103 protein-coding genes, 1 other RNA gene and 2 pseudogenes are annotated in these 108,653 nt (G+C 34.4%); 27 read left to right on the top strand and 79 right to left on the bottom strand.

Going from position 1 to position 108,653, the window contains the following annotated elements; genetic code table 11:
* Positions 1–460 precede the first annotated feature (460 nt).
* Positions 461–604: pseudogene (locus BW926_RS14535) on the top strand (transcriptional regulator); the annotation flags it as partial.
* A gap of 4 nt (positions 605–608) precedes the next feature.
* Positions 609–1,190, top strand: a complete 582-nt coding sequence (locus BW926_RS06500; protein WP_228403411.1) for a DUF4256 domain-containing protein — start codon at positions 609–611, stop codon at positions 1,188–1,190.
* A 51-nt stretch (positions 1,191–1,241) separates the two neighbouring features.
* On the opposite strand, the gene BW926_RS06505 is transcribed toward BW926_RS06500, so the two are convergent.
* A complete protein-coding gene (locus tag BW926_RS06505) occupies positions 1,242–2,204 on the bottom strand; it encodes a hypothetical protein (protein ID WP_076445342.1) in 963 nt (320 codons plus the stop codon).
* A gap of 270 nt (positions 2,205–2,474) precedes the next feature.
* On the opposite strand from BW926_RS06505, the gene BW926_RS06510 reads away from it, so the two are divergent.
* On the top strand, positions 2,475–2,972 hold the full coding sequence (locus BW926_RS06510; protein ID WP_076445344.1) for a hypothetical protein: 498 nt from the start codon (positions 2,475–2,477) through the stop codon (positions 2,970–2,972).
* A gap of 42 nt (positions 2,973–3,014) precedes the next feature.
* On the opposite strand, the gene BW926_RS06515 is transcribed toward BW926_RS06510, so the two are convergent.
* Positions 3,015–4,046, bottom strand: coding sequence for a threonine aldolase family protein (locus tag BW926_RS06515; RefSeq protein WP_076445346.1), 1,032 nt, complete (start codon positions 4,044–4,046; stop codon positions 3,015–3,017).
* Positions 4,047–4,130: 84 nt separating this feature from the next.
* On the opposite strand from BW926_RS06515, the gene BW926_RS06520 reads away from it, so the two are divergent.
* The 6 genes from BW926_RS06520 to BW926_RS06545 all read left to right on the top strand — a co-directional run bounded on the left by BW926_RS06520 (position 4,131) and on the right by BW926_RS06545 (position 9,964).
* Positions 4,131–4,784, top strand: coding sequence for a metal-dependent transcriptional regulator (locus BW926_RS06520; protein ID WP_076445348.1), 654 nt, complete (start codon positions 4,131–4,133; stop codon positions 4,782–4,784).
* A 264-nt stretch (positions 4,785–5,048) separates the two neighbouring features.
* Positions 5,049–5,840 (top strand): S1/P1 nuclease, encoded by a 792-nt coding sequence (locus tag BW926_RS06525; RefSeq protein ID WP_076445351.1) that lies wholly within the window; start codon positions 5,049–5,051, stop codon positions 5,838–5,840.
* Positions 5,841–6,360: 520 nt separating this feature from the next.
* Positions 6,361–7,227 (top strand): sigma-70 family RNA polymerase sigma factor, encoded by an 867-nt coding sequence (locus tag BW926_RS06530; protein WP_002979276.1) that lies wholly within the window; start codon positions 6,361–6,363, stop codon positions 7,225–7,227.
* A 369-nt stretch (positions 7,228–7,596) separates the two neighbouring features.
* Positions 7,597–8,352, top strand: coding sequence for a hypothetical protein (locus BW926_RS06535; protein WP_076445354.1), 756 nt, complete (start codon positions 7,597–7,599; stop codon positions 8,350–8,352).
* A gap of 98 nt (positions 8,353–8,450) precedes the next feature.
* Positions 8,451–9,149 (top strand): hypothetical protein, encoded by a 699-nt coding sequence (locus BW926_RS06540; protein WP_143756511.1) that lies wholly within the window; start codon positions 8,451–8,453, stop codon positions 9,147–9,149.
* 17 nt (positions 9,150–9,166) lie between these two features.
* Positions 9,167–9,964 (top strand): hypothetical protein, encoded by a 798-nt coding sequence (locus tag BW926_RS06545; protein WP_076445360.1) that lies wholly within the window; start codon positions 9,167–9,169, stop codon positions 9,962–9,964.
* A gap of 43 nt (positions 9,965–10,007) precedes the next feature.
* Here BW926_RS06545 and BW926_RS06550 read toward each other — a convergent pair whose 3' ends face one another.
* The 9 genes from BW926_RS06550 to BW926_RS06590 all read right to left on the bottom strand — a co-directional run bounded on the left by BW926_RS06550 (position 10,008) and on the right by BW926_RS06590 (position 23,695).
* Complete coding sequence (locus BW926_RS06550; RefSeq protein ID WP_076445363.1) at positions 10,008–12,791, bottom strand: multicopper oxidase domain-containing protein; 2,784 nt, start codon at positions 12,789–12,791, stop codon at positions 10,008–10,010.
* Positions 12,792–12,930: 139 nt separating this feature from the next.
* On the bottom strand, positions 12,931–13,404 hold the full coding sequence (locus tag BW926_RS06555; protein ID WP_076445567.1) for a DUF3347 domain-containing protein: 474 nt from the start codon (positions 13,402–13,404) through the stop codon (positions 12,931–12,933).
* Between the two features lie 111 nt (positions 13,405–13,515).
* Positions 13,516–13,893, bottom strand: a complete 378-nt coding sequence (locus tag BW926_RS06560) for an HYC_CC_PP family protein (RefSeq protein ID WP_228403412.1) — start codon at positions 13,891–13,893, stop codon at positions 13,516–13,518.
* Positions 13,894–14,051: 158 nt separating this feature from the next.
* Complete coding sequence (locus BW926_RS06565) at positions 14,052–16,274, bottom strand: TonB-dependent receptor plug domain-containing protein (protein ID WP_076445366.1); 2,223 nt, start codon at positions 16,272–16,274, stop codon at positions 14,052–14,054.
* Between the two features lie 303 nt (positions 16,275–16,577).
* On the bottom strand, positions 16,578–17,387 hold the full coding sequence (kdsA, locus tag BW926_RS06570; protein ID WP_076445369.1) for a 3-deoxy-8-phosphooctulonate synthase: 810 nt from the start codon (positions 17,385–17,387) through the stop codon (positions 16,578–16,580).
* Between the two features lie 101 nt (positions 17,388–17,488).
* The gene (locus BW926_RS06575) at positions 17,489–17,902 is read right to left on the bottom strand and encodes an acyl-CoA thioesterase (RefSeq protein WP_076445371.1); all 414 of its coding nucleotides are present in this window, start codon (positions 17,900–17,902) and stop codon (positions 17,489–17,491) included.
* A gap of 96 nt (positions 17,903–17,998) precedes the next feature.
* Entirely contained in the window at positions 17,999–18,526 is a 528-nt protein-coding gene (locus tag BW926_RS06580) for a DUF1697 domain-containing protein (protein WP_076445374.1), read from the bottom strand.
* A gap of 101 nt (positions 18,527–18,627) precedes the next feature.
* Positions 18,628–20,115: a hypothetical protein gene (locus BW926_RS06585; RefSeq protein ID WP_076445376.1), complete on the bottom strand. Its 1,488-nt coding sequence runs from the start codon at positions 20,113–20,115 to the stop codon at positions 18,628–18,630.
* Between the two features lie 94 nt (positions 20,116–20,209).
* Positions 20,210–23,695, bottom strand: coding sequence for a glycosyltransferase family 117 protein (locus BW926_RS06590; protein WP_076445378.1), 3,486 nt, complete (start codon positions 23,693–23,695; stop codon positions 20,210–20,212).
* Positions 23,696–23,918: 223 nt separating this feature from the next.
* On the opposite strand from BW926_RS06590, the gene BW926_RS06595 reads away from it, so the two are divergent.
* The 4 genes from BW926_RS06595 (at position 23,919) to BW926_RS06610 (ending at position 29,489) form a co-directional block, all read left to right on the top strand.
* On the top strand, positions 23,919–24,956 hold the full coding sequence (locus tag BW926_RS06595) for a PLP-dependent cysteine synthase family protein (RefSeq protein WP_076445380.1): 1,038 nt from the start codon (positions 23,919–23,921) through the stop codon (positions 24,954–24,956).
* A gap of 70 nt (positions 24,957–25,026) precedes the next feature.
* Positions 25,027–26,298 (top strand): aminotransferase class I/II-fold pyridoxal phosphate-dependent enzyme, encoded by a 1,272-nt coding sequence (locus BW926_RS06600; RefSeq protein WP_179077986.1) that lies wholly within the window; start codon positions 25,027–25,029, stop codon positions 26,296–26,298.
* A gap of 77 nt (positions 26,299–26,375) precedes the next feature.
* Positions 26,376–27,254 carry a DMT family transporter gene (locus BW926_RS06605; RefSeq protein ID WP_076445384.1) on the top strand — a complete coding sequence of 293 codons (879 nt, stop codon included), beginning with the start codon at positions 26,376–26,378 and terminating at the stop codon, positions 27,252–27,254.
* Positions 27,255–27,293: 39 nt separating this feature from the next.
* A complete protein-coding gene (locus BW926_RS06610; protein ID WP_076445385.1) occupies positions 27,294–29,489 on the top strand; it encodes a B12-binding domain-containing radical SAM protein in 2,196 nt (731 codons plus the stop codon).
* A 261-nt stretch (positions 29,490–29,750) separates the two neighbouring features.
* On the opposite strand, the gene BW926_RS06615 is transcribed toward BW926_RS06610, so the two are convergent.
* The 3 genes from BW926_RS06615 to atpD all read right to left on the bottom strand — a co-directional run bounded on the left by BW926_RS06615 (position 29,751) and on the right by atpD (position 32,531).
* A complete protein-coding gene (locus tag BW926_RS06615) occupies positions 29,751–30,572 on the bottom strand; it encodes a hypothetical protein (RefSeq protein WP_076445388.1) in 822 nt (273 codons plus the stop codon).
* Positions 30,573–30,652: 80 nt separating this feature from the next.
* On the bottom strand, positions 30,653–30,934 hold the full coding sequence (locus BW926_RS06620) for a FoF1 ATP synthase subunit delta/epsilon (RefSeq protein WP_076445390.1): 282 nt from the start codon (positions 30,932–30,934) through the stop codon (positions 30,653–30,655).
* A gap of 88 nt (positions 30,935–31,022) precedes the next feature.
* Positions 31,023–32,531 (bottom strand): F0F1 ATP synthase subunit beta, encoded by a 1,509-nt coding sequence (atpD, locus tag BW926_RS06625; protein WP_076445391.1) that lies wholly within the window; start codon positions 32,529–32,531, stop codon positions 31,023–31,025.
* A gap of 205 nt (positions 32,532–32,736) precedes the next feature.
* On the opposite strand from atpD, the gene BW926_RS06630 reads away from it, so the two are divergent.
* Positions 32,737–33,684, top strand: coding sequence for a bifunctional riboflavin kinase/FAD synthetase (locus tag BW926_RS06630; RefSeq protein ID WP_076445393.1), 948 nt, complete (start codon positions 32,737–32,739; stop codon positions 33,682–33,684).
* A 13-nt stretch (positions 33,685–33,697) separates the two neighbouring features.
* On the opposite strand, the gene BW926_RS06635 is transcribed toward BW926_RS06630, so the two are convergent.
* Positions 33,698–34,201, bottom strand: a complete 504-nt coding sequence (locus tag BW926_RS06635; RefSeq protein WP_143756512.1) for a hypothetical protein — start codon at positions 34,199–34,201, stop codon at positions 33,698–33,700.
* Positions 34,202–34,269: 68 nt separating this feature from the next.
* Positions 34,270–34,626: an MmcQ/YjbR family DNA-binding protein gene (locus tag BW926_RS06640; RefSeq protein WP_076445395.1), complete on the bottom strand. Its 357-nt coding sequence runs from the start codon at positions 34,624–34,626 to the stop codon at positions 34,270–34,272.
* A 115-nt stretch (positions 34,627–34,741) separates the two neighbouring features.
* Here BW926_RS06640 and BW926_RS06645 point away from each other — a divergent pair, with 115 nt between their 5' ends.
* Entirely contained in the window at positions 34,742–35,398 is a 657-nt protein-coding gene (locus BW926_RS06645) for an NAD(P)H-binding protein (RefSeq protein WP_076445396.1), read from the top strand.
* A 251-nt stretch (positions 35,399–35,649) separates the two neighbouring features.
* On the opposite strand, the pseudogene BW926_RS06650 reads toward BW926_RS06645, so the two are convergent.
* The 10 genes and pseudogenes from BW926_RS06650 to BW926_RS06695 all read right to left on the bottom strand — a co-directional run bounded on the left by BW926_RS06650 (position 35,650) and on the right by BW926_RS06695 (position 44,011).
* A pseudogene (locus BW926_RS06650) lies at positions 35,650–36,228 on the bottom strand (glutathione peroxidase).
* Between the two features lie 17 nt (positions 36,229–36,245).
* Positions 36,246–36,908 carry a histidine kinase gene (locus BW926_RS06655; RefSeq protein ID WP_076445398.1) on the bottom strand — a complete coding sequence of 221 codons (663 nt, stop codon included), beginning with the start codon at positions 36,906–36,908 and terminating at the stop codon, positions 36,246–36,248.
* Between the two features lie 70 nt (positions 36,909–36,978).
* Positions 36,979–37,707, bottom strand: coding sequence for a 3-deoxy-manno-octulosonate cytidylyltransferase (kdsB, locus tag BW926_RS06660; RefSeq protein ID WP_076445402.1), 729 nt, complete (start codon positions 37,705–37,707; stop codon positions 36,979–36,981).
* 133 nt (positions 37,708–37,840) lie between these two features.
* Complete coding sequence (locus BW926_RS06665; RefSeq protein WP_076445404.1) at positions 37,841–39,094, bottom strand: pyridoxal phosphate-dependent aminotransferase; 1,254 nt, start codon at positions 39,092–39,094, stop codon at positions 37,841–37,843.
* Between the two features lie 44 nt (positions 39,095–39,138).
* Complete coding sequence (locus tag BW926_RS06670) at positions 39,139–39,372, bottom strand: four helix bundle protein (RefSeq protein WP_262484488.1); 234 nt, start codon at positions 39,370–39,372, stop codon at positions 39,139–39,141.
* A gap of 160 nt (positions 39,373–39,532) precedes the next feature.
* The gene (locus tag BW926_RS06675; RefSeq protein WP_076445406.1) at positions 39,533–41,248 is read right to left on the bottom strand and encodes a phospho-sugar mutase; all 1,716 of its coding nucleotides are present in this window, start codon (positions 41,246–41,248) and stop codon (positions 39,533–39,535) included.
* 98 nt (positions 41,249–41,346) lie between these two features.
* Positions 41,347–42,048: a GIN domain-containing protein gene (locus BW926_RS06680; RefSeq protein ID WP_076445407.1), complete on the bottom strand. Its 702-nt coding sequence runs from the start codon at positions 42,046–42,048 to the stop codon at positions 41,347–41,349.
* A gap of 10 nt (positions 42,049–42,058) precedes the next feature.
* Positions 42,059–42,442, bottom strand: coding sequence for a hypothetical protein (locus tag BW926_RS06685; protein WP_076445408.1), 384 nt, complete (start codon positions 42,440–42,442; stop codon positions 42,059–42,061).
* Between the two features lies 1 nt (position 42,443).
* Entirely contained in the window at positions 42,444–43,394 is a 951-nt protein-coding gene (locus tag BW926_RS06690) for a glycosyltransferase family 2 protein (RefSeq protein ID WP_076445410.1), read from the bottom strand.
* Positions 43,395–43,411: 17 nt separating this feature from the next.
* Positions 43,412–44,011, bottom strand: a complete 600-nt coding sequence (locus tag BW926_RS06695) for a DUF4199 domain-containing protein (protein WP_076445572.1) — start codon at positions 44,009–44,011, stop codon at positions 43,412–43,414.
* A 131-nt stretch (positions 44,012–44,142) separates the two neighbouring features.
* On the opposite strand from BW926_RS06695, the gene ffs reads away from it, so the two are divergent.
* Positions 44,143–44,240: signal recognition particle sRNA small type (gene ffs / locus BW926_RS06700), an RNA gene on the top strand.
* A gap of 72 nt (positions 44,241–44,312) precedes the next feature.
* On the opposite strand, the gene BW926_RS06705 is transcribed toward ffs, so the two are convergent.
* From BW926_RS06705 to gyrA, 6 genes are all read right to left on the bottom strand, one after another.
* A complete protein-coding gene (locus BW926_RS06705; RefSeq protein WP_076445417.1) occupies positions 44,313–44,999 on the bottom strand; it encodes a metal-dependent hydrolase in 687 nt (228 codons plus the stop codon).
* Between the two features lie 243 nt (positions 45,000–45,242).
* Entirely contained in the window at positions 45,243–45,689 is a 447-nt protein-coding gene (locus tag BW926_RS06710) for an SRPBCC family protein (protein WP_076445427.1), read from the bottom strand.
* Between the two features lie 11 nt (positions 45,690–45,700).
* Positions 45,701–46,630, bottom strand: coding sequence for a 1,4-dihydroxy-2-naphthoate octaprenyltransferase (menA, locus tag BW926_RS06715; protein WP_076445428.1), 930 nt, complete (start codon positions 46,628–46,630; stop codon positions 45,701–45,703).
* 91 nt (positions 46,631–46,721) lie between these two features.
* On the bottom strand, positions 46,722–47,558 hold the full coding sequence (locus BW926_RS06720; protein ID WP_076445429.1) for a 1,4-dihydroxy-2-naphthoyl-CoA synthase: 837 nt from the start codon (positions 47,556–47,558) through the stop codon (positions 46,722–46,724).
* Between the two features lie 402 nt (positions 47,559–47,960).
* Positions 47,961–48,992, bottom strand: a complete 1,032-nt coding sequence (locus BW926_RS06730; protein ID WP_076445432.1) for a tetratricopeptide repeat protein — start codon at positions 48,990–48,992, stop codon at positions 47,961–47,963.
* Positions 48,993–49,022: 30 nt separating this feature from the next.
* On the bottom strand, positions 49,023–51,602 hold the full coding sequence (gene gyrA / locus BW926_RS06735; protein ID WP_076445434.1) for a DNA gyrase subunit A: 2,580 nt from the start codon (positions 51,600–51,602) through the stop codon (positions 49,023–49,025).
* A 148-nt stretch (positions 51,603–51,750) separates the two neighbouring features.
* Here gyrA and BW926_RS06740 point away from each other — a divergent pair, with 148 nt between their 5' ends.
* On the top strand, positions 51,751–52,065 hold the full coding sequence (locus tag BW926_RS06740) for a DUF4286 family protein (RefSeq protein WP_076445437.1): 315 nt from the start codon (positions 51,751–51,753) through the stop codon (positions 52,063–52,065).
* Between the two features lie 310 nt (positions 52,066–52,375).
* Here BW926_RS06740 and BW926_RS06745 read toward each other — a convergent pair whose 3' ends face one another.
* Together BW926_RS06745 and BW926_RS06750 are read right to left on the bottom strand one after the other, a co-directional pair.
* Positions 52,376–52,873, bottom strand: coding sequence for a GNAT family N-acetyltransferase (locus tag BW926_RS06745; protein WP_076445439.1), 498 nt, complete (start codon positions 52,871–52,873; stop codon positions 52,376–52,378).
* Positions 52,874–53,389 carry a DUF421 domain-containing protein gene (locus tag BW926_RS06750; protein ID WP_076445441.1) on the bottom strand — a complete coding sequence of 172 codons (516 nt, stop codon included), beginning with the start codon at positions 53,387–53,389 and terminating at the stop codon, positions 52,874–52,876.
* Between the two features lie 130 nt (positions 53,390–53,519).
* On the opposite strand from BW926_RS06750, the gene BW926_RS06755 reads away from it, so the two are divergent.
* Positions 53,520–54,059, top strand: coding sequence for a DUF3828 domain-containing protein (locus BW926_RS06755; RefSeq protein ID WP_076445447.1), 540 nt, complete (start codon positions 53,520–53,522; stop codon positions 54,057–54,059).
* A gap of 29 nt (positions 54,060–54,088) precedes the next feature.
* Here BW926_RS06755 and BW926_RS06760 read toward each other — a convergent pair whose 3' ends face one another.
* The 4 genes from BW926_RS06760 to BW926_RS06775 form a co-directional block, all read right to left on the bottom strand.
* Positions 54,089–54,223: a bacteriocin-like protein gene (locus BW926_RS06760; protein ID WP_076445451.1), complete on the bottom strand. Its 135-nt coding sequence runs from the start codon at positions 54,221–54,223 to the stop codon at positions 54,089–54,091.
* A gap of 144 nt (positions 54,224–54,367) precedes the next feature.
* Entirely contained in the window at positions 54,368–54,769 is a 402-nt protein-coding gene (locus tag BW926_RS06765; protein ID WP_076445453.1) for a hypothetical protein, read from the bottom strand.
* A gap of 308 nt (positions 54,770–55,077) precedes the next feature.
* Entirely contained in the window at positions 55,078–57,909 is a 2,832-nt protein-coding gene (gene uvrA / locus BW926_RS06770; protein WP_076445455.1) for an excinuclease ABC subunit UvrA, read from the bottom strand.
* Positions 57,910–58,413: 504 nt separating this feature from the next.
* The gene (locus tag BW926_RS06775; RefSeq protein ID WP_076445457.1) at positions 58,414–59,823 is read right to left on the bottom strand and encodes an APC family permease; all 1,410 of its coding nucleotides are present in this window, start codon (positions 59,821–59,823) and stop codon (positions 58,414–58,416) included.
* Between the two features lie 507 nt (positions 59,824–60,330).
* Here BW926_RS06775 and BW926_RS06780 point away from each other — a divergent pair.
* Positions 60,331–60,840 carry a DUF4920 domain-containing protein gene (locus tag BW926_RS06780; protein ID WP_076445573.1) on the top strand — a complete coding sequence of 170 codons (510 nt, stop codon included), beginning with the start codon at positions 60,331–60,333 and terminating at the stop codon, positions 60,838–60,840.
* A 216-nt stretch (positions 60,841–61,056) separates the two neighbouring features.
* Here the strand turns inward: BW926_RS06780 and BW926_RS06785 are convergent, their stop codons facing one another.
* Positions 61,057–62,166 carry a M14 family zinc carboxypeptidase gene (locus tag BW926_RS06785; RefSeq protein WP_076445459.1) on the bottom strand — a complete coding sequence of 370 codons (1,110 nt, stop codon included), beginning with the start codon at positions 62,164–62,166 and terminating at the stop codon, positions 61,057–61,059.
* A gap of 776 nt (positions 62,167–62,942) precedes the next feature.
* Between BW926_RS06785 and BW926_RS06790 the strand changes: the two genes are divergently transcribed.
* The gene (locus tag BW926_RS06790) at positions 62,943–63,491 is read left to right on the top strand and encodes a helix-turn-helix domain-containing protein (protein ID WP_076445461.1); all 549 of its coding nucleotides are present in this window, start codon (positions 62,943–62,945) and stop codon (positions 63,489–63,491) included.
* Between the two features lie 49 nt (positions 63,492–63,540).
* On the opposite strand, the gene BW926_RS06795 is transcribed toward BW926_RS06790, so the two are convergent.
* The 35 genes from BW926_RS06795 to BW926_RS06965 form a co-directional block, all read right to left on the bottom strand.
* Positions 63,541–64,713 (bottom strand): proline dehydrogenase family protein, encoded by a 1,173-nt coding sequence (locus tag BW926_RS06795; RefSeq protein ID WP_076445463.1) that lies wholly within the window; start codon positions 64,711–64,713, stop codon positions 63,541–63,543.
* A 62-nt stretch (positions 64,714–64,775) separates the two neighbouring features.
* Positions 64,776–65,705, bottom strand: a complete 930-nt coding sequence (locus BW926_RS06800; RefSeq protein WP_076445465.1) for a UbiA family prenyltransferase — start codon at positions 65,703–65,705, stop codon at positions 64,776–64,778.
* An 11-nt stretch (positions 65,706–65,716) separates the two neighbouring features.
* The gene (locus BW926_RS06805) at positions 65,717–66,643 is read right to left on the bottom strand and encodes a mevalonate kinase family protein (RefSeq protein WP_076445467.1); all 927 of its coding nucleotides are present in this window, start codon (positions 66,641–66,643) and stop codon (positions 65,717–65,719) included.
* Positions 66,644–67,095: 452 nt separating this feature from the next.
* Positions 67,096–68,574 carry an MFS transporter gene (locus BW926_RS06810; protein ID WP_076445469.1) on the bottom strand — a complete coding sequence of 493 codons (1,479 nt, stop codon included), beginning with the start codon at positions 68,572–68,574 and terminating at the stop codon, positions 67,096–67,098.
* A gap of 370 nt (positions 68,575–68,944) precedes the next feature.
* The gene (locus tag BW926_RS06815) at positions 68,945–70,126 is read right to left on the bottom strand and encodes an acetyl-CoA C-acyltransferase (protein ID WP_076445471.1); all 1,182 of its coding nucleotides are present in this window, start codon (positions 70,124–70,126) and stop codon (positions 68,945–68,947) included.
* 49 nt (positions 70,127–70,175) lie between these two features.
* Positions 70,176–70,628, bottom strand: coding sequence for a hypothetical protein (locus tag BW926_RS06820; protein ID WP_076445473.1), 453 nt, complete (start codon positions 70,626–70,628; stop codon positions 70,176–70,178).
* Positions 70,625–71,020, bottom strand: coding sequence for a hypothetical protein (locus BW926_RS06825; RefSeq protein WP_076445475.1), 396 nt, complete (start codon positions 71,018–71,020; stop codon positions 70,625–70,627). The genes BW926_RS06820 and BW926_RS06825 overlap by 4 nt, the downstream gene beginning before the upstream one ends.
* Before the next feature lie 148 nt (positions 71,021–71,168).
* Complete coding sequence (locus BW926_RS06830) at positions 71,169–72,263, bottom strand: hypothetical protein (RefSeq protein ID WP_083672277.1); 1,095 nt, start codon at positions 72,261–72,263, stop codon at positions 71,169–71,171.
* A gap of 79 nt (positions 72,264–72,342) precedes the next feature.
* Positions 72,343–73,053 (bottom strand): hypothetical protein, encoded by a 711-nt coding sequence (locus tag BW926_RS06835; protein WP_076445477.1) that lies wholly within the window; start codon positions 73,051–73,053, stop codon positions 72,343–72,345.
* On the bottom strand, positions 73,031–73,573 hold the full coding sequence (locus tag BW926_RS06840) for an RNA polymerase sigma factor (protein WP_076445479.1): 543 nt from the start codon (positions 73,571–73,573) through the stop codon (positions 73,031–73,033). The genes BW926_RS06835 and BW926_RS06840 overlap by 23 nt, the downstream gene beginning before the upstream one ends.
* 113 nt (positions 73,574–73,686) lie before the next feature.
* On the bottom strand, positions 73,687–75,069 hold the full coding sequence (locus BW926_RS06845; protein WP_076445481.1) for a nucleoside permease: 1,383 nt from the start codon (positions 75,067–75,069) through the stop codon (positions 73,687–73,689).
* A 17-nt stretch (positions 75,070–75,086) separates the two neighbouring features.
* On the bottom strand, positions 75,087–75,686 hold the full coding sequence (locus BW926_RS06850) for a bifunctional nuclease family protein (RefSeq protein WP_076445483.1): 600 nt from the start codon (positions 75,684–75,686) through the stop codon (positions 75,087–75,089).
* A gap of 183 nt (positions 75,687–75,869) precedes the next feature.
* A complete protein-coding gene (locus BW926_RS06855; RefSeq protein WP_076445485.1) occupies positions 75,870–76,817 on the bottom strand; it encodes an electron transfer flavoprotein subunit alpha/FixB family protein in 948 nt (315 codons plus the stop codon).
* A gap of 42 nt (positions 76,818–76,859) precedes the next feature.
* On the bottom strand, positions 76,860–77,606 hold the full coding sequence (locus tag BW926_RS06860) for an electron transfer flavoprotein subunit beta/FixA family protein (RefSeq protein ID WP_076445487.1): 747 nt from the start codon (positions 77,604–77,606) through the stop codon (positions 76,860–76,862).
* A gap of 152 nt (positions 77,607–77,758) precedes the next feature.
* A complete protein-coding gene (locus tag BW926_RS06865) occupies positions 77,759–78,466 on the bottom strand; it encodes an SDR family oxidoreductase (protein WP_076445489.1) in 708 nt (235 codons plus the stop codon).
* 105 nt (positions 78,467–78,571) lie between these two features.
* Positions 78,572–79,378 carry a T9SS-dependent choice-of-anchor J family protein gene (locus tag BW926_RS06870; protein WP_076445491.1) on the bottom strand — a complete coding sequence of 269 codons (807 nt, stop codon included), beginning with the start codon at positions 79,376–79,378 and terminating at the stop codon, positions 78,572–78,574.
* A gap of 267 nt (positions 79,379–79,645) precedes the next feature.
* Positions 79,646–80,446, bottom strand: coding sequence for a T9SS-dependent choice-of-anchor J family protein (locus BW926_RS06875; protein ID WP_083672279.1), 801 nt, complete (start codon positions 80,444–80,446; stop codon positions 79,646–79,648).
* 637 nt (positions 80,447–81,083) lie between these two features.
* Positions 81,084–82,016 (bottom strand): T9SS-dependent choice-of-anchor J family protein, encoded by a 933-nt coding sequence (locus BW926_RS06880; RefSeq protein WP_076445496.1) that lies wholly within the window; start codon positions 82,014–82,016, stop codon positions 81,084–81,086.
* Positions 82,017–82,325: 309 nt separating this feature from the next.
* Positions 82,326–83,705, bottom strand: a complete 1,380-nt coding sequence (locus BW926_RS06885; protein WP_076445498.1) for a dipeptidase — start codon at positions 83,703–83,705, stop codon at positions 82,326–82,328.
* A gap of 206 nt (positions 83,706–83,911) precedes the next feature.
* Positions 83,912–84,211 (bottom strand): hypothetical protein, encoded by a 300-nt coding sequence (locus BW926_RS06890; protein WP_076445500.1) that lies wholly within the window; start codon positions 84,209–84,211, stop codon positions 83,912–83,914.
* Positions 84,212–84,350: 139 nt separating this feature from the next.
* Positions 84,351–85,436: a class I SAM-dependent methyltransferase gene (locus tag BW926_RS06895; RefSeq protein ID WP_410493250.1), complete on the bottom strand. Its 1,086-nt coding sequence runs from the start codon at positions 85,434–85,436 to the stop codon at positions 84,351–84,353.
* Positions 85,437–85,625: 189 nt separating this feature from the next.
* Complete coding sequence (locus tag BW926_RS06900) at positions 85,626–86,777, bottom strand: methylmalonyl-CoA mutase family protein (protein ID WP_076445505.1); 1,152 nt, start codon at positions 86,775–86,777, stop codon at positions 85,626–85,628.
* Positions 86,778–86,885: 108 nt separating this feature from the next.
* Positions 86,886–87,239 carry an FtsB family cell division protein gene (locus BW926_RS06905; protein ID WP_076445507.1) on the bottom strand — a complete coding sequence of 118 codons (354 nt, stop codon included), beginning with the start codon at positions 87,237–87,239 and terminating at the stop codon, positions 86,886–86,888.
* A gap of 1 nt (position 87,240) precedes the next feature.
* Positions 87,241–87,873: a uridine kinase gene (gene udk / locus BW926_RS06910; protein ID WP_410493251.1), complete on the bottom strand. Its 633-nt coding sequence runs from the start codon at positions 87,871–87,873 to the stop codon at positions 87,241–87,243.
* A 100-nt stretch (positions 87,874–87,973) separates the two neighbouring features.
* Entirely contained in the window at positions 87,974–88,549 is a 576-nt protein-coding gene (locus BW926_RS06915) for a T9SS type A sorting domain-containing protein (RefSeq protein ID WP_076445515.1), read from the bottom strand.
* Complete coding sequence (locus BW926_RS06920) at positions 88,506–89,726, bottom strand: PepSY domain-containing protein (protein WP_317043263.1); 1,221 nt, start codon at positions 89,724–89,726, stop codon at positions 88,506–88,508. The genes BW926_RS06915 and BW926_RS06920 overlap by 44 nt, the downstream gene beginning before the upstream one ends.
* A 394-nt stretch (positions 89,727–90,120) precedes the next feature.
* Positions 90,121–90,426 carry an ATP-dependent Clp protease adaptor ClpS gene (locus BW926_RS06925; protein ID WP_076445519.1) on the bottom strand — a complete coding sequence of 102 codons (306 nt, stop codon included), beginning with the start codon at positions 90,424–90,426 and terminating at the stop codon, positions 90,121–90,123.
* A gap of 11 nt (positions 90,427–90,437) precedes the next feature.
* Positions 90,438–91,796, bottom strand: coding sequence for a hemolysin family protein (locus tag BW926_RS06930; RefSeq protein ID WP_076445522.1), 1,359 nt, complete (start codon positions 91,794–91,796; stop codon positions 90,438–90,440).
* 244 nt (positions 91,797–92,040) lie between these two features.
* Positions 92,041–92,904 carry an ATP synthase F1 subunit gamma gene (gene atpG, locus BW926_RS06935; protein WP_076445524.1) on the bottom strand — a complete coding sequence of 288 codons (864 nt, stop codon included), beginning with the start codon at positions 92,902–92,904 and terminating at the stop codon, positions 92,041–92,043.
* 85 nt (positions 92,905–92,989) lie between these two features.
* Positions 92,990–94,567: a F0F1 ATP synthase subunit alpha gene (atpA, locus tag BW926_RS06940; RefSeq protein WP_076445527.1), complete on the bottom strand. Its 1,578-nt coding sequence runs from the start codon at positions 94,565–94,567 to the stop codon at positions 92,990–92,992.
* 17 nt (positions 94,568–94,584) lie between these two features.
* The gene (gene atpH / locus BW926_RS06945) at positions 94,585–95,124 is read right to left on the bottom strand and encodes an ATP synthase F1 subunit delta (protein ID WP_076445530.1); all 540 of its coding nucleotides are present in this window, start codon (positions 95,122–95,124) and stop codon (positions 94,585–94,587) included.
* 2 nt (positions 95,125–95,126) lie between these two features.
* Positions 95,127–95,624: a F0F1 ATP synthase subunit B gene (locus tag BW926_RS06950; RefSeq protein WP_076445532.1), complete on the bottom strand. Its 498-nt coding sequence runs from the start codon at positions 95,622–95,624 to the stop codon at positions 95,127–95,129.
* Positions 95,625–95,710: 86 nt separating this feature from the next.
* On the bottom strand, positions 95,711–95,905 hold the full coding sequence (gene atpE / locus BW926_RS06955) for an ATP synthase F0 subunit C (RefSeq protein ID WP_002979108.1): 195 nt from the start codon (positions 95,903–95,905) through the stop codon (positions 95,711–95,713).
* Between the two features lie 50 nt (positions 95,906–95,955).
* Complete coding sequence (gene atpB, locus BW926_RS06960; RefSeq protein ID WP_076445534.1) at positions 95,956–97,044, bottom strand: F0F1 ATP synthase subunit A; 1,089 nt, start codon at positions 97,042–97,044, stop codon at positions 95,956–95,958.
* Between the two features lie 59 nt (positions 97,045–97,103).
* On the bottom strand, positions 97,104–97,475 hold the full coding sequence (locus BW926_RS06965; RefSeq protein ID WP_143756513.1) for a hypothetical protein: 372 nt from the start codon (positions 97,473–97,475) through the stop codon (positions 97,104–97,106).
* Positions 97,476–97,931: 456 nt separating this feature from the next.
* Between BW926_RS06965 and ffh the strand changes: the two genes are divergently transcribed.
* Positions 97,932–99,293, top strand: a complete 1,362-nt coding sequence (gene ffh / locus BW926_RS06970; RefSeq protein ID WP_076445540.1) for a signal recognition particle protein — start codon at positions 97,932–97,934, stop codon at positions 99,291–99,293.
* A gap of 180 nt (positions 99,294–99,473) precedes the next feature.
* On the opposite strand, the gene BW926_RS14345 is transcribed toward ffh, so the two are convergent.
* The 4 genes from BW926_RS14345 to BW926_RS06985 all read right to left on the bottom strand — a co-directional run bounded on the left by BW926_RS14345 (position 99,474) and on the right by BW926_RS06985 (position 102,507).
* Positions 99,474–99,614, bottom strand: coding sequence for a hypothetical protein (locus BW926_RS14345; protein WP_179077985.1), 141 nt, complete (start codon positions 99,612–99,614; stop codon positions 99,474–99,476).
* A 63-nt stretch (positions 99,615–99,677) separates the two neighbouring features.
* Positions 99,678–100,334 (bottom strand): outer membrane beta-barrel protein, encoded by a 657-nt coding sequence (locus BW926_RS06975; RefSeq protein WP_076445542.1) that lies wholly within the window; start codon positions 100,332–100,334, stop codon positions 99,678–99,680.
* 211 nt (positions 100,335–100,545) lie between these two features.
* On the bottom strand, positions 100,546–101,055 hold the full coding sequence (locus BW926_RS06980; RefSeq protein WP_076445544.1) for a hypothetical protein: 510 nt from the start codon (positions 101,053–101,055) through the stop codon (positions 100,546–100,548).
* A gap of 492 nt (positions 101,056–101,547) precedes the next feature.
* A complete protein-coding gene (locus BW926_RS06985; protein WP_076445546.1) occupies positions 101,548–102,507 on the bottom strand; it encodes a PhoH family protein in 960 nt (319 codons plus the stop codon).
* Between the two features lie 135 nt (positions 102,508–102,642).
* Between BW926_RS06985 and BW926_RS06990 the strand changes: the two genes are divergently transcribed.
* From BW926_RS06990 to rplI, 6 genes are all read left to right on the top strand, one after another.
* Positions 102,643–103,470 (top strand): SAM hydrolase/SAM-dependent halogenase family protein, encoded by an 828-nt coding sequence (locus BW926_RS06990; protein WP_076445549.1) that lies wholly within the window; start codon positions 102,643–102,645, stop codon positions 103,468–103,470.
* A gap of 63 nt (positions 103,471–103,533) precedes the next feature.
* Positions 103,534–104,838, top strand: coding sequence for a dihydrolipoamide acetyltransferase family protein (locus BW926_RS06995; RefSeq protein WP_076445552.1), 1,305 nt, complete (start codon positions 103,534–103,536; stop codon positions 104,836–104,838).
* Between the two features lie 166 nt (positions 104,839–105,004).
* The gene (locus BW926_RS07000) at positions 105,005–106,363 is read left to right on the top strand and encodes a chloride channel protein (RefSeq protein WP_076445555.1); all 1,359 of its coding nucleotides are present in this window, start codon (positions 105,005–105,007) and stop codon (positions 106,361–106,363) included.
* A 191-nt stretch (positions 106,364–106,554) separates the two neighbouring features.
* Positions 106,555–106,896: a 30S ribosomal protein S6 gene (gene rpsF, locus BW926_RS07005; RefSeq protein WP_076445558.1), complete on the top strand. Its 342-nt coding sequence runs from the start codon at positions 106,555–106,557 to the stop codon at positions 106,894–106,896.
* 32 nt (positions 106,897–106,928) lie between these two features.
* Complete coding sequence (gene rpsR, locus BW926_RS07010) at positions 106,929–107,231, top strand: 30S ribosomal protein S18 (protein WP_002979091.1); 303 nt, start codon at positions 106,929–106,931, stop codon at positions 107,229–107,231.
* Positions 107,232–107,374: 143 nt separating this feature from the next.
* A complete protein-coding gene (gene rplI / locus BW926_RS07015) occupies positions 107,375–107,893 on the top strand; it encodes a 50S ribosomal protein L9 (RefSeq protein ID WP_076445561.1) in 519 nt (172 codons plus the stop codon).
* A gap of 94 nt (positions 107,894–107,987) precedes the next feature.
* Here the strand turns inward: rplI and BW926_RS07020 are convergent, their stop codons facing one another.
* A complete protein-coding gene (locus tag BW926_RS07020; RefSeq protein ID WP_076445563.1) occupies positions 107,988–108,557 on the bottom strand; it encodes a thioredoxin family protein in 570 nt (189 codons plus the stop codon).
* Positions 108,558–108,653 lie beyond the last annotated feature (96 nt).

Genomic DNA, 108,653 nt, shown 5'->3' on the forward strand with positions numbered 1-108,653 from the left:
TGTACGAAAACAGATTTAAAATAGAGCAGGCAAATGCTTGGTTAGACGGCTTTAAGGCTTTGCTGATAAGATTTGAAACGTTGGATATTACTTGGGAGAATCTGCATTTTTTAGCATTTTCTTTAAGATTAATCAAAAAATTAAAAGTTTAAACAACTTCATAGTATATAAATTTATAAAAAAATTGACTTTAAAAATTATCAAGATTACAGAATAAAATGAACCAGAGCCTGTTTAATGTTTACTTTTATATTAAAATTTGATCAAATGCAGGTTAACAAAAAATCCTGCGTAAATTAATTCCAGTTCAGTTAAATTCAAAGAGTTTTGAAAATTGAAAATAACACAATTTAACATAATATTAATTATAGGAGTTTTATTTTACTAAAAAATTATTATAAAAATTGTCTAATTAAATAGCTTCATATATATTTATAGTCAAATATCTATATAATAGAACAAAAACGGCCGTAAAATTATCTACCATCTTAATCCAAATAAAATGAAAGAAATTGCTGATTTTATAGAACATTTTCGAAAAATGTGGGATGACAGATTCAATAAGCTAGAAAATATTATGATAAATTATCAATCAAAAAAATAAAAATATGGAGCTGAAAACAATGCTTAATATGAGCAAAAAGAAACTTACCGCAGAACAAAACAAAGAGCTTTTAAATGTTTTAAAAAACCGTTTTGAAAAAAATATGAACCGTCATAAAGGATTAAACTGGGAAAAAATCCAAGCAAAGCTGGAGAAATATCCTGAAAAACTCTGGTCTTTAAACGAAATGGAACAAACCGAAGGCGAGCCCGACGTGGTAGATTATGACAAAAAAAATGACGAATATCACTTTTTCGACTGCTCTCCCGAAAGTCCAAAACGAAGAAGTCTTTGCTACGATCATCAAGCCTGGGAATCTCGAAAAGCCAACAAACCCGAAAGCAATGTTATTGATATAGCCTCTGAAATGGGCATCGAACTTTTGTCTCAGGAGCAGTATCACAAACTTCAAGAGCTTGGAAAATTTGATTTAAAAACTTCGAGTTGGATAAAAACACCTGAAAATATCAGGAGTTTGGGAGGTGCAATTTTTTGTGATCGCCGTTACAATACAGTATTTACCTATCACAATGGTGCAGATTCTTACTATGCAGCAAGAGGTTTTCGCGGCTGCTTGAAAATTTAAAAAAATTTTGAGTTATAAATGATGAGTTATAAGTTTTTTCTTATGACTCTTTTATTTTAAATTCTTCAACCAAGGAGATTCTACACTCCAGAATATTATGTTAACTCCAAGATAATTTTCTGCATACTCCACAAACTCCTCTTTTGTAAACGGTTTTTTCGTCTTGGGATTTTTGTAAGTCAACGTTGGCTCTTGCACGGCCATCGCCACCAATGAAAGCTTTCCTTTATATTGATGAAAAAAAGGATATGAGTTTTTCATGTGTGCATTTTTATTCGGAACAATATCCGGTCCGCCCAATCCTATATTATTTTTATTCGCAAAATCAAACAGTCTTGACATATATTTATGGTCATTTTCCCATTCACACGGAAAAAAATTCACATATTGTAAAACATAAGATTTTTTGAAAGCATTTCTTGCAAGTTTTAAATTATTCAGTTCAGCCTGAAAATATTTATCACAGCTGAAACCTGTCTTATCCCGCTTCAAATCAATATCGATTGCCGTTTCCGGTAAATTGATTCCTTGAATTTTCCCATCAAACTTCTTTGCCAACTCTCCTATCAATTTTTGAAATCTTTGCTGAACCACGGGATTCCATTGCTGTGTGACCCAACCATTTCCTATGGGTTTATTTTCACCGGGATTATCATATTGAGCAACCAAACCACCCTTAAATTCTTTTTCATTTAAGATATAATCCGGAACAAATCTGGCTTCCGGTTCAAAAAAACGATCCTGAAGCTGTATGAATAATTTTCTATTGAACTTGGTTAAATATTTCAAATCTTTTTCAATTTTTGAAAAATCATAAACATTTCTTGCTTTTTCTAACGATCTCCAATTATAAATAATCTGTACACCTCCGATATCTTTTCGAGTGATTAAATTTTCAATATCTTCTAAATTTTCCGAAGAAGTATAGATGTAATTTTGTGGAGCTTGCGCCGCTGAAAAACTTAGCCCTAAAATCAAAAATGCAACGCAAATATTTTTTTGAATTTTTTTCATTTTGAAGCTTTTTACTCTATTCTATCAGTTTTCGTGCCTAAATCAAATTTTGTTTATAAGGTAAAATATTTGGATAAATTTATATTAAGCAAGAAGAAAGATCTACAGAGTTTGGTCATTGAAAATAAAAAGTTTAAACAGATTTAATATAAAAATATAATTATTTTAACCTGAATAATATATTTTTTATTTAAAATAATTTTCTTTCATATATAAATACTATTATTAATTTAGCATTATTGAAATTTAACTTAAATAATAAACAAGAATATGAAAAAAATAATCTTATTAGCTTCATTATCAATTTTCTTACAGAATTGCAATAAGAAAACAGAAGTTCCTACCCCTGTATCCACGTCTGACAAGGCAGCTACCAGTTCGGTAGCCGATACTTTAGGTGCAAAATCTTTTTGCTACATAGGAGTAATGAGAAAAGATACGATATACATAACTATTGATGATAATCTTGGAACCATTACTGGGAAAATGGCGATAAAAAATAATGAAAAAGATAGTAATAAAGGAGATTTGACCGGCATAAAATCCGGAGACACTCTAAAGCTTACTTATGATTTTGTAGCTGAGGGCACTACCGGAAATAAAAATGACATCTATTTTCTTCAGACAAAAGAAGGCCTGATAGAAGGCATTGGAGAAAGAGATGCCGCAACCGGAACAAAATACGCCAACGAGGCCAAGATCAAATATCAGGGCGGAAGAAATCTTAAAACAGCAGATTGTAATATAGTTGCAAAAGCTTTGAAATAAATAATTTAAATAAAAATGGTGGTCTTTATGGCCACCATTTTCTTATAACTCTTTCTTAATAATTTCAATAAATTCATTCACAGGCTCATCTCCTGTATTCCATGAAGTGATGAGACGAATTGTGGAAAAATTTTCGTTAATTTTCTTCCAAATATAAAATTCAAACTTTACAGATAGCTTTTCAATTAAACTGTTGTGCAAAATCGGAAAAATCTGGTTAGTATACGTATCAGACAGAAACTGCACTCCCCTTTCCTCCATCGCTTTTTTGATTTTCATGGCCTGCCGATTGGCATGTCTGGCAAGATCGAAATACAGATCATTTTTCATGAGCTCCAAAAATTGGATTCCCAGTAATCTCCCTTTCGCCAGCAACGCACCTTTTTGTTTGATATTAAAAGCAAAATCCGTCTGAAGTTCCTGATTATTAACGACAATTGCCTCACCGATCAAAGCTCCGTTTTTTGTTCCGCCGAGGTAAAAAATATCCGTCAGTTCTGCTACTTTTTCTAACGTTAAATCACTGATTTCAGAGGTCAGGCCATGTCCCATTCTTGCTCCATCCATGAATAAGTAGAGTTTATTTTCTTTACAAAAATTCGAAAGCATTTCTAATTCTTTTGCTGTATAAACCGTGCCAAGCTCAGTAGAATTGGATATATAGACCATTTTCGGCATTACCTGGTGAGGTATATTTCGATGATTTTCCAACACAGGAATGATGTCGGACGGCATGAGTTTCCCATCTTCTTTTTCAATGCTTATAATTTTATGCCCTGTTGCCTCAATGGCCCCAGTTTCGTTATTAAGGATATGGCCTGTAGAAGCCGAAATAGCACATTGATATGGCCTTAAAACAGAAGAAATTACAATTAAATTAACCTGTGTACCACCCGAAACAAAATAAATTTCAGACTTCGGACTTTTCATTTTTATTTTTATTAATTCTTTTGCTTTCAAAGAATATTCATCTTCACCATAACCTGCCTGCTGATCAAGATTATGCTTCAAAAGTGATTGTAAAATATCAGGATGACAACCTTCGGAATAATCGTTTTTGAATGAAAATTTCATAAAGCAAAATTAAAAAACTTCATCTGAAAAATAGAATTAATTAATAAAATTTTGTTAGATTTGTAATGAAAACCATCTAACATTTTGAAAACAACACTTACAGAAGAAAATTACCTGAAGGCTTTATTTCACCTGGTTGATAATGAAAGTAAGGTGACAATCAATGAGCTCAGCAAATTTTTAACCGTAAAAATGCCGAGTGTGAATAATATGATGAAAAAGTTTGCGGATAAAGGCTGGGTAATCTACGAAACTTACAAACCATTGATAGTTACAGAAAAAGGCCGCCGTGAAGCTGCTTTGGTGGTAAGAAAGCACAGGCTTACCGAAATGTTTTTGGTAAAAAAAATGAATTTTGGATGGGAAAATGTTCATGAAATTGCAGAGCAGCTTGAGCATGTGCACTCCACAATTTTTTTTGATAAAATGGATGAAATACTGGATCACCCAAAATTTGATCCTCATGGAGAGCCAATTCCCGATAAAGACGGAAATATTATCGCTCAGGATCTTCAAAAACTGAGCAACTGTACTCTTGGCGATACCGTAATTTTTGCTTCTGTTACGCTTTCTGATGATGCTTTCCTTAATTATTTAACAGAAAGGAATCTACTTTTAAATAAAAAAATTAAAATTTCAAAGATTGAAAATTTTGACAAGTCAATGACTGTAGAGATTGATGGAAAGCATGAAATTTTGAGTAGAAAAGCAACTGATAAAATCCTGGTAAAGAAATAAATCATAACTCTTAGAACCTCAGAATCCAAGACTATTTCAAGCTAATTTTCAAAAATATCAGAGACTTTTTCAATTTTCTCAGACTATATTGAATTAATGCAGCGAAAATCGGAAAATTCCAGTAATATTTTTTTATAAAATCAATTTTATAAAAAACATATTTACATCAATTTTAATATTTAGTTAATTTTATAAATCATTGCCTTCGTTTTAATTCTGACCTTAAATTAACCGTATCTTTGCAGCCTGAAAATGGTATTTATAATGAAAAGTATTTATTCTAAAATTCTGATTTTAGTATTCGTGGCATCTTCACTTTATTCTTATGCGTGGGGATTGACGGGACACAGAATTATCGCAGAAATTGCAGAAAATCATCTTTCCGGAAAAGCGAGAAGGAAAATCAAAAAAATTACGGGCAAAGAACGTCTTGCATACTGGGCAAACTGGCCGGACTTTATAAAATCTGATACTACAGGAGTATGGAAAGAGGCTTCATCATGGCATTATGTAAATATTAATCCACAAACAGATTTCAAAGTATTTGAACAAAAACTGAAAGCACAGGCGGGAGCAAGCTTATATACTCAGATTAAAATATTATCCAACCAGATCAAAAATGAGAAAACTTCTGAAAAAGACAGAAAAATTGCATTTATCTTCTTAATCCACATTATGGGTGATCTTGCACAGCCATTACACGTAGGAAGAGCTGAAGATCTTGGAGGAAATAAGATTAATGTTACTTATTTTGGAGATAAAACGAATCTACATTCCGTTTGGGATGGGAAATTGGTTGATTCTCAAAAATATAGTTACACAGAATATGCAAAACTTCTTGATATTAAATCCAATGATGAAATAAAACAAATCCAGACCGGAACTTTAGAAGACTGGCTGTATGATTCTCATAAAATCGCAAATAGAATCTACACACAAACGCCAGATGGCTCAAAATTATCTTACGATTATCAATACAAGTTTAATGAAACAATGGAAAGACAGCTTCTTTACGGAGGTTTGAGACTAGCGAAATGGTTGAATGATTTGTTTTAATGGCTGTTAGTTGGTGGTTTTTAGTTTTTAATTTAACTTAATTATATAAGCGAAACTTGGTTTCGCTTTTTTGCTTTTAAAGGTTAGTTGAATTTAATGATTTATTACAAAGTATGTTATGCTGAAAGCATCTAAACAATATTTGAAAGGGTTCGAATCCAAATGCTTTCAACATGACAAACTTTGTGAACATTCCCTTAATTTTCTAATAAATGACCACAACTCTAGCCCCTATTGAGAAGCCTGTATAAGGCTTTTTCATGTTTCGGCGGCGGCAAAGCCGCCGCCGAAACATGAAAAAGCGAGTAGTGAAAGCGGGATGAGCTTCAAATAAAATTTAAAAGAATAAAATCTTTTATGTATAACCTAAAGAATCGCGATTCTGTGATTTGAGAATTATAACTTACAACTATTTTTTCAGTTTAATTTAAATAAAATAAAAAAATATTGAAACATGTGTAACCTTTTTATCTTTTCAAACGTATATTATTATAGAAACTCTTTTTTGAGGATAAAATAGATGAGACAGTTAAAAATTACTAAGCAGGTTACCAACAGGGAAACTGCTTCATTAGACAAGTATTTGCAGGAAATTGGTAAGGTAGAGCTTATTACTGCAGACGAAGAAGTAGAATTGGCGCAAAGAATCCGTGCCGGTGACAGAGCTGCATTGGAAAAATTAATAAAAGCCAACCTTCGTTTCGTAGTTTCTGTATCTAAACAATACCAAAACCAAGGTCTTTCTTTACCGGATTTGATCAACGAAGGTAACCTAGGACTTATGAAAGCTGCAAAAAGATATGATGAAACCAGAGGTTTCAAATTTATCTCTTACGCAGTTTGGTGGATTCGTCAGTCCATTTTACAGGCATTGGCAGAACAATCAAGAATTGTAAGATTGCCATTAAATAAAATTGGTTCAATCAACAAAATTAACAAAGCATACGCTCACCTTGAGCAGGAAAACGAAAGACCACCTTCTCCGGAAGAATTGGCTGAAGTTCTTGACATGAGCGAGGAAGATATTAAGGAATCTATGAAAAATTCCGGTAGACACTTGTCTATGGATGCACCTTTAGTGGAAGGTGAAGATTCTAATCTTTACGATGTATTGCGTTCAGGAGAATCTCCAAGCCCGGATAAGGATCTGATGCTTGAGTCTCTTCAGATCGAGATTGAAAGAGCATTGAATACCTTAACTCCGAGAGAGGCTGATTTGGTAAGACTATATTTCGGTCTGAACGGAAAACATCCAATGACTTTGGAAGAAATTGGTGAAACTTTTGATCTTACAAGAGAAAGGGTTCGTCAGATCAAAGAAAAAGCGATCAAGAGATTGAAACACAATACCAGAAGTAAGATTTTAAAATCTTATTTGGGGAAATAATTTTGAACGAAACAACTTAATAGGCGGAGCTTGATTTTCAGGGTCCGCTTTTTATTTGATACTGTTTGTTAATATCTTTAAATTAATTTACCATTTAAATTCTTATGAAACAATTTCTCATTACATTATTGGGTGAATTTCAAACAAGAATATTATAATTTTTTATAAAAAAATAATTCGCTAAAATAATTATTTAATACAAAAAATATTAGCTAATAAAATTATCTTACAGTTATTTAATAATTAAACATATTTAATTCACAAATTACTGAAAATAAACAATTTATGTAATAACATAAAAATATTTGTTTAATTAAAAATATATCCTATTTTTGACAAAAAATTCACAATACCCTGATAACATAAATTATGAGAAAATTTTATTTATTTTTTCCATTTTTAGTGTGTATTTTTTCAAATATACTTGCACAGGTAGGAATAGGAACATCCATAATACAACCCGGAGTAATGCTTCAAATAGAAAGTAGTAATAAAGGCGTTTCCCTTCCGAATGTAAACCTAACTTCAACGGCAATCTTTTCGCCCATTATCGGAACAGCTACCACTGGCCTCATGGTCTACAATACCGCCACTTCGGGCACAGGCAGCACAGCGGTAAGCCCCGGATTATATTATTGGAACAACGCTATTCCAGCGTGGGTAAAGCTTCAGCAGAAAAACGCAAGCGAAACAGCTTTATTTTCCAATCAAAATACTACCAACAACATCAATTCCGGAAGCGGTGTGTTTACTGATCTTTTTGCTAATGTAAGATTCAACAACAATCCTGCATTATACCAAAAAGTTGATAATTCTACTTTAAAGATCAATGAAACCGGCTACTATAAAGTAATGCTGAATCTTGATCTTTTTTCTAATGGAAGCAAAGACAATTTTGGGATAGAAATTTTAGTCAACAATCAGGAAAATATTGTTACGGACAATATCTATATTCCGGGGAGAGCAATCAGTTCACAGCCCAACAGCAGAGCATACGTGGTATATGTTCCGATCAATGTGGCAGGCTATACGCTTCGCGTGAGGGCTTACGAAATAGATCCGGCAACAGATGTTTATTTCAGAAATGCAAACAGCTCAACTATTTCAATCGAAAAAATCAGATAAATGAGAAAAAAAATATTCTCTTCTTTCTTTTTGCCTGTATATTTGTAAAATTTTATTCACAGATAGGCATTGCGACAAATACAATTCCTGATGGGGTTATGATGCAGATGGGTACCAATAATAAAGGTTTCCTTCCTCCCAGAATTGCACTTACTTCGAGAACTTCTACTGCTCCGTTGCCTAATACAATTCCTACAGGAACAATTGTTTTTAATACTTCAACCACAGGAAGTTTCCCAAATTTAATCACCCCGGGAGCCTATTGGTGGAGTGCGGAAGATAAGCAATGGACTAATTTTAGCACCAATCTTGATACTGCAACCGCAAAATATACCAATTCTGAAACGTCAACTAATTACAACACAACGAGCTGGCAAAATGTAAAGCTTTTCGGGAACCTGATATATAACGAAAATAGTCATATTTATTCGGGAAATACAACGGCGCATACTTTAACCGTGAAAAAGAAAGGCCTATACTCCATTTCTTCAATTCTTTCTTTTGACAGGCTCAGCGGATCAAACAGTTCTATGGTCTCAATGGCAGCAAGGATTTTTGTTAATGGAAACCCCGTAGGAACAGAACAGGTATTTTCGCCTGAAGAAACCGTTTCAGTAAATAGTGATCGTGGTCTTTTCTCCCATTCCTTTACAGAATACCTTCAGTTGAATGCTAATGATGTAATCAGTATACGAATAAAAAAAACCGACGGTGTTTATTCTTCAGGTTATGGTGATTCTGCGGTGCAGTTCCATGCAAGCGGCGATTCCAGCTTTGCAATTTTGAGAATCAGGTAAAATTCTAAAAACAAAACATGAAAAAAATTTATAAAATACTCCTTTTTATCTTCCCTATTATAGCTATTTCAGCACAAGTCGGAATAGGTATCTCAAATCCTGTTTCTTCTGCTGTTCTGGATGTTACAAGCAGTAATAAAGGGGTTTTAATCCCAAATGTGAGCTTACTTGCAACCAACAATAAGGCTCCATTATCCGGTAATATTCCCAACGGAACTTTGGTATTCAATACGGTAAGCAACGGAACAGATGAAACAGCGATTTTTCCCGGGATTTATCAATGGAACAATGGAGAATGGATCTATCCATCAAGCCTGGGAGAACCAAAAGCCAAAGCAGTAAAATTTACAAACTCTTCGGCAAGCACCACTAATTTTAATTCTGCAAATACAACAATATCTTCCGGTATTGATATATTTAACACATTGGTTTTCAATGATGATCCGACTATATTCGAAAAAATCGATAACTATCAGCTGAAGGTCAAACAAAGCGGATTGTATCTGATCTCGGTGAATCTTGCTTTAAAACAAAATCCCGCATCTGAGGATAGTGAAGTCTACGATTATATTTATTTTAATCTTGATGGAGCATTGGCATCGTCTAATATTGCTACTCTTCCGCCACAATATAATCCTGGTAGGATCAATATCAACGGACGATTTGCTTTTGGCTCCAATTCTTATATCTATGCCAATGCAGGACAAATTCTTACCCTTCAGTCAAAAAGATGGAAGGACGGATCAAACTACAATGGAACAATAAATTTCGATGCCAACAGTCTCTCAAGCGTGACTATAATCAAACTCAAATAATTAATTTTGCTAAAAAGGAACTCTATTTTGAGTTCCTTTGTTTTTAATATGTTAAAGTAATTCCGGCACCCCACCCCAATTCATTGTCATAATTTCCGGAAACAGATAACCATTTCTGTAAAATATACCGCAATCCTGTACTGAATTCTCCATCGGAATTTACTGTAAAACTTCCTCTCAATCTTCTGGAAAGCGGAATATTTTCTCGGCTCAGTTCCAGTAAAACTTTCCCGTTTTGATCTACACTTGCATCAGCTGTAATCAGCATCGGTAAAAGATATTGCATTCCGACAATAAAATTTGCTTTATTTTTGGAAGCTGTCTGCTGACCGAACCAGGTTTTCTTCCCATGAAAATCCATTCCCATATCTTCCATCATCTGCAGTTCCATAATTTCATGGTTTTTTTGAATTCTAAACCCCGCATAAGGAATCGCCCATTGGAATTTTCCTAAAAATCTTCCTATTTTAAAATTTCCTTCAAAATGATTAAAATCCCAGTTTGTATGAAATTCATTCAAGTTACCCCATCTAGGCCCGAACATCGTCATTGTTTCCGCATGAATTCTATTACTGTTGATATCCAGCATTACCATCGAACTGATCATTCTATTATCTTTCAAAAAGTTTTTCCATGCTAATTTTCTATTAGGAAGCTGTGGATTCGGTTTAGAATTTTCATAACTGAAAATCCTTCCCATTCCCACCATCATGTGATACAGAATATGGCAGTGGAAAAACCAATCCCCATCCTGGTTGGCTGCAAATTCAATTGTATTGGTTTCCATCGGCATAATATCGACAACATTTTTTAGCGGCGAATACTCTCCTTTAGAATTAATCAACCTGAAATCATGCCCGTGAAGGTGCATCGGATGGCGCATCATAGAATTATTATACATGGTAATTCTCAGAATCTCGCCTTTTTTTACTAAAATTTTGTCTGTTTCTGTAACAGTTTTGTTGTCTAATGTCCATAAATAATGGTTCATATTTCCTTCCAGCGTAAATTTTAATTCTCTTACATTTTCAGATGGAAGAATTGTTTTTTCAGGAGATTTTAAAATATTATAAGACAACCTTTTAATGGATTTTTCCTGCTTCATATCCATACCGGAATGATTAGAATGATCGGTTGACGAAGCTTTTGAATCCATATTTTCTTCTTTAGCTTTAATTCCCATCATTTCATTTATGTGCTTCATTGTCATTTTCCTTTGGCTTTCAGGAAGTTCCGGGTACATCACCTCGTTCACATCCATCATCTGATTACCCATCGTCATGTTCATCGGCTTCATATTTCCACTCATTTCCATCATGCCATTCATCATTTTCATTCCTTCAAAAAGCATTAATCTCGGTAAATCCGGAGCTTCAACTTTTTCTCCTGAACCCAACCAAAGCGATGCATGACCAATTCTGTCTTCCGAAGTTGCCCTAAACTCAAAATTTTTATTTTCCGGGACTGTCACTTCAATATCATATGTTTCGGAAACACCGACTATCAAACGGTCTACTTCCACAGGAACGACATCGTTACCATCATTGGCAACAACTTTAAATTTCCCGCCTCCAAAATTCAACCAAAAATAAGTCGACGAACCGCCGTTTGCAATTCTTAATCTGACCTTATGACCAGCTTTTAATTGAGAATAATCTGAACTTGGAAGCCCATTGATGAGAAATTTATCATAATAAACATCACTCACATCCATTGCTTCCATCCTTTTCCATTCATTGAGTGCTTTTGTCCCGACATTCCCTGATTTTATAGCTTCCCAATAACTTTGAACTGCATTTTTTTTAATCGCATACCAATCTGTATTCGCCATGTGAAGCCTTCTTGCAATCTGCATTGGATCTTCATCACTCCAATCTCCTAACAATACTGGGATTTCTTTGGTGTAATTCACTTTTGGCTCTCCTTCTCTTTTTTGAAAAACCAAAATCCCATTCATCCCGATCTGCTCCTGGAGCGCTTCATGAGAATGATACCAATATGTTCCGTTTTGAGAAACTTTAAATTTATATAAATGTATTTCTCCAGGTTTTACAGGTTTTGTTGTAAGATACGGAACACCATCATGTTCATTAGGCAAGATCACACCATGCCAGTGAAAGCCTGTATTTTCTTTTAGCATATTGTGAAGATAAATTTCCGCTGTATCCCCTTCCGTAAAATATAAAGTAGGAGCCTGCAATTTTCCGTTTATTGCAATTGCTCTACTATTTTTACCTGTAAAATTTACAATCGTGTCTTTTACATATAAATCATAGCGAACCGTTTTTCCGCCAAAGCTTAATTTCCCATTTTCAGAATTCCTTTTTAAAACAGAGTTTTGAGATTCTGGTTCAGACTGAAGTTCAGTTTCAACCAGATCCATTCTGCATTTCGGGCATTTTCCAGGTTTATCGGAAATAACTTCCGGATGCATCGGACAAGTGTATTTTTGAGATTTAGTTTGAGACTTTGGTTCCGCTAAGGTTTTATCTTGAACTTTATCTTTAGAAGTCAAAACAGGTTTAGCAACATTCACTTTATCTATCTTAGTAGCCACCTTAGCTTTGTTTGTCTTCTTCACCTCTTTAGAATCAACCATTTTCTCAACCTTAGCCTTAACTTTATTTTCCGTTGATTTTACCTCTGCTTTTGGTATCACCGTTTTTACTGTGGGTTTTGTGACTACAATTTTTTTTCTTAATGTCATTCCACATTTCGGACAATCTCCGGGTTTTGAAGAAACAACTTCAGGATCCATCGGACAGGTATAAAATATTTTTGTCGTTTGTGAAAAGCTGAAAACAGAGAACAAAAGTATCAGAAACATTATCATTTTTTTCATAATATTCCGAAGTTTTGAATTGAAGTTGCGTAGCTTAATTAAAACTTTTATTCATTGATGAAATAATTAAAGTTAATTCTAACTTAAGATATACAACTTATTATTTTAAAATAAAATAGATTGGTTATTTAATCTCAGATTTCACACTTCCACATGAAAGCATAGAACTTCCGTAATAAGGATTTACAATTTTCTTTTCATCGCTCAGCCAGCTTCCATCTGCCATTGGACAATACTGAACATAAATTGGATTTTCTGAAAGTTTAAACTCTTTCGTAAGCCCGATCATATTGTCTGATAAGTTAAAAAAAGTTTCTCGCTGCACAGTAATATTTCTGGCTTCAGAAATTGCTGTTGCATCTTTTTTTAGAATATTTAAATTTCCTTCCGAAACCACTTTATAATCAATAGCAGAGGCCGTTTTGATAAATTCTTCGGCAGCTTTTGATGTTTTGTCTGCATCATCTGAAGCCAATGCCGATTTTATGGCAATATAATTTTGATAAAGCTTAGAAACCTGTGCATCTTTTTTAGATTGCGCGGAAATTGAAAGTATTGAGAATAAAGATAATACTGCTGTAATGATATATTTTTTCATTGTTTTAAATTTTAGAATTAATTTTTTTAATATAGAATTATTTAAAAACATCGCATAAAGCGACAAGACATACTGTTCCGTAAAGATAAAAATACCAAACGACAGGTGATTTTAAATTCTAAAATTACAATGACTGACGAAGATCGGAACCGATCGGTATTCCGGTGGCGCATTAATCTGTATCTGAGTAAATTTTGTAGCCGAAAAAGATTTGTCTGTAAAGAAAAATTCATGTTCTTGAACTTCTGAAATCTGTTTTACAGAATTAATTTTAAGGAGATCCGATTTTTGGGAATCATCCACTTTTACAACTTTGATTTCTATTTTACAACAGTCTTTTTTGCTTTTAACACCGCATTTGCTGCAAATGGCATCAACCTTCTGGCTGATCAAAGCAAATTCCTCCATGCAATAATGAACGCTGAAAACCGCACCCGAAGAGAACCCGAAGTAGAAGACAGAGTACAATATGGCAAGAATCTTTTTCATTACAAAGCAAAGTTAAAAATATAATGTAGAATGTGTATTATAAAATTTTGTATTGTTTTTATAAAATTTTGAAAATAAAAACTCCTGAAAGTCTCAGAAGTTTTTATTTTATTATTTAAAAATTTTGCAGATTCTAAAGAGTCAGCTGCCTGAATCTTTTATTTAATTTTAAATTCAAGCTTTACATTAAAGAAACGTCCTGTAAGACGTACCGGAACCGGATACATCAAATTCGTATTGGCATCCGCAATCCATTGGTTGGCAACCGTATTTCTGATATTGAATGCGTTGAAAACCTGAACTCCTAAAGTCAGTTCATCAAAATTACCCCAGAATCCGTAGCCGCTTTTCTTTTCCTTAGGATCAATAAAAACGTAGGAAAGTCCCAAATCAACCCTTTTATAAGATGGCAGCGTTTTTTGATATACATAAGGATCCGTAAGTACCGGCGCTCCTGTGGGTAATCCCATGGCATAGGTGAGTGTCAGATTAACACGCATTTGAGGGAAAGCCGGCATATAATCCTGGTAGAACATGGCAAATCTGAACCTTTGGTCTGTAGGCCTTGGGATATCTCCTCTTCCATCAATATTTTCATACACTCTAGCATAACTTGCAGATAACCAAGAATCAACACCTGGAACAAATTCTCCGAATAATCTTGTATCGATTCCATAGGCGTACCCTGAAGCATTGTTCTTACCCGTATAACGGATTCTCACGTTGTCCATATAATACGGAATCAGATTATCCATCTTTTTATAGTAAAGCTCTGTGGTCAGCTTAAATGGCCTGTCGTACATAAAAAATTCATAGTCATTAGCCAAAATCGCCTGAATTGATCTTTGAGATTTTATATTGCTGTTAAAATTTCCGTCTAAATCTTTGATTTCTTTATAAAATGGGGCCTGGTAATAAATCCCTCCCGAAAGCCTGAACAACATATCCGTATCCCAATCCGGCTTGATGGCAAATTGTGCTCTTGGGGAGAAAATTGTTTCATTATTATAGCTCCAATGTGCTACCCTGGCTCCTGCATTTACAAAAACCTTGCTGCTTCCCCAGAAAAATTTCTGAGAATATTGTGCATAAGCTGAAAATCTTGTAGGCTGAATGTGGTTTTTTCCTGAAATATTATACATGAGTTGCAAATCACCAGGATTTCTAGGGTCTACAATAAATTCCTCATGAGGAAGGCTGTATCCAGCAGAATCTACCAGTTTCCATTCATTGGTAAGATCTTTCAGATTTTCTTTTTCATATTTAAATCCTAGTTCAATATCTGTATTCACATTCGGTGAAAAACGTGTTCTGAACTGGGCTCCGTAAGTTTTTACGAATAAATCATTTCTTGCATGCTCAATCTGCCCTCCCGAATCGTAAGAAGTAACCGGGGCTCCGGTAATAGGATCAAAAGTCTGCAGCGTATAAGCCGAAGCAACAGAATAATATTCCCTTTCACGGTTCTGATAAGCAAAGGCATCCAATGTAAACCTCCATTTATCTGACGGCTTAAAGTTCATGGAAACCGTTCCCATCATATTTTTATACTTATCATCTTCACGCCCCGCGTAAGCTACGTTAAGCTTTAACGGCTGCAGAAGACTTCCGAAATCTACCTCCCTTTCTTTAGGAATCATTTCGTAGTCATTTTTAGAATAATATCCTATGAATGATACATTGAATTTCGGACTGAAATGATAATTCAGATACGTCTGAAAATCCATATATTTCGGATTAAAATCTGTATCTTCTTTTAATGTATTAAGAACCAGATTGGTATTTCTGTATCGCCCTGAAAATAAAGCTGTAAACTTTTTATTGTCTTCCTTATCTTTTCCTGCAGCAAAACCAGCAGTAAGCCTTCCTCCAATTAAACTTCCTTCCCCTGAAAGCTCAAATTTTTCAGGCTCGCGGTAATAAATATTTAATGCAGAAGACATTTTATCACCATATCTCGGCTCAAAACCCCCTGCAGAGAAATTCACTGTAGAAACCATATCCGGATTGATGATACTTAAACCTTCCTGCTGTGAATTCCTAATGAGAAAAGGCCTGTAAATCTCTATATCATTAATGTAGATGAGGTTTTCATCATAGTTTCCACCACGCACCATATATTGTGAGGAAAGTTCCGTATTAGAGTTTACGGAAGGCAGGGTTTTGATAATACCTTCGATACCTCCGGAAATACTCGCCACATTTTGGGCATCTTTCGCTGAAATTTTTACATTGGTAATATCTTTCGTACTTCCTGTAATTTTTTTCTGGAAAACTACTTCCTCAATATCAGAGGTTTTTAAAGTATCCTTCTTCTTTTTTACCTGAGAGAATACTAAAACGGGAACCATAAGGCTTAGTGGTAAAACTAGTTTTTTCAAAAGAAATGTTTTAAAATTTCAAACGTGAATATATAAATTTTATTTTAACTTATTTAAACTTTATTTAACATTTCTTAAAAATAAAGTTTAACAAACTCTGTATTAATTCTCACTATTGAATTTACCTCTACAACCCTAGCCCCGATTGAAACGGCATCCTTTTTGGTTGCGGGCGAAGCGAAGCGGAGCCCGTGACCAAAAAGATACAGTGGAAAGCGGGAAATTGCTCTAAAAAAATAATAAAAAACAATTCCAAGAAAGTCAAAAGCTTCAAATAAAAGATGAAAGTTTAAGTAGTCTAAATTATAAGATAGCTTCTCTTACTCTCGTTAACTTTTGTAGCAGATCTTCTAGTAAATCTAGTCTCAGCATATTAGCCCCGTCTGATAAGGCAGTTTCCGGAGTCGGGTGGGTTTCGATAAAAATTCCGTCGGCTCCTACCGCTATTCCTGCTTTTGCAATAGTTTCGATAAGATCCGGCCGGCCTCCCGTCACACCCGAACTTTGATTCGGCTGCTGTAAAGAATGCGTAACATCCAGAATAACAGGCGCATATTGTCTCATTGTTGGGATTCCTCTGTAATCAACAATTAAATCTGTATACCCAAAAGAATTTCCTCTTTCAATGATGGCAACTTTTTGATTATAAGAGTCCGTAATTTTCTGAACAGCAAATTTCATTGATTCCGGGGATAAAAACTGGCCTTTTTTCAAAGTAACACATTTTCCGGTTTTCGCTGCAGCTACCAAAAGGTCGGTCTGGCGTACCAAAAATGCCGGAATCTGCAGAACATCAACATATTGTGCAGCCAAAGCAGCGTGTTCATTCTCATGAATATCTGTTGTTGTTGGAATGTTGAATGTTTCGCCAACTTTTTTAAGGATTTCCAGAGATTTTTCCTCACCGATTGTAGTAAAAGAATCCACCCTGCTTCTGTTTGCTTTTTTAAAGCTTCCTTTGAAAATATACGGAATATTGTATTTATTGGTAAGCTCAACTACTTTTTCAGCAATTTTCAGTGCCATATCTTCGCCTTCGATGATGCACGGACCGGCAATCAGAAAAAAGTTTTTGGAATCTTTGTGATGTATATTATCTAAATACTGAATCATTTTTGTTTAAATTAAAGTTCAGTAAAAATACTGAGAAAACTTCAGAATCGGAAATTATTTGAGAGCTTACTGTATGCGGAAAGAATTAGTACAACACTGCTCTATTCTAAAACAGGAGCATTTTCAATGATCGGTTTCAGCGAATCGGGGATGAATGGCCGCCCGCCTGCCGCAGGAACGCATGTTCCGGTAAAAATACCTTTTGTCACTACTTTATTATTAAGCATAATGTATTGCTGAAAATGCAGCCTCGGCACATCATTTTTATCTCTGTACAATTCACAGGTAACTGTAACGATGTCATCCTTTTTTAAGGATCTTACAAAATTAATGGTATATTCAGACAAAACCATATTAATGCCTTTTCTTGCTTCGGCTTCCAGGTTAAAACCCAGAATTTCGTCTATGAATGAATGCCTGCAATACTCCATATAAAATGGATAATATAATCCGTCCATAATACCCTGAACATCAATATGCTCTTCTTTCACTGTGTATTCCTTTGAATATTTCATAGATTAAAAATTAAATGACAAATATAAACCACAAACTCGCACAAATAAAAAGAAAAACCTACTTTATTTCTACTGCATCTCTTTAAAATATGGGATTTATCTCATCTTTTTAAGGATTTTTTCAAAAGTATTGATGTTTCGGCTTGTAAATTTATCCTTCAAGCTTTTTTTGCCTAAAATTTTCCCGAAAGTAGAATCTAAAGTATTACCTTTAGGCACCTGCCAATAGAAAATATTATTCACAATTTTAGCATCTTCATTTTCTGTTTTTGAAGCATTTTTGAATTCTTCCATTAAAAAATTCTCAATGCCATCATTTCCTACAAAGGCATATGAATGCAGGCTTTCATTTTTTTCAAATGGGTTTCCCTTCCAGAAATTTTCTGTTTCCTTATCCGATTTTACAAATAAAAAAGCTTCGTAAGAAAAATAGTTTGACATGGCTTTCTCAAGGATTTTTTTAAGCTCATCCGCTTTTTTATCAGAAGAAAAAACAATATTTCCTGAGGCCAGAACAGAAACCACGTCGTTTATTCCTGCATCTTTGAAAACCTGGCAGACTTCCGCCATTTTCATATTGGTTCCTTTTACATTGACACCGCGAAGAAAAGCACAGTATTTCATTTAGAGCTTAGGGTTTAGGGTTTAGGGTTTAGGGTTTAGGGTTTAGGGTTTAGCAAAATTAATTTCTAATTTCTAATTTCTAATTTCTAATTTCTAATTGCTTAATCAATCCTTTCATATAAATTGTAATCCGTTCCGGAAGGCTTTAGAATGTATATTTTTTCTAAAATTTTATTGTCACTTTTTAAATGATCCTTTACACGGAATTCTTTGATTAATTTGTAATGACTTTTCAAATATTCCGCGTCTTTTGATGTAAATAAATTCTGGTAAGAAAGCAAATATTTCGGTTTCCTGTTTTTCACAGTATTGATCCAGAAATGCGGCTTATCCTTTTTGATTTCTTCCTGAACTTTCTTATCTACCAAGCCTACTTCATCAATGGTTTTTAATCCTGAAAAATATGGAACATAGCCCGCCGGTTCAAGAAAAATCCATTGATTCTTATCTTTTTCATACGTATTTAAAAATGTTCCGATGGTTCTTCTGTAGTTCCATTCTCCGTTTCCGGTAGCGATAGAATGAATGGTCTGGAAGGCCAGCATTGGAATAATGTAGATAATAATTAATAATGATAGCCAGAGGTTTCTCTTAACTTTTTGCTCCAAAACGAAGATCAAAACAGGAACAAACAGTAAAATCTGCGGAACCCAGTAATACCAGTCGAACAGGCTTTTCTGAGAAAGGAAAATCAATTGCTTTACCCACCCGAAAATAAAGATCATCCATAGAAAAATATTTCTTTTTTCTTTTTGTCTGATTAAATATATAAAGCATAATAATTCAAAAATTAAAAGAAGAGTCGTTAACGGATTGAAGTCTCCTGGAAGCTTCAGCATTCCCCAGAAATTTCCAAAGTTTAACCTGAAATATTCCAAATTTTGAGCAAAAGTATAGGGCTTGTCATACGCAAGTTTTTTAGCAACAATAGTGTTATTCACAATTTCACCAAAATAGAACCAGTTGAATGCCAATGCCGTCGAAATTCCTAAAATCCCACCCAGAATATAATTCCATCTAATTTTTTTAGTCCAAAACAGATCAACAAGAAAGACAATTCCCAGGAAGATTACAGTATCTATTCTTGTGAATAAAATTAATATTGGAAAAATGATCAATGCCCATTTTTTACCTTTATTAAAACCATAATACAATAAAGCCATTTCTAAAAAGAAAAGAATTCCGTATTCCATCCCTAGAATAGAAATTTTTATTGCCGGAGGTAAAATTCCGACTAAAAATATAAATATAGCTTTATGCCAAGGGTTTTTAAACACCAAATGTGAAAGAAAAAGGCTTCCTATCGTAAAAAGTATAGAATTGAATATAAGAATCGGTTCAATAAAATGTTCTTTACCAAAAATCAAATTAAAAAACCAGGAAACAAAAACGTATAGATGAGTGGTTGAAGCCGAGATTTTTGTAGCTCCATTAAAGCCTATTACTCCGTAATCCAGAAGGTTCTGAGCCACTCTCCAAGTAATAAATGCATCTTCCTGAATATAATGTGTTAATAAAAATAAAAGTTTAAAAACAACTGTAAAAACTACAGCGTAGATCGGGATTCTTTTGTTTTTCGTCTCTGCCATTGTGCTTCTTTGATTTGGCAAATATAACCTTAAAATTTTTGAATCCAAAGATTATAAAAAAAACGGAACCGAAGTTCCGTTTTAAATTTTGTTATTATTGGGTTGCTTTTATAATTGCATTGGTGATCTGGGTCTCTTTTTCTTTCGAATAAGTGGAATCAAAAGGCTCCATCACATCAAATAAATATTGATAGAATGGCGTAATTTTCTGAACATCCTCAGACTCATTCATTGCTTTTTCCTTGCCCATTTCCTTAAGATTTTCAACAAACGTATTGAATTTCTTATCGATTGGCTCAATAGATTTTACAAGGTAATCATATGCCTTATCTTTCTTTCCTATTCTTGTGTAAGCATCTGTAACAGCAGAAACTACAAGCGAATATTCCATTGGCTTTGTTCTGATCTGCTTTCTCAGATAGCTTTGATCGTACTTGCTTAAGCTCATATAATAGTCATATTCATCAAAAATTCCTTTTTTAAGAACTTCCGCAAGCTTCAGACCTTTACTTTCCTGTCCGGAAACAATATATCCGTAAACCATTGAACTTAATGAACGTGGATCATTATACTTTTCAGCAGGAATCTCTTTTGAAGCCAGATCAAGCAATTCCAATGCTTTTGCCTTTTGGCCCGATGTCGCCAACGCCGCAGCTGCCCTGCTTGCAGAACTTCTGTAGCTCATGATATTGGAAGTAGCTGTCTCATCAAAATGAGTGTTCAGGTCTTTAAAATTACCCCATCTGAAGTTCTTCACCACGTTGTATAACGAGTTGGCATCCACTCTACCCATTTCACCATCCGGAGTCTGCGGCGTATGGATCGGAATTAATCTGTAACTGAAGCCGTCAAACTGAAGATACTCATCCAGATAGAAGATATTTTCACTGTCGTAAATTCCTCCGGAAGAGAAATTAATCGGCCTTTTCCAGTCGAAATTAGCCAGGATATCCAGCATGATCAGGTTGTTTTTATAAAGTGTATTGCCTTTATAATTAATCATAATCTGGTTTACCGTATTCGGAAGGTCTTCCTGATTGATAATTCCTGCCTGTAGTGCATTTGCTTTATTTACAGGGAGAATAAATTTGTTTACAGGTAAAATATTATATTTTTCATATTTTTCTTCTCCAAAATACATTTTAAGAAGTTCATCTTTTGCCGGAGATTTATGTTTAAGAAAATTAATCGCTTCCTTCAACGTCATGGAATCCTGAGTAAGATATTTTTTGAATTCCGCAAACTCTGTTTCAGGAGCGCCCTGCTCTTTCAGCATAGAGAAAAGCCCTTCCCAATCATCCTTTTTCATCATATAGATCTGGTCGTTTACACCATCTCTGTAATCATCATGGGTTAAAATTCCCGGAACAGATGCCGCATTATATGTTCTTCTCTTGATCTGATCAATGTTCCAAGGAGTTGAAGCCAGTGTAAAGTTCACCACCTTCACATCATCCCTGAACCTTTCAGTTTCCTGAATTGCCCAAACCGGATACGTATCATTATCACCATACACAAAAATAATATCATTTTTAGGCAGGGATTTTAAAACTGAATATCCATAATCATAAGAAGTATATCTGTTGTGTCTGTTGTGAACATTATAATTCTGGAAGCCCATCATGAAAGGAACCCCAAGCAAAACCACCCCTGCAACAATATTTACCACATTTGATTTTACTTTAGACTGCAGAATCCAAAGAAGTGCTCCTGCTCCCAACCCGATCCAGACCGCAAAGACGTAAAACGAACCTACCATTGCATAATCTCTTTCTCTCGGTTCAAAAGGCTTTACACCGGTATAGAAAATAATTCCTACACTCATTAATATAAAGATGGAGAACATTGCATAGAATCTTCCAAAGTCTTTATTTAATTGGAAAAAGAATCCGATTAGTCCTAATAATAAAGGTAAAAAGAAGAATTTTACTGTACTTTCGTTTTTGAATTTTGCAGGCAGCTTATCTTGATTTCCTACCACCGCATTATCAATAAAAGGAATTCCGGAAATCCAGTTTCCTCTTGTGATTTCAGAGCTTCCTTCAAGGTCATTCTGACGGCCAACATAGTTCCACAGCAGGTATCTTACGAAATAATACCCGTTCTGGAATGTAAAAAAATAATTAAGGTTCTGCCCTAAAGACGGTTTCTGAACATTAATTAAATTATATGGTTTTACCTTTAAGTAATCAGATGCTGTAACTGTTCCGTCTTCATATTTTTTTCTTAATTCATCAAAAATCCGTTTAGCTTCAGGGCTGTCTGCAACATCCTCATTTCCATAGTTAAATGAAAAATCCGGTGCCCCATACATGGAGATATAATTGGCCATTACATCTTTATCCTCATTAAACATCCTCGGCATAAAACCTACATGAGCCTTATTGAAAACATAGTTAAATCGGTCCCCTGTTTTTCTGTAGGTCCCGGTTTTCTCATCCTTTTCGTAGATCTCTCCTGTCTTGGTGGTTCTAAAGCTTCCGTCTTCATTTTTTTCAATTCCGTTGGCATCAAGGAAGGCCGTATAGTTTTGCCCATAGATCGTAGGCCAATCGCCATATTGTTCCCTGTTATAGTAATCCAGCATACCAATCGCGTTGTCCGGATCATTAAGGTTCATCGGAGGATTGGCATTTGCCCTGATAGGAATTACCATCCAGCATGAAAAACCGATCATCATAAAAACTACAGACAAGGCAATTATCTGATAGACATTTCTTTTCATTTTTCTGGAATAAGAAATCAGGAAATAGCAGATCGCGATCATTAAAATAAATGCTGCAATCGTTCCTGAATGGAAAGGTAAACCTAATCCGTTGACAAAGAAAATCTCAAGCTTTCCGAACATAGTCATGATGAAAGGGAAAATTCCTTTAAATACAATTGCCAATATTAATAAGGTAATTCCGTTTGCCAAAAGGAAATTCTTCCAGGTAAATTTGTAATTTCTCGCATAATATATCAGACAAACCGCAGGAATTGCCAGCATACACATCATGTGAACTCCCACAGAAAGTCCTAAAATAAAGAAAATAAGGATAATCCAGCGCTCGTTGTCCGGAGCTTTATATTCATTTTCCCATTTTGTGATCAGCCAGACTAAAAGCGCAATAAACATGGATGCCATTGAATACACTTCACCCTCCACCGCAGAAAACCAAAATGTGTCCGAAAATGTAAAGCATAAAGCCCCCACTATTCCTGCAAAAAGAATAGAAATCTCCTGATGCTTTGTAATTTCATCAAAATCTTTGTTCAGCATTCTTCTTACAAGATGTGTGATCGTCCAGAACAAAAACAGAATCGTAAGTGCACTGAACAATGCAGACATCGCATTGATTACAATAGAATAATTTTCGCCCTTTCCAAAAGCAAAAATGGCTGCTACAGCACCCAAAATCTGGAATAAGGCAGCCCCCGGAGCGTGCGTTACTTCAAGTTTTACAGCTGAGGAAATATACTCGCCACAATCCCAAAAGCTGAAATTGGGTTCTATGGTGGACAAGTACGTGAAAAATGCAATAACGAAAACTACCCATCCGAGAACAGTGTTCCATTGCCTAAAAGTCCAATTTTTCATAGTATTAAATCAATTACGCGAAAATAAGGCTTTTATATGATTTTAGAAGGTTTTTAACAAAATTTAAAAATTTTGGCTCACTTTTTGAAAACTTTCATCTGGAAAATTATGATTAAAAAATAAAATTTATCTATTTTAGAGGTGATAAATCAAACAAAAGTTTAGAAATAGTTTATTTTTTTTGTATTTTTGCCGACAGATTTTTATTGAAAAATAACAAATAATGAGTAATGTTTACGATAATATACTTGGCCTTATAGGAAATACTCCCATGGTGAAGCTTAATACTGTTACGAAAGATATTCCTGCAACTGTTTATGCCAAGTTAGAATCATATAATCCTGGACATTCCACTAAAGATAGAATCGCACTTCATATTATAGAAAATGCTGAGAAAAAAGGTTTATTAAATGAAAATTCTGTAGTTGTAGAAACTACTTCTGGAAATACCGGTTTTTCTCTTGCAATGGTATGCATCATTAAAGGATACAAATGTATTCTGGCTGTAAGCGACAAGACGAAACCAGAAAAAATTGCTTACCTGAAAGCATTGGGTGCTATTGTATATGTCTGCCCCGCCAATGTAGCTGCGGATGATCCAAGATCATACTATGAGGTAGCTAAAAGAATTGCTTTAGAAACACCAAATTCTGTGTATATTAATCAATATTTTAATGAATTGAATATTGATGCGCACTATCAGACCACAGGTCCTGAAATTTGGGAACAGACCCAAGGTAAAGTTACACACCTTTTTGCCTGTACAGGAACTGGTGGAACATTATCCGGTTCTGCAAAATTTTTAAAAGAAAAAAATCCTGATATTAAAATCATTGGTGTTGACGCCGACGGATCTATCCTTAAAAGTTACCACGAAACAGGAGAAATTCACAAAGAAGATGTTCATCCTTACCAAATTGAGGGAATGGGAAAAAACTTAATACCTTCTGCCCTTCTTTTTGACAAAGTAGATGAGTTTGTAAGGGTAAATGATGAAATGTCAGCCTACAGAACCCGTGAAATAGCCCTGAAAGAAGCCATTATGGGAGGCTATACTACCGGAGCTGTTACTCAGGCATTACTACAATATGCTCAATCTCACGAGTTTTCAGAAAATGATGTCATCGTTCTTATTTATCCAGATCACGGTTCAAGATACATTACAAAAGTGTATAGTGACAAATGGATGGCGGAACAGGGCTTTATAAATAATTGTGTTCACAATTATGATGAAGTTTTCAAAACTGAGATCATTAAATAATAAATTACGATAAAAAGAAGCCTTTTTTATTAATATTAAAGGCTTTTACTAAAAATTACGAAATATAATGTTGGATATTTTTGAAAGAATAAAAAACAATCCAGGACCCCTTGGACAATTTGCAGATTACGGAGAAGGATATTTTATTTTCCCAAGATTGGAAGGACCAATTGGGCCCAGAATGAGATTTCAGGGAAGAGAAGTGATCTTCTGGAGCGCTAATGATTATCTGGGTATGTGTAATCATCCTGAAGTTTTGGAAGCTGATGCTAAAGCTGCTGCAGAATTCGGAATGTTTTATCCAATGGGGGCAAGAGCAATGTCAGGTGAAACAGAACAGCATTTGCAATTGGAAAAAGAATTAGCAGATTTCGTTAAAAAAGAGTCTGCGTATTTATTGAACTTCGGTTACCAGGGTATGGTTTCTACCATTGACGCTTTGGTAGGAAGAAATGATGTAATTGTTTATGATGTTGATTCTCATGCTTGTATCGTAGATGGTGTAAGACTTCACGCCGGAAAAAGATTTACTTACAAGCATAACAATATCGAAAGTCTTGAAAAAAATCTTCAAAGAGCAACAAAAGTCGCTGAAGAAACGGGAGGTGGTATTTTAGTTATCACGGAAGGTGTTTTCGGGATGAGGGGACAGCAAGGTAAATTGAAAGAAATCTGTGAATTAAAATCAAAATATAAATTTAGACTTTTAGTTGATGATGCCCACGGCTTCGGAACTCTTGGAAAAACGGGAGCAGGAGCAGGTGAAGAGCAGGGATGTCAGGATCAGATTGATGTGTACTTCTCTACTTTTGCAAAGTCAATGGCTGGTTTCGGGGCTTTTATCGCTGGAGATAAGGAAATTATCAGATACCTGAAATTTAATCTGAGATCTCAGATTTTTGCAAAATCTTTGACTATGCCAATGGTAATCGGAGGTTTAAAAAGATTGGAATTATTAAGAACAAGACCGGAAATTAAGGCAAAGCTTTGGGAAAATACGCACAAATTGCAGAACGGGCTTAGAGAAAGAGGATTTAACATCGGTGATACCAACACTTGCGTAACTCCGGTAATGATGCAGGGAACTCCGGTAGAAGCTACATTATTAGTAAAAGATCTTAGAGAGATATACGGAATCTTCACATCTGTAGTGGTTTACCCTGTAATACCTAAAGGAATGATCTTGCTACGATTAATTCCTACAGCATCCCATACAGATTCTGAAATTAATGAAACTCTTGCTGCTTTTGAAGCAATTCATGATAAACTAGTAAGTGGTTACTATAAAGAACAAGAGCAAAAACTACTTGCAGAACAGGGCTTAAGCTTTAAAGAGATTTAATCAATATAAACTAAAAACCACTGACATAAATCAGTGGTTTTTTATTATACAATTTGAAAATTCTATAGAATAATATAATGAAATTTAAAGGTTATGCTTTAGGAATTATTTCTTCGGTCTCATATGGCTTGATACCGATTTTTATTCTGCCAGTAAAGCAAGCCCATTTTTCTATGGACATTACTTTATTTTATAGATTTTTATTTTCTGCATTAATGATTGGTGGCTATTTACTCTATTCTAAAGAAAATTTTTATATTAATAGGAAAGAAACATTAATTTTAGCTGTTCTAGGAATTTGTTATGCATTTTCTTCAGAATTCCTATTTCTGGGTTATGATTATCTCACTGCTGGAATTGCATCAACGGTACTTTTCATCTATCCGGTTATTGTAGCATTAATTATGTTTTTCTTTTATAAAGAGAAGCTTACCAGACTTTCCTCTTTCTCTTTACTCTTTGCTTTTGCCGGAGTAATTATTTTGTGTTTAAAAGGAAAAGGACTGGAAATTAATTACTTAGGTCTCGGCATTGTCATGCTAAGTTCACTTTCTTATGCACTTTATATCATTATTGTGAATAAATCTAATATAAAAGTTTCGGGGTTTAAACTTTCCTTTTATTCTATGCTTTTTACATCATTTTTTTTCATGATTAAAGCTTTAATCGGGAAAGAATCTTTTGCGATCCCCTCTACAGATATTTTTTTTAATTTTTTAATTTTTGCTTTTTCAACAACAGTTATTTCAACTCTATGTCTGGTTTTCGCAATAAAATATATTGGATCAACCCCCACCGCAATATTGGGTGCATTGGAACCTGTGGTCGCAGTAATGGTGAGTGTTCTTATTTTTCATGAAAAATTTACTTTTAATTTATTTCTTGGAATTACTTTAATACTTTTCGGTGTAATTTTAAATGTTTTGGCTGGAAGTAAAAAGACTATTCATTCTTAAAATTCAAATATTTAAAATAACTTTGCAAAAATTTTACTGTTGAAGAAAGATCTGCTTCTTATCACTCCGCCTTTTACCCAGCTCAACACTCCTTATCCTGCAACGGCTTATATCAAAGGCTTTTTGAATACCAAAAATATTTCAAGCTATCAAATTGATTTGGGAATTGAGGTGATTTTAAAATTATTTTCAAAAGATGGAATCAAAATAATTTTCAATAAAGAGATTGATATTCAGAATGTTTCTGAGAATTCACAAAGAATTTTTGCTTTAAGAAATGAATACATTAAAACCATTGATCAGGTTATTTCTTTTCTACAGGGCAAAACGCCAACTTTAGCCAGACAGATTTGTTCGATTAACTTCTTGCCGGAAGCTTCCCGATTCAACCAATTGGATGATATGGAATTTGCCTTTGGGAACATGGGTTTACAAGATAAGGCTAAACATTTGGCTACCTTATATTTAGAAGATTTATCTGATTATATAGTTGAAAACATTGATCCTGATTTTGGATTCAGCAGATATGCAGAAAGACTGGGAAAAAGTGCCAATTCTTTTGATGAACTATATTCAAAAATAACAGACGAGCACACTTTTATTGATAATTTCACATTAAAAATTCTTAAGGAAACACTGGATGTTGTACAGCCAAAATTGGTTTGCTTTTCTATTCCTTTTCCTGGAAATTTATATTCTGCTTTTCGTTGCGCAAAGTTTATTAAAGAAAGCTATCCTCATATAAAAACTGTGATGGGGGGCGGCTTTCCTAACACTGAATTAAGGGAAGTTAAAGACAAACGTGTTTTTGAATTTTTTGATTTTATTACTTTGGACGATGGAGAGCTTCCTATTGAGTTACTTTATCAAAATATTACTAATTCAGTCGCTGAGCCTTTTGAAGCCAAAAGAACTTTTTTAATTGAAAATAAAGAAGTTATTTATAAAAGTAATTCTAAAAGGCATGATTATAAACAAGCAGAAATCGGAACACCAGATTACACTGATTTACAGCTAGATAAATACATTTCTGTGATTGAAATAGCCAATCCGATGCACAGCCTATGGAGCGATGGACGATGGAATAAACTGACGATGGCGCACGGATGCTACTGGGGAAAATGTACTTTTTGCGATATTTCTTTAGATTATATTAAAATTTACGAACCGATTTCGGCGAAAATTCTGGTCGACAGAATGGAAGAACTGATCCGGACAACTGGAGAAACCGGTTTTCATTTTGTGGATGAAGCTGCTCCACCTGCGTTGATGCGTGAAGTTGCTTTAGAGATTATGCGAAGAAACCTAGTCATTACCTGGTGGACGAATATTCGTTTTGAAAAAAGCTTTTCGCGAGATCTTTGTTTTTTACTAAAACTTTCTGGTTGTGTAGCAGTTTCGGGCGGACTTGAAGTAGCGAGCGATCGATTACTAAAGTTAATTGATAAAGGAGTTTCCGTAGATCAGGTGGCGAAAGTAACGAGAAATTTTACAGAAGCAGGAATTATGGTTCATGCATATCTGATGTATGGTTATCCAACTCAAACTGTTCAGGAAACGGTTGATTCTTTGGAAATGGTTCGGCAGATGTTTGAAATGGGAATTTTGCAAAGTGGATTTTGGCATCAATTTGCGATGACCGCCCACTCGCCTGTTGGCTTGAATCCTGAAGAATTTGGAGTAATTCCGATTAAGCAGGAAATTTTGTTTGCAAATAATGATATAGATTTTACAGACAAAACAGGAATCGATCATGGAAAGTTTAGCTTCGGTCTAAAAAAATCTTTGTTCAATTATATGCACGGAATTAATTTTGAGCTTCCTCTTCAGAAATGGTTTGATTTTAAAATTCCGAGAACGATCATTCATCCTGATTATATTCACAACTGTTTGTTGGAAGATGAGAATTTTAATTTTAAAGGAAATTCAAAAGTAATTTTTTTAACGAAAAACGTAATCGCTGAGAATCGTGTAAAAACAAAAAAGGAATCTACATATTTGTATACAAGAATTACATTTCATTTAAAAACAAATATTGTTAGTATAGAATTAGAGCAGGAAAAAGCAGAATGGCTAATGAAAATGTTGGATGAAAATTCAATGGAAAAATATCAAAGAATTACCCTTCAGCAACTTAAGGTGAATTTTGAAGAAAATTTTGAAGATTTTGAATTATTCTGGTTTTCAAAGCCGATTCAACAGCTTAAAGAAAATGGTGTGATTTTGAGTTTGTAGGCTTTACAAATATTATTATTTTTCGATTTTTTAACATCAAAAATATCCGCTAAGTTTGTCATTCTCTATGCTAAAACTTTAGTGAAACGATGTCGATATTTGTACGGAATGACAAACAAGATAGAAAAATTTAATACAAATAGTAAGGAGAACAAAAAAACTCTTGAAATTTTTTTCAGTAGTTTTTCTTTTATAATTTTTGGCTAAAGCCAATTGATTTTATTTTTTGTAAACGGGCTAAAGCCCGTTCCTATTGATATTTTATTTTTCAACACCATCCTTTAAAACCTGGCCAGCTACAACTTTCCCTTGAATTTTTATAAAATTCGGATCCATGATCGCTATCCGTTCTGCAATAGCTTTGTAAGTAGGAAATTTCAAAATGGATGCGCGTCCGGACATTTCCTTATAAATGGTAAAGGTTTTTCCACCAACGGATTTTATTTGTTTGGTTGTGGTGATATATTTTCCAATATATTTGCTATTAGCATCATAAATTTCAATATCTACAAAAGTTTTATCGGTAATCGTATCGTCAGAACCAAAACTTGTGGGAAGATTGGTAAAGTAACCAACAGGTTTTCCATTACTTAATATTTCCCCAACATTATTGACCGTAATATTCAGCTTATCAATTTTACTTCTTACGAAATAGGCTTCTTTGGTTTTTGAATCTAGATTTCTTTTGGGAGTTTTAGAAAAAAGCTCATCCAGATTTTTAATGTTGATTCCTTTATTATCAATAATCTTTAATGCTTTAACCGAAGTATACACTGCAGATTTTTCTTCGCCCGAAAATGCCGAAGGTGAAATATAGTCCAATTCCAGAACTTTCTCTTTATTATAAATTCTGTTTAATTTTATATAACTATCTCTTACTGAATCTACTATACTTTTATCAACAAACTCAATAGTATAGATTGGGTTTTCCTTTAGATCCATGAAAGTATACTCACTTCCTTTATTCGAGATTTTTGCGACATGAATTCCGTCAAGAGTTACGATTCCTCTTTTAGTCTTGATGATTTGGGCATTCAACAGAATTCCTAAAACTGTAAATAAAATGATTAAATTTCTTTTCATAAAATCAGATTCTTACAACATAAAAAAAAGTGCAACCAAAGTTACACTTTCTTGAAAATATATTTAGCTTTATTATTTAATTATTCACAAAGGATAATTCCTTTATTATGATTAAATTCTACAACACCGCTTTTGATAGGATAAGAAAAAACCGAATCTTTTTCATTTTCTTTAGTAAAATATTTTGAATATGCTTCACTTATGGACTTTGCATATAATTTTACTTTACCTCCGATCAAAGAAGAAACAATTCCTGCGTGGTTTTGCATGATGTGGAATTCACCATTCTTTCCAGGTAACAATACTGAGTCTATTTCTCCTTCAAAAACTACGTATTCTGGTGTTAAAATTTTTATATTCATTAGTTTAGATTTAAAGATTTCAGAATTCAGATTTCAGACATAACAGTCTCATGTCTAGAATCTGACATCTTGTGTCTAATTAATTTTATTAAGCGTTATCAGCTAGCATTTTTTGTCCGGCTTCGATCGCTTCTTCGATAGTTCCTTTCAAGTTGAAAGCAGCTTCCGGTAAGTGGTCTAGTTCACCATCGATGATCATGTTGAATCCTTTGATCGTATCTTTGATATCTACCAATGCACCCGGAATACCCGTAAATTGCTCAGCAACGTGGAAAGGTTGAGATAGGAATCTCTGAACTTTTCTTGCACGATAAACAACAGCCTTATCTTCTTCAGAAAGTTCTTCCATACCAAGGATAGCGATGATATCTTGAAGAGCTTTATATCTTTGAAGAATTTCTTTTACTCTCTGTGCACAGTCATAATGCTCATTACCTATAATTTCCGGAGCTAATATTCTTGATGTAGAAGCCAATGGATCTACTGCTGGATAAATACCTAAAGAAGCAATTTTTCTATCTAGAACCGTAGTTGCATCCAAGTGAGCAAACGTAGTTGCAGGAGCAGGGTCAGTTAAGTCATCCGCAGGCACGTAAACCGCTTGTACTGAAGTAATTGAACCATTTTTAGTTGAAGTAATTCTTTCCTGCATCGCACCCATTTCAGATGCCAATGTTGGTTGGTAACCTACGGCAGAAGGCATACGACCAAGAAGTGCAGACACCTCAGAACCAGCCTGTGTAAAACGGAAAATGTTATCTACGAAGAAAAGTACGTCTCTACCTTGTCCGCTTTCTCCACCGTCTCTATAATACTCAGCTAAAGTAAGACCAGAAAGTGCTACTCTCGCTCTTGCTCCAGGTGGCTCGTTCATCTGTCCGAAAACGAATGCTGCTTTAGAATCTTTCATAGCCTCTAAATCTACTTTAGAAAGATCCCAACCTCCGTTTTCCATAGAGTGCATGAAATCATCACCATATTTAATAATACCAGATTCCAACATCTCTCTCAAAAGGTCATTTCCTTCTCTCGTTCTTTCACCTACTCCGGCAAAAACAGAAAGACCACCGTGTCCTTTTGCAATATTGTTAATCAACTCCTGGATCAATACAGTTTTACCTACACCTGCACCACCGAACAAACCAATTTTACCTCCTTTCGCATAAGGCTCAACTAAGTCGATTACTTTAATCCCTGTAAATAAAACCTCTGCAGAAGTTGAAAGTTGATCAAATTTTGGAGCTGGTCTGTGAATTGGAAGACCACCATCCTTAGAAATATTTTGAAGTCCGTCGATAGCATCACCAACTACGTTGAAAAGTCTTCCGTTTACAGCTTCACCGATTGGCATAACGATAGGATTTCCGTATCCTATTACGTCCTGCCCTCTTTTAAGACCGTCAGTAGCGTCCATTGCGATACATCTTACGGTGTCTTCGCCAATATGTTGTTCTACCTCTAAAACTACTTTTTCACCGTTTTCTTTTGTAATTTCTAACGCATCATAGATCGCTGGAACTGCTTCCACATCATTGAAGACAACGTCGATTACCGGACCAATAATTTGAGAAATTTTACCTTTAATTTGGTTTGCCATTGCTAAATTTTTTCTTGGTGCAAATATAATGATTCTTCATAAACCCACAATTGGTAAAAAAGAGATTTTTATCATACTTTTTTATAAGTGTAACAATGTATCAATTTAGCAATATAACAATAATCGTAGATTAAAATATTGGTAAACTGTTGTATTGATACATTGCTACTTTATATATATATTTGCAGTCAAAATTTTTTCTATTTTGAAAGTTTTCAAGAATTTTATAGATAATTCATCTCAAAAGCCTTTAGCTCTGTCTTTGGGTATGTTTGACGGGGTACATCTTGGTCATAAAAGCATTATCAGTGAGCTTATGAAGGTAGGTGAAGATAATAATTTAGAAACTGCCGTCCTCACTTTCTGGCCGCATCCGAGGTTTATTTTTAATCCTAATGAAGATTTAAAACTCCTGAATACTTTAGAAGAAAAGAAATTTCTGATGAAAAAATACGGTATCAGCAATTTATTTTTGAAAGAATTTGATGAAGAGTTCCGAAATTTGACGGGTGAAGAGTTTGTACGCCAGATTTTAATTGAAAAACTAAATGTTAAATATTTAATTATAGGTTACGACCATTCTTTCGGAAAAAATAAAAGCGGAAACTTTGAACTACTTCAAAAACTATCAAAGGAATTGGATTTTGAAGTCGAACGAATGGAAGCCATCAATATTCACGAAAAAAATATCAGCTCTACCAAAATCCGAAATGCACTTTTGGCGGGTAACATCAAGGAAGCCAATGAAATGCTGGGTTACCCCTACTCTGTTTCCGGAAAGGTAGTTCATGGAAAAAAAATCGGAAGAACGATTGGGTATCCCACAGCCAATATCGAAACGGATTCTATTAAACTTCTTCCTAAAAAAGGCGCTTATATTGTTGAAGTTTTTATTCATGGACAGCAATATAAAGGCATGTTGAGCATTGGAACAAATCCTACCGTGAATGGAGAAAAATTAACGGTTGAAGTCTATATCCTTGATTTCGATGGTGATATCTATGATCAAAAAATTACCGTAAAATTCCGGGATTTTCTTCATGATGAAATTAAATTTGAAGGCCTTGAAAAATTAATTGAAAGACTGGATGAAGATAAAAGATTAACTGAAGAATTTCAGTTTAAAGAAATAAAAAAGCTTACAGATTGGTAAGCTTTTCTTTCTTCTATTTTAATATTTTTAAATAAATTTTCTGTGGTTCTCCATTAAGCTTTACATTAGGAAATTCCTTGTCATGGTCGATATAAATATCTCTTTTTTCACTCGCTTTACCATTCCCGTCAGAATCCCATTCAATGGAAACATAGTATTTTATTCTGTCTTTAATTTTAGGGTCGATACGATCTGCAGCATCTTTTGGCACGGGCATATTAATCGTAAACGGAATTGAGGTTTCTTCATATTCCTGTTCGGTAATTAAGGTAGCCGGAGTATCAGCTAAAAGCGGATCATGACCATATAAACTAACTTTAAGCTTGGGATTTTTAATACTAAATTTTTCTGAACCGGTGAATTCCAATTTTAAATTTTCAGAATTCTTTAGACTATCAGCTGAGGAGGGCTTTTTAAAATTTGATTGAATATTTTCAGCCGCAGCTTTTTTATCGTGTTTATTACAGCTTAATAACAGTACTCCTGCCGTCATGAACAATAAAAGATTCTTTTTCATTTGCTTTTATTTTATATTTAAATTATTTTTAGTAGTTAATGTCTTTCATCTCAAATGTGTCTAATTATTTATAAGGAATCATTAATTTCATTCTGAGCTTTTTTTGTTAATGACTTAAAAACCAATTCATATGACTGATCTATTAATTTGAAAATCAAATTGCGTTTCAATCCATCTACCAATACGGAATTCCAATGGGTTTTGTTCATATGATAGGCACCTGTGATCTGTGGATGCTGTTCACGAAGTTCCGCACTCCATTCCGGATCAGTTTTTACATTAATGGTAAGCGGTTGTTTTTCCAAAGCCATCAATAAGAACATTTTCGTTCCGACTTTCATTACAAGTGTTTCATTATCAAAAGGAAAAGTTTCCGTAACACCTTTTTTTGCAAAACAATAATCTAGAATTTCGTTAGCATCCATGTTTTAAATTGGTAATAAGTAATTGGTAATGAATAATTTTTCTTATTTAAAAATATAAAATTCAATTCAAATTTAGTAAATTTAAAAAACAAACATCACTATAAAATATATTATTATGAAAGCTCTCGTTATCGGCGCTACAGGCGCTACAGGAAAAGATTTGGTCAATCAGTTACTCGATGATAAAGATTTTGAGGAAGTCCATATTTTCGTAAGGAAACCTATTGATATTCAGAATGATAAACTCAAAGTACATGTAATAAATTTCGAAAATCCGGATGAGTGGAAAAATATGGTGAAGGGTGATGTTGCCTTTTCATGCCTCGGAACCACTTTGAAGGCTGCAGGAAGTAAGGACGCCCAAAGAAAAGTAGATTTTGATTATCAGTATGAATTTGCAAAGGCTGCGAAAGAAAATAATGTGGAAGATTATATCCTGATTTCTGCATACGGGGCTAATCCCAAGTCTAAAATTTTCTATTCTAAAATGAAAGGTGAGCTGGAAGAAGCTGTAAAACAGTTACATTTTACTAAAATAATCATCTTCAAACCGGGAATGCTTGAGAGAAAAGACTCTGACAGAACCGGAGAAGTTTTAGGAAGCAGAATTATAAGATTTGCCAATAAAATTGGGCTGCTAGAGAGTCAGAAACCTTTACCTACAAATATTTTGGCCAAAGCAATGATCAATTCTTCAAAGATCAAAAGCAATGGATATTCCAGTATCAAATTAGGAAATATTTTTTGCTTTGCGGAGAAAAGTAATGAGTAACTCAATGTAACAATGTAACAATTTATCAATAAAATTGTTTAAACTTTTTAAGAGCAATTTACCGCTTTTCACTATATCTTTTGTTTCGCTTCGCTACACAAAAGGATACCGTTACAATCGGGGCTATGGTCATTGTCATTTAAGGCAATAGTAAAGATCTACAGAGTTGGTCATTGAAAATAAAAAGTTTAAACAGATTTAATAACACAAACATCTTAATTGTTATACTGTTAAATTAATACATTGATAAATTACTTTAAGTATTTCGTAATTGCATCATCCGTAGGTTTGGTGGTGCTTACGAAAGAATCAACCAGTTTTCCGTTTTCATCAATTAAGAATTTAGTAAAATTTCAAAGGACTGTGGTATTTTTTACACCATTAAGGTCTTTTTCCGTTAAATACTTAAATATCGGAGCGGTATCATCTCCTTTCACGGAAACTTTAGCAGCCATCGGAAAAGTTACCCCATAGTTTTTCTGGCAAAAAGCACCAATTTCCTTATTTGTTCCGGGTTCCTGGCCTCCAAAATTATTTGCAGGAAAGCCTACCACCACTAATTTATCCTTATACAGTTCTGAAACTTTCTCAAGATCAGCATATTGAGGGGTAAATCCGCATTCTGAAGCGGTATTTACAATAAGAATTTTTTTTCCTTTAAAATCTGCAAAGTTGATCTGTTTTCCTTCTTCAAGAGCATCAACTTTGAAATCATATATTGATTTTCCCATAAGTTCCTTAGTTTTAGCCTTAGAGACATCACTCTTTTTTTGAGCACAACTATTGAAAAATGCCACAAAAGAAAGCATCACTAAAAAGAATTTTTTCATAATAATTTATTTTTTAATTAAAATTTAAAAATATTAGTAGGAAATACTTTATTAATATCAACTCTATTAATCAACATTACATAATCTCCATCTTTTTTTGTGCTGGAAGATTCAATCCTGAAAGGCATTGAGAGATTTCCGATCTTTTTATACTCGGCATAATCTAGTGTTTCATCTTTTTTCACTTCCCTTAAAAGCATATAGCTTTTTGTATCAAAATAGTATATATTTTTATTAACATTTTTTGTTAATTCAACTTTATGACAATAAATATTGCCTATTTTCTCTTTACCTAAATACTTTGCATCAAACCCTTTATTTTCCCAATCAATAAAGTCATTATCAAAGCTTTCCGGAACATATTCAGCATATTCCTGCAGCTTGTTGTTGGCATAATTCATTGCATAGCCTTTTGCTCCATCATAGCCTTCTATTGCCGTTTCTTTCCCACCAATCGTGATGACGGTTTTTGTAAGATTGGGCCGCTGCTGATAGATCTTAATCGGATATTCATCTTTAATTCCCAAGATTACTTTTCCTTGAAGTAAGACTGAATTTAAGAGCTTCCAATTCGTTAATCCTCCGGACAATTCAATATTTTTATCAATAATTTCCTTTGCTGTCTGTGCAAACGAAAAATTTGAAAATATAAGGACAAAAACTAAAAGTAATTTCTTCATTAATTCTTTTTATAAATTCAAATATAAGGCTTTATTAATTTACCAATATATTAATATAGCAATTTACCAATTAATTCGATAATAATTTTCGTGCTTTCTCCAAATCTTCAGGTGTATCAATCCCTACTCCGATAAAACTCGTTTCTATCAGCCTGATTTTCATACCATATTCCAGATATCGGATGCATTCGATTTTTTCCGAGATTTCCAAGGGTTTCATTTCCAGCTTTGAAAACTGAATTAAGGCATGTTTTCTGAAAGCGTAAACGCCAATATGTTTAAAGTAATCGATATTATAGGAAATTTCCCTGTGATAAGGAATTACGGAACGGCTGAAATAGAGGGCAAAACCGTTGTTATCCGTAATTACTTTTACGTTATTTGGGTTTTCAACTTCTTCTTTTTCAGTCAGTTTTATTTTTAATGAAGCTAAAGAAATTTCCTGATTTTCATCGTTATGAAAAACTTCAATTAACTGCTTTAAAGGTTCTAATTTAAGAAACGGCTCGTCACCTTGAACATTGATAACTATATCACAATCAATATTTTGCACAGCTTCTGCGATCCTGTCGCTTCCCGTTTCGTGCTGACCGGTCATAACTGCTTTTCCTCCGTTTTTTATAATTTCATCAAAAATAATTTCCGAATCTGTAGCCACAAAAACTTCATCGAATAAACCTGTTTCTGCAACATTTTGATACGTAGTGGTAATTACTGTTTTTTCGCCCAACATCTGCATCAGTTTTGCAGGAAAACGACTTGCTTGGTAACGGGCAGGAATGACTGCGATTATTTTCATAAGTTGTTGAGTTGTTAATTCCAAAACTCTTCGACCTTGCTCAGCATGACATCACTAAAATATGCTGTTAAAAACATTTAGTATTAGTATGTCATGCTGAGCAAGGTCGAAGCATTTATTATTTATTAAAAAATTATTTAAGATTATTCAAAGCATTCTCCAACTTCGGCATCATTGTAGAAATTTCTTCAATGGGTAAACCTCCAACAGAAGCCCTGAACCAAGGCTCAGATTTTTCTTCACCAAAAGCTGAGAAAGGAACCAGAGCAACTCCGGCTTCATTAATTAAATAGAATACCAAATCAGACGAATTTTCAATCACAGAACCGTCTGGCTTGGTTTTTCCAATATAATCTAACTTAATGGTAAGGTAAAGCGCTCCCATCGGCTCAATACTGTCAACGGCAAGACCTTTTTCTTTTAAATCCTGGATTCCGGCATGAAGAACTTTTAAGCTTGCTTCCAACTTATCCTTAAAATCTTCAACAAATGAATTCACATCATCTGGGTTTTCAAAGTATTTTGCAGTTGCTTCCTGTTCAGGCTTTGGTGCCCATGCTCCAACGTGGGTAAGTAAAGCCTTCATTTTGTCCATGATATGAGTAGGGCCAAATCCCCAACCTACACGAACTCCTGTTGCTGCAAGGCATTTTGAAATACCATCGATATAAATGGTATAGTCTTTCATTTCAGGGAAAAGAGAAACCGGATCTACATGTTTTGCACCGAAAGTAAGGTTAGAATAAATCTGATCATACATTAGGTACAATGGCTTTTCATTTTCACCTCTTTTTTTGTTTTCAGCTAAAACCAATTCACAGATCTCAGAAAGCTGTTCTTTCGTAAAAATCGTCCCTGTAGGGTTTAACGGTGAACAAAGAGCCAGTAAAACCGCTCCTTCCAAATGAGGTCTTAAATCGTCAGCAGTCGGAAGGAAGTTGTTTTCCGGAGTTGTTTTTACTTCGACCGGATTGGCAGAGGTAAGGTAAGCATAATGGTTGTTGTTCCAGGATGGTATTGGATATACTACTTTATCTCCCTCATCAACAATTGTTTTATAAACAGCATAGATCAAAGGTCTTGAACCAGCCGTGATCAAAATATCGTTTGGAGAATAATCAAGATTCCATCTGGTTTTCAAGTCTTTGGAAACTTCTTTTCTTAAAGATAAAAGTCCGTTAGCAGGCGGATAATTGGTAAGGTTATTCTGATAAGCTTTCTGAATTTCCTCCTTCAATTTTGCAGGAATCGGATAAATATTAGAATTTAAATCACCAATCGTAAGGTTAGCAATTTCGGCTCCTTTTGTCTTTAAATCATTTACTTCGTTACCAATTTTTACAATTTCAGAACCAATAAGGTTCGCTGCCAATTTTGAAACTTTCACTTTACTTTTATTTTATGTTATTTATTATTGTTATAAGTTATTAATTATGAGTTATGAGTTTTTTGCTTCGTAGTTATAATTATACTTCTAATCATTTTTAAAATCTCCCTTGCCTGATTTATCAAATTATCAAATTCTTCCTTTGAAATATAATCTGTTGCAAACAAAAGCTCAAGCCAATAAATTGTTTCATCACATTCTTTTTGAGAAATTGAGAGTTTATGAATAAAATCCATTCTGCTTTGAGCATTCAAAGCTTCTCTAACATTTGCACCCACAGAAGTTCCGGAGCGTAAAAGTTGTTTGGAAAGTATAAATTCTTTTTCTCTGCACTGAATCTTTTATAAAAATTAATAATCTTTATAGCAAACTCAAAACTTTTCTTCCCAATAATGCTGTCACTCATAATTCATAACTCAAAACTTATAACCTTATTATTTACGTTAGCTGAAGATCTCTTTTTACGTTTTGAATTTTTTCATCTAAAGATTTCAATTTATCCCTGAAATCTGCTTCAGAAGTAATTTCATCTTTTACTGAGATATAAAATTTAATTTTTGGTTCTGTCCCGGAAGGTCTTACACAAACTTTTGTCCCATCCTGAGTGTAATAAATTAATACATTCGATTTTGGAATGTCGTTCATTACTTTTTTATCGTTTTGTGAAACGACGAAATTGGTCTGTTCTTTGAAATCCTTCACTTCTTCTACCGGAGAACCAGCCAGCTTTTTAGGAGGATTTTCACGGAAATTCTTCATCATATTCTGGATTTCCTCTGCACCATCTTTTCCTTTTCTCACTAAATTTACCAATCCTTCATAGTACATTCCGGTTTCCTGATAAATTTCGATAAGATATTGATACATCGTTCTCCCGTTAGCTTTGCACCATGCAGCAATTTCGCAGGCAAGAACGATACTTCCGCAAGAATCTTTATCGCGTACAAAATCTCCCGTCATAAATCCGAAGCTTTCTTCGCCTCCGCAAATGAATTTTTCTTTTCCTTCCACATCGCGGATCATTTTTCCGATCCATTTAAAGCCTGTTAAGCCAGCTTTACACTGAACCCCAAATTTCTGGGCAATGTCAAAGAAAATATCAGAAGTTACAATGGTAGAACCGATAAATTCGCTACCTGTAATTCTGCCTTGCTTTCTCCATTCATTTAAAATGTAGTACGTAAGGATTGTATTTGTCTGATTTCCATTCAGTAACTGAATTTCTCCGTCCAAATTCTTTACTGCAATTCCCAATCTATCGCCATCCGGATCTGTTCCGATAACGATATCTGCATTGGTGATTTTTGCAAGATCCATTGCCATTTCCAACGCTGCAGACTCTTCCGGGTTTGGAGAATCTACCGTTGGGAAGTTTCCGCTTGGGATCATTTGCTCTTTCACCAGATCAATTTTTTTGAAGCCTGCTTTTTCCAAAGCTCTCGGAACTGTTGAATAGGTTGTTCCGTGAATTGAGGTAAAAACGATATTTAAATTTTCTTTTCCTACATTCTGGTAAGTAGAATTTTCGATGCATGCATCAATGTAAACTTCGTCTTGCTCTTCTCCTACCCATTCAATAAGATCATCATTTCCTTTGAATTTAATTTCATCAAATTTTACAGAATACACTTCATTAATAATCGCTTCATCATGCGGCGGAACAATTTGTGCCCCATCATTCCAATATACCTTATAGCCGTTATATTCCGGTGGATTATGAGAGGCTGTCAATACAATTCCTCCATTACATTTTCTATCACGCACAGTGAAAGACAATTCTGGGGTGGGCCTGTGGTCTTTGAAAAGCAATACTTTAATTCCGTTTGCCGTCAAAACATCTGCCACCAATTTTCCGAATTCTTTAGAGTTATTTCTTACGTCATACGCAATTGCAACCTTGATTTCTTCACCTTTAAACTGCTTTAGCATATAATTCGCAAGTCCCTGTGTAGCTTGACCTAACGTATATTTATTTAAACGATTGGTTCCAACCCCCATAATTCCTCTCATCCCTCCTGTACCGAATTCCAGCTCTCTGTAAAAAGAGTCTTCCAAATCGGGAGAATTGCTGTCAATTAACAGCTGAACAGCTTTTCTTGTTTCCTCATCAAATGATTCATGCAACCAAAGTTTTGCCTTTTCTAATGTTGTCATATTTGTATTTTCTATTTTGTAATTTCTTTATTTGTTTGGGTAGCCGAAAGCAACAGGAAGTCTTCCATCCTCCCGCTTCAGGTTTCCAAGCACCTTTATTAATCTAATTTCTTATTCTCAACACGTGTTTCTTTATCTATCTTAAAAGCACGAATCGGGTCATTATAATAAACAAATTTCGCAGTATTCTGAACATGTCCTTTCAATGAATCTTTTACATTCACTTCCACATAATTTCCATTTTTAGAATCAATATTCAGATTTTCAATTTTCCAATATGGGGCAATCAAACTTGCTGTATCTGAGATCTTTATCACTACATTTTTCGTTTCGCCCAAAAAATTAGCCCTGCTTCGGTTCTGCATTTCAACTTCTGCTCTTCTTGTATTTACCGAACCCATAAAAGTAGCGTTATTTTTTAAATTAAGCCTAAAATTATCGGTCTTAATTTCACTCGAAATATTCATTTCCACAGAATCTGAAATGGCAACTTTCTCCAGATTATATTTTGAATAAATGGTTACATTGTAAAAATCAACACCTTTTGTACTACGCTTTTCTTTGATGGAAAGGGTTTTGTCATTCACTTCAACATCCAGATTATCAGCGACATTGGGATAAGTTTCTATTTCTACAAAATTTTTCGCTCCTCTCGCATAAAATACCCTGAACTTCCCTTCCAGATCAAGATTTACAAATTCCGGAACATCCACGTCTTTCCTTTCAATATTTCCTTTTGGGGAAACTTTTCCACAGGAAACCACTGCCATAAGCATGAGTGTGTAAAATATATTCTTCATATTAAATATTTTAAAGTGATCCTGAATAAATAATTATAGCCACAAATACCAGTGCTATCAATAATCCAGTGAGAAGAGGTATCCAGATGTTTTTTTTTTCATATTGAGCCTCGTTTGGGAAATATACCGGGAAAAAGCCGTATGCAAGTATAGTTCCGCCAATAAGACCACATAAATAAGCGTACGAGCTTTTAACGTTTTCCTGCATCTCTCCAAAAACTATTATAATAATTGTCAAGATAATAGAAGTTGCTAAAACCAGATAGGCTTCTTTCTTTTTTTGGACTTCAATTAAATTTTTAAATAACAAAATCCCGCCAAAAAGAGGTGAGAAAAATATGGAAAATCCTACAATGGCCTGTTTAGAATATATTTTCGGTAATTTATCTTCCATGTCAAATTACTTCATCAATATTATAATTTTTATGTTCCCTGTTCGTTCTGATAATCATTTCACCTAAAAATCCTGCTACAAAAAGCAATGTCCCCATGATCATCATCGTTAAAGCTATATAAAACCAAGGATTGTTGGTAATTAAATGCCCATAAATACCTCTGGAAACATCAATTAATTTCGAAATTCCCAACCAAAGTGCTGACAGAAAACCAAAAATAAACATTAACGTTCCAACAGCACCGAAAAAGTGCATCGGCCTTCCCCCGAAACGACTTACAAACCAAAGCGTTACCAGATCTAAAAAGCCTCTGATAAATCTTTCAGTACCGAATTTTGAAGTTCCGTAAGGTCTCGCCTGATGTTGTACTTCTTTTTCTGTGATTCTTCTGAAACCTGCATTGGCAGCCAGAACCGGGATATACCGGTGCATATCTCCATAGACATCGATAGTTTTTACTACCTGCTTTTTATAAGCTTTCAAACCACAATTGAAATCGTGAAGATAAACTCCCGAAACTTTTCTGGCTGCCGCATTGAATAATTTTGACGGAACATTTTTTGTCATTACATTATCAAAACGCTTTTTTTTCCAGCCGGAAACAATATCGTAATTTTCATTAATGACCAATGAATACAATTCCGGGATTTCTTCCGGAAAATCTTGTAAATCAGCATCCATGGTAATAATTACATCTCCGCTCGTCCTTTCAAAAGCAGCATGAAGCGCCTGAGATTTTCCGTAATTTTTGGAAAATTTAATGCCGTGGATCTGAGGATTCTGAATTTTTAAATTTTCAATAATACTCCACGATAAATCTGTACTTCCGTCATCTACAAACCAGATTTCGTAGGATAAATTGTTTGATCTACAAATGGTATCGATCCTTGAAAAAAGCTCTTCAAGAGAGGCTTCTTCGTTCAATAACGGAATAACTATAGATAAATTCATTTAATTTTAATAAAAAATTATTCTTGATTTTGTTCTTCCTGATAAATAGTTTTCGTTCTGAAAAACGCCCCGAAAAACACTGACAAAACTACGTAAAATATAAGAATTGCCGCAAAATATCCTGAAAAATGACTTGCTGTAAGCATATCTTTCCCTTTTACAGCCTCCGGAGAGAAGCTTGGAAGCCTTTCTTTGTATTTCTGATCCAGCTCGTCAATATCTTTTTGGTGCTTCAAAACTTTTCTTGCAGACTGGTATTCTTTGTCCATTTCTGTTTTTTGTCTTGCTACATATTGATAATTTAGCAGCTTTTTTGCGTCCGTATCAACAAAATTCAGGTAAGCATAAATACTGAAAATTGAAAGTATTCCTCCAATGAACATGGGTACAAATGCTCTTTTAAAAGCATCTTTAAAGCTTACTGTTCTATGGCTGCTCCAATATGATTTTACGGACCAGAATGCTGTTCCAGCATAGATTATCGGTAAAACGAAAGCATTGGCTTTCAATGAAATATCAAAATAATTGATACCTGAGAAAAAAGTATACACTACAAAAAAAACAACCATTGTAGCGATAAAAAGTATAATTCCTAATGTTGATGGACTTTTCGTCATATTTAAATTTTTAGAAAAAAGTTGAAAAATTATTCCTTTACTTTTCAGCTGTTTAGCTGTGCCATTGACTTTTTTTCGACTAATTTCTTTTATAATATTTTCAAATTTATAAAATATTCCTATCTTTGCACCGGCAAGTCCTAAACAACCAGCTCCTGAGAATCCTCCAGGGTGGGAACGCAGCAAAGGTAATCGGTCGTAGCGGTGTGATTTAGGTAGCTTGCCATTTTTTATTTTATTAAATTAAGAGATTAAGCGGTTTTTAAATTTAAAAAATTACTTAATCTCTTAATTTTTTTGTTTAAAATTCGAACTTCTCACCTAATTTTGGTAAAACGAGCTCTACATTTTTATCTGCAAAATGCTTCAATGCACTTTCATGATTAATTTCAATTGCAGGGAAAGTATCGAAATGACAGCCGATCACTTTCGGAGTTTTCAATAATTCTGCCGCTGCGAAAGCTGCTTTTCTAGGGCACATTGTATAATGGCTGCCAATAGGAAGGATTGATAAATCTAAATTTCCGTATAATTTCGGGAATAATTCCATATCTGCCATTACTCCTGTATCACCTGCTAAATAAAGGTTTTTACCTTCCGGAAGCCTGAAAATATACCCCACAGGAACTCCTCCATAGCTTCCATCCGGGAAAGAGCTTGTATGATGAGCCGGAACCATAGAAATTTTAAGATCATCGATTTTTGCTGATCCTCCTAAGTTGACATCATCTGTATTTTTGGCCATTTTGAAATGGGCACAGATTTCAGGAACCGCAATAATTGTAGCTTCAGGATGGTATTGCAATACTTCTTCTACGTCGGCAATGTGATCTCCATGAGCATGGGTCAACAGTATATAATCGATTTTCTGAGCTGTAATATCAAACCCTGATTCTGCTTTTTTGTAGTTGTAAAAAGGGTCGCACAGAATTGTTTTGTCTTTGTAGGTGAACAAAAAGCAGTTTTGTCCCAGATATTGTATTTTCATAATTTTTACTTTTTTTATTTTAACACAAATAATACTAACTTTTCACGAATGGTACTAAATTGAAATTTATGAAATGCTTCGACAGACTCAGCATGACAACTCTAATACTAGCTGTTCAAATATTAAGCTTTAATACTTTCATACTTATTACTAATTACTAAGTGTTATATTTTAAACACAAATGACACTAATTTTTCATGAATAGCACTATTAAATAGTAGTGAAAATTGTGTAATCAGAGTTTTATTTTGATGGAAATTTATCCTCAATTAATCTTAAATTAATTCCGTGTTCCAGATACGCTTTGCAGCCATCGAGAACTGTTGTGAAGCCGCCTGTATTGTCATTAATTACCTTTAAAAGATCTTCTTCTGTTTGAGAATATCCATAACTTTTGATCACAACAAGTGTTCCTTTTTCCATTTCTTTGAATTCGTAATCTACATTCGTTGTAGGTTCGCCCCACTCAGTTTTTATCGACTGGTTTTGAATGATTTCAAGAACATTAACATTCGTTTTTGCTCCATACATTTCCCATTCCCAAGTCACGGTTTTGCCTTCTTTCAATTTTCCGGTTGATTTTGTAAACCAGAAATTGGTCGTTAATTCAGGATTGATGAATGCTTCAAAAACATCTTCAATGGGTTTTCTAATAAGCATTTGAGCTATAACATAAATATTTGAACTCATAGTTTTATATTTTAATGAAAAAAGTTAAGTCCAAAAGCAGTAAGAACTGCCATGACAAAGGTCATAATGCCAACTTGTTTTAAAAAAGGATCAAGCTCTTTCGGGTTTTTCACAGCCATGATTTTTCTTCTTACCTTCATTAAAGGGAGCATCAAAATCATTACAATGAAAACGTAATAATTCTGAGTCTGAAAAAATCCATTTACACCCAAAAACATTAAGATCAAAATTAAAGGAAGCTGTAATAAAATCATTTCGTAAATCATCGCATTTTTGAATCCGATTCTTAACGCAAAGCTGTTTTTACCTGATAATTTATCGCTTTCTATGTCTCTCATATTGTTGAGATTAAGAACTGCCATGCTCATCATTCCGATAGCAGCTCCTGGTAACAACATGTCCCAGCTGAAAGTTTTGGTGAACAAAAAGTAACTTCCACATACAGAAACAAGCCCAAAGAAGATAAACACGAAGATATCTCCCAATCCCATATACCCATATGGCTTTTTCCCAACTGTATATCCAATAGCCGCCAAAATGGAAGCTATTCCCAAACCGATGAAAATGTAAAATTCATTCATATATTTCGGAACGAAAGCCACATATAAAAGCGCAATTGTTGCAGCAAAAGATAAAACTGAGAAAAGAATCACTGCATTTCTCATTTGCTTTGCCGTAATTCTTCCGGAGGCAACTGCTCTTGATTCTGCTTCTGTAGCTCTTTTTGCATCTGTTCCTTTTACACCGTCTCCATAGTCATTAGCATAGTTTGATAAAATCTGGTACAGCAATGTCACCAAAAGTGCGAGTGCAAAAATTTTCCAATCCCAAAATCCGCCTTCACCGTAAAGTCTCCATTTTGCGATGAAAGCTCCCATGATAATTCCGCTCAAAGAAAGCGGCAATGTTCTTAGCCTTGCGGCTTTTATCCAATCTGACATAAATATTTAGATGTTAGATATTAGAAGTTAGAAGTTGGATTTTAAAACTATGTAAGTCTAATATCTGATTTCTAACCTCTAACTTCTTATTTTATGATATCCATTGATCTTTTCCGAAGTCTGGCTTTCTTTTTTCCAGGAATGCATTTCTTCCCTCTTTTGCTTCTTCCGTCATGTAAGCCAAACGAGTTGCCTCTCCTGCGAAAACCTGCTGGCCAACCATTCCGTCGTCTGTAAGGTTCATTGCGAATTTCAACATTCTGATAGATGTTGGAGATTTTGCTAAAATTTCCTGCGCCCATTCGTAAGCGGTATCTTCTAATTCGTCGTGAGGAATTACAGCATTTACCATTCCCATTTCAAATGCTTCTTGAGCAGAATAATTTCTACCTAAAAAGAAAATTTCACGAGCTTTTTTCTGTCCGACCATTTTTGCTAAATATGCCGAGCCATACCCTCCGTCAAAGCTTGTAACATCTGCATCTGTCTGCTTAAAAATAGCGTGTTCTTTACTTGCCAAAGTCAAATCGCAAACTACATGAAGAGAATGACCTCCACCAACTGCCCATCCTGGAACAACCGCGATCACAGCTTTTGGCATAAAACGGATCAAACGCTGAACTTCCAAAATATTCAAACGATGCCTTCCATCTTCTCCTACATAACCTTGATGTCCTCTCGCTTTTTGATCTCCTCCACTGCAGAACGCCCAGCCTCCGTCTTTCGGACTAGGTCCTTCACCTGAAAGCAAAACAACACCTATGGAAGGGTCTTCTGAAGCATCATAAAAAGCATCGTATAATTCTGAAGTAGTCTTCGGCCTGAAAGCGTTGCGAATTTCCGGTCTGTTGAAAGCAATTCTTGCCACACCATTACATTTTTTGTATGTAATATCTTCGTATTCTTTGACGGTTTTCCACTCGATCATTTTTGTAAAAATTTTTCTCAAAGATACGGAATTGCAGAGAATTTTAACATTGATTTTAGATGATAAATCTTGGAAATTAATCCGTTTTCTTTTCCACGAGCTTCACACGTGGCTATTGGTATTAAAGCCCTTCAGGCTTTTGTGTATTATTATTTTTTTTAACTTGAAAAAGATCGAATTAATAGTGAAATATTGAAATTCCGGCTAATAGCCTAGCCCCGATCGCAGCATTTGTTTGAGCTCATTTTTAGATTTCGGCGGCGGCAAAGCCGCCGCCGAAATCTAAAAATAGCGAGTGCGAAGAGCGGGAAATAGCTCCTTAAAGAAATCCAATTGTTGTTATAAAAAATAAAAAACCGAAACAAAATGTTCCGGTTTATATTTAATTCAATTCTTTGAAAATTATTTAGCGGGCTGTTTTGATAATTCAGTCTCTTTCGCTTTCATTTCGTTAAACTTAGCTGTATTTTTTGTGATACTGTAAATTTCTTTCAGCATCTGAACGGCATTAATATCATTTGGAGCTGCCTGATACCACTTTTCAGCGTAAGGTAAAGCTTTGTTGAATCTTTCTTTTCTGGCATCGATTAACTTGGTAGCTTCGTCCGGCTTAGTCTTTCTAAGTGTATTGATTTCACCTACCGCCTTTTCGTCGTCACCGATAGCTGTATAAACCAGATTTTGATAAGCATTGGAAAAATCTGGTTTCAACTCAATTGCTTTCTGGAAAGAAGCCATTGCATCGTTTGCTGTTGCAGGATTTTTAGATTGAAGAACTCCTAGATTGTACCAGTTGGTGGCATCGTTAGGGTTTTTAGCTAACTGCTCTTTCAGATTCTGCATGAATTTATCGGTATTTCCTGATGCATATAAAGCTGTTCCCTGATATTCTTTCAGCTTAGTGCTATTTGGGAATTTTGCAAGACCTTTATCAATAACGGCTAAAGCTTCATCGTTTTTCTTAGCGTTCAGCAATAGGGTTGACAATGTTTCATATAAATCCTGCTCTACACTTGGAGTCTGCTCGGTTTTAAAATCCGTGTAATCTCCTCCAGACTTTTTCAGCAATTCCCAGGTTGCTTTATCATAGCTTGAAACCTGGCCAGTTTTTTTGTCTTTCGCTGTGTAACTTGTTTCAACACCCGTATATCCGGAATTGATCAAATCTGTATATATTTTAGTAGCCTGAGGAATATCATTTGCCAAAGCATAGTTAAGACCTGCATAATACATATATACTTTATTATCTTGTCCGTTTGTTTTCAGTAAGTTATAAACTTCCATAAACTTAGGAGCTGCCACGGTATAATTTTTTGCATTATACGCATCCATTGCTGCTTTGTTAGCTGCTTGCAGCTGAGCGTTTGCATCCCCTTTCTGCCCAAAAGCAAAAGCAGATGCTACGATAGCCATTCCCAAAATTAGCTTTTTCATATTAACTATTTTATATTAATTGTACAATATTTATTCTTCCGAATCGAAATTCTCATTTTCCCCGTTTGGATTTTCATTTTCCATCTGAGGATCATCTATATTGTTTTCTTGGTTATCTGCTGAATTTTCCAAATCTTCATTTTCTTCATCCGCAACATCTTTATCCATTTCTACTTTTGCGATGGCCGCAATTTCGTCATTTTTCTTAAGGTTAATCAATCTTACCCCTTGTGTATTTCTACCCATTACCCTCATTTCATCCATTCCCATTCTGATGGCAACACCTGATTTATTGATGATCATCAATCCGTCTTCGTCTGTTACATTTTGAATAGCAATCAGATTTCCTGTTTTTTCAGTAATGTTAAGGGTGATAACTCCTTTTCCTCCTCTGTTGGTAATTCTATAATCCTCCACTGCAGTTCTCTTACCATACCCTTTTTCGGATACCACAAGAACTGTTTCTTTCTCCACATCATTCACAACAATCATACCAATTGCCTCGTCATTATCTTCCATTGTGATACCACGAACTCCGATAGAACCTCTACCAACCTCTCTTACTTTTTCTTCAGGGAAACGGATACATTTACCGTTTTTCGTAGCGATCATTATTTGAGAAGTTCCGTTTGTTAAATAAGCACCTAACAACTGATCATTATCCCTGATCTCAATAGCATTTACCCCATTCACTCTTGGTCTTGAATAGGCTTCCAATGACGTTTTCTTGATTGTACCATTTTTAGTAACCATCACAACGCTCATTTGATTAACATATTCAGAATCTTTTAAGTTATTCGTTCTGATATATGCTTTAATCTTATCGTCAGGCTCAATGTTAATTAAATTTTGTACCGCTCTTCCTTTCGCTGTTTTAGAACCTTCCGGAATTTCAAATACTCTTAACCAATAACATCTTCCTTTTTCTGTAAAGAACAGCATATATTGGTGATTCGTTGCGGAAACGATATACTCCAGAAAGTCGGAATCCCTTGTTGTTGCTGCTTTATTTCCTACACCTCCTCTACTTTGAACTTTGTATTCTGAAAGTGAGGTTCTCTTGATATATCCGGCGTGAGAAATCGTAAGAACAACCGCTTCATTAGGAATAATATCTTCAATAGACATTTCACCTCCTGAATAATCGATTTCCGTTCTTCTTTCGTCACCGTATTTTTCTTTTATTTCAATTAATTCATCCTTAATGATCTGGAACCTTCTTGGTTCGTTTGCTAAAATATCTTCTAAATTAGCAATTTCTTTCATGATAGCATCATATTCATCACGAATCTTATCAAGCTCCATTCCTGTAAGACGGGCAAGACGCAGATCAAGAATTGCCTGAGCCTGAATTTCAGAAAGCTCAAAAGCTTCTATTAATCCTTCTTTTGCCGCTTGCGGGTTTGCAGAGTGACGAATAATTGAAATTGCTCTGTCTAAGGCATCTTGCGTACCGATCACCTTCATGAAACCCTCTAAAATATGAGCTCTTTCTTTCGCTTTTCTAAGCTCGAACTGAGTTCTTCTTACAATTACTTCATGTCTGTGCTCTACGAAATGGTGAATGATATCCTTTAAATTTAATTGCTCTGGTCTTCCGTGTACCAAAGCAATATTATTAACACTGAAAGATGTCTGAAGTGCTGTATATTTGTATAATAAGTTTAAAACAACGTTCGGAATCGCATCGTTTTTCAATTCATACACAATACGAAGCCCTCTTCTGTCCGACTCATCTCTGATTTCGTAAATTCCTGGAATTTTTTCGTCTTTAACAAGTTCTGCAGTTCTAGCAATCATTTCAGCCTTATTAACCTGATAAGGAACTTCATTTACGATAATTGCATTTCTGTTTCCGATTTCTTCGAAAGCAACTTTAGCTCTAAGAACAACTCTACCACGACCTGTGTGGAAAGCATCTCTTACTCCATCATATCCATAGATAATCCCACCTGTAGGGAAATCCGGAGCAATGATATGTTGCATTAATTCATCAATAGTGATTTCTCTGTTGTCGATGTAAGCACAAATAGCATTTACAGCCTCGGTTAAGTTATGTGGAGCCATGTTTGTTGCCATACCTACTGCAATACCTGAAGTTCCGTTCACCAAAAGATTAGGAATTTTTGAAGGCATTACTGTCGGTTCAGTTAAACTGTCGTCGAAGTTATTCTGAAAATCTACTGTTTCTTTGTCTAAGTCTGAAAGAACCTCATCAGAGATCTTTTTCAATCTGGCTTCGGTATAACGCATTGCTGCAGGCGGGTCGCCATCCATTGAACCAAAGTTACCCTGTCCGTCTACCTGAGGATAACGCAAGCTCCAGTCCTGAGCCATTCTCACCATTGCATCATAAACCGAGGAGTCTCCGTGTGGGTGGTACTTACCTAAAACGTCCCCAACAATTCTCGCAGATTTTAAATATTTTCTATTAGAAAAAACCCCTAATCCATACATACCATAAAGCACTCTTCTATGAACGGGTTTTAAGCCATCTCGTACATCCGGTAACGCCCTTGAAACGATAACAGACATCGAATAATCGATATAAGATGACTTCATTTCATCAACAATGTTGATAGGAATCAGTCTTTCACCTTCTTTTTGCATAAACAAATTTTATTATAATGATAGTCAGACCCTTAGCTATATGTCTGAAAATTATTTTTTCCGAATTTTTATTAACGGGCTAATTTACGAAAAATTTGCCGATTTTTGTGGTAGAATTTATCCACAAAATCTTAAAAAATCTTAAAATATGAGCATATTAAGTATAACTTTCCATTCGACGAAAAGCAATATTGAAGAATGGGAAAATTATATTGATGAAACACTGGTTTTAATGACAGAAAATTTAATGGATGTCAATAAATATATTCTTTCTGAAGTTCAAAGTGAATATATTGAAGACGGGAAAAATTATAATCTTCTCCTGATTTTTGATAATGATGATCTGCGAGATGATTTTGTAAAAAGTGAACTGGTAAATATTGCCGAAAGAATCGAAACAAAATTCGGGCAGGAAATAATGATTTTCAATACTTTTCTGAATCCAAAGAAATCAAGGTTGTAGTTAAAATTAAGACTGAAATATAAAATAAAAACTTTGAGTAATTCCGGTACTTTTGCAAATTTTAAATAAAATTTTTATATTTTGGGATTTAATTATAATTATCAATCAAATTACCAAAATGGATGTTAGAACGGAAAAATTTCAGTACCATACTAATTTTTCCTCAATTTCATATATTATGCCTGCGTCTTTTCACTTTCTCAAATTTCCAAATAAATATGATCAAATTACTTACAAATATTTATTGTTTTTTAAGTTTAATTTTTAAATTTTTATATTAAAATAGATCATATGCGTTTTATAAATTGTATTATATTCCAACTGCTTCACTTCTTTTCTCAAGCATTATAATATCTTTCCACTGTCCATTGAGTTTTCCTAACTTCTTGCGGATACCCACCGTCCTGAAACCGTTTTTATGATGAAAACTGATGGAAGCTTCATTTTCGGAGAAGATATTGGCCTGTAACGTCCAGAAACCGTGGCTCTCGCTGTCTAAAATCATTTTTTTAAGGAGAACAGACCCCAGGCCTTTTCCTTGATAATTATTATCGAAATAAATACTGACTTCCGCGACACCTTTATAGCATTCTCTTTTGCTCACAAGCTTTAGGGCACACCAGCCTACAATTTCGTTTTTTTCTGTTTCTAAAACCCAACGGCAATCATGATAATAATCCATATTCCAGGCTTCGGGAGTAGGAACTTCTGTTTCAAAGGTTGCCATTCCTCCTTCTATACCTTGTTTAAATATTTCCAATACCCGGATTTCGTCGTTAGGAAGCATTCTTCTTAGTTCATAGTTCATTTATCTGAGGTATTTTCGTTTATTTTTTCTTTTGATCCTTGAATAATGGGTTTGTTTATTTTTCTCATCTTCGGAAATCACACTAATGCTTCCGTCAACCTCTAGAATAGAAAGCTTTACATTTTCAATTCTGTCCACACCATGCTCCCGAATAGCTTCTTCCAGCTCATCTTTTGTAATTTTTACTTTATTTAAAGCATCTTTATGAGCAATTCCGTCTTTTACGAGAATAGTGGGCTCATCTTCAAGGAATGCTTCAAATTTTTGGTTGGAAAACATAAATCTTTTAACAATAAAATTAACCATAAACAGAACCAGAGCAGCAACCAGACCACCTTGAAGAGAAGTGTCTGACCCTACCATTGCATTCTGGACCGCATTGGATATCAGCAATAGCAAAACTACATCTCCGGCATTAAGCTGAGAAAGCTGATTTTTGCCAAACAACCTGATGGCGATTATCATAAAAAAATATACACAAAGAGAGCGAACAACAACATCTAGAATAGAATTCACAAAAGTTTCTTTATAACAAATTTATACATTTTTGGCCTTTTTTATTTATTTTAATGTAATTTTTTTTTTGATAAACGGTACATAATTTGATAGTTGATTTCACAATAGTTATTAAATTTTAACACAAATTATGAAACAATTATTTTATTTAGGTGCTTTCTTTGCTTTATCTGCATGTAAAAAAAATGATCCCGTATCAAAAGCTGTAAACAATGATGCTGAAATTACACAGAGAGTCAATGAAATGTATACTATTTATGGTAAATCCAGTGATGCAATATACAAAAGTCCTTTTGCAGATTCTATTTTTTCTCCTAGCCTGAAACAGACTTTGAATAATGCTAAAACAGCTTCAGAAAAAAGCATTAAAATGACCAAAGAAGGCAAACCTCAAGTTTTTGAAGGATCTGTTTTTACAAGCTTGTATGAGGGATATACAACATACAAAATCAATTCTGTGAAAATGATTGGAGATTCAAAACTTGCTAAAGCAGAAGTAAGTATTGAGTTTGAAAATTCAGCAGAAAGTCCAAAAATTATATGGACTGATAAGGTAGACCTTATCAATTCCGGAGATGGATGGAAGGTAGATAATATAGAATTTGACAAAAAAATAAATGTTGGCGATCTTAAGCAAAATCTAAAGAAGTTTACAGAAGGAGTACAATAAAAAAGCAGCTTTTTAGTGGCTTCCATTTTTTAACGACATTGAAAAATAGGAACTTTACTGCAAACCACATCATTTATCCACTCATAATAAACACAGTATTTTTGGGGAGCTCCACCATTTACTGCTTTTAACTCATTCTTTGTTAGTTTCTTCAAATTTTTAATATCTGTTTAATTTTGTTGATTAAATTTAAAACGAAAATTATTTATAAACATTACGAATTTATATTTAAAATTCTTCATTATTCACATTAAAAATAAAAAACCATACAGAAATTTGCATGGTTTAATATAAAAATTTTATGAATATTATCTGTTATTGATATCTACTCTTACAGGCATTACATAAGTAGATGCAATCATATTCTGATTGATTTTTTTTCTGTCTACTCTGTATTGAAGGCTGCCAAGGACTTTTTCAATCTCTTTGCTTACGTTTTTGCAGTCGCCTTTTGAGTGAACATTTACAATTTGTCCGTTTTCTGCGATATCAAATTTTACTTCTGAATTTACAATTCCCTGCTTATAATCAGAATTGGTAAAGTCAAAATTAGCGATCAATAAATTTCTTATTTCATTAAAAACATCATTTTTGTTCAGTTGAACTTCCTGAATCATATTATTTGAATTTTGTGCTTTAGCTGTATTTGTTATAGCCATTAATCCACAAACAAAAAATGAAGCGATCAATATTTGAATTTTATTTTTCATAACTCTTTGGTTTTAAATGTTATATTAAGCTTATTTACTATTTCTTTACCAAAGGTATACAAAATAATTTACAATAATTTTACATATAGTTAACATTGAGTTAACATTAGAAATTAAATCATTGATTATCAATTATATAAAAATTAAAAATAATTGAAAATTTAATATTGGGATTAATTTTAGGGCACAAAAAGAGGTAAACTTGGTATAGTTTAGAACTAATTCTTATATATAGTTTATACCATTTATTAATTTACTGTCGAGATTCCTAACGGAATAATAAAACTTGCCGTTGATTTCTTTTTATTTTATTCCAATTCCTTTTTCAAAAACTTCCCTGTCAAGCTCTTTTTTGATTTCACAATTTCTTCGGGAGTTCCCTGTGCAACGATCTGCCCACCGTATTTTCCACCTTCCGGGCCAACGTCAATAATGTGGTCAGCCATTTTGATTACATCCATATTATGTTCAATAATAATGAAAGAATTTCCTAATTCCACCAATTGATTAATTGCATCCATCAGAATTTTCACATCTTCAAAATGAAGTCCGGTTGTAGGTTCGTCAAGAATGTATAATGTATTTCCGGTTTGTCTTTTTGCCAGTTCAGTTGCTAGTTTGATACGTTGCGCTTCACCTCCGGAAAGTGTTGTAGACTGCTGCCCCAAAGTGATATATCCCAACCCGACATCATGTAAGGTTTTCACCCTTGAATAAATTTTTGGAATCGGCTGGAAAAATTCTACTGCTTCATCAATCGTCATATCCAATACATCAGAAATCGATTTTCCTTTGTAGCGAACTTCTAGTGTTTCCCTGTTAAAACGTTTTCCGTTACAAGTTTCACAATGAACATAAACATCCGGTAAAAAATTCATTTCAATCACCTTCAAACCGCCTCCCTGACAGGTTTCGCATCTTCCTCCTTTCACGTTGAAGGAAAATCTTCCAGGTTTGTAACCACGAATCTTAGATTCTGGCAATTCTGCAAAAAGGTTTCTGATGTCTGTAAACATTCCGGTGTATGTCGCAGGATTTGAACGTGGCGTTCTTCCAATCGGGGTTTGGTCTACATCTACAATTTTATCGATGTTTTCAAGACCTTCGATTTTTTTATAAGGTAAAGGTTCCTGAACAGCTCTGTAAAAATGTTTGTTCAGAATCGGATACAAAGTTCCGTTAATCAAAGAAGATTTTCCGCTTCCTGAAATCCCTGAAACAACAACTAATTTTCCTAATGGAATATCAAGCGTTACATTTTTAAGGTTGTTTCCTGTAGCGCCTTTTAATACTATATTTTTACCGTTTCCTTTTCGCCTTTCTGCAGGAATTCCGATTTTTCTTTTTCCGTTAATGTATTGAGCGGTAATTGTATCTGCTTTCAACAAGTCTTTCGGTTTTCCCTGCCAAAGAATTTCGCCCCCGAATTTTCCTGCTCTCGGACCAATATCTAAAACCTCATCGGCTTCAAGGATCATGTCTTTGTCGTGTTCTACCACCAACACAGAGTTTCCGATGTCACGAAGATTTTTTAATGAATTAATTAGTCTTTCGTTGTCTCTCTGGTGCAACCCGATACTTGGTTCATCCAAAATATACAAAACATTCACTAATTGAGAACCAATCTGTGTTGCTAAACGAATCCTTTGAGATTCTCCTCCAGAAAGTGTTTTCGAACTTCTGCTCAGACTTAAATAATCTAAACCGACGTCCAATAAAAATTGAAGTCTGGTTTCAATTTCCTTTAAAATTTCGTGAGCAATGATAGCATTTTTCTCGGAAAATTTATCTTTAACATCAGCTAACCAATCTTTTAAATCAGATAAACTCAATGCATTAATTTCTGCAATATTTTTTCCATCGATTTTAAAGCTTAAACTTGAAGGTTGAAGACGAGTTCCCTTACATTCCGGACAAGTTTCTTCTGTCGTGAAGTGTCTTTCCAGCAAAATTGCTTCGTAAGATTCTCTTTCCTCAATCAATTCTTCCATAAAAGGAATCAAACCATCAAAACTGATTTTAATCTTTTTGGTAATTCCGGCGTATTTTAAATCTTTATTGAATTCTTTGTGACACCCGTTGTAAATGTAATCCAACGCTTCTTCCGGAATATCCTGAAAAGGTGTCGCCAATCCTAAACCAAAAATTTCAAGAATATTTTTAATCTGAGAAAGAATCCATTTATTAGATTTAATATCTTCCAAAGGCAACAAACCACCTTGGCTAATTGACAATTTTGGATTTTCAATAAAATAATCTGTATTGATTTTCTTGATTGTTCCTAAACCTTTACAGCTCGGACAGCTTCCTTTCGGAGAGTTGAATGAAAACGTATTTGGTTCCGGCAATGCCAATGAATGACCAGTTTCAGCATCCATTAAATTTTTAGAAAAATACTCAATATCTGTACTTCCCAGTTTTTGAATTCCGATCAGTCCTTCTCCCATTTCCATTGCTGTCCGTAATGATTTTTCCATTCTGACTTCGGAAGCAGATTCGCCGATGATCCATCGGTCAATCACGATGTCGATATCGTGGGTTTTGTAACGGTCAAGTTTTAAATCGTATTCAATATCCTGTAATTCCCCGTCAATTCTTGCCTGCCCATACCCTTTTTTAGCCATTTGCACGAAAAGCTCGTGATAATGCCCTTTTCTGGCCCTTACAACAGGTGCCATCAACATGATTTTCTCACCTTTATAATTTTCTTTAATCGTCTCAAGGATCTGCTCTTCGGTATAACTTACCAGCTTTTTTCCTGTTATCTGCGAATACGCGTCGGAAACTCTTGCAAATAAAAGACGTAAGAAATCGTACAGTTCAGTAACTGTTCCTACCGTTGAACGTGGGTTTTTATTGGTTGTTTTTTGCTCAATTGCAATTACAGGAGACAATCCTTCAATTTTATCGACATCCGGACGTTCCAGGCCTCCCAAAAACTGTCTTGCATATGCAGAAAACGTTTCAATATAACGGCGTTGGCCTTCAGCAAAAATTGTATCAAAAGCCAACGATGATTTCCCACTTCCCGAAAGTCCAGTAATTACAACTAATTCGTTACGTGGAATTTTTACATTAATGTTTTTAAGATTATGCTCCCTTGCGCCATAAACTTCTATATATTCTGTTGATTTACTCATAATTTGGGGTGATTTTACCTGAAAATCACAATGTGCAAAATTACAGATTTTTTAGGAATTTTTTGTGTTAAAAATCGTTAGTTTATTAGTATTGCTATCTGATTTTTCTATTTTAAATTAGAGATTTTGCTTTATATGGATTCTTAGAAGGTTTCGTACTCAGATGACACCGTGGAAATCTCTTGCATATTTTATTTTCAGAAAGATAAAGACAGTTAGTATTAGAATTCTGTCATCTTGAGTTCGAAACCTTCTAAGAATCTTCAATCCATACCAAATAAAGCTCTCCATTCAAAAATTAACAAAATTTTTAATTAATTTACATTATATTGAAGCTCAACCACAAACAAACTACAAGAACATATCGAAGCAATAACTCGATTTACAAACAGAGAGTTTGAATATATCTTTTTTGATTGCGAGAAATAAATAATGATTGAGTGAGAAAATTGGAGAGTGAGAAAAAAGCTGCCCGATAGGTCAGACAGCTTTTGAAAATTATTTTTAGGTTTTCTTATTTCGGTTGATAAGATAATAAACCGGAAGACCGAGCAGTACCATCAGAAAACCCGGCCAGGTATATTGTTGTTTGTAGATTAAGAGCAGGATACAGAACCCTGTTCCTATCAATAAATAGATAATCGGCGTTATTGGATATAACCATGTTTTATAAGGGCGTTCCAAATCTGGCTGCTTGAATCTTAAATAAATAACTCCAAAAACGGTAATCATATAAAATAACACAATAACGAACGAAATCATATCCAAAAGATTCCCGTACTGACCACTTAAACATAATAAAGCAGCCCAAATGCCTTGCATCCAGAGTGCGTTGGCAGGAACTTCATTTTTGTTATTTTTTTCAGCCTGCCTGAAGAACATTCCGTCTTTAGCCATAGTTTGGAATACCCTGGCTCCGGCCAGGATCAGCCCGTTATTACAGCCAAATGTGGAAATCATCACCAAAATAGCAATAATGATCGTTCCAGCACTTCCAAATATGAAATGGGAGGCTGCAACCGCTACCCTGTCGTTTTCCGCAAAGGCAATTGCATTCCTGTTGAGTGCATTAAGGTAAACATAATTCACGGAAATATACAAAATCATTACGGCGGTTGTTCCGTAAATCATTGATTTTACAACATTCCTCTTTGGATTTTCAATTTCTCCCGAAACGAAAGTCACACTTTCCCAAGCTACAGAACTGAATACGGAACCTACCATTGCCGCCGCAATTCCACCCAATAAAGCCATACCACCTATGGGTTCCCAGCCTATTTTGAGGAAGTTCCCTAGGGAGTCTTTTTTAAGATTATTAAAAGAATCCATCCCTAAACTAAAATTCTCGGCTAAGTGGGAAACATCTACCAAAATAAATCCTACGGCAATTAATCCCAATAAAGCTATAATTTTTGATCCGGTGAAGATATTCTGTAATATTTTTCCGTTTTCAACACCTCTTGTATTAAAATAGGTCAATAAAATAATCGTTGCAATCGCTAATATTTGAATCCATGTGATTTTAAATTCTCCGCTCTGGAAGATGGGTGCCGCATCATTAAGAGCAGGAACAAGATACGCTGTAAACTTCCCGAATGCCATTGCCACTGCTGCTATTGTACCCGTCTGGATCACTGTAAATAGCCCCCAACCATATAAAAAACCCATTTTTTTACCGAAAATTTCTTTCAGATATGTGTATTGTCCGCCTGCTTTCGGAAATAAAGCTGAAAGCTCTCCATAACTGATGGCTGCTGCAACCGTCATGATTCCTGTAATTACCCAAACGGTTATTACCCAGAATCCTGAGCCAAGATTACGCATCATATCAGCACTTACGATAAAAATCCCGCTACCGATCATTGAACCCATTACGAGCATAATGGCGTCCCAAAGTTTTAGTTTTTTTTGCATAGTTGAGTATAGGCTTCAAATATAAATAATTATAGGTTTGGTTTTTTATTTTTGTTTGAATTAAGATTTGAAAATGTATCTAAAGTTTTTAGCACAATAAGCGCTTGGCTTACTATATTAATGTTATATATAAGTGAATTCTTGAAAGTTCTATCATCCTGAAAGGATTTAATTATAGCATTATAACCTATGGAAGATTCGTGTATAGATCCTTTCAGGATGACAAATGTTGGATATATTTTCTTTGTTTAAATATGGATGACTCTCACCCTAGCCCTGATTGTAACGGTTACCCCACAACTGCGATGGATTTGGAGGGTGTTAGCGATGGATAGCTATTGGCGTGAGGAGTATAAGTGGAAAGCAGCAAAAGCTCCTAAAAATAAAAATATTAGGCCGGTTTTTTTATTAAAATCATTTTAAACACTAAAAGACAACTGTTTTTTATCACGTTTTTAAAGATTTGTGATTAAAATTTTATTAGTATTTTTGGAAAAAATATTAAAAATGAAATTCAAAGCCATATTATTTGCAGCTGCTGTAAGTATTTCTACTCTAGCTTTTGCACAAGAATCAAAAAAATTCGGGCCACCTGCCGGAAATGCTCTTGTAGGTGATAGCTATGGAGGAGGAGTTACTTCAATTGTAGAATCTAAAGCAATTTCTGTTGAAAAATTAAGCAAAAAGCTTAAAAAAGAGAATAAAAAAGTGGAAAATGTTGCCGTAAAAGGAAAAGTAACAGACGTTTGTGAGAAAAAAGGATGCTGGCTCACTATCCAGACCGAAGATAATTCTCAGTTTTTTGTAAAAATGAAGGATTATGCGTTTTTCGTTCCGACTGCTTTGAAGGGTAAAACTGTTGTATTAGACGGTACTGCAGAAAGAAAAGTAACTTCTGTAGATGAACAAAAACATTATGCCGAGGATGCAAAGAAACCGAAATCAGAAATCGATGCTATTACAGATCCGAAAGAAGAAATCAGATTTGTAGCGAGCGGAATTAAAGTTATAAACTAAGATTGTTTTTTTAAACCACTCGTTGTCATTTTAAAACAAAGTGGAGTGAAGAATTTATTATTTTTATGGGTTGCTCCAGCTTCGATTTGCAATGACAATTTGTATAAAAAACAAAGAGGCTGTCTCAAAAGGTAAACTAATGCTCTGAGAATCTCCTAAATGACAAAATTTGTCAAGGAATCCGAGAGAGAGTGTACTTTTGAGACGGCCTCTTTTTTAATCTTCTATAGTAAAATTTACTTCTGCATCCAGTTTAGGGTACTTGCTTGCAGAAACGAATTTTTTTCCGGTGCAGTCAATTTCCAGCCAGCCTTTCCGCTGTTTTACCCCCCCAACCTCCATCACAAAAGGGATAAAGGATATTTCATCTTTCCCGTCTTCTATGATTTCCCTGTATTGAACGGCAACATCAAGGATACATTCATGCTCTGTATTTAATTTTACATTTCTGTAGATAATGTCATAATGGGTTTCTCTGTTCTCAGGAATCTCCAGATATTCTTCCCAGCCTTCTGTTTTAGAATTTAATTCACTAATTGATTTTAAAGCATAATATAAAGCAATCGTATAATATTTCCTGGTTCCTTTTCTTGAATAATCATCTATAAAATGTCCTCCTTCGAATAAAATTGTCGGCATTCCGGCTTTAATAAAATTATCCCCTGTAGAAGTAGGATAAAATTCATCCGAGTATCTCCCTATCTGGTTAGGGATCATTCCTTTCAAATGACGATAAACATTTGTGATCACAGCCATGCATTTCTTACGGTTTTCAGTAATGGTACGTTCTACATTTTCCGACGGGGCCAGAAAGGAGAGCGTAGCGGGGTGAAATCCGTCTGTTGTAAAAATTGTCCTCTGCTCATGGAGATTGAGTGCATAATCGTATTTCTTAGAGGTAGCAGCATTTTTCAGAAATTTTATTTCCTTACTTGATTCGTTGTGAAAATCTCTGTTCAGGTCGATGTCTGCAGCATTTAGCCTTGTCCATCTTTCGGACCCGTCAGGATTTAGCATAAAGATAAAATCTAATGTAATCTTACTGAACAACTCTTCTTTAAGGCCGGGCGCATCATCTAATGTTAAAAGCAAATCAAGCATAGCATGAGTTGCATTCGATTCGTTGCCATGCATTTGTGACCATGCAAGAACGTTAATGTTACCTGTGCCCACTGTCACTTTATAAATAGGCTTATTTAAATATGATTTTCCGATCTCCTGAATGTAATCGCTGAAATTAGCCTGTAGATAAGAAAATAATTTTTCCGGGGAAATATAGCGATTTGGGAAATTAGGATTGGGTCGATAAATCTGCTCAAAATTCATTGTGTAATAGTTTACAAGAGTCAAATTTAACTATTTTAAATCTAAAAATAAAATTAACATTTGTAATTAATTTAAACGATGTGAATTGTCATAATGTCTGTTGATAAAATTGTGGATTGATAATAATTTAATGAACATTTAATAAAGTATTAAAAATCAATATATTATAAACTTTATTTGAATTCATATTTTAATATTACTTTAAGTGGTGGGTGGTACATTTATCGACATTTGGGCGTAATTCTGTTAAACATGGATAAGTATGAAGAGTTGTAATTTTTAAGTAATATACAAATGTAAATCACTAGTAATTTAGAAGTTTAAACTAAAATTTTGATAAAATTTAATTCATTAGAATTATAATCATTTTTCAATAAAACCTGTTTGCTAAGAAAGTCTCATAGAAGCCGTTTCTGAGGATATTAATGCCTTTATTATATTTATTTTGTGACAGAATCAGATAATTACCTCCCTCCTATCTTTTTTCAGTATTAAATTACTTTCAAAACTACTGTGATAGGAAGTTTAAGGTTGAATAAGATCTAAATTTAACTATACATAATTTACTTCAACTTTTACTTTAAGGAAATAAGGATTGGGGGAAAATTGTCGAATAAAAATTTAATATTTAGAGATGTTAACTTACAAAATATTGACTTATAAGTATATAATATATTTACAAATGTATATCTTAGCATTTTACATTTTGTTTACTTTTGTATTTTGCAAATGTAAATTATTTATTTACATTTGTAAAGTGATTAAAAACTTATTTTATGGGCTTAAATGAAAGAATTTCTAAGGTTATTGAATATTCTAAACTTACTTCTTCTGAGTTTGCAGATGAGATCGATGTTCAGCGTTCTTCCATTTCACATATTACTTCAGGAAGAAATAAGCCGTCGCTGGAATTTATCATTAAAATAAAATCACGGTTTCCTGAGATTCTGTGGGACTGGCTTGTTACCGGCGAAGGCGAAATGTTGAAGTCTGATTTGCAGGAAACCATGGAAAATATAAGTAAAATAAGTGAAAATGCTGAGGAGGAAAAGTCGAAACCAACTTCTCTACCCGATCTTTTTACGATGATGAATGAAGATGAAGATTTCGGGGTGGAAGAAGATAAAAATGTCGCTGAAAAAATAAGTCGCGGAGAATCATTTGTACTGCATCAAAATACAGCACAAAATAAAATAACAGATTCTCAACTATTAGAAAAAAATGATGAACAAATAATTAACCAAGTAATTGGAAATCAATACAATACTATTAAACGAATTGTAATCTTCTATGAAAATGGGAAATTTGAAAGTTTTGAGCCCTAAAAAAGCCTCACAAAAAATTGTAAGGTCTATGGGTTTACAAACAGGAAAATTATTTTCCTGTTTTTCTTCTTTCCAGTTCTTTTTTAATTAATCCGAGCTCTCTTCCCGTTTGCCCGGCAACAGAAGTATTTTCCTGCGCTCTTCTTGTAAGATAAGGCACAACATCTTTCACAGGCCCATACGGAAGATATTTTGCTGCATTATAGCCTTTATCCGACAGATAAAATGTAATATTATCACTCATCCCATAAAGCTGCCCGAAATAGACATGAGGATTATCGTTCTGTAAACCAGCTGCTTTCATTTTATCCATTACCAATTCAGAAGAAGTTTCATTATGGGTTCCGAAAAAAGCTGAGACTTTATCCAGGTGATTCATTACAAAATCAATTCCAGCATTATAGTTCTTATCCGAAGCTTCTTTGTTTGGCTGAATCGGATCCGGGTATCCCTTTTCTGCGGCCCTTACCCTTTCTTTTTCCATGTAAGCGCCACGAACAATCTTATATCCAATGAAATAGCCTCTTTCTTTTGCTTTCTCCAAATGCCCTTCCATATACTCCAGCCTGCCCGTTCTATACATCTGAATCGTGTTCCAAACGATAGGCTTTTCCTTATTATATTTCTCCATCATTTCCTCGCAAAGGTGGTCTGCTGCATCCTGCATCCACGTTTCTTCTGCGTCTACCATTACTTTTTTATCATTTTCATGGCATAGTTTACATACTTCGTCAAACCTTTTTACTATTCTTTCCCACTCTTCTTTTTGGCTGGATGTAAGTTCGGTATTCTTTCCAACCGCCTCATAAAGGTCGATTCTACCGAAAGCCGTAGGTTTAAAAACAATAAATGGAATAGCCGGATTTCCTACAGAAAATCTCACAATATCTTTGATCTCCCTGCAAACGGCATCAAAAGTCTCTTCATCTTCCTTACCCTCAATGGAATAGTCGAAAATACTGCCAACTCCTCTTTTGAAAAGCTGCTTTACCACTTTCATGCTTTCTTCACGCGTTTCGCCGCCACAAAACTGTTCAAACAAAGTGTTTTTTACAATTCCGGTAACGAAAGGGATATTATTATGAACCGTAAAATTAAGAACAGAAGTTCCTATTTTTGTAAGGGAAGGCTGCTCAATCATCCTGAACATCCAATACGCTTTTCTTAACTGTGCATCAGATTTGTCTGCAAATGCGACTTTAGTATCGTTAAAAATGGGCATTATTTATATAAATTTAAGTTTTGCGAAGATAAGAAAATGTAAGGTTTTTTCAGGAAAATTTTCTATAATTTACCTTCCAGACCATTTAAAAGCATTGCTACTATTCCTACAAAAACCCACAGCCTTAAAATGTTAAGAATCAAAAATGTAGCTCTTCTATAGCTACTTAAAAGCAGATAAATACAAAGGATAAATACAAACAAACCGCCTGAAAAGTAATAGGCCATAAATCCTGAAATTCCTGTTCTGAGGATCAGTTTTATGGAAACCGTCATAGTAATTACCAATAAAAAAATAATGATAATCTTAGAATTTTTGGTTTTAAAATAATTTGGGATTGTAGTATATCCAAAGGCTTTATCCACACTTTTCGTTAATGTATCTTTCACAATATCAATACATAAAAGAATTAAAAAGAGGAAAACAGCCATCAAAAGGACTTTCTTTGAAAAGGTTTCATAGTAAACCATCATTCCAAAAAAAGGATATAAGGTGAGGCTGACAAAAGTGAGATTATTTAAAATTAAAATTCTGCTCAGCTTATGACTGTAAAACCACATAAAGAATTGATATACAACAAAAAAAACAAAAACCCTATGCGATATCATCCACGCAACGCCTAATGAGATTATACTTAAAACCAAATAGGCATATAAAAAATATTTCTGCTTGATAAAGCTCTGAACCCTCGTTCTAAAAGGTTTTACAACATAATCTTTCTCAAAATCATAGAATTGATTGATAATTCCGCCTGCCAAAATGGTAAGAACCGTACAGAAAATGATCCCGTGCACTTTAAAATCAAAGACAAATTTTCTGAAAGTCTCATCCTGATTAAAAAGGAAAAACGTAGAAACGTATAATGCAAAAGTAAGCAGTATGGCAATAAAAAAGCGAGCTCCCAAGAGAAAGCCCACAAATTGTGAAAATCTGTAAAAAAAAGATTTTTTGATATAATTTTTCTGTTGAAAGTCGTCCTTTTCAGAATTCATTCTCAACTTTATTAAAATCTGTAAATCACTTCTTTATGGAAGCCGTCAAGCATTTTTTCTGCTTTTTCGTAATCTTTAGTGAAACCTAAAATATAGCCGCCGCCGCCGCTTCCGCAAAGCTTTAAATAATAAGCATTAGAATCCAGCCCTTTTTTCCAGACATTAAATAAGCTTTCAGGAATCATCGGACGGAAATGTTCATAGGCCCAATGCGAAAGCTTTTTAAGGTTTCTGAAGAAAGGATTCATATCTTTTTTAAGGAAAGCCTCAATACAGGCATTATTGTAACGGATAAACTCTTCTTTCAGGGTTTTTCTGAAACCCTCCGTTTTCATTTTTTCAAAGAAAATCTGAACCATAGGTCCTGTTTCACCTGTCATTCCGGAATCTATCAGGAAAATTGCTCCTTTTCCGGCTTCACTTTCCGGGATGGCTACCTTGTCTACACTTTCCCTGTTTTCGATAAGGATTGGAAGATTCATATAGCAGATGAGTGGGTCAATTCCTGAGCTTTTTCCGTGGAAATAGCTTTCCATCAATCCAAAAACTTTTCTAAGGCTTTTTAATTCATCTTTCGAAATATTTTCAGACTCATGCTTAGAAATAGAATAACGCTCAAAAATGGCTGCTACCAAAGCTCCGGAGCTACCTACACCATACCCTTGCGGGATATTGCTGTCGAAAAATAATCCTTCAGCAATTTCTTCTTTAAATTTTGAAACATTAAGCTCAAAACCTTCCGGAAGCTCCAAATTTTGTAGATAAACTGCGTATTTTGTAAGATGCTCATTGGACTTTTTTTCAAATTCGGAATCCAATGATGAGAACTTGAGGGTACCTTTATAGAAGCTATAAGGCAATGTCAAACCTTGGGAATCTTCAATGATTCCGTATTCTCCGAACAAAAGAATTTTTGCGTAAAATAAAGGGTTTGTCATTTTATATTAAATAAATTTTTTTGCAAATTTAAAATTATTCCGCTGAATATTAGCAAAATTCGCGCCGAATTCTAAGATTTTAACAGCGAGCTCCATTCAGACATTTAAATAATCTTAAAATTGTGTTTCTATATTAAAGATAATAAAAAAAAAATGATAATCATATTTTAATTATAATAATTAAATTTTATTAATATAAATAAATTAATATTTTTTTAAAGAAAAAAATTAAATCAAACAATTGTTTTTTCATTAATTTTATACAAAACCAATCATGAGAAAATTAAGATTATTTTTATGCTTCTTCCTGATTCAATCAATTATCGCGCAGAATGTTATTTTTGATACAAAAATTAAAGAAACTAATATATTATCTGAAGCAGTAATTCTTTGGCTTATTAAATAAAAAAAGACGCTAAAATAGCGCCTCATAATTTTATTGAAATTATTAATTACTTTTTATAAACTGCAAGTTTCAAAAATCGAACTAAAATAAGCCCTGCAGCAAAAAATATAGTCATTGATAAAGCAGCATACCTCATATTATTAAACTGCCCTATTAATGTTGAAAAAATAAAAGTTCCTAAAATAACTGCCAGTTTTTCCAATACATCATAGAAACTGAAATACGTAGTATTTTCCATTGAATCTTCCGGTAATAGCTTTGAATAAGTAGATCTGGACATTGCCTGTAAGCCTCCCATTACGAGCCCTACAACTGCAGCTACTCCGTAGAACTGATATTCCACTGTAGGATTTTCTTTGTTAAGGAAAAAAGCCCAGATACATGCTACCATCCAAAGAATGATTGCAATAGAAATTACATTTTTGTTTCCTATTCTTTTTGATAATTTCGAGAAGATCACAGCTCCTATTATTGCTTCAATCTGAATCACCAAAAGTGTTCCTATCAATTTGTCCTGAGCCAGATTGATTTCACTTTTCCCGAATAAGGTAGCCATAAGGAAAATCGTCTGCATCCCGACGCTGTAAAAAAAGAAGCTTGAAAGGAAATATTTAAGGTTTCTATCCTTAAACAGCTCACCTCCTACCTTGAACAATTCATGGAAGCTTTCTTTCGCAATATCTTTATAAAAACTTAAATTATCTTTTAAAACTTCAAAAAAACCACCTTCATTTTCATGTTTTTTAAAGAGGTTTTTATAATTCAATAATACTAATTCTTTTGGAAGTTTATCTTTAACATTCCCAAATTGCGGTAAATGCTTAAATGTATATTGTGAAAATCCAAACCACCATGCCCCAGTTAAAAGAAAACTGATCCTTGTGAATAACAACTGCTGGGCAGCACCTTTAGCAAAAACCTGAATTAGTAATAAACAGATGATAACCAAAACCACAGAGCCAATATATCCATAAACATATCCTTTTGCGGAAAGGGCATCCTGCTTGTCTTGTGTAGCAATATCAGGTAGAAATGAATTATAAAACACCAAACTCCCCCAAAATCCTACACTCGCTGTAATACTAAATAATAATCCTAAAAAAACGTTGTGCATTCCTGTAAACATTGCCAGCCCCATACAAGAAGTTGCTCCCAGATAACAGAAAAACTGCAGAAAAGATTTTTTGTTACCAATGGTATCTGCAAGAGAAGATAAAAATGGTGAAAGCAAAACAACGATCAAAAATGACAGCGTTAATGAATATCCATACATTTCATCAGGATTAAATTCCATTCCGAAAAGCTTGATCATATGCCTTACGGGAACATCAATCCAGGATTTTGTTTCCACTACATATTCCTTTTTTTCGTATGCTGTTGTAAGAATGGAATAATAGATAGGAAAAATAGTAGATGTAATTACCAGAGAATATACAGAATTAGCCCAGTCATAGACCGCCCAGGCCTTCATGATTTTTGGGTTATTCTTTATGTTTTGAGGTTTTTGATTCTCAATTTCAGACATTTTAAATAAATATTAGTAGCACAAAAATAAAAAAACCATTGAATATTCTAAGGTTTTTATTTTGTTTGGGAGAAATTTCTCGTTAAATTAAAGTTTAAATCTTTGTATTCACAGATTTTTTGTTTAAAATGTAATGACACAAATTCTTTTTTCCCTGAAAATATCATGGTTTTTTATTGAAAAGGTATTTCAATCAATTTTGTCATTACGAGAAGCGTAGCGACGAAGCAATCTTTTCTCTTATTATTGAGATTGTTTCACCTTCGGTCCGCAATGATTAATTTTGAAATAGGACAATTATCCTGATAAAAATTTAAAAAAAGGCCGCCTCACTTTGAGACGGCCTCTTAAAATTTTATTTTAAAAACAATTACTGTATATTTTCGATAACAATAGCAGAAGCACCACCGCCGCCGTTACAGATCGCTGCTGCACCATATTTACCATTGTTTTGCTTCAATACGTTGAGCAAAGTAACGATAATTCTAGAACCTGAACTTCCCAGTGGGTGACCAATAGCTACTGCTCCACCGTTTACATTCACTTTAGAAGCATCTAGTCCTAAGATTTTGTTATTAGCTAGGCCTACCACAGAAAATGCCTCGTTGAATTCGAAGAAATCTATATCTGATATCTCTAAACCTGCTTTTTTAAGAGCGATTGGTAACGCTTTTGAAGGTGCAGTCGTGAAATCTTCAGGAGCCTGAGCAGCATCAGCATAAGAAATTATTCTAGCCAATGGCTTAAGCCCCAATTCTTCCATTTTCTCTTTTGAAACAAGAATTAAAGCGGAGGCACCGTCATTCAAAGTAGAGGCGTTTGCAGCTGTTACCGTTCCTTCTTCCTTCTTGAATACCGTAGGAAGAGTTGGGATTTTATCAAAATTTACCGCCTTATATTCTTCATCTTCAGCGAAAACGATCGGATCTCCTTTTCTTTGAGGAATTGATACAGGTACAACTTCTTCTACAAATTTTCCTTCGCTCCAAGCTTTTGCAGCTCTTTTGTAAGATTCGATTGCGAAATTATCTTGCTCTTCTCTTGTAATATTATAATCTGTCGCACATTTCTCCGCACAAACTCCCATATGAACTTTGTTGTAAACGTCTGTAAGTCCGTCCAGAACCATTCCGTCCAACATTTTTATATCACCCAATTTAGTTGCATTTCTTGCGTTATAATAATGAGGAACAGAAGACATATTCTCCATACCCCCGGCAACGATCACTTCTGAATCACCAGCTTTGATGGCCTGTACTGCCATCGTCACAGCCTTCATTCCTGAAGCACAAACTTTGTTTACCGTAGTAGAGGGTGTTTCGATAGAAAGACCTGCCCCAAGGGCCACCTGACGAGCCGGAGCCTGTCCTTCCCCTGCCTGCAAAACATTTCCCATATAGATTTCCTGAACCTGCATAGGATCAAGGTTAATTTTATCTAATGCGCCTTTCACGGCAACAGATCCCAACTTTGTAGCAGGAACTGTAGATAAGCTTCCCATAAAACTTCCCATAGGAGTTCTTACTGCGGAAACGATGAATACTTCTTTCATGTTATACTTAATTTTAATTGAGATAAACTTACCGCTTTATCTTCTATTTCTATTTTTTGTTTTCTTTTGCTTTTGCTAAAATGAGGTAAGATGTAGTTCCATCAAACTGTGACTGGATTTTAATGTAACTATCTTGGGTTGCAACCACTTTATTGGTGTATACATCTCCCACTTTAATGGTGTTATCCTTATCTGTTTTCTCGATTACAATTAATTTATAATTGCAGTCATCAATAAAAACCATGCTGGATTTTATATAATCCTTACCTTCATTATAATATTCTGTCTGTACATTATCCTTCACTGTCATATACCACAGGTTTTTAGGATAATTGGTTCTTAAAAAAATCCCTTCCTTAATATTTGAACATTTGGTAGGGTTGTCCACAGGCTTTTGCTTTGGAGCTTCCTTTTGAATTGTTTTTGTATCTTTTTTCTGTGCATTTAGCTGAGAAACACCTAAAAACAATACTGCTACTGAAAATACTTTTAAAAAATTCATATCTGTGCTGATTTTATTTTATTATTTAAAAATAGAATGATGAAAACACCTAGAAATTCTACTCCCCAACCCCATTTTATCTTTACAATAGCAGCCAGCTTTTCCTGCCATAATTTAAAAGGCATAAAGCTGAAATATTGGAAAGCCTGAGCTTTGATGGCAAATAAAGTGAAAAGGAAAAGGAGAATTAAAAGAATCGAAAAAATTTTCACTATTTTTGTATTGTTATTCACAATCCCCAATAAGACTCCTACTGCCCCGCCCCAACACATACCAGCCAGGTAATGATCTACCTTCCAATAGTTCCAGTTTCCTACAACCGGAATATGCACCAGTGGCAGAAAACTTCCTATAACGACTAATAACAATCCTAATAGCTGAATATATTTCATATTTCCTAAAGTGCCAAAATACAAAAAAAAAAACACTTTATTTGAGTGTGTTTTAAAAATAGATTTTTTACATCAATTAATTACATACTATAAAATATTTAATACAAATTAAAATATTTGATAAAATAAAGCAAACATTGTTATCAATTTAAAAATTAACATTTAGTAATTCGATGCCAATCTGCAGTCCGTATTTGTGTGTAAGATTCGTATTATTATTAAATGTCGGGGTAAAATCTTTCTGCACATACAAATTGAATCCTGCATAACGGATCCCCAGCTTTCCACCGAATACGAAATCGTTCACGCCATGGGTCAGCGTTTCTCTTTCAACGATACTGTTGTCGAATTCATTATAATACTGGTTATACATATTGCTCGCAATTCTCACCCCACCGTAAACTCCCGCAATAATACTGAACTGGCATTTTCTATTGTCTAAATACTTAACACCTTTATAATCAATGTATTTAGGATTTAAAACAAATCTGAAATCTACTGGTACAAAAATATAGTGATTGTCTAGATGCGTGTCCTCCAAATTACCTTTAGCAAAATCTTTTATTGTCAATACATTATTATCCTGCGAAAAAACTCTGTCATATTTTGGCTTAGACTGATCCCATCGGTAGCCGACTCCCACACGGTAAAATACTGGACTCATAAAGCCCCCAAGCTGGTTTTCATATCTGATAACGAAGCTTGAAGAATTAAAGATTGTATTTTTTACATCAGAATCTTTATCAAAAAATTTAAAGGGCTTATCTTTTGATGTATATCCGGCACCGACCAGCGCTATAGAATATTCAATAGATTTAAGATAATCTTTGGGTGTTTTTTTGCCAGCATCCATTCTCACGCTTATCCCTCCCAAACCAAATATCAATTGGTCTTTACCTTTTTTTGTATTATTTTTTTCGTCGAGAACAGCTTCCTTCACCATTAATCGGGTTGCTTCTTCCAGCTGAGATTTTTGAGCGTCTATTTTCTCATTAATGCTTTGTTCATACTTTGAAGCTATTTCAGTTCTTTGCTTTTGCTTTTCGTCAATATTGATCTTTTTATCTTTAAAATTTTTATCAACTTGATCAAACTCTTTGTTCATCTTCATTTTTTCTGAAATAACTATGCTGTCAATCTTTTTTGAATAATTTTTCATTGATGAACTTTCATGTGGATTTTCTTGTGCAGAAATGTAAGAGAATGCCATTACAGCAGTCATTAAAGCGATTTTTGTTTTCATTTATTTTGTATTATTTTAGACAATATTTTTGCGCTGATCATCAAGATGATCAGTAATTTTTATTAAAAAATTTGAAATTCTATTCAGAATCAATGTAGACAGTTACACCTAAAACCGTCACATTTTCTACTTTAGGTTTATCGAAATTAAACACTCCGAATTTTATCCCATTTTCGTTTGATTTTTTGCGGGTTTTATCAAACTCTCTTCCTAAAAGCAACTCATCCGCGCTGATATAGTTTGCTTTATTTTTCTCAGCTAATATGGGTTTTTCCATTATTTGGTTAATATCTTTTTCCTGGATAATATCCGCATCCAAGGAGTTTTTGAGATTTATATTTTTTTCATTTGCTAAAGAGAGTTTATATTCTACAGGGTAATAGGTTTGGATAATTTCTTGTTTTTCTCCTGTTTTTGCCTTTTTTGTTTTATTTTCTTTAAAAACAACAATATTATTTTCGTCGGTAGACTTTATTTCTTTTTTATCCGAAAAAGGTATGCTTTCAAATTCCGGATTTAAAGGAATATCGGTTTCTTCCAGAACATTTTTCATCATATAATCCTTTTTTTTATAATTAAATTCATTTTTATCTTTAAAATAAATTATTGATCCAACAGAAATAAAAAGCAAAACAATGGCAGCATATCTCCACCACTGGAATGCCGGCTTTAATACAATTTCAGTTTTTTTATCCAACTCGTTTTCCAATCTGCTCCAAAGATCGACAGAAGGCTTTATCTGGAGCTCTTCGTAGTTGGATTTCAATTTATTTAGCATACTGTTTTTCATCTTTTTTTTGTTTTAAAAAATCTATGATCCATTTTTTAGATTTGCTAAGCTGGCTTTTGCTTGTACCTTCAGAAATATTAAGAATCTCTGCAATTTCATGATGCTTTTTCTCTTCAAATACATAGAGGTTAAAAATCAACCTATATCCATCCGGCATTTTAGAAAAAATTTCGCTCATGTCAATTTCTTCTAATTCATCCCAATCTTCCTCAATATTACTTATTCCTTCCACCTCAACATTAGTATAAAGAGTATTTTTTCTTTTCTGGATGAAGTTAATTGAATTATTGACCACAATTTTTCTCAGCCAAAACGGGAAGCACTTCCACTCTCTGCATTCATCAATTTTTGAAAAGCATGTAAAAAAAGAATTCATTATAATATCTTCCGCATCATGTAGATTATTCACGTAAGAATTTGCGACAGCCAGCATCTTTGCCGAAAACATTTCGTAAAGCGCCTTCTGCCCTTTTCGATCCTGTTTTTTTGCCAGTTTAAAATTCTCTTCTAAATTCTTCATGTATCGATTTCTATCTCTAAGACAGAAAATATTTCAAATGGTTGCCTGAAAGACAAAAAAAATTGCACTTTTTTTGAAAGTGCAATTTAATATATTAATTATCAATGTATATTTTAATGTTTTATTTCTGAAATTTCTGCCGGGTTATGCTTATGCCTGAATAAAACAGCAAACAAAACAGCCAGAATCAGCGCATAAGCTGCGAAAGACAACCAGATATTGTGCCAGTCTTTTATCATAACGATATTTGACAAAGTTCCATCCGGATTTACTGCAGAATTAAAGCTTTTTTTAAGAATTTTCAGGAATGTATGATTATCAGGAGTTGTTTCCAGATACGTGGACAATGATGAAGCTGTGTTAAATTTGCGAGTAAAGAATTTATCAATCACCCAGCCCGCGGCATAACTTCCGAAAACTGCTCCAAAGCCGTTCGTCATCATCATAAATAACCCCTGAGCCGAAGATCGAATTTTCTTATCCGTTGTTGTTTCCACGAAAAGGGAACCTGAAATATTAAAGAAATCGAAAGCCATCCCGTATACGATGCATGAAAGAATGATTAAGCTTAATCCAAACCCCTCAGGTACACCGTATGCAAAGAAACCAAACCTCAATACCCAGGCAATCATCGACATCAGCATTACTTTTTTTATCCCGAATTTTTTTAAGAAAAATGGAATAGCCAGGATAAACAGTGTCTCCGAAACCTGAGAAATTGACATAATAATTGTCGACCTTTTAACTACGAATGATTCTGCATATTTTGGAAAATGTTCAAATTCGCTTAAGAAAACATCTCCATATGCATTTGTTAACTGTAATGCAGCACCCAACAACATGGAAAATAAGAAAAATAAAGCCGTTTTATAATCTTTAAATAGTTTGAATGCATTTAGTCCTAATTGTTCTGATAAAGGTGCATTTTTATCAATAAGCTTTTGCGGAGGACATTTTGGTAATGTAAGGGCGTAAATTCCCAGGAAAACTGCCATCCCGCCTGCAATATAAAATTGCCCCTCAGTAGCTTTGCTTCCTGTAAGGTTGGTAATCCACATGGCAGCAATAAAACCAACAGTTCCCCAAACCCTGATTGGTGGGAAGTCTTTTACCACATCCAGATCACTGTTTTTAAGAATGGTATAGGAAATTGAGTTGGCCAGGGCAATTGTAGGCATATAAAAACACATCGCCAAAAGCATCACATAGAAAAACGAATCAGGATCTGCAGAATGTGGCAAAATGAAAAGTACGATCCCGTAAAGGATATGTAAAGCCGCAAAAATTCTCTCTGCATTGATCCACCGGTCAGCAATAATCCCTGTAATAGTCGGCATAAAGATAGATGCAATCCCCATTGTCCCGAAAACAGCCCCAAACTGTGCCCCGTCCCAATGCTTTGTACCAAACCAAAAATTAGCCATCGTAATCAGCCATGCCCCCCAAACGAAGAACTGCAGGAAGCTGAGGATGGTAAGTCGTAATTTTAAATTCATATATTTAAATATATCTTTTAATCAATTTTCTTTTTCCTTCTTTTAATTTCTTCCTGAATCTCCAAAGCTGTGTCGTAATCCTCTTCCTTCACAGCTTCCTCAAGCAGCTTCTGAAGCTCTTCCATAGAAACAGACTTCAGGTTATCTTCCGTCTGAACGGTTTCAGAAAATGATTGTTCTTCCTTTGATACATCTTCCAGCTCAAGAAGGATTCCCGCTTCATTGAGAACCTGCTGGGTTGTGAAAATAGGAGCGTCAAACCTTACTGCCATTGCCACTGCATCGGAAGTTCTTGCATCCAGAATCATCTCTTCATTATTAGCTTTATTTTTAAAGTTAATATTAGAAAAGAAAACACCGTCAACAATCTGATAAATGATTACAGAAACCAACTCATAATTGGCGGATACAATAAATTTTGTAAATAAGTCATGTGTAAGAGGTCGCGGTGGCTGAATGTCTTTTTCAAGGCCAAGGGAAATGGATTGTGCCTCGAAATTTCCTATCACAACAGGTAATTTAATATGTGTTTCTTCATGTTCCAATAATAGGGCGTACGCTCCTGATTGTGTCTGGCTGTACGATATTCCGCGAATAATTAGCTGCTTATAATCCATAACTACAAATATAGATTAATTTTTCAATGTTTTTTTTACTTTTTAGACAAAAATAAAAGCCCAAAAAGGGGCTTTCATATATGAATTATGAATTAACTTTGTTGTCAATTTTGTTCGAAAGTTAATTTAATATATGCTAAAAAATTGACGAACAAAACAAATTGACAATTACAATTCACTTTTTTATGCTTTAATAGCTTTAATTTTTTCTGTTAATGCAGGGATAATCTGGAAGGCATCTCCTACCACACCATAATCAGCTGACTTGAAGAACGGAGCTTCGGCATCACTGTTGATTACTACGATCGTTTTAGAAGAGTTAACTCCGGCTAAATGCTGGATAGCTCCTGAAATACCTACTGCAACATAAAGATTGGGAGAAATCGCCTTACCTGTCTGCCCTACGTGCTCCGTGTGAGGTCTCCATCCGATATCTGAAACCGGCTTAGAACAAGCTGTAGCAGCGCCTAAAACGTTTGCTAATTCTTCGATCATTCCCCAGTTTTCAGGGCCTTTCATCCCTCTACCGGCAGAAACTACGATTTCAGCTTCTTTTAAGTCTAGTTTTCCTGAGCTTTGCTCGTGAGAGATCACTTTCGTATCTTCATTAGCAACCGATAAGTTTTTCACTTCTTCCGAACCGGAAACTATATTTTCTTTAACCCCGAAAGCGTTTTGAGAAACTGTAACGATTACTCCTGCCCCTTCAGCTTTTGCATGCATGAAGCCTTTTCCTGAGAAAGATTTTCTTTTTACCTGAAATGGAGAAAGGCTTTCCGGCACTGCAATAGCATTGGTAATTAAAGAATGTCCGTTCATAATCGCCAGCATTGGAGCGATGGATGATGCATCTGTTGTATGAGGGAAAACGATGATATTTCCGTTTGCCACTTCACTTACAGCCTGAGCATAAGCTTTAGCTGAGAAGCTTTTAAGACCTTCGTCTTTGATGTTGATCACATTGGATGCTCCATATTTGTATAATACATCTGAAGCATCTGTAGGGTTTACGGAGATTGCCGTTACTGTATCTCCGGCTTGGTCTGCAATAGCTTTAGCATAAGCTACCGCCTCAAAAGCCGCTTTTTTGTAAACTCCGTTTATATTTTCTGCGTATACGAATACTGCCATTTTGTTTAAATTTAAAAATTAAAAGATTTAATGATTAAAAGATTAGATCACTTTTGCTTCTTCGTGAAGTAACCTTACCAATTCATCCAAATTATCTGGAGAAACCAATTTCACAGCAGCTCTTGGAGGAACACTGTCGTAAGAAATCCCCTGAACTTTTACCTCAGAAGAAGTAGGCTCTACAACTTGCAAAGGCTTAGTTCTTGCAGACATAATCCCTCTCATGTTTGGAATAATAAGATCTTTTTCATCGACCAAACCTTTCTGACCAGCTATTACAGCCGGTAATTTTACAGAAATAGTTTCTTTACCTCCTTCAATTTCTCTTACCGCAGTAGCTTCAGCTCCGTTTACGTCCAAACCTACAGATGCGTTTACGAAAGGCTGATTTAGCAATTGAGCGACCATTCCCGGAACAGATCCACCGTTGTAATCGATAGATTCTTTACCGCAAAGGATTAAATCATACCCTCCATTCTGCGCTACAGCAGCGATTTCTTTAGCCGTTGAGTAGCTGTCTTTTGGATCAAGATTTACTCTTACCGCATCGTTTGCCCCGATCGCCAAAGCTTTTCTTACAACTGGCTCTGTGGCAGCATCACCTACGTTGATTACCGTTACGGTTGCCCCATGAGATTCCTGCAATTTGATTGCTTTTGTCAATGCAAATTCGTCAAGCGGGTTGATTACCCACTGAATTCCGTTTTTGTCGAACGCAGACTTATCCGCTGTAAAGTTAATTTTGGAAGTAGTATCCGGAACACTACTTATACAAACTAATATTTTCATATGTTGTTCTATAATTATTTTATTGTTTATCTTATATAAAAGTTAGGGATTTTTATATGAGATTTAATTAAATTAATTTTCGCTAATATAATTAAAATATATATTATGCATGCATAACACTTACTAATTTATTATTCAGTGCATTAGATGTTTTAATGAGTTGGTTTTGTTGCCCTGAATTCAATCTTACTAGGCAAAACCCTTGGATTCATCTTTAAAATATCCAGAACCAGATATCCCATATCTTCAGGCTGAATCTTCCATGCATCCTTTTCTGAAGGGATATTTCCGTTGAAATAGGTTGCTACCGAACCGGGCATGATTACGGTAGATTTAATATTATATTTTCTTAAATCTATCATTACAGCCTGTGTGAAGCCTACTACTCCAAATTTTGAGGCATTATAGCCGGAACCGTTTTCAAAGAAGTTGGTTCCTGCGAGGCTTGAGATGGTGATATAATATCCTTCTGTTTTTTTTAGCTCTTCTACAGAAGCTTTTAGCGTATAGAAAATGCCTGTAAGATTGGTTTCGATCATATCGTTCCATTCCTGGGCGGATAATTGATCCACAGGCTTAAAAATCCCCAGACCTGCATTAGCAATAACAAAATCGAGCCTGCCAAATTTTTCTTTGATGTATTTTACAGCTTCCTCTTCGCGTTCAAGGTTTCTTACATCTGAAACTATCCCCAAAACATGTTTTGAATAATTCTTTAATTCTTCCTCTGCTTTCTCAACATCATCCCTTTTTCTTCCCGAAAATGCAACAGAAATGCCATTTTCCAATAAGATTTTTGCAATCCCGAAACCTATTCCTTTGGTTCCTCCTGTTATATAAGCGACTTTGTTCTCTGACATTATACTGTAAGTTTTAAGTCTTAAAAATAAGAAAAACGCCCCAATTAGAGCGTTTTTATATGACTAAGATTTATCAGTTTTAAATATTCTGCTAACTCAATCCTGTTATAATTTTTTAATGAATTTATTTGAGAATTTACCCTGCTTGGTTTCAACCTCCAAAATGTAACTTCCATTTTGCAGATTTCTTACATCAATTGCTGAAGTTTTTGCATGAGTGCTTATTTTTCTTCCTGTCGCATCATAGATATTAGCAGAAAGTATGTCAGCTTTTGATTTTATATTGATAAAATCGGTTGTAGGGTTTGGATATACCCCGATATTATTATCTGCATGAATTTCAGAAGTTCCCAGTACAGATTCTTGCGTAAGTATCACATTATCCAAAATAGCCATTTTGTTTGGACTGTTGAAATGCCTGAAGCATATTCTTATAGTCTGTCCTGCAAAGCTTGACAGATCAATAGTTTTTTTAATTGCTATATCATCCTGTGCGATAGTTTCTTCAAGAATAGGTGTCTGTCCATTATAATTTGTGGATCCAGGTATTATACATACTGCATAATGATTTCCTCCTGATATTTGGCCTCCTCCTGTATAAGATGCTATTTGAAATGACAGCTTATAGGTGCTTCCTGCCGGCAAAGTAATATTTGGGGACGTAAGCAGGCTTTTTGGGTCTGTATTGTAAGAAACTACTACTTTCCCAGAAAATCCCAGTGGATCTGTAGTAGCGGGCTGGTTAACAATATTCCATCCTGTTAGTGAGGAATAAGGATATGAGCTAGGCGACCAGTTATTAGGAAAATAAACACCATTTCCTGATTCAAATGATTCATCAATAATGGTTGTCCGAGCTTTTGTAAATAGCGCTGTACATGCTAGTGTACAAATTAGTAAAGTCTTTTTCATCTTAATTATGTTATAATATAAACTGGTACAAAAATAATTTTGCATTAATTAAAAAAAAAAAAACATATTTTTTTTAATCCCCTTAAATTAGTTTTTAAGTATTTATTTTAAAGATTTTTTTCTTTAAATTTTAAATTTTAGCAAATGAAATTCGCTCCAATTATGATCGTTTTTATCATTACATCTTTTCAAACTTTAAACAAGTTTATTAAATAAAAGAGCGCTCTCATTACAAGAACGCCTTAGAAAAATTAAAATTTAATCTGATTATTTTTTAATGAATTTATTTGACATTTTACCCTGCTTAGTTTCAATTTCCAAAATATAGCTTCCATTTTGCAGATTTCTTACATCAATTGCTGAAGTTTTTGCATGAGTGCTTATTTTTCTTCCTGTAGTATCATAGATATTAGCAGAAAGTATATCAGCTTTTGATTTTATATTGATAAAATCGGTTGCAGGGTTTGGATATATCCCAATCTGTACATCATTATTTATCTCAGAAGCAGCTAAAACAGCAGGCGCAGTTACCTTTACATCATCTAACATTAAAGTCGTTGGCGGACTATTGAAGTGCTTAAAATATATCTTAATATTCTGACCTGCAAAAGAGGCAAGATTTATGGTTTTATTAATAACCGTATCCGAAGTTGTAAGCGTTTCTTCTAATACCGGCGTTTCAGAACCGGTAAAAGTATTGGCAGCCGGTAAAATATAGACAGCATAGTGTGCAGAAGCCTGACTGCCTCCAGTAAATTCTCCAATTTTATATGTCATTGTAGAAGCTCCTCCAGAAGGCAAGCTTATTTGTGGAGAAACCATTAAATCTGAAGGATTTGTATCTTCAGTCATTGATGTAGCAACCTGCCCGGTGAATCCCATTGAAGATGTTATATAATTGGCCCCAGTTGAAGTAGTATACCATGGCTGATCTGTATCTGGTGAAACCCATCCTGTGGGTAAGCTGTTATCATCTGCAGCTACTGTAAAGGGTTCGTTCAAAAGCACTGTTTGGGCATTTGCTAACATAACGGATGACAATGCACCAAGTAATAAAAATTTTATCATACTATTTAATTAAAGATTTTACATTCATAATAAATTAATTGATAGTTATTTTAATTTATTACAATTATTTAAAAGGTTTTATTCTATTTGCTGGTAAAAATATTTGAACTTTTAAAAAAAAACAAATAATAAATCTAAAAAATGTGATTATTACAATTAAACTAATAAATTAAACGATTTGACTAGAAAATTTTAAAGTTTAGAAGTAGTTATAATAAAAATTTTTATCAAAAAAATAAAAAAACAATCTTTTCCAAAGACCAATCAAATCAAGTATGGTTTTAGAGGTTTTTACTGAAGTACTCTATGTTTAAAAAATCCCCTTTAATAAGGAGCTAGAATATTCATTTTAAAGATTTTTTTCTTGAAATTTTAAATTTTAGCATATGAAATTCGTCCCAATTAGGATTGTTTTCCTTTTGTTATTAAATCTGTTTAAACTCTTTAGATCTTTTCTCTTGCTTAAATAGGGGACAATAACCATAGCCCCGATTGTAACGGCATCCTTTTGTGTAGTGAAGCGAAACAAAAGATATAGTGAAAAGCGGGAAATTGCTCCTAAAAAGTTTTAACAAGTTTATCAAATAAAAAAGCGCTCTCATTACAAGAACGCTCTAAAAATTTAAGTTTAACTCAATTATTTTTTAATGAATTTATCTGAGATTTTACCCTGCTTAGTTTCAATTTCCAAAATATAGCTTCCATTTTGCAGATCTCTTACATCAATTGCAGAAGTTTTCGAATGAGTGCTCACTTTTCTTCCTGTAGCATCATATATATTAGCAGAAAGTATATCAGCTTTTGATTTTATATTGATAAAATCGGTTGCAGGATTTGGATACACCGAAATTAATTTATTATTCAAGGCTACATCGTTCGTTGCCAAAGTATTGGTTGGCCTATCAACAGAGAATGTATCAATCCCTATCAGGTCAGAATTATTCCCACTTGGTCCACCGTCTGTTACAAAATATCTAAATGCAAACTTTACAGGAACAGGAGTTGAACCTACCCCAGAAATTGTAAAATTATATTGTGTCCAGGTTTTAGGATAAACAAATCCTGCTGACAAATTAGGATTAATTGTAACTCCTACGTTAGTAAAAGACCCCACTCCTGAAGATCCTCCAGAGGGAACTACCGTTGTTGTCGCCGTACTATAGCGTAGTTCCAAACGATCTGGATAATCTGTAGTTCCATCCGTACCTTTTCTTGAATAAAAACTTACAATATCCCCGTCTTTCACATTGATATCGGAAGTAATTAACCAGTTACTAATTATTCCAGCTCCTGAAGTACTTGTAAAATTCACTACCCCAAAAGAATTATTTCCACCAGCCTGTCCTACAGGCACAGTACTTGTATTACCGCTTCCGAATAAAGGTCCCGATAAAGGAGTCGTATAGTTTGCTTTGCTCCAAAGACTCGATGTAGAAGGGCTACTTTGATTAGTTGTTGTCCATGAAACTGCTGTAAAAGCTGAATCAAACCCATAATTGTAAACATTTGTAGTTTGAGCATTCAAAAAGGCCAAGCTCAGAAAAGAGCTCATCAATAAAATTTTTCTCATATATTCTTTTTTTGTTTTTTAAATATAAATAAAAAAACGAAAATAAAACAAAAAAAATGAACAATGTTCTATAAAAAATAAAAATTCCTCTTTTAAAAGGTGATTTTAATAAAAATACAATAATTTATTTTTTAACAATTCTATCTGTTACCTGCAGCTTCGAAGCCATAATTTATTTGGGTATTTACTTACAAACTAATCAAATAGGAATAAAGAAAGTAGATTTTTTTTCATGGTATATTATATTTTCATACAGCAAAAAATCCCCAAGAATATCTCTCAGGGATTAATTATTTTCTTTTTTAAATGTTATTTCGCATAATTTTCAAAAAACAACGGAATGCTTTCAATTCCTTTATAGAAATTAAACAGCCCGTAATGCTCATTAGGCGAGTGAATAGCATCAGAATCCAGCCCGAAGCCCATTAAAACGGATTTTGCCCCTAAAATCTTTTCAAACATAGCGGTAATCGGGATGCTTCCGCCGCCCCTGTATGGCAGAACCTCTTTTCCGAAAGCAGATTCCATGGCTTGCTTTGCGGCAAAGAACTCTTTCGTGTCTGTTGGTAAAACGTAAGGCATACCTCCATGATGAGGGGTTACCTTTACTTTTACGTTATCCGGAGCAATTTTTTTTAAGTAAGTGGTGAATTTTTCAGTAATTTCTTCCGGAGTCTGATAAGGAACCAAACGCATGGAAATTTTAGCAAAAGCTTTGGAAGGAATCACCGTTTTGGCCCCTTCACCTGTATAGCCTCCCCAAATTCCGTTGCAATCTAAAGTAGGACGAATGGATGTTCTTTCTAAGGTTGTATACCCTTTTTCACCTTCCACTCCGTTCAAACCGATAGATTTTTTGAACTCTTCGGGATTGTCTTTTAATTTATTCATTTCAGCCCTGTCTTCATCAGAAAGGTCTTCAACATTGTCATAAAAACCGTCAATGGTAATTTGTCCGTCTTCATCAATCAATTTAGCAATCATTCTTGACAGCACATGAATAGGATTTGGTACCGCACCTCCGTAAAGCCCTGAATGCAGGTCTCTGTTTGGCCCTTCTACCTCTACTTCCACGTAGCTTAAACCTCTCAGACCTGTGGTAACAGTCGGCTGCTCGTTGCTATAAATATGTGTGTCAGAGATTAAAATACAGTCGCAAGATAATTTCTCTTTATTTTCATTAACAAAATCCCCTAAGCTTACAGAACCAACTTCTTCTTCGCCCTCTAAAATAAACTTAACATTACAAGGAAGGCTATTTGTTTTCATCATTGCTTCAAAAGCCTTCAAATGCATAAAAAACTGTCCTTTATCATCCGCAGATCCTCTTGCAAAAATGGCTCCGTCAGGATGAAGCTCTGTTTTTTCAATATATGGCTCAAAAGGAGGTTTAGTCCACAATTCCAAGGGGTCAGCCGGCTGAACGTCATAGTGCCCGTAAACCAGTACCGTTGGAAGATTTTTATCTAAAAATTTTTCTCCAAAAACGATGGGATAGCCTTTTGTCTGGCATACTTTAACGTTATCAGCGCCTGCATTTTTAAGATGTTGTGCAACAACTTCCGCACATTTCAACACGTCATTTTTATACGCAGGATCTGCAGAAATAGAAGGTATTCTCAATAATTCAAATAATTCATCCACGAAACGCTGCTTGTTTTCGTTGATGTAATTTAATGTCTCTTGCATTGTAAAAATTGTTTTGTTAAAAGTAAAAAAAATGCAGTGCAGGAGCAAACAAAAACATATAATTTTCCTCAGGTCTGCTATCAATGGAGATTAAATAGTATACTTGTTTACACTTTCATCTAAAAAAATATAACAAACTGACCATCAAAATAGTGCATAAAAAATGCCCCGCAATTCACAGGGCATTTCTTTATATTCTCTAATAATTAGTGTTCAGCCTTCGGAGTCTGAGATCCTTTCGGAATTGGAGCTTCAGAGTGTGGTTTTGCTTCTTCCTTCTTCTGTACGGCACCGGCTGTATCTGTTTTTGCAGGAGTTTCATGACCTTCATGAGCGTCGCCTCTGTAGGTAGAAAGATTATCCTGCTCACCGCTTGTCTGCTCGTCATCAGAATATCTTTCAACGCCTTCTTCCAGCTTTAATGCATTCTTATTTCCACCAGCCTGAATCTTTTTGCAACTTACAGCTACAGTAGCAAGGGCTAAACATATAACTAATTTTTTCATATGTAAAATTTATTTTTTAATAATCATATAGAATCGCATTATTCTTAACCGTTTATTTTGATTTTAACAGCAGGCGGTTTTTATGCGTAAACTTTTGGTTGGCCAAAATTAAGAAATCCAATATTTTTCAGCAACATTTTTATACTGATTTTAAAATTATTTTTCCTTTTTTGGATTGTGTAAAAATAAGGTAGTTTTCGCCGCCATCTTTAAGACTATATTTATTTTTGATTTCTTCAGGCTTAAGGGGATAATTTTTTGAAATAATGTTATACTGGCTTTTCTTTTTAATCTGCTTAGCATCAATTATTTCCATCTCGAAAACTCTACCAGGAAAATCACTTATTTTATTGTCTGATGTGTAAAGATGGGTATTCGGGTGGAGCTTCTTTAAACCAATTTTTTTTGAAAGTAAATTAAAAGTTCCCGCCTTCAAGACTGAATTATTTGGAATATAGATAAATTTACCTGGTTCAGCAAAGTCAGCATGTACATTTTTTTCTTCACCGAAATTAAAACTAAAAGGAGATTCCTCAGTTTCAAGATTGACACAATTACAAAGTATTTCCCCCGATTTTTTTTCTGATAAAAAGACTACCACTTCTTTTACATCATTTTTTAAAGCAATAATTTCTATCCTGAAAATATGGGGAAGAACCGATATTAAATACTTCAGGTCAATTAAGGGAGATAATTTTATTACAACTTCACTTGAAATGGAAAGTAATTTTTCCTGTATTTCAATAATATCCGGTGAAAGATATTCCAGCAGGAAGACCTTATTTTTGTTTTCGTCCCTTCTCGCCGGATCAAGGTAAATAACATCAAAGTTTTTCTTATTCTCATTAAGAAAGTTCTCAAGCTTTTCATTGATAAAAACTGCTTTTTTACCTAAAACAGTCCAATTATGCTGAACAATTTTCAACAATTCGGCATTTTGCTCCACTAAAGTTGCTTCCTCAAAGTTTTCGGAGAGATAGTAAGCATCAATCCCGAAGCCGCTTGTAAGATCAATAAATTTTTTTCCTTTCAAAATCCCGGATTTATACTGTGCTGTTTTTTCTGATGAAGATTGCTCCAAATTCAATTGTGGCGGAAAAATTATTCCTTCTTTCAGCAAAAACGGAAATTTTTTCTGAGCGACCTGTTTTCCTTTGATCTGCTGAACAATTTCCTGCATAGTAACTTCCGGAAACGGGGATTTTTTTAATAATAGTGTGTGCAAATCTGTGTTTAGATTTGCATTGATGTAGTTTTGAATTTCTTGTTTTAATATGTTTTCTCCCACAGATTTAAATAATAAGATGCTTCGACAAGCTCAGCACGACATCTCTAATACTAACTATTATCATATAATGTTTAGCAATTAATTTGTAGCGGTTTCATGCTGAGCTTGCGGAGCATCTCAATGATTTTATTCAAACATTTCAGCCCAGCGAACAGGTTTTATTTCCTTTTCATTATATAATTCTTCAACCCTCTTTTTAACCTCTGATTTTGGATATAGATTAACGCCGATCAATTTGATTTTGCCTTCTTCCACCCATTTTTGCTCTTTAGTGGCGTGTTCGTAGATTTTCTTTTGGATAATTCCCTGTTTTAAAAGCTCCAGATAACCTCCTTTTTCTTCAATTTCCACAAATAATTCCCAGGATTTTCCGGCAATCTGTTGCGTAAGATCTTCCACATAATAACTTCCATTGGAAGCATCTTCGAAAACGTTGATAATACTTTCATAGGCCAGAACAATCTGCTGTTTGAAGGAAATTTCTTCAGAGTTTTCCGTACTTCTGTCAACCAGATAATTATTGCTGAAAACAGCATCAGCGCCTCCGATCATTGCTGAAGCAAGCTCCAAAGTAGAACGTATCAGGTTGTTTTCGTTATCAGCAACGGCCTTGTTTCTTAAAGAAGTCTCCGCAAAAATATATGGAATCTCGTCTAGCTCATATTCTTTTGAAAGCTGATTGAAAACCATTTTAAATGCTCTTAATTTTGCTATTTCAAAAAAATAATTTCCTCCTATGGCAATTCTGAAAATTAGTTTATTAAGAATTTCGGAGCCGTAAACTTCAATCAGCTCTTTAGTTTTTGCGAGTGCAATACCTAACTGCTGATATATTGCAGCACCGGCATTCTGATGAAGTGAAACATCTACACAAATATTTCTTTTGAACTGTTTTGCTAGTAATTCTTTCACCAATTGATCATTAATAACGGTTTTTTTTTCGTCAAAAACATCAATTAACGAAAAATATTGATCCTCCTCTTTCGGACTGATGTGCCCGGCCAGATTTATATTATTGACAAATATGGCTTTTTGTGCAAGATTTTCAACGTTATGGTTCAAAATAAAAGCAAATACATCTTCCTCCAGATTTTCATGATATTTTGCAACCAAATGGGTGCTTTCTTCAATTTTAGGAAGGTTTACCAGCGGTTTTTGTACAGTATCATAGAGTGGTTTCACTTCAATCCCTTCAAGGTTTTCTTTTTTAAGAACCGAATAGATATCGTCTGTTTTAAGTTGTTTTTTTACTAAATTTTCCCAGGCTGTGTTTGACATTGGATGTGGATTATTTGTGAATTGTCAATGATGAATTTTATTTCAAAAAATGATATTAAAGAATTAACAGGCCAGGCGGGCAGGCTTGTTCACCATTCACTTTTAAAATTATTTTTTTGTGTTTGCACTATCAACTACCAGAATGAAAATTTCTTCATTTGGTTTTTTCATGAAATAATTTTCTCTTGCGTATTTTTCTTTTTCTGATTTATTATTCATCAGTTTTTTATAGAACGCATCATTTTTTTCGTATTCGGTTTTATAGTACTGAAGCTGGTCTTCGTATTTGTTGATCTCCCCGTTCAGCTCATTGATTACCAGAAACGAGGTTTTATCAAAGAAAATCATCCAGACCAGAAACAGGCAAATGGTAATGGTGTATTTATTTAAAATATATTTTTGAATAATTTTAAATGTTTCCGATTTTGGCTGGATATCCTTAATAAGTTTATTTTCTTTCATTTTAATGTTTTCTCAACGAGTTTTTGATAACAGTAGTTAAAAAATCAATCGCTACAGAATTCTGCCTCATATTGGGGATGATAAGATCCGCATCATTTTTTGAAGGCTCAATAAATTCCTGATGCATTGGCTTTAAAGTGGTCTGATAGCGGTGAAGAACCTCATTCAGATCTCTTCCCCTTTCCTGGGTATCTCTTCTTATCCTTCTGATCAGCCTTTCGTCTGAATCTGCATGAACAAACACCTTTAAATCAAATTCCTTTAATAATTCTTTATTGGTAAGGACAAGAATGCCCTCTACCACCAATACATTTTTAGGCTCTACAGTGACATGATCTCCGGTTCTGGAATGGGTTACAAAGCTGTAGATTGGCTGCTCAATAGATTCATTATTTTTTAATGCTTTTACATGTTTGATTAATAAGTCAAAATCAATAGATTTTGGATGATCATAGTTTAGAGCTTCTCTTTCAGCCAGTGTAAGATTATGATTATCATGATAATAATTATCCTGAGAAAGGATATTCATTCCTTCAATGTCAAGCTGTTGAATAATTTTATCAACAACCGTAGTTTTGCCGGATCCCGTACCTCCTGCAATTCCTATTACAAGCATTCTTTTTTTGTTCTTTATAGTTTTTACAAATATACTATTTTAGATGAATGCAAATAAAATAATGCCGGCTGAAATTCTTATAAACAAAAATCCGATGCTGCGTGCACCGGATTTGATTTTATTTTTTAATGAATTTTGTTGTTAATTCTAAGCCTTTTATCTTTAAAATATAATCTCCAGTCTGCAGATGTGAAACATTCATCGAATTTCTTCCATTTGCAATGGTCGTTTCCATTACTTTTCTTCCTTCCATATTGTAGATTTCCACTTTTTCTTCTTTACTTATTTTCATGGAAATATGTAATAGGTCTGAAACCGGGTTAGGATATATTGCAATCGCTTCTTTTTTAGACAAATCATCTACGCTCAGCTGGCAGGTATAAGAAGGCAGTGTATATCCCGCAGCAGTAAATTCTGTGGTCATATCCGTAATATCACTACATGTATATCCGAAAGTCCCCAACATATCAATGGCCGCCTGTCTTACTGCGATGGCAGCATTTTGTTGGTTGGTATTGGAGTTTGTCATTGAAAGCCCTTCAAGGAAAGCTCTGTCTGTTTTCGCTTTTCCGATTTTATTATAAATTCTCATCAATGCAGAAGCCCATATTTGCCCGTCTGTATGGATGCTGCCTGTAAGGCCTCCCGGATTAAGTTGCAGTATAATTGGTAATTCTTCCTGGCCAGTACTCATTATGTCCGTCCCAGCTAAACATCCAGTTATAAGCAGCAGCAGATGAAGGCCATTGGTTTAAACTTCTGCTGTATGATTGAGCCCAGTAGTCACCGCATCCCTCGCTCAATCCTTGAACCTGAGATAAATTGCCGTTAGTAAGCCAATCGTGTATTCCGTGTCCTAATTCATGCAAAATAACATCGGCATCTTCAGCGTCATCTACTCCTCCTTCTCCGAAAACTAATGTTCCATTATTATAATAAGAATTATCATCACCATCCAAACCATGAGGATCGTACCATAAAATTCCGGAATTTGTTAATGGTTTACAAACAATATTCAACGTTTCATTTATGTAACGTAAGCTATTATCAATATGCCAATAGGCATTTACCGCTTCAAATCCTTGATCATTTCTATTAAATAGAAACTGATTACCCGCCTGTGTAAAAAGACCTGTAGATGGTGTTTCCAAGTCTTTAATTTCAGCATAAGAACCTTTTAGCTTATAAACTCCTCCTGTAAAATCAATTTCAGGAATTGTCACCAGAGATCTTGCTGCATCCAGACTTGGATTGGTAGCATCATTATTGTCTACATATTGTCCGGCATATGCTACCTGCATTTTAGACAATGGATCAGGATTGAAAATGTATCCCGAGCCTGATACAAGAACTTTTTTAGTATTTATTTCTTTCTTTGTCGCTTTTTTCCTAGGTTTGGAAACCTCATTTTTTTCATGATGATACAATGCAATGTCTTTTGTACTAATGACATCTCCCGTCTGAGCATCAATAATAGTTTCCCAGCTTCCGGGATTATCATATGAACTCGTCAGGACACGATATACTAATTTTGTATTCCCTTGCTCAGTAACATAAACATAGAGCTTATTTTCTTCGAAAGTAATCTCTCCTTTTGAGTGAGAAGCGATATGTGCCTTTTTTACAGCTTCCACCGCAGAGAATGAAGGTACTGTGCTTATTTCCTGCACATTTTTTCTTAAGCTTTCTGTGGAAGTATAAGTGATATTCCCTTGCTTATTATAATGAAGTACGATTTCAGATTGAAAAACAGGTACATCTTTAATCATCTGCTGAAAACGTAAAGTTTCACCTGAGCTACCTTTTCTTACAAAGTTTAATTTAAATTGGCTGAAGTTTTGGATTCCCAGATTTCTGGAATTTTCTGTAATCTATTTTCTTGCCGGAGATTCTAAGGACGATTCCTGACCCATTAATGCTGAAGCAGCTATTAAACAGCCAAAAACCAGCGAGTTTAATTTTATTTTCATATAAATGTTATTTAAACAGCAAAAATAACAAAAGATGATGTAATTCTTAAGATTATATTTAAAAAATCTGAATTAGGGTTAAAGATTTTAAATAAATATCAATAAATCAATTGCTTAAATTGGTTATTATCATTTCTTAATTCATTTTATTAATTTTCAGCATAGAGAATCAGACCTGTTTGCAAAATATTTTCATTCTATTTTTTATTCTGAACTTAGGTTAAAATAATAAATATCCTACAATTAAAAGTGAGTAATTATTAAAATAAATCCGAAATTGAAGTTAAAACTTAATTTATACTATTTCACTTGTTAATTCTCTTGAAAGCAGTTTTTCATGCATCGGCTTAAGAATATCCATTGATCCTGTTTTTACCGTACATTTGCCTTTAAAATGTACCAGAATAGTACACTGTTCTGCCTGTTCCAGGGTATGCTTACAAATTTCAATAAGACAATCTATTACATAATCAAACGTATGGATGTCATCATTGTGTAAAACCAATTTATAGATTTCATCCGTATCATCCAGCACCAGAATCTCTTCTTCATACTGACGTTTCGGATCTTCGTAATCTTTTATATTGTTATAAAAAATCATTGTTAATTCGTTTAAACTTCACCTAGTTTTTCCGCCAGCTCATCTACATTATTTGGCTGTTCATAAACCAATTCTACAAGCTCTACGCTTTTATTATTCATTTTTAAAATCTTAAAATGATAATTGATAAGGTCAAATTCCTGGTTTTCTTCCGGAATATCTTCTAATTCGTGTAGAATAAGACCGGCTAAAGTATTGTATTCACTTTCTTCTGAAAGAGGCAATTTTTTAGGTAAGAACTCATTGATTTCGTCCAATGGCTGAGTTGCCTGAACCCAATATGTATTCTCCCCGATTTTATCTACGATCTTATCTTCATCGTCTTCTTCATCCTGAATTTCACCTACCAGCTCTTCCAAAATATCTTCAAGGGTGATGATACCTTCCGTTCCTCCAAATTCGTCAATTACGATCGCTAAATGCTGTTTTTTCTGCTGGAAAATCTTCAACAAATCTGAGATTTTCTTACTTCCTACTACAAAGAATGCATCTCGCATCAGGTCTTTTAGATCTTCATGATTCAGCTCACCCTTTCTTTTGACAAATTCTCTGATAATCTCTTTTGTATAAAGAACACCGATTACATTATCAATTGAATTTACATAAACCGGAATTCTGGAATACCCACTTTCCATGATTTTATTGATAATCTCATTGATATCTTCCTCAAAATCAATTGATGTAATGTTTTGTCTTGGAACCATGATCTGTTTTGCAGAATGATCCGTAAAATCAAAAGCATTTTTAATGATCTCATAGTTTTCTTCTTCAATCTCGCCGCTGTCGGCACTTTGCTTCACCAAAAGCTGAAGCTCTTCAGTGGAATGAATTTCGTGTTCTGAAGCCGGATGAATTTTAACTAATCTTAAAAAACTATTTGACATTGAATTCATTAACCAGATAAAAGGCTTAAAAATTAAATAAAAAACCCTTAGCGGAATAGCAGTTGCCATTGTTGTAGCTTCTGATTTTCTGATAGCAATTGATTTCGGAATAAGCTCTCCGAAGACAATGTGCATTATGGTAATTAACACAAAACTAATTATCAAAGAAACTGAAGTGATAGAAGATTCACTAAGATTAACATTAATTGAATTAAAAATATTCTCAACAATATGATGCAGTGCACTTTCTCCTACCCAACCCAAGGCAAGGGAAGCCAAAGTAATACCCAACTGTGTGGCTGACAAATACTCATCAAGATGCTTAATGATATGCTCAGCCTGCTTTGCCATAGAATTTCCTTCTGCAGCCTTTAGCTGGATTTGTGAATAACGAACTTTAACAATTGAAAATTCAGCGGCTACGAAAAAGCCATTAAGTAAAACAAGTAATAAGGCCAGCAAAAGCCTGACTATGTCCGAATCCATTTAGAAATTGTATAAATTTATTGTACAAAGATATATAAAATAAAAATAACCTGAGATGTTGATGGTATATTTTCATTGGGAAAGGATGTTGGAAGATGAATTTTATTTAAAATTAATTTTTAATTAAACTTAAAACCAAAAATACCTATGATAAGTACTAAGCTCCGTCTTTCATTTTACTTCCAAAATTGCAAAAAAAGGCACCGATAAAATCGATGCCTAAGTATTTCTATTAAGATAATTCTTACGAATTTTTCAAAGCTTCTGCTCCGGAAACGATCTCTAAGATTTCGTTTGTAATGGCAGCTTGTCGTGCCTTATTGTAGAAGATTACCAAGTCATTCTTCAAAGCTTGGGCGTTGTCTGTTGCTTTATGCATTGCAGTCATTCTCGCCCCATGTTCTGATGCTACCGAATCTAATACAGCTTTAAAAACTTGAGTTTTGATAGATTTTGGAATCAAATTATCTAAGATTTCCGTTCTGTTGGGCTCAAAAATATAATCTGTTTCTACTTGAGGTTCTGCAGTTTCAGGCATAGAAATGGGAAGAAGCTGCTCGGTAGTAACTTCCTGAGTAGCAGCATTAACGAATTTATTGTAAATTAAATAAACTTCATCAAATTTACCTTCTCTAAAGCTAGTCATTACCGCTTCCGTTACGTGAGCAACATTATCAAAGTTCAGGTTGTCATACACAGAGCTGGCATTGGAATATACCGTTCGGTTTCTTCTTACTGCATCAAAAGCCTTTTTACCTATCGGAAGAACTTCAATTTCATATTGAGAATTGTTCTGAAATTGCACATTAAGCTCTTTAACAATAGATGAATTGAAAGCTCCTGCAAGACCTCTGTTTGAAGTAACAGCAATGAAAAGTATTCTTTTTACCTCTCTTTTTTGAGCGTAAATAGAAATCTGATCAGGATCTGAACTAGAATTTACATTCTGGATAAGCTCCTGTAATTTCTCAGAATAAGGTCTTAACATTACGATTGCATCTTGTGCTTTTTTAAGCTTTGCAGCGGAAACCATTTTCATAGCACGTGTAATTTGCATCGTAGATGAAATTGACGTAATTCTGCCTCGTATTTCTTTTAAGTTTGCCATATTATGTTAGTTGTTGGTTGTCGGTTGTTGGTTGCTAGTTTTTAGAAAATTCTGTCAACTATCAACCAAAAACCATCAACTAATTTTAGTTATATTTTGCAGCTAAATCGTTAGCAGCCTGCTTAAGAACACCTGTTATTGAATCATCGATTTTTCCAGCTTTGATTGCAGCCATTGTATCAGGATGCTTAGATCTTAGGAACTCGATATATTCTACCTGAAATTCTTTTACTTTTCTAATAGGAACGTTTCTTAGTAAGTTCTCAGTTCCAGCATAAATCATAGCAACTTGGCTGTCTACAGGAAGTGGAGAGTTTACTGGTTGCTTAAGGATTTCTACATTTCTTTCCCCTTTAGAAATTACTGCTAATGTAGCAGCATCGAGGTCGGAACCGAACTTAGCAAACGCTTCTAGTTCTTTATATTGAGCCTGGTCTAATTTAAGAGTCCCAGAAACCTTTTTCATTGATTTGATCTGAGCATTACCTCCTACTCTAGATACAGAGATACCTACGTTGATCGCAGGACGAACCCCTGAGTTGAATAGATCAGACTCCAAGAAGATCTGTCCATCTGTAATAGAGATTACGTTTGTTGGAATATACGCAGAAACGTCACCCGCCTGAGTTTCGATAATTGGAAGTGCCGTTAATGAACCACCACCTTTTACGATTGGCTTTAAAGACTCTGGTAAATCGTTCATCTGGCTAGCGATTTGGTCATCAGCGATAACTTTCGCAGCTCTTTCCAATAATCTTGAGTGAAGATAGAAAACATCTCCAGGATAAGCTTCACGGCCCGGTGGTCTTCTCAATAGAAGAGAAAGTTCACGGTAAGCAACCGCTTGTTTAGATAAATCATCATAAACGATCAATGCCGGTCTACCAGTGTCTCTGAAGAACTCACCGATCGCAGCACCTGCCATAGCAGAATATACCTGCATAGGAACCGGATCAGATGCATTAGCAGCAACGATAACCGTATAAGCTAAAGCTCCTTTATCAGAAAGAGTTTTAACAATTTGTGCTACAGTAGATGCTTTTTGTCCGATAGCTACATATATACAATATACAGGCTGTCCTGCATCAAAGAATTCTTTTTGGTTAATGATCGTATCGATTGCAACAGTAGTTTTACCTGTCTGTCTGTCACCAATAATAAGCTCTCTCTGCCCTCTTCCTACAGGAATCATAGAGTCGATTGCCACGATACCTGACTGTAAAGGCTCAGTTACCGGCTGTCTGTAGATAACTCCGGGAGCTTTTCTTTCCAATGGCATTTCGTATAAATCCCCAGTAATAGGACCTTTACCATCTATAGGGTTACCAAGAGTATCTACTACTCTTCCTAACATACCTTCTCCTACTTTAATAGAAGAGATTCTGTTTGTTCTTCTTACTGTATCTCCTTCTTTAACTAATTTACTTTCACCAAGTAGTGCAACACCCACGTTGTCTTCTTCAAGGTTTAGTACAATACCTTCTACATCACTAGAAAATTTCACCAACTCTCCATATTGTACGTTTTCTAACCCGTATACACGAGCAATACCATCACCGATGGTTAAAACTGTTCCTACTTCCTCAACGTTTGATTGAGTATCGAAGTTGGCCAATTGCTGTTTTAAGATCGCAGATACTTCTGCCGGATTTATTTCTGCCATTGTATGGTTGTTTTTCTTTAATTTAATTGAAAATCTTTTTTAATTTGATTAAGCTTAGACTTCACAGAAGCATCTACTAACTGGTCTCCTACTCTTAATATATAACCTCCAAGAATTTTCGGGTTTACATTTAGTTTCAAATCAAAATTCGAATCAGCTTTTACCAGGTTAGTAGATCTTAAAATTTGATTGATATTTTCTTTTGAAATCTCAGTCGCTGTAGTAAGAGTAATTCTCTGTACACCATTGATATCTTCAACTTTGTTGATGAATTCCTGAGCTATATTCTTCAACTGGTTTTCTCTTCCATGTTTAATTACCAAAGTAATCAAATTTTGAGAAGAAGCAGATAACCCTTTGAAAATCTCTTTTGCTACTTCTATTTTCTTTTTAGAATCGATATAAGGAGTCATAAAGAATTTGTTTAAGTCCTTAGACTCACCCATGATCTTTACTACATCTTTCATTTCAGAAAATACAGTAGCCGTTTGCCCTGATTCATTAGTAAAATCAAGTAAACCTTGTGCGTATCTTTTAGCTACTTTAGATGTAAGCATTATTAGTTAAGGTTTGATTTGTTTAAATAATTTTGAACTAATTCGTTTTGAGCTTCGTTGTTGTCTAATTTCTGTTTAAGGATAGACTCTGCGATGTTCACTGATAAAGTGCCTATCTGAGTTTTGATATCTGCCATTGCAGCATTTTTCTCAGCGTTGATAGTTTGTTTAGCAGCTTCGATCAATTTGTCACCTTCAGATTTAGCAGCATCTTTAGCCTCACCTACGATTCTATCTTTAATTTCTCTAGCTTCTTTAAGGATCGCATCTCTTTCGATTTTAGCTTCACGAATGATTCTTTCGTTATCCTCTTTTAAAGTTTCCATTTCTTTTCTAGCCAATGTGGCCTGATTAAGAGCATCAACGATAGAAGTTTCCCTGTCGTTAATAGATTTTAAAATAGGTTTCCAAGCGAATTTACCTAACAAAAATAATAATGCTAGAAAAATAACAGATTGGATAATAAATAATCCTGATGAAAACTGGTGAATTAATTCCATTATATTAATGTATAAATAATTATTATTTTTTTCTTAAATAACCACTATCTGTAACCAACCGTTACGGATAGTGGTTTTAGTTTTAATTAGTTTACTGCGAATAGAGCAGCAAACGCAACACCTTCTACAAGTGCAGCTGCGATAAGCATAGCTGTTTGGATTTTTCCAGATTGTTCAGGTTGTCTAGCGATAGCTTCAAGAGCAGCAGCTCCGATTTTACCAAGACCGATACCTACACCTAGTACTACGATACCAGCACCTACAATTTTAGGGATTTCCATAATATATAATTTTTAAAAATTTGTTTCTAAATAATATTTTAAACTTTTAATTAGTGAGCAGCGTGGTGTTCATGCTCGTGCTCCTGCACTGCCATTCCGATGAACAAGGCTGATAACATGGTAAAGATATAAGCCTGTAAGAATGCTACTAATACTTCCAATAAATAGATAACCAATGTAAGGAACGGGAAAGCAACACCTGCTACAAAGTTTTTAAATACATAAATTAATCCGATCAAACTCATTACTACGATGTGTCCTGCAGTCATGTTGGCAAAAAGTCGAATCATCAATGCGAAAGGCTTAGTAATTGTTCCTAATAATTCGATTGGCAACATGATCAGTTTCATTGGTACAGGAACTCCCGGCATCCAGAAGATATGCAACCAGTAATCTTTATTTGCAGAAAATGTAGTTATTAGATAAGTAAGGATCGCCAGAAAGAATGTCATTGTAATATTACCTGTAACATTGATTCCGAAAGGCATTAACCCTAATACATTCAGGAATAAGATGAAGAAAAATACTGTTAATAAATAACCGATAAATCTCTTATATTTATGTCCGATGTTTGGGATAGCAATTTCGTCTCTTACGAAAATTACCAATGGTTCTAAAAATCTTGCAGCCCCTGTAGGAACCTGAGATTTTTTATAAGACCTTGCCATTCCTGTAAACAATACAAACATGAAGATTGATGTTAATAAGATAATAAGTACACTCTTCGTAATTGATAAGTCTAAAATTTTTTCTGATGTAACGTGGCCTTCTTTATCTTCTGCCAATGTTCCTTTTGCATCTGTCTTGTAAATTTTTTCGTGATGTAATTTATAGAAATTACCGTCAACTTCTGTTGGCTCCCCATGCATAAACCCTTCTTTGCTACTCATGAAAGCGTGAATACCGTTATCATAAAAAATAACAGGAAGAGGAAAACCAATGTGATGACCTTCTTTGTCTACCATCAATGTAAAGTCGTGAGCATCCAGCAAGTGATGATCGATAAACTCCTTGTTTTCTTTACTTACTTTGTCTTTTTCTGAAAGCTCTGTAGTGGCAGAACCTGCCTCCCCGTGCTGCGCAGACACTAAGTTTAATACAAAAATACTGTAGAATAAAACTGCGAATTTCTTAAACATTGATAGGTTTTTTTCGTTGTGCAAAAATATAATAATTTTTCTAGTTTCAATAAATAATTTTACTGTTTTTTGTCATGATTAATGAGCTTAATTGCATAGTACGTAAGCAGTGTTGTTAGGACAAAATATGGCATAATAAAATGAAATTTATAACCTGGAATGGCTTCAAAGTTTAATTTTTTCTTAATTAGATACATTAAAGCGAATTTTAAAAGGATCAGGCCAATCACAGACAGTCCCAGAAATTCCGGAGCCACCCTGTTGATCAAAACAATCAACGTAATCATCAGCATAAACATTACACTTAAGAATAAATAAAATTTCACGATCACAATTTCATCCAGATGAAAAACAAATTTCCATAAGGAGAAATGAATCAGAAATGTTAAAAAAAATAATACCGTAACCAGAATATTTGGATTAGCCTTCATTATCAAATTTATTTTACCTAACATTGGTTAGGTTAATTTTATTTGATCACAAAAATAGACTTTTTCTATCGTATTTCCTCATGATTTGATTTTTATCATCTCGATTGAGGGAGTTGGTTTATTTTTGGGGAGATAGTTTTTTATTCTTAGGTTTATTAGCGTCAAGTTTGTCTTTCTGATTTCTATGACAAACTTGCGGTTATTTTCCAAACGTTTTTTTATGACTACCACCCTAGCCCCGATTGAAACGACATCCTTTTTGGTTGCGGCTGGAGCATAAACTGCAGGTTTACGAACGAAGTTCTGGAAGCCGTAACCAAAAAGATACAGTGGAAAGCGGGATTAAGCTCCAAATAAAAGCAAGATTAATTTATGCATATATATAATATTACGTGCAGAACACTTTGGATATACCAAAAATTCCTTATTTTTGCAGATCTATAATTTACAATACATATGTTTAATAGTTTACAGGATAAATTAGACAAAGCGCTTCATAATATTTCCGGAAGAGGAAAAATCACGGAAATCAATGTCGCGGAAACCGTAAAGGAGATTCGTAGAGCATTGGTGGACGCCGATGTTAATTATAAAGTTGCAAAAGACCTTACTAAAAGAGTTCAGGATAAAGCATTGGGAGAAAACGTTCTTACTTCGCTTACGCCGGGACAGTTGATGACGAAAATTGTTCACGACGAACTGGTAGATCTAATGGGAAGTTCTCAGGAGGGAATCAACCTTTCAGGAAAGCCTTCTGTAATTCTTATTGCAGGTCTTCAGGGTTCTGGTAAAACAACTTTCTCCGGAAAATTAGCGAATTATTTAAAGACAAAAAGAAATAAAAAACCTCTTTTGGTAGCGTGTGACGTGTATCGTCCGGCTGCGATTGATCAGCTTAAAGTTTTAGGCGGACAAATAGGGGTTCCTGTTTTCACGGAAGAGGGCTCCATGGATCCTTCCAGTATCTCTCAAAATGCGATTAATTTCGCAAAAGCAAACGGTCACGATATTGTAATTGTTGATACGGCAGGTCGTTTAGCGGTTGACGAGCAGATGATGAAGGAAATTAAAACAGTTCATTCTACGATTACACCAAACGAAACTTTGTTCGTTGTCGACTCAATGACAGGTCAGGATGCTGTAAATACGGCAAAAGCATTCAATGATACTTTGAATTTTGACGGGGTTGTTTTAACGAAATTAGATGGTGATACCCGTGGTGGAGCTGCGTTGACGATCCGTTCTGTGGTTGAAAAACCAATCAAATTCATTTCTACAGGGGAAAAAATGGAGGCTTTAGACCTTTTCTACCCTGAAAGAATGGCGGACAGAATCTTGGGAATGGGAGATGTTGTTTCCCTCGTAGAAAGAGCTCAGGAGCAATTTGATGAAGAGGAGGCAAAAAAACTTCACAAGAAAATCGCTAAAAACGAATTTGGTTTTGATGATTTCTTAAAGCAAATCAATCAGATCAAAAAAATGGGTAATATGAAAGATTTAATGGGAATGATTCCGGGAGTTGGAAAAGCGATCAAGGATGTTGAAATCAGCGATGATGCTTTTAAACACATCGAGGCGATCATTTATTCTATGACTCCGGACGAAAGAAGAAGACCTTCAATTATTAATACTCAGAGAAAAAGCAGAATTGCAAAAGGTGCAGGTAGAAAAGTGGAAGATGTAAACCAATTAATGAAACAATTCGACCAAATGGGTAAAATGATGAAGATGATGCAAGGTCCTCAAGGTAAGCAAATGATGCAGATGATGAGCAAAATGCCAAATATGCCGGGAATGGGCGGAATGTTTGGAAAATAATTTTTAGAATATTGAACAATTCAAAACATAAAAATCCAGTTCAAAATTGAACTGGATTTTTTTCAACACTTTGTCAAAGATTTCAAATCTTTGACAAAGTGTTTATTTATCAGATTTCTGAGCTTTAGCCTTAATGAAATAAGAGAAACCCACGTTAACTCCAAGTTTTCACGTTTGTGTTTAACATCTGTATTCATCATCGTATCTTTGTTTTGAGAACTGATCGTAAGAAACTCTAAGATTACACCTGTCACCTTTGGTCATCTGAGCGTTTGAAAGTCCGAAAAATACTACTGTACTCGCTAGTACTAGTTTTTTCATGACTATATTAATAGAAAAACCCTAAGCAAGCTTAGGGCTTTTATTTCTATAATTCTTTGTTTATTATTTTGCAAATACATACTTAACACCGAATGTAACTGAAGATAAGTTCAATCCGAAGTTGTAGTTGTTTGTAGCATCACCATCTTTTGGTTTGTAGTTGCTGTAACCAAATTCACCGATAGTAGCTTCGATAGACCAATTTTTATTTAAGAAATAATCTAAACCTGGCTTTATAGTAACACCAATCTGAGTATATTTAGCTTCAGAAGAATTTGAAGTTGTAGTAGTTGTAGAACCTGAAGTAGCTACAGTAGAGTTTTCAACTTTAGTTTTCCCGAACTCCATTGGCACAGCTAACTGTCCAAAGATATATAATTTGTCCGACAAAGTCCAGTATTTTCTTGCAAACGGAGCAACCACGAAAGCCGGCTCTTTTACTTCATTAGTAGACACAACTGTAGTAGATGGTAAAACTGCAGTAATGGTATTTTTATCTTTCTGAGTTTCGTATCCGATTCCTAAACCTACTGCTAAGTTGGGCGCAATGAAATATCCAACTGTTGGCAATACGTTGAAGCTTTCTGATTTATTGTTACCATTGTTAGCTTCTACCTGAGAATAGCCTACAGAACCTGACAAATAAGTTGTTCCTTTAGCGATCTGAGCATTAGATAAACCGAAAAGTGCAACAGCACCAGTTAATAATATTTTTTTCATTTTTAAAAAATTTTAATACTTTCTGATGGCAAATTTACAGTGATATTATTTAATATTAAAATTTGTTAATGTGATTAATATCATTTAAAAAAATTAGCAATTTTTAACAATAAAATGTATTAAATAAATATTTTTATTTTTTTCACAAACTTTTGAATAAAAAAACTCCAATTTTGCAATTGGAGTAAAAATTATTTGATTTTCTTATTTTTTATTTCAGGAAGAAATTCACACCCAAGTTAATAGCTCCAAAATTAAATCTATCATCACCAAACCAATAATAGTCATAATGCTTATGCTTGCTGCTGATATTCTGAAATCCCAAGTACAATTCTGCGTTTTTCATCTGATATCCCACTCTTGGTGCAATATACAAACCGCTATTGATATAATTTCTAGTAGAAATTGCCGCTCCAAGATCCATTTCTACAAAAAGTGGAAGTTTATCAAACTTATATTTTCCTGAAACTGCAATTGGAATAAATCCAAAATCATCTGCATTATCTTTCCCAAAAAAATGAGAATATCCTGTAGTAGCGCCAATATCCAAACCTTTAGTAATATTCCACATATAAGCAGCTTCGACACCAATTGTAAAGCTTGCTGCGTCAGAAGCGTCCCCCAGCGGAGCACCTACGTGACCTCCTAATCTAAATCCTTCCTGTGCCTGCATCAAACCTCCTAAAAGTGCAAAAGCACCTAGTAATAATAGTTTTCTCATTTTAATAATTTTAATTTTACTGTTCAAAAATACTAATTATTTTCTTTTTTACTATTAAATAAATCAATTACATTATTTAAGAAAAACAAAAAGCAGAACAAAATTTTGTTCCGCCTAATCATTTAATGTAAATAAATTCTAATTACCTCCGAATTTGAAGCCTACAGCCATCTACGCAAAGCTGTTGGTTATCTCCCCAGCTTCCGTCATTAGACAGATTAGAAACATCCATAGTTATATCTTACGTTAAAGAAAAGCCTATTTTCAAACATATATTCCAGCCCACAATGAGGCAATATAAAGTCTTAATATCATCTTTGATATCCACTTCACCTTCGCAAGAAGATTTTTTATATTAATATTTTTTAATTATTTCGGGAATAAAAACAGTAATTATTTTCAAATGAACTAAAAATCAATATTTTTTTTAATTATAAAAATAAAAAATAAGGATAATTTTTACTATCTAACTAGTATTTATTTCAATTAATATTAATCGCTTCTTAATCTTTTCTCTTCATCGTTATAAGCCAAAATAATTTTCTTGACCACAGGGTGCCTTACCACATCTTCTTCCGTAAGATGTACAAACCCTATTTCTTTTACATTATTTAGAATTCTCATGGCTTCTTTCAATCCGGATTGCTGTTTTGGAGGTAAATCGACCTGGCTAGGGTCACCTGTGATAATAAATTTCGCATTCATCCCCATTCTGGTTAAAAACATTTTCATTTGGGAATGCGTTGTATTTTGAGCTTCATCCAAGATTACAAAAGCATCATCCAGAGTTCTTCCTCTCATAAAAGCCAACGGAGCCACTTCAATTACTTTTTTTTCCATAAAGCCCTCCAATTTTTCATGAGGAATCATATCTCGAAGCGCATCATACAAAGGCTGTAAATACGGATCCAACTTTTCTTTAAGGTCGCCCGGTAAAAATCCTAAGCTCTCCCCCGCTTCTACTGCAGGCCTAGTCAGAATAATTCTTTTTACTTCCTTATCTCTCAAAGCTTTTGCTGCTAGCGCAACACTGGTATAGGTTTTACCGGTTCCCGCAGGTCCGATCGCAAAAACCATATCTTTTTTCTCTGTTTCCTTTACTAATTTTTTAAGATTGGTAGTTTTAGCTTTAATTATTTTACCGTTTACTCCTTTTACAATAATATCCTGATCGAAAACAAGCTGTTTTTCATTTTCATCTTTAAGATTAAGGATATTTTCAACATCTTTAAGCTCAATAGAATTATTTTTCGAAATAAACTTTACAATATCATCCAGCTTTTGCTTCAATATATCCAAAGCCTCCTGATTTCCCATTGCAAAGATAAAGTGATCTCTTCCGGTAACTTTAAGTGTTGGAAAGCTTGATTTTATTAAATTGAAATATTGGTTATTAACCCCATAGAAGATTTTAGCATCGATATCTTCCAAATCATATGTTAATTCAAACATGCAGTACTTAATTTAGTTTTTAGATTTTAAATTTAAACCTTTTTTTCAAATTAATATCAAATTCTTTTCCACAATCTTCGGGCTTTCCTTTATTTTTAAATAAATTTGCAAAACGATCATTTCTATAACTATTTAATGTCAATTATTACCCTTACTTCGGATTTCGGAAATTTAGATTACAGAGTTTCTGCTGTGAAAGGCAAGATTCTGTCTCTAAACTCTGAGGTGAATGTTGTTGACATTACCCACGACATTCAGGCTTTCAACCTTATACAAACTACCTATATCATAAGAAATGCTTATAAATATTTCCCAAAAGGTACCATTCATATCCTTTCTGTAGATAGTTTTCATCACAAATCGAGGAAGAATGTTCTGTATAAAGCAGATGGATATTATTTTTTGGCGGCGGATAACGGACTTTTAAGTTTAATTTTTTTTGATATTAAACCTGAGGCCATTTATGAAATTACTTTAAACAACAGGTTCGACGATATTGTGAATTTTACTTCAACAGATGTTTTTGTGCCTGTGGCCGTACATTTAGCGAATGGTGGGCTTCCCGAAGTGATCGGCAGAAAAATAAAGCACGCCAAAGAACTTCTGTTCCCGAAACCTGTCTACAACGAATCTGAAAAGATGATTATAGGTGAAGTAACTTATATTGATAATTTCGGAAATATAATTTCAAATATTAGTAAAGACTTCTTTGAAAGTACAGGAAAAGGTTACGAAAATTTCACCATAAAATTCAGAAATCTTAGCCTTTCGAGAATATTTTCTAGTCACACGGAAGTAGTTTCGGATTGGTCAAGAGAGACAGAATTTCATGGTCAATCGGCAGCAATTTTCAATGACAGCCAGCTTTTAGAGTTAACAATTTATAAGGGAAGTAAGAAAAATGGTGCAAAATCTTTGTTTGGATTGAATGTAGGCGAAAATATTTACATTGAATTTTTCTAAAATTAAATATTTCATAAAAAAAACGATTTTTTTTATATATTTGTCAAAATCTAAAAATTAAAAATGGCAGAATACAAATTATTGCTTCCTTCCATGGGAGAAGGTGTTATGGAAGCGACAATTATCTCCTGGTTATTCAACGAAGGCGATAATGTAAAAGAAGATGATTCCGTAGTAGAAATTGCAACAGATAAAGTAGATTCAGATGTACCGACACCAGTTTCGGGGAAGATTGTGAAAATCTTAAAGCAAAAAGATGAAGTTGCAAAAGTGGGTGAAGCCATTGCTATTTTAGAAATTGAAGGAGAAGGCGGAAATACTGCTTCAGAAGAGGTAAAAACAGAAGCACCGGATGCACAAACAGTACAGACTATCGAACAACCTTTAAAGATAGCTGCTTCCACACAAGAATTTTCGGGAGATCTTTACCTATCCCCACTTGTAAAATCAATTGCACAACAGGAAAATATTTCTGAAACTGAACTTAAATCTATTAAAGGAAGTGGTTTAGAGGAAAGAATTACCAAAGAAGATATTTTAGCTTACGTTAAAAACAGAGGAAATCAGACGACACCACAGACGGCTCCGGTACAGCAGACAGCTTCTGTTCCTCAATCGGCTGTAACTTCAGCCCCGGCTTCTACGATTACAGCTGCAGCTGGTGATGAGATCATTCCTATGGACAGAATGAGGAAAATTATCGCTGAAAATATGGTAAAAGCTAAGCAAATTGCTCCGCACGTTACTTCTTTCATTGAAACAGATGTGACCAACGTAGTAAAATGGAGAGCTAAAAATAAAGACATGTTCGAAAAACGTGAAGGTGAAAAATTAACTTTCATGCCGATTTTCGTAAAAGCTGTAGTTAAAGCGATCCAGGATTTTCCAATGATCAATGTCTCTGTAAACGGTGATAATATCATTAAAAAGAAAAACATCAACATCGGTATGGCAACAGCTTTACCGGATGGAAACCTTATTGTTCCTGTTATTAAAAACGCTGATCAGTTATCCCTTTCAGGATTGGCAAAAACGATCAATGATCTAGCTTACAAAGCAAGAAACAAGAAATTAAGACCTGAAGATACGCAAGGTGCAACCTACACGATTTCTAACGTAGGAAGCTTCGGAAACCTCATGGGAACACCGATTATTCCTCAACCTCAGGTTGCTATTATGGCAATCGGAGCGATCGTAAAAAAACCGGCAGTTCTTGAAACTAAAGATGGCGATGTCATTGCGATTCGTCAATTAATGTTCATGTCTCATTCTTACGATCACAGAGTGGTTGATGGTTCTCTTGGCGGAATGATGTTGAAACACGTTCACGATTATCTTGAAAACTGGGATCTGAACACTGAAATATAATTATAAATGTTAGTGATAAACTATGACATTGTCATGCTGAGCTAGTAGAAACATTGTACAATATAAACCTTCGGATTTTTCGGAGGTTTTTTATTCTGATAAACATATTATTTACAAAAATGTATACAAAACTTTTATTTAAATATAGAATAAACTAAATTTGAAAATGTTCAAAACTTTCATATACATCCAAAGGGGGCTTAAAAAATCATTCGACAACATTCGAAACGAACAACTGAAGCACAATCTACTTCAGGCAATTCCTTTTTGGATTGGCTCGGTGATCACAGGCTTTACAGCGATGTTATATGCTAAAGTCTTTGCCTGGGGTGAAAGCCTTCTCCACTTTATTATGAACTGGCACTCTTGGCTGATCTTCATTATTGCTCCGGTTTGTTTTGTGCTTTCGTGGTGGCTGGTTAAAGAATTTGCTCCCAATGCCAAAGGAAGCGGAATTCCGCAGGTAATGGCAGCAGTAGAATTGGCGAATCCAAAAGAACATAAAAAAATCAGGAGCTTATTAAGCTTAAAAATTATCATTTTTAAAATAATTTCCTCTGTTATTTTGGTGATTGGTGGTGGTGCTATTGGCCGTGAAGGGCCTACCATACAGATTTCCGGCTCTGTTTTCCGAAAAGTGAACGAATATCTTCCTGAATGGTGGCCTAAAATTTCCAAGAAAAACATGATCATGACGGGTGCAGCAGCAGGTCTTGCGGCAGCTTTCAATACTCCTTTAGGCGGAATTGTATTTGCTGTGGAAGAACTTTCAAAAACACATATCAATTACTTTAAAACAGCTTTATTTACAGCGGTTATTATTGCAGGTTTAACGGCGCAGACTTTGGCGGGTTCTTATTTATATTTAGGTTATCCAAAAACAAATGATGTTTCACTAATGGTGATGTTCCCGATTATTTTAGTTGCGGGTGTTGCAGGAATTCTGGCAAGCCAGCTTTCCGTAACCATGCTTAAAATCACTGACTGGAAAAAAAGAAAATTAAAATCTGATAAAGCTAACGTTATATTTCTGATTATCTGCGCTTTGACTATAGCATCTATTGCTTATTTTATTAACTATGAAATTTTAGGTTCCGGAAAAGAAATTATGGAACGCATTCTTTTTACAAAAGACAAGCACGAAGATTGGTATATGCCTGTTTTAAGGATGTTAGGGCCAGCTTTGTCATTTACATCGGGAGGCGCCGGAGGGATTTTTGCCCCTGCCCTCACTGCCGGAGCAAGCATTGGTTCTGTAATTTCGGGAGCTATTAATTTAACCCCAAACGAGACCAATGTTGTTGTGCTTGGAGGAATGGTCGCTTTTTTAACAGGGATTACTCGAGCTCCATTTACATCAGCCATTATCGTCCTGGAAATGACCGACAGGCATTCATTAATCTTTCACCTGATGCTTGCCGGAATGGTGTCTTCCATTGCCTCAATCCTGGTAAGCAGACATTCTTTATATGATATGATAAAAGTTAATTTTTTAACAGAAATAAGAAGAGAGAATAAGATTTAGGATTTAGATTGAAGTTAATGAGTTTGAGTCTATCAGCAAAAATAATTAACAATTAAACAATCAGTCAACATCCGCAACTAAAAACCATAAACTTTAAACATTAAACCTGAAAGCCATCAACAATTCTTGCATATTACAAATATATTTCCTACTTTTGCAGCTCGAAATAATTAACAAATTTATTTAACATTATGAACAATTACGAAACTGTTTTCATTTTAACTCCCGTTCTATCTGATTCACAGGTGGAGGAAGCAGTGAAAAAATTTGAAGATCTTATCAAAGAAAAGAATTGCGAAATCGTTGCTAAAGAAAACTGGGGATTAAAAAAATTAGCGTATCCAATCCAATTAAAAAAGAACGGATTCTATACTTTAATCGAATTCAAAGGTGAAGGTACTGTAGTTGCTGATCTAGAATTAGCATTCAAACGTGACGAGAGAGTAATCCGTTACCTTACTACAAAACTTGACAAGCACGCTTTAGAGTATGCTGTGACTAGAAGAGCAAAAGTAAAATCAGCTAAAGCTTAATTATTAACCCTATTTTTTAAAAAGACAAAGACATGGCAATAGACGAAATGGCTAAACAAGCCTCAGCAGGAGGAGAATCTGAAGTAAAATTCCTTACTCCGCTTGATATCAATACAAAATCTGAAAAAAAATATTGTAGATTCAAAAAATACGGAATTAAGCACGTTGACTATAAAGATGCTGATTTCTTATTACAGTTCGTAAACGAGCAAGGAAAAATCTTACCAAGAAGATACACTGGAACATCTTTAAAGTATCAAAGAAAAGTTTCTGCTGCTATCAAAAGAGCAAGACACCTTGCATTACTACCATACGTAGCTGACTTATTGAAATAAATTGCAATATGCTATAAGCCATAAGCTTTAAGCCTACTGCATATAGCTAAAGTAGTTGCTGAATTAATTAATAAATTCTAACGAAGTGAAGAAAACCCGGACCACAAAACCCGGAACTCGGATCTCTAAAACGGACAACAACAATGGAAATTATCCTAAAAAAAGATGTAGAAAACTTAGGACTTGAGTTTGATACAGTAAACGTAAAGCCTGGTTATGCCAGAAACTTCTTAATCCCTCAAGGATTTGCTCTTTTAGCTACACCTAAAAACAAAGCAGCTTTAGAAGCAACTTTAGAAGCTAGAAAAGAAGAAGAAGCTAAATTAATCGCTGCTGCAAACGCTGTAGTTGAGCAATTGAAGAAAACTTCCGTTACAATTCCTGCAAAAGTAGGTACTGGTGACAAATTATTCGGATCTATCAATAATGCGGATCTTTCTGCTGCTCTGGAAAAAGCCGGAGTTTCTGTAGAGAAGAAATACATCAAAATCCCAGGTAACACAATCAAGAGAACTGGTAAAGTAACTGCTAACATCAGATTACACAGAAACGTAGAATACAACTTTGAATTCGAAATCGTATCTGACGCTCCGGTAGAAGCTCCTAAACCAGCTGCTCCAAAAGCTAAAGTTGAAGAAACTCCTTCTACTGAAGAAGCTTAATCAGACGGGATTTATCAAAATAAAAAGGCCACTTCAAATTGAAGTGGTTTTCTTTTTTTATATTTAAAAACCGGAAAAACTCCTGGTTAATTTTTTATGATTTGGGAGTCCATTGTTTAAAGAATTCCTTTGTTTTCTCCAGACTGTACCCTTTTCCTTCCTCTAAAACTTCGCTATTCTGCACATGAATCATCTTTCCGTTCTGATCAAGAACAATAAACACCGGATAACCGAATTTATCTCCCGGGTTTCCATATTTTGCGAAAACTTTTTCATTTTTATTATCCGGAGAGAAGTTCAGGTGATAATATTCGTAGTTTTTATCAACAATTTCCTTCAATTCCGGGGTGGTCTGTACAAATTGATTGAATCTCAAACACCAGATACACCAGTTCCCTCCGGCCTGTATCATAATATTTTTCTTTTCCTTCTTTGCCTTTACAATTAGATTCTGAATATCCTTTTCAGCATCAGCATTAGGATTATAGGGTTTTGGTAATCTGGCTTTTTCCTCAGCAGCTTTTTTCTTTGCATCAAGTTCTGCGTGGTCAGTTTTTATCAGCAAAGCCTTATCTGTTTCCCTTCCATCAGGCTTATCTTTCAATTCTTGGGAAAAAGCACAAAAGCTTAACCCCAAAAATGCTGTTAAAATTAGTTTTTTCATAGAAGTTGTTTAAACTTATTTAGACAAAAAAGTTCCAAGAAAATTAGCAATTTTGGATTGCAATTTAAAAAACTAATAATCTGGAACTCATCAGTA

The sequence above is a fragment of the Chryseobacterium sp. RU37D genome (genome assembly GCF_900156075.1).
Classification (GTDB): domain Bacteria; phylum Bacteroidota; class Bacteroidia; order Flavobacteriales; family Weeksellaceae; genus Chryseobacterium.

Bases quoted from the DNA above. Each gene is read 5' to 3' on its own strand.
- BW926_RS06585 (WP_076445376.1), bottom strand. From the start codon at position 20,115: ATGGCAGAGACGAAAAACAAAAGAATCCCGATCTACGCTGTAGTTTTT.
- BW926_RS06980 (WP_076445544.1), bottom strand. From the start codon at position 101,055: ATGAGAAAACTATTATTACTAGGTGCTTTTGCACTTTTAGGAGGTTTG.
- BW926_RS06930 (WP_076445522.1), bottom strand. From the start codon at position 91,796: ATGGATTCGGACATAGTCAGGCTTTTGCTGGCCTTATTACTTGTTTTA.
- BW926_RS06860 (WP_076445487.1), bottom strand. From the start codon at position 77,606: ATGAAAATATTAGTTTGTATAAGTAGTGTTCCGGATACTACTTCCAAA.
- BW926_RS06645 (WP_076445396.1), top strand. From the start codon at position 34,742: ATGAAAGCTCTCGTTATCGGCGCTACAGGCGCTACAGGAAAAGATTTG.
- BW926_RS06795 (WP_076445463.1), bottom strand. From the start codon at position 64,713: ATGCCCATTTTTAACGATACTAAAGTCGCATTTGCAGACAAATCTGAT.
- rplI (WP_076445561.1), top strand. From the start codon at position 107,375: ATGGAAATTATCCTAAAAAAAGATGTAGAAAACTTAGGACTTGAGTTT.
- BW926_RS06555 (WP_076445567.1), bottom strand. From the start codon at position 13,404: ATGAAAAAATATATCATTACAGCAGTATTATCTTTATTCTCAATACTT.
- BW926_RS06515 (WP_076445346.1), bottom strand. From the start codon at position 4,046: ATGAAATTTTCATTCAAAAACGATTATTCCGAAGGTTGTCATCCTGAT.
- BW926_RS06890 (WP_076445500.1), bottom strand. From the start codon at position 84,211: ATGAAAAAATTAGTTATATGTTTAGCCCTTGCTACTGTAGCTGTAAGT.
- BW926_RS06575 (WP_076445371.1), bottom strand. From the start codon at position 17,902: ATGAAATATTCAAAGGAATACACAGTGAAAGAAGAGCATATTGATGTT.
- BW926_RS06590 (WP_076445378.1), bottom strand. From the start codon at position 23,695: ATGAAAAATTGGACTTTTAGGCAATGGAACACTGTTCTCGGATGGGTA.
- BW926_RS06755 (WP_076445447.1), top strand. From the start codon at position 53,520: ATGAAACAATTATTTTATTTAGGTGCTTTCTTTGCTTTATCTGCATGT.
- kdsB (WP_076445402.1), bottom strand. From the start codon at position 37,707: ATGAAAATAATCGCAGTCATTCCTGCCCGTTACCAAGCAAGTCGTTTT.
- BW926_RS06620 (WP_076445390.1), bottom strand. From the start codon at position 30,934: ATGAATATAAAAATTTTAACACCAGAATACGTAGTTTTTGAAGGAGAA.
- BW926_RS06655 (WP_076445398.1), bottom strand. From the start codon at position 36,908: ATGAAGAAATTACTTTTAGTTTTTGTCCTTATATTTTCAAATTTTTCG.
- BW926_RS06740 (WP_076445437.1), top strand. From the start codon at position 51,751: ATGAGCATATTAAGTATAACTTTCCATTCGACGAAAAGCAATATTGAA.
- atpB (WP_076445534.1), bottom strand. From the start codon at position 97,044: ATGTTTAAGAAATTCGCAGTTTTATTCTACAGTATTTTTGTATTAAAC.
- BW926_RS06635 (WP_143756512.1), bottom strand. From the start codon at position 34,201: ATGAAAAAGAATCTTTTATTGTTCATGACGGCAGGAGTACTGTTATTA.
- BW926_RS06710 (WP_076445427.1), bottom strand. From the start codon at position 45,689: ATGAGTTCAAATATTTATGTTATAGCTCAAATGCTTATTAGAAAACCC.
- BW926_RS06790 (WP_076445461.1), top strand. From the start codon at position 62,943: ATGGGCTTAAATGAAAGAATTTCTAAGGTTATTGAATATTCTAAACTT.
- atpH (WP_076445530.1), bottom strand. From the start codon at position 95,124: ATGCTTACATCTAAAGTAGCTAAAAGATACGCACAAGGTTTACTTGAT.
- BW926_RS06990 (WP_076445549.1), top strand. From the start codon at position 102,643: ATGTCAATTATTACCCTTACTTCGGATTTCGGAAATTTAGATTACAGA.
- menA (WP_076445428.1), bottom strand. From the start codon at position 46,630: ATGTCAGATTGGATAAAAGCCGCAAGGCTAAGAACATTGCCGCTTTCT.
- BW926_RS06685 (WP_076445408.1), bottom strand. From the start codon at position 42,442: ATGGAAGATAAATTACCGAAAATATATTCTAAACAGGCCATTGTAGGA.
- BW926_RS06855 (WP_076445485.1), bottom strand. From the start codon at position 76,817: ATGGCAGTATTCGTATACGCAGAAAATATAAACGGAGTTTACAAAAAA.
- BW926_RS06730 (WP_076445432.1), bottom strand. From the start codon at position 48,992: ATGAAAAAGCTAATTTTGGGAATGGCTATCGTAGCATCTGCTTTTGCT.
- BW926_RS06925 (WP_076445519.1), bottom strand. From the start codon at position 90,426: ATGATTTTTTATAACAATATAAAAGATTACGAAGATCCGAAACGTCAG.
- BW926_RS06705 (WP_076445417.1), bottom strand. From the start codon at position 44,999: ATGAAAATACAATATCTGGGACAAAACTGCTTTTTGTTCACCTACAAA.
- BW926_RS07020 (WP_076445563.1), bottom strand. From the start codon at position 108,557: ATGAAAAAACTAATTTTAACAGCATTTTTGGGGTTAAGCTTTTGTGCT.
- kdsA (WP_076445369.1), bottom strand. From the start codon at position 17,387: ATGATTCAGTATTTAGATAATATACATCACAAAGATTCCAAAAACTTT.
- atpG (WP_076445524.1), bottom strand. From the start codon at position 92,904: ATGGCAAACTTAAAAGAAATACGAGGCAGAATTACGTCAATTTCATCT.
- BW926_RS06965 (WP_143756513.1), bottom strand. From the start codon at position 97,475: ATGAAGGCTAATCCAAATATTCTGGTTACGGTATTATTTTTTTTAACA.
- BW926_RS06785 (WP_076445459.1), bottom strand. From the start codon at position 62,166: ATGAATTTTGAGCAGATTTATCGACCCAATCCTAATTTCCCAAATCGC.
- BW926_RS06995 (WP_076445552.1), top strand. From the start codon at position 103,534: ATGGCAGAATACAAATTATTGCTTCCTTCCATGGGAGAAGGTGTTATG.
- BW926_RS06510 (WP_076445344.1), top strand. From the start codon at position 2,475: ATGAAAAAAATAATCTTATTAGCTTCATTATCAATTTTCTTACAGAAT.
- BW926_RS06870 (WP_076445491.1), bottom strand. From the start codon at position 79,378: ATGAAAAAGACTTTACTAATTTGTACACTAGCATGTACAGCGCTATTT.
- BW926_RS06975 (WP_076445542.1), bottom strand. From the start codon at position 100,334: ATGAAAAAAATATTATTAACTGGTGCTGTTGCACTTTTCGGTTTATCT.
- BW926_RS06545 (WP_076445360.1), top strand. From the start codon at position 9,167: ATGAAAAAAATTTATAAAATACTCCTTTTTATCTTCCCTATTATAGCT.
- BW926_RS06900 (WP_076445505.1), bottom strand. From the start codon at position 86,777: ATGTCAAACACAGCCTGGGAAAATTTAGTAAAAAAACAACTTAAAACA.
- BW926_RS06680 (WP_076445407.1), bottom strand. From the start codon at position 42,048: ATGAAGAATATATTTTACACACTCATGCTTATGGCAGTGGTTTCCTGT.
- BW926_RS06835 (WP_076445477.1), bottom strand. From the start codon at position 73,053: ATGAAAAACAGTATGCTAAATAAATTGAAATCCAACTACGAAGAGCTC.
- BW926_RS06640 (WP_076445395.1), bottom strand. From the start codon at position 34,626: ATGGATGCTAACGAAATTCTAGATTATTGTTTTGCAAAAAAAGGTGTT.
- BW926_RS06850 (WP_076445483.1), bottom strand. From the start codon at position 75,686: ATGGATTATAAGCAGCTAATTATTCGCGGAATATCGTACAGCCAGACA.
- atpD (WP_076445391.1), bottom strand. From the start codon at position 32,531: ATGGCAAACCAAATTAAAGGTAAAATTTCTCAAATTATTGGTCCGGTA.
- BW926_RS06550 (WP_076445363.1), bottom strand. From the start codon at position 12,791: ATGTTTCTGATACTTTTGTTCTCTGTTTTCAGCTTTTCACAAACGACA.
- BW926_RS06775 (WP_076445457.1), bottom strand. From the start codon at position 59,823: ATGCAAAAAAAACTAAAACTTTGGGACGCCATTATGCTCGTAATGGGT.
- BW926_RS06675 (WP_076445406.1), bottom strand. From the start codon at position 41,248: ATGACAACATTAGAAAAGGCAAAACTTTGGTTGCATGAATCATTTGAT.
- BW926_RS06690 (WP_076445410.1), bottom strand. From the start codon at position 43,394: ATGAATTTATCTATAGTTATTCCGTTATTGAACGAAGAAGCCTCTCTT.
- BW926_RS06825 (WP_076445475.1), bottom strand. From the start codon at position 71,020: ATGAAATATATTCAGCTATTAGGATTGTTATTAGTCGTTATAGGAAGT.
- BW926_RS06695 (WP_076445572.1), bottom strand. From the start codon at position 44,011: ATGACGAAAAGTCCATCAACATTAGGAATTATACTTTTTATCGCTACA.
- BW926_RS06875 (WP_083672279.1), bottom strand. From the start codon at position 80,446: ATGATAAAATTTTTATTACTTGGTGCATTGTCATCCGTTATGTTAGCA.
- BW926_RS06810 (WP_076445469.1), bottom strand. From the start codon at position 68,574: ATGTCTGAAATTGAGAATCAAAAACCTCAAAACATAAAGAATAACCCA.
- BW926_RS06615 (WP_076445388.1), bottom strand. From the start codon at position 30,572: ATGAAAAGAAATTTAATCATTTTATTTACAGTTTTAGGAATTCTGTTG.
- ffh (WP_076445540.1), top strand. From the start codon at position 97,932: ATGTTTAATAGTTTACAGGATAAATTAGACAAAGCGCTTCATAATATT.
- rpsR (WP_002979091.1), top strand. From the start codon at position 106,929: ATGGCAATAGACGAAATGGCTAAACAAGCCTCAGCAGGAGGAGAATCT.
- BW926_RS06765 (WP_076445453.1), bottom strand. From the start codon at position 54,769: ATGAAAAATAAAATTCAAATATTGATCGCTTCATTTTTTGTTTGTGGA.
- BW926_RS06915 (WP_076445515.1), bottom strand. From the start codon at position 88,549: ATGAGTACTGGCCAGGAAGAATTACCAATTATACTGCAACTTAATCCG.
- BW926_RS06820 (WP_076445473.1), bottom strand. From the start codon at position 70,628: ATGAATTTTTTAAAAGTATTTTCAGTAGCAGTATTGTTTTTAGGTGTT.
- BW926_RS06580 (WP_076445374.1), bottom strand. From the start codon at position 18,526: ATGAAATACTGTGCTTTTCTTCGCGGTGTCAATGTAAAAGGAACCAAT.
- BW926_RS06530 (WP_002979276.1), top strand. From the start codon at position 6,361: ATGAGACAGTTAAAAATTACTAAGCAGGTTACCAACAGGGAAACTGCT.
- rpsF (WP_076445558.1), top strand. From the start codon at position 106,555: ATGAACAATTACGAAACTGTTTTCATTTTAACTCCCGTTCTATCTGAT.
- BW926_RS06595 (WP_076445380.1), top strand. From the start codon at position 23,919: ATGAGTAATGTTTACGATAATATACTTGGCCTTATAGGAAATACTCCC.
- BW926_RS06800 (WP_076445465.1), bottom strand. From the start codon at position 65,705: ATGAATTCTGAAAAGGACGACTTTCAACAGAAAAATTATATCAAAAAA.
- BW926_RS06535 (WP_076445354.1), top strand. From the start codon at position 7,597: ATGAGAAAATTTTATTTATTTTTTCCATTTTTAGTGTGTATTTTTTCA.
- BW926_RS14345 (WP_179077985.1), bottom strand. From the start codon at position 99,614: ATGAAAAAACTAGTACTAGCGAGTACAGTAGTATTTTTCGGACTTTCA.
- gyrA (WP_076445434.1), bottom strand. From the start codon at position 51,602: ATGCAAAAAGAAGGTGAAAGACTGATTCCTATCAACATTGTTGATGAA.
- BW926_RS06540 (WP_143756511.1), top strand. From the start codon at position 8,451: ATGATGCAGATGGGTACCAATAATAAAGGTTTCCTTCCTCCCAGAATT.
- BW926_RS06560 (WP_228403412.1), bottom strand. From the start codon at position 13,893: ATGAAAAAGATTCTTGCCATATTGTACTCTGTCTTCTACTTCGGGTTC.
- BW926_RS06745 (WP_076445439.1), bottom strand. From the start codon at position 52,873: ATGAACTATGAACTAAGAAGAATGCTTCCTAACGACGAAATCCGGGTA.
- BW926_RS06985 (WP_076445546.1), bottom strand. From the start codon at position 102,507: ATGTTTGAATTAACATATGATTTGGAAGATATCGATGCTAAAATCTTC.
- BW926_RS06500 (WP_228403411.1), top strand. From the start codon at position 609: ATGGAGCTGAAAACAATGCTTAATATGAGCAAAAAGAAACTTACCGCA.
- BW926_RS06840 (WP_076445479.1), bottom strand. From the start codon at position 73,573: ATGAAGAATTTAGAAGAGAATTTTAAACTGGCAAAAAAACAGGATCGA.
- BW926_RS06505 (WP_076445342.1), bottom strand. From the start codon at position 2,204: ATGAAAAAAATTCAAAAAAATATTTGCGTTGCATTTTTGATTTTAGGG.
- BW926_RS06950 (WP_076445532.1), bottom strand. From the start codon at position 95,624: ATGGAATTAATTCACCAGTTTTCATCAGGATTATTTATTATCCAATCT.
- BW926_RS06525 (WP_076445351.1), top strand. From the start codon at position 5,049: ATGAAAAGTATTTATTCTAAAATTCTGATTTTAGTATTCGTGGCATCT.
- BW926_RS06865 (WP_076445489.1), bottom strand. From the start codon at position 78,466: ATGTCAGAGAACAAAGTCGCTTATATAACAGGAGGAACCAAAGGAATA.
- atpA (WP_076445527.1), bottom strand. From the start codon at position 94,567: ATGGCAGAAATAAATCCGGCAGAAGTATCTGCGATCTTAAAACAGCAA.
- BW926_RS06605 (WP_076445384.1), top strand. From the start codon at position 26,376: ATGAAATTTAAAGGTTATGCTTTAGGAATTATTTCTTCGGTCTCATAT.
- BW926_RS06805 (WP_076445467.1), bottom strand. From the start codon at position 66,643: ATGACAAACCCTTTATTTTACGCAAAAATTCTTTTGTTCGGAGAATAC.
- BW926_RS06880 (WP_076445496.1), bottom strand. From the start codon at position 82,016: ATGAGAAAAATTTTATTGATGAGCTCTTTTCTGAGCTTGGCCTTTTTG.
- BW926_RS06905 (WP_076445507.1), bottom strand. From the start codon at position 87,239: ATGAAAGAAAATAAACTTATTAAGGATATCCAGCCAAAATCGGAAACA.
- BW926_RS06845 (WP_076445481.1), bottom strand. From the start codon at position 75,069: ATGAATTTAAAATTACGACTTACCATCCTCAGCTTCCTGCAGTTCTTC.
- BW926_RS06830 (WP_083672277.1), bottom strand. From the start codon at position 72,263: ATGAAAACAAAAATCGCTTTAATGACTGCTGTAATGGCATTCTCTTAC.
- BW926_RS06885 (WP_076445498.1), bottom strand. From the start codon at position 83,705: ATGCAAGAGACATTAAATTACATCAACGAAAACAAGCAGCGTTTCGTG.
- BW926_RS06780 (WP_076445573.1), top strand. From the start codon at position 60,331: ATGAAATTCAAAGCCATATTATTTGCAGCTGCTGTAAGTATTTCTACT.
- BW926_RS06815 (WP_076445471.1), bottom strand. From the start codon at position 70,126: ATGAAAGAAGTATTCATCGTTTCCGCAGTAAGAACTCCTATGGGAAGT.
- BW926_RS07000 (WP_076445555.1), top strand. From the start codon at position 105,005: ATGTTCAAAACTTTCATATACATCCAAAGGGGGCTTAAAAAATCATTC.
- atpE (WP_002979108.1), bottom strand. From the start codon at position 95,905: ATGGAAATCCCTAAAATTGTAGGTGCTGGTATCGTAGTACTAGGTGTA.
- BW926_RS06720 (WP_076445429.1), bottom strand. From the start codon at position 47,558: ATGATCGAGTGGAAAACCGTCAAAGAATACGAAGATATTACATACAAA.
- uvrA (WP_076445455.1), bottom strand. From the start codon at position 57,909: ATGAGTAAATCAACAGAATATATAGAAGTTTATGGCGCAAGGGAGCAT.